The sequence below is a fragment of the Serratia sp. 121840015-1 genome (genome assembly GCF_053627655.1).
Window position 1 is genome coordinate 1,796,939 of the sequence record NZ_JBSEYF010000001.1, and the last position, 111,881, is coordinate 1,908,819.

Sequence of the window (111,881 nt, forward strand, 5' to 3'; positions counted from 1 at the left end):
ACGGTAGTGCGCAGGAAGTAGTCCAGCGTATCGGCGACGGTTTGCTTCATCTCGATGGTCGGCTGCCAGCCCAGCAGGCGGTGAGCGTTCTTGATGCTCGGCGTGCGGTGCTCGACGTCCTGGTAACCTTTACCGTAGTAGCTGCTGCTCTCAACGTCCTTGAAGCCGGCAAACGGCGGGAAGCGGTCGCGCAGCGGGTGGTTGTTGAAGCTTTCCAGCAGCATTTCCGCCAGCTCGCGGATGCTCGCTTCGTTGGTCGGGTTGCCGATGTTGACGATCTGGCCGTCGCACAGGCCGTCGCGGTTCTCGATGATGCGGAACAGCGCTTCGATGCCGTCGTTGATGTCGGTGAAGCAACGTTTCTGCGCGCCGCCGTCCATCAGTTTGATCGGCGAACCTTCCACCAGGTTGAGGATCAGCTGGGTGATGGCACGGGAAGAGCCGATACGCGCGGCGTCCAGGTTATCCAGGCGCGGCCCCATCCAGTTGAATGGACGGAACAGCGTGAACTTCAGGCCTTCTTTAGCGCCGTAAGCCCAGATCACCCGATCCAGCAGCTGTTTGGAGACCGAGTAGATCCAGCGCTGTTTGTTGATTGGCCCGACGATCAGGCGCGAATGGTCTTCGTCGAACTCTTTGTCGTCGCACATGCCGTACACTTCTGAGGTGGACGGGAAGATGATGCGCTTGTTGTATTTCACGCAGTCGCGAACGATCTTCAGGTTCTCTTCGAAATCCAGCTCGAACACGCGCAGCGGGTTACGGGTGTATTCGATCGGCGTCGCGATCGCCACCAGCGGCAGCACCACGTCGCATTTCTTGATGTGATACTCGATCCACTCGGAGTGGATGCTGATGTCGCCTTCCACGAAGTGGAAACGCGGGTTGTCGAGGAAACGGCTGATGGCGTCAGAACCGATATCCAGGCCGTAGATGTCGTAGCGATCGTCACGCAGCAGGCGCTCGGTCAGGTGGTTACCGATGAAGCCGTTGACCCCGAGGATCAGCACGCGAGTGCGGCGTTTCATTACGGCGTTCGGCTTGGCGGCCAGGCGCACGTCGGTGACGATGCCCATTTCCTGCGCCAGGCGGCTGCCCTGCACGTACAGGCCGCTGTCGTTCTGACCGGCAACGATCTCCAGCGCGCCTTCGCCACAGGCGATGACCAGCGGCGAGGTGCTCAGTACGGTGCCCGGCTGCTTGTCGTGTTGGGTATCCAGCACGCGAGAGCGCCAGACGATCAGCTTGCGCTGGCCGAGGTAGCTGAAAGCACCCGGGTACGGTTCCGTTACGGCACGTACCAGGTTGTTGATCTCTTTGGCGGACTTGTGCCACAGGATCTCGCCGTCCGCTGCGGTGCGACGGCCGAAGTAGCTGGCCTGAGACTCATCCTGCTTGGTGAAGGTGGCGGTGCCGTTCTTCAGCTTCGGCAACTGCTCTTTCAATACGGCCTGCGCGGCTTCCAGCACTTTTTTGTGCAGCGTCAGCGCAGTGTCGCTGTCGGCGATGGTCACTTTCTGCTGACCGACGATGTCGCCGGCGTCCGGGCGTTTCACCATCTTGTGCAGCGTGGCGCCGGTTTCGGTTTCGCCGTTCACCAGCGCCCAGTTCACCGGGGCGCGGCCACGGTAATGCGGCAGCAGCGAACCGTGCAGGTTGAAGCCGCCCTGCGGTGCCAGCGAGAGGATCTCGTCGCTCAGCATATGGCGGTAGTAGAACGAAAAGATCACGTCCGGCTGCAGGTCGCGAATGCGGTCAACCCACAGCGGATGGTTCACGTCTTCCGGCGCATAGACCGGCAGATCCAATTCGGCGCCCAAACGGGCCACGGAGGAGAAGAAGTTGTTCTCACCAGGGTCGTCGGTGTGCGTGAATACGGCCTGCACGTCATAACCCGCCTCAGTCAGCGCTTTCAGACCTGCGCAGCCAATATCATGGTAAGCAAATACAATAGCTTTCATCATTCTTCTTCCTGAGTATTGTGGTCCTGCTGTACGCCGACCACTTTCTGAACAAAATAGCGAGGACGTGCGCGCACGTCGGTATAGATGCGGCCGATGTATTCACCCAGTAGCCCCATGCCAACAAACTGGGCGCCGATAAAGGTGAACAGCACGGCGAAGAGGGTGAACACGCCGCCGGCGGCCCATTCAGGGCCGAGCAGCAGACGCAGCGCAATCAGCACCAGCGCCAACACAAACCCGGACAGCGCCACGATGCTGCCGACCACGCTGAGCAAACGCAGCGGGGTGGTGGTCAGGCAGGTGATCAGGTCGTACATCAGGTTGATCAACTTCATCAGGCTGTACTTGGAATCGCCAAACTCGCGCTCGGCGTGACGCACGTCGATCTCGGTCGTGCGACGGGCGAAGGTGTTCGCCAGAATCGGGATAAAGGTGCTGCGTTCGTGGCAGTGCAGCATCGCCTCAACGATGTGACGACGGTAGGCGCGCAGCATGCAGCCGTAGTCCCCCATCGACTTGCCGGTGGCGCGTTGAATCATCATGTTGATCACGCGCGAAGCGCTTTTGCGGAACCAGGAGTCTTGACGGTTGGCGCGCACGGTGCCCACCACGTCATAGCCCTCTTCCGCCACGCTGACCAGACGAGGGATCTCCTCCGGCGGGTTCTGCAGATCGGCGTCCAGCGTAATCACCAGATCGCCGGTCACCTGGTTGAAACCGGCCATGATCGCCGAGTGCTGGCCATAGTTGCGGTTCAGCAAAACGGCGATGACGTGGCTGTCCGGCTTTTCCGCCGCCGCGGTCAGCATGTCCGCGGAGTTGTCGCTGCTGCCATCGTCGACGAGGATGATTTCATAAGGTTGAGATAACTGCTTGCAAGCGGCGGTAGTACGCTCCAGCAACGCCGGCAGACTTTCCTGCTCGTTGTATACCGGGATGACTATCGACACTTTTTTAATCGGTTCAACGCGAGACACGTAAAGACTCCACAACAGAAGACAAGGCATTGACCACGCGATCCACGTCGGCGTCGGTCATATCAGGGAATAGCGGTAAAGTGCATAGCCGCGCCGAGTTCCATTCGGTATTCGGCAAGGAAAGCTGCGGATAACGCTCACGGTAGAATTTCTGGGTATGCGCGGCGCGGAAATGCAGCCCGGTGCCGACGCCAACCTCTTTCAGACGCTCCATCAACCGATCGCGATCGATGCCGCAACGCTCAGGGTCGACGCGCACCATAAACAGATGCCAGGCGTGGTCATGCGGGTAATCCGGCACGCCCAACGGTTGGAACGGCGAGCCTTCCAGCGCGCTCAGGTAGCGCTGTGCCAGCACCTTGCGGCGCGCGTTCAGCTCAGCGAAGCGCGACAGCTGCACCACGGCGATCGCCGCGTGAATGTCGGACAGGTTGTATTTGTAACCCGGCTCCACCACTTCGGCCTGCGGTTTGCGGCCAAGCTGCTGACGATCGAAGGCATCGACGGCCAGACCGTGGAACTTCAGGCAACGCAGGCGATCCGCCAGCGCATCGTCGTCGGTGGCGATCAGGCCGCCCTCGGCGCAGGTCACGTTTTTAATGGCGTGGAACGAGAAAATCGCCGTGCCACGCGCGCCGACCCATTCGCCGTTGTAGCGCGTACCGACCGCATGGGCGGCGTCTTCGATCAAAGGCAGACCGTGGCGTTCGGCCACGGCGCGCAGCGCGTCCATCTGCAGAGGAGCGCCGGCGTAGTGCACCGGAACAATCGCTTTGGTTTTCGGGGTGATGGCAGCCTCGACATCGGCGGCGCTGACCATCAACGTATCACGGTCAACGTCGATCATGACCGGCGTGGCGCCCAGCAGCTCGATCATGTTGAGGGTGGAAACCCAGGTTTGCGAAGGGGTGATGACTTCGTCGCCGGGGCCGATGCCCAGCGCCATCAGCGTGATGTGCATGCCAGCCGTGGCGGAACTGACGGCGATCGCATGCTTACAGCCGAAGGTGGAACAGAAGTCGCTTTCCAGCTGCTGGTTTTGCGGCCCGGTGGTGATCCAACCGGAACGCAACACTTTCTCTACCGCGGCGATTTCTTCATCGCCGATGGCCGGACGAGAGAAAGGTAAAAATTGATCCATAGTTAACCCCAAACGTATCGAACTGCTTTTGATGACACTGTAAATCCCTTTCGTTTAACGGATATTAAACGCCAGAGAAGAATCGTTTCCGTGGATTAACTGCCAATGTAAGGCCGCAAGCTTAACTAAACCTTAAGACGAGACTTGTCATCAGTGGGTCAACTGATTGGTGGGTGCCGCCATCATCTATTTAAAATCATTATTAAAATCAATTTCTTATATTTATTAATAATTATTTACGTATTTTATTTTTGCCGAATCAAGCGTAGCACGTCATCGACGTTTTTCAAGAAAATCGATAAGAAAGTGAGAGGCAGCCCAATATTAACCGATGATTACCCGGCTATTTATATTCACTACGTTTAGTGTTCGTTTACGTTACGCTCCGCCGCCGCCGCGACTCAAGCCGTGCGGGTCATGATCCAACGCTGGTCCCCCACCCATTGCAGGTGGAAGTCCACTTCATAGATCTGCGACAGCAGCGCGGGTGCCATCACCTCACGCGTGGCCCCCTGTGCCACCAGCCGCCCGGCGTGCAGCAACCAAACCCGATCGGCCTGCTGTAAGGTATGATTCAGATCGTGCGCGCACACCAGCGCGCTGCGCCCGCTCTGGCAAAATTCCCGCAGCAGGCGATCCAGCGCGACTTTCTGCGCCACGTCCAGGCTGTTGGTCGGCTCATCCAGCAACAACAGCCGGCTGTGCGGATTGACGCTGGGCCACACCTGCAGCAACACCGCCGCCAGCCGCACCCGCTGCCATTCGCCACCGGAGAGCTGCGTCAGCATGCGTGACAGCTTATCCACCAGCTTCAGCCGCTGGCACAAATAGAGAATGGCGTGTTCCACATCGGTTTGCGCCGCTGCCGCTGGCCGGTGCAAGGCCAAATACTGGAACACCGGCATCAGCGACACCGGCGGCTGTTGCTGGCTGAGATAGCCACGCCGGCATGCCAGCGCGTTACCGGAATAATCGGCCAGCGCGCGCCCGTCCAGGCGAACCTCGCCCAGCCCCGGCAGCATGCCGGCCACCCGCGCCAGCAAGGTACTCTTCCCGGCGCCGTTTGGGCCGATCAGATGAACCTGCAACCCGCCTTCAATCTGTGCCGAAAAAGGCGCCAGGCGCCCCGCCACCCCAACCTCGACGAGTTGCAGCATCCGTCTTATCCTGCCAGCGCTTGTTTTACCGCCGCCACCAGCGCCGGATCTTCCGGCGTGGTGTCAGGCGAGAAGCGTTGGATCACCGTGCCGTCGCGCGCGATGAGGAATTTCTCGAAGTTCCACAGAATATCGCCGGCGTGCTTCGGCGCACGCCCTTTGCTGGTCATTCGCGCCAGGAACTCGCTGCCCTGCGGTGCGACAGCATCCGGCTGCGCGGCAATCAGCGCCTGGTACAGCGGATGCCGATGTTCGCCGTTCACCTCAATCTTGGCGAACATCGGGAATTGCACGCCGAAGGTGCCGCGGCAAAACGCCAGGATCTCTTCGTTGCTGCCCGGCTCCTGGCCCAAGAATTCATTGGACGGGAACCCCAAAACTTCCAGCCCCCGATCGCGATAGGTTTCGTACAGCGTTTCCAGCCCTTCATATTGCTTGGTCAGGCCGCACTCCGAGGCCACGTTGACCACCAGCAGCACCTTACCCTGATAGGCGCCCAGCGTGGTCGCCTGGTTTTCGATGGTGTGTAACGGCAGGTTGTAGATTGGCTTGCTCATCGGTTGTCATCCTTTGGTTTTTTAATGGCAGGTGAATGAAGAAAACTACCTTACGCCCTTTGTTCGGGTCAGTAACCAGATAAATAGCGGCGCCCCCAGCGTGGCGGTCACCACGCCGATCGGCAGCTCGGCCGCCAGCAGCGCAACGCGGGCGATCACATCGGCCACCAGCAACACCCCGGCTCCCGCCAGCGCGCAGGCCGGCAGCAGATAGCGCTGGTCGGTCAGGCCGGTGAGCCGCAAAATATGCGGGATCACCAACCCAACAAAGCCAATCACTCCGGCGAGCGCCACGCTGACGCCAACCAGCCAGCCGATCGCCAGCACCAGCAAATTACGCCACAGATGCAGCGACAGCCCAAGTTGCAGCGCCTGCACCTCGCCCAGCGCCATCAGGTTGAGCGCTCTGCCCTGGCCGCACAGCCACAAAAGCACCGGCAGCAGCGCCAGCACCAGCCACTTTTGCCGCCAATCGACGCCGCCGAAACCGCCCATCATCCAGTACATCAGCTGCCGCAGATCGAGGCTGGTGCTGAAATAGACCGCCCAGGTCATCAGCGCGCTGCACACAATGCCCAGCGCCACGCCAACCAGCAACAGCCGCGCATTGGTCAGGCGCCGGCGCCGAGCGAAGCCCAGCAGCAAAAAGGTCATCGCCAGCGCACCGGCTATCGCGGCGGCGCTCATCAGCGCCACCGGCAACAAACCGTGCCCTAACAGCACCGTCAACACCAGCGCGACGCCGGCGCCGTTAGCCACCCCCAGCAGACCGGGCTCCGCCAGCGGGTTTTCAAACAGCGCCTGCATCACCGCGCCCGCCACCGCCAGGGCGGCGCCGACCAGCATCACCGCCAGCGCGCGCGGTAAACGCAGTTGCCAAACGAACAGCTGCGCCCGATCGCTGAACCACGCTGACGGCCATATCCATTGGTCACCGGCGCAGAGGCTGAACAGCAACGCCACCGCCACGCCCAGCGCCAGCAGAGTGACCTGGCGCTTATCGCGGTAGCGCTGATGTTGCAACAGTAAGGTGAAAGTACGGCTGGTTGGCATGGCGCGGCGGTTCCCTGCCGGCCGCTGTCGTGGCCGGATAATTGACGTCTGAGTCGAATATTAGGGGGTTAACGCCGCAAGGGGAAGCCTTGCGTAGGCGATGGCGCAGGAAAGCAGCGGCTGGCCCTGCCCGTCATCACCATGATGATGGCAAAACCAGCCGCCGATAAACTCAGGGATTAACGATGCGGGCCGGCGTTGCCCGGTGGATAAGGCTGACCGCGGCCGTCATCGCGCCGGTCATGGTCACCCCGATCGTCATGACGGCGGTCGCGATTATCGCGATCGCCATGGAACGGATTGCCGCTGCGCTCCGGCTCGCGATGCTCATAACCACGCGGCGGCGAAGGTTGCCAGCGTCCGCCGTCCCAGTACAAACCGCGCGCATTGCGCTCACCCAGACCGCGGCCCTGGTGCGCATGCCACCACTGCGGTGGACGCCAGTCGTAGCCATCCCAGTAGTAGCCGCGACGGTCCTGATCCCCCAGATGCAGGGAAACGCCCGGCACGTTGATATCGACGGACACATCGGCCTGCGCCGCCAGCGGCAGCAACAGCGGGAAACACACCAGCAACAGGATCTTTTTCATTTTACCTTCTCACTCTATTTTTCTTGCTGCAGTGGTTATATCAGCGTGCTTATTTAACGACTATCTCATCGATGCCTATTTTCAGATCGTTTTCGACGGCCTTACACAATCCCTACACTGTTTGCCGCCGCCTTTAATTATCATAACCACTGACAAGGTTTAACGAATAACTGACGTCTCTCAGACCGCAAGACAATTATAATTAAATGGATTCCCACCGGAGGATAATAAGATGATTAAACGTATCGGTATGTTGCTGGCCGTTGTGGCCCTAGCCTCAAGCCTCAGCGCCTGCTGCTGGGGCCCGCACTGGGGTGGAGGCCACCGCGGCGACGGCCCAGGCCATTATTATGGCCGTTATTGAAATGACAAATAAGGCCACCCATCAAATGAAATAAGATATAAGAATATTCCACAAATAATATTAAATAAATTTTCGCCGTAGTGCTTTAATGAATAAATTTAATTCTTACATTGCCCATTAGGAATAAACTGAATTTTCCCAAAAAAAAGAAAAAGGCCGCGCAAGCGGCCTTTTTTGATGTCACGTCACTCACCCTTTCGGGCTGGCGTTTTCTACCCGGCTTTTCAGCTTCTGCCCCGGACGGAAGGTCACCACGCGGCGCGCCGTAATCGGAATGTCTTCGCCGGTCTTCGGGTTACGCCCCGGACGTTGGTTCTTGTCACGCAGATCAAAGTTGCCAAAACCCGACAGTTTTACCTGTTCGCCATTCTCAAGGGCCCGACGGACCTCTTCAAAGAACAGTTCCACCAGGTCTTTGGCGTCCCGTTTGCTAAGCCCAAGCTTCTCAAACAGGTGTTCTGACATTTCAGCTTTAGTAAGCGCCATAGGTTCAATCCCTCAAGGATGCTTGGAATCGCTGTTTTAGAGCCTCTACGCATTTTGCAACGGTAGCGGCTATCTCCTCTTCTTCCAGTGTACGAGCGGTATCCTGCAATACCAGACTGATAGCCAGGCTCTTGTCACCTTCTGCCACGCCCTTGCCACGGTACACGTCAAACAAGTTTACGCCAACTACCTGATTTGCGCCAACTTTCTTACACTCGGCCAAAATATCTTCTGCGGGGACGTTTTCAGCCACCACAACGGCGATATCACGGCGGTTTGCCGGGAAGCGCGAAATCTCCCGCGCCTGAGGCACGGCGCGGCTCGCAAGCTTGTTCCACTCCAGTTCAAACACCACAGTGCGGCCGTTAAGATCCAGTTTACGTTCAAGTTCCGGGTGAACCACACCAATGAAACCTACGCGTTCGCCGTGCAAATAAATCGCCGCACTTTGCCCTGGATGCAGGGCCGGATTGGCTTCCGCCCGGAACTGAATTTCGGATAATTTACCGGTCAGCTCGAGGACAGACTCCAGATCCCCTTTTAAATCATAGAAGTCGACGGGCTTGCGCGCCAGATCCCAATGCTCATCGTGCGTATGGCCAGCGATCACGCCTGCCAGCATGACATCCTGACGGATACCCAGATCTGCCGCACTATCAGGCACAAAGCGCAGGCCGCTTTCGAACAGGCGCAGGCGCGTCTGCTGGCGGTTCTGGTTATACACCACCGCAGACAACAGGCCGGTCCACAGCGACAGACGCATCGCCGACATCTCGACCGAAATCGGGCTCGGCAGGATCAGCGCTTCTTCATTCGGATGCAGCAATGCCTGCACTTTCGGATCGACGAAGCTGTAGGTGATCGCTTCCTGGTAGCCGTGATCGACCAGCATGGTCTTCACGCGCTTGAGCGTCAGATCGGCTTCGCGATGCTGGGTCATCACCAGATCGGCACGAACCGGCACATCCGGGATGTTGTCGTAGCCGTAAATGCGCGCCACTTCTTCCACCAGGTCCTCTTCGATCTCCATATCGAAACGCCAGCTCGGCGCGACCGCTTGCCAGCTGTCGCCCTGTTCGGTTACCTGGCAACCCAGGCGGCGCAGAATGTCGCTAACCTGCTCGCTCGGCACCACGTGGCCGATCAGGCGATCCAGCTTCTCGCGGCGCAGCGTGATGGTAGCGCGCTTCGGCAGTTCGTTTTCATCGGTCACGTCGATAACCGGGCCGGCCTGGCCGCCGCAGATGTCGAGCAGCAGGCGCGTAGCGCGCTCCATCGCTTTGTACTGCAGCGCCGGATCGACGCCGCGCTCATAGCGGTGAGAAGCATCGGTGTGCAGGCCGTGACGGCGTGCGCGACCGGTGATCGACAGCGGGCTGAAGAAGGCGCACTCCAGCAGCACGTCCTGAGTTTCCCCGTTGACGCCGGAATGCTCGCCGCCGAAGATGCCGCCCATCGCCAGCGCTTTTTGATGATCGGCGATCACTAAGGTGTCGGCGTTCAGTTTGGCTTCGCTGCCGTCCAGCAGCGTCAAGGTTTCCCCTTCTTCCGCCATGCGCACCACGATGCCGCCGTCGATGCGGCTCAGATCGAAGGCGTGCATCGGCTGCCCAAGCTCCAGCAGCACATAGTTGGTGACGTCAACCACGGCATCGATAGAACGGATACCGCAGCGACGCAGTTTTTCACGCATCCACAGCGGGGTTGGCGCCTTAACGTCGATGCCTTTCACTACGCGGCCCAGATAGCGTGGGCACGCCTGCGGCGCGTCAACGCGGATCGGCAGCGTGGCGTCGATGGTGGCAGCTACCGGGCTCATGTCCGGCTCGGTCAGCGCAACCTGGTTCAGTACGCCCACGTCGCGCGCAACGCCGATGATGCCCAGGCAGTCGGCGCGGTTCGGGGTAACGCTGATCTCGATGGTGTTGTCGTTCAGTTTCAGATAGTCGCGGATGTCGGTGCCGATCGGCGCATCCAGCGGCAGCTCAATGATACCGTCATGATCGTCGGAAATACCCAGCTCGGAGAACGAGCACAGCATGCCTTCCGAAGGTTCGCCGCGCAGCTTGGCGGCCTTGATTTTGAAATCGCCCGGCAGCACCGCGCCCACGGTGGCGACCGCCACTTTCAGGCCGGTACGGCAGTTCGGCGCGCCGCAGACGATGTCGAGCAGGCGATCACCGCCTACGTTAACCTTGGTAACGCGCAGTTTGTCGGCGTTCGGATGCTGGCCACACTCGACCACCTCGCCCACGACGACGCCGTTAAACGCGCCGGCAACCGGATCCACGCCGTCCACTTCCAGGCCGGCCATGGTGATTTGATCGGATAATGCTTCGCTGCTGATGGCCGGGTTTACCCACTCGCGCAACCAGAGTTCACTGAATTTCATGTGATATTCCCGCCTTACTTAAACTGTTTGAGGAAACGCAGATCGTTTTCGAAGAATGCGCGCAGGTCGGTGACGCCGTAACGCAGCATCGTCAGGCGCTCCATGCCCATGCCGAAGGCGAAGCCGGAGTAAACTTCCGGATCGATGCCCACGTTGCGCAGCACGTTCGGATGCACCATGCCGCAGCCCAGCACTTCCAGCCACTTGCCGTTCTTGCCCATCACGTCCACTTCAGCGGACGGCTCGGTGAACGGGAAGTAGGACGGACGGAAACGAACCTGCAAGTCTTCTTCAAAGAAGTTGTTCAGGAAATCGTGCAGCGTGCCCTTCAGGTTGGTGAAGCTGATGTCTTTATCGACGATCAGCCCTTCCATCTGGTGGAACATCGGGGTGTGCGTCTGATCGTAGTCGTTACGATAAACGCGGCCCGGCGCAATGATGCGGATCGGCGGCTGCTGGTTCTTCATGGTGCGGATCTGCACGCCTGAAGTCTGGGTGCGCAGCAGGCGCGTGGCGTCGAACCAGAAGGTGTCGTGGTCGGCGCGCGCCGGGTGATGCCCTGGAATGTTCAGCGCGTCGAAGTTATGGTAATCGTCTTCAATTTCCGGGCCGGTGGCAACGGAGAAGCCCAGCTCGCCGAAGAAGGTTTCGATACGGTCGATGGTGCGGGTCACCGGATGCAGGCCACCGTTCTCCATGCGACGGCCCGGCAAGGACACGTCGATGGTTTCTGCCGCCAGGCGCGCGTTCAGCGCGGCGCTTTCCAGTGCGTTCTTACGCGCGTTCAGCGCGTCTTGCACCTCTTGCTTGGCCTGGTTGATCACCGCGCCGGCCGCCGGACGGTCTTCCGCCGGTACGTCGCGCAGAGACTGCATCTGCAAGGTGAAATGACCTTTCTTGCCAAAATATTCGACGCGCACCAAATCTAACGCGGCAACATCCTGGGCATCTTCTACGGCTGCCTTGGCATTGGCAACCAGCTCTGCGAGATGTGGCATTGCTTTCCTCTTCCTCTGGCCGGGATGGCCCTAAGTAATTGTTATCTATTATTCGAACACGCCTTTGAGCAATCTTCAAAGACTTTTCAATACGTTGCCGGCCAGGTGACTCACCATCGAGGCACAAGGCTCGCTCAACGCCTGCCGCTCTCACCGCAACGCTTTGCAAGGCGGGACGATGGCCAAAAACAAAAAAGCCTCCACGAGGGAGGCTTAGGCGCTACTTTTCGTTTCTTTTCTTACGCGCAAAGCCTCCTGAAATCAGGCGCTAAAGTAAAAAAAGAAACGAAAAATAGCTGCGTGCATGATTGCGGTACCTTGTCGATGATTGCCCACCAGTGATATAGCGGCGGCCAATAAAAGTCAATATTTGTCGCTGAAAACAAAGATTAAAAGAGGGAGCAAGCTCCCTCTTCTACTGACTTACGCCAGAGCTGCTTTCGCTTTCTCAACCAGTGCGCCGAAGGCCACTTTGTCGAAGACTGCGATGTCAGCCAGGATCTTACGGTCAATTTCGATCGACGCTTTTTTCAAGCCGTTGATGAACTTGCTGTAAGACAGACCGTTCTGACGAGCAGCTGCGTTGATACGTGCAATCCACAGCTGACGGAACTGACGCTTACGTTGACGACGGTCACGGTAAGCATACTGGCCTGCTTTGATTACTGCCTGGAAGGCAACACGATATACGCGCGAACGGGCACCGTAGTAACCTTTCGCCTGCTTCATAATTTTCTTGTGACGTGCGCGTGCAATTACACCACGTTTTACGCGAGCCATATGCTCTCTCCTAAAGTCTTATTCTAAATTCAAAAAAAATGGCTTATGCGTACGGCAGGCACGCGGTAACCAGGACCAGATCGTTTTTAGACACCATGCCTTTCGGACGCAGGTGACGTTTACGCTTGGTTGCTTTTTTGGTCAGAATATGACGCAGGTTGGCATGTTTACGCTTAAAACCACCGCTGCCGGTTTTTTTGAAGCGCTTGGCTGCACCACGTACAGTTTTAATCTTTGGCATTTTAATTAAATCCACTTCGCATTGTTAAACAACGAATCAGTTGGGCGAATAAAACCCACACAGCGCAAGCGCCGCGCGGGTTCCATTACTTGTAAGCCTTACTGTTTCTTCTTAGGAGCGAGCACCATAATCATCTGGCGGCCTTCGATCTTCGTAGGGAAGGATTCGACCACTGCCAGATCCATATCTTCACACAGGTCTTTACGGACGCGGTTAAGCACTTCCATACCGATCTGCTGGTGCGCCATCTCACGCCCACGGAAACGCAGGGTGATTTTGGCTTTATCGCCATCTTCCAGAAAGCGAATCAGGTTGCGTAGTTTGACCTGATAGTCGCCATCATCGGTGCCAGGACGGAATTTGATTTCCTTAACCTGGATAACTTTTTGCTTCTTCTTCTGTTCTTTCGTCGACTTGCTCTTCTCGTAGAGGAATTTGCCGTAATCCATGATTCGGCAAACTGGCGGTTCGGCATTTGGGCTGATTTCTACTAAATCAACGCCCGCTTCCTCAGCTTTTTCAAGAGCTTCATTCAGACTGACAATACCAATCTGCTCGCCATCGACGCCGGTTAGGCGAACTTCTTGCGCGCGAATTTCTCTGTTAATGCGATTAGGACGCGCCGGTTGAACTCGTTTTCCGCCTTTAATACTTTATTCCTCCAGTTGATGAAGACTACGGCTGCGAATCTCTTTCAGCAGCTTGTCTACGACTTCGTTTACGTCCAGGCTTCCCAAGTCTTTGCCACGGCGGGTACGAACGGCAACTTTGCCTGCTTCGACCTCTTTGTCGCCGCACACCAACATGTAAGGGACTCGACGTAAAGTATGTTCGCGAATTTTAAAGCCAATCTTCTCATTTCTCAAGTCCGCTTTCACGCGAATACCTGCATCCTGCAGTTTTTTGGTCAATTGCTGGACGTAATCAGACTGGCTGTCGGTGATATTCATCACCACCACCTGCACCGGGGCGATCCAGGTCGGGTAGAACCCGGCGTATTCTTCGGTCAGGATACCGATGAAGCGTTCCATGGAGCCCAAAATGGCGCGGTGAATCATTACCGGCACGACGCGATCGTTGTTTTCGCCAACGTACGAGGCGCCCAAACGGCCCGGCAAGAAGAAATCGAGCTGCACGGTACCACATTGCCATGCGCGATCCAAACAATCATGCAGGGTAAATTCAATTTTCGGTCCGTAGAAGGCACCCTCACCCGGCTGATATTCAAACGGAATGCCGTTCTCGGTCAGCGCGGCGGCCAGGTCTTCTTCCGCACGGGTCCACATGTCGTCGGTGCCGATGCGCTTTTCCGGACGCGTAGACAGCTTGACGGCGATCTTGTCGAAGCCGAAAGTGCCGTACACGTCATAGACCATGCGAATGCATTCGTTCACTTCGGCACGCACCTGCTCTTCGGTACAGAAGATGTGTGCGTCATCCTGAGTGAAGCCACGCACGCGCATCAGGCCGTGCAGGGAGCCCGATGGCTCGTTGCGGTGGCAGCTGCCGAACTCGCCCATGCGCAGCGGCAAATCGCGGTACGACTTCAGGCCCTGGTTGAAGATCTGCACGTGACCCGGGCAGTTCATCGGCTTGATGCAGTATTCGCGGTTTTCCGACGCGGTGGTGAACATGGCGTCTTTGTAGTTTTCCCAGTGGCCGGTTTTTTCCCACAGCACGCGGTCCATCATGAACGGACCTTTCACTTCCTGGTACTGGTACTCTTTGAGCTTCATGCGCACGAAGGCTTCCAGCTCGCGGAAAATCGTCCAACCGTCGTTGTGCCAGAACACCATGCCCGGCGCTTCTTCCTGCATGTGATACAGGTCGAGCTGTTTGCCGATCTTGCGGTGATCGCGCTTGGCCGCTTCTTCCAGGCGCTGCAGGTAGGCGTTCAGCTGCTTCTTGTCTGCCCAGGCGGTGCCGTAGATACGCTGCAGCATTTTGTTTTTGCTGTCGCCGCGCCAGTAAGCGCCGGAGGTTTTCTGCAGCTTGAAATGGTGACAGAAACGCATGTTCGGCACGTGCGGACCGCGGCACATGTCGACGTATTCTTCGTGGTGATACAGGCCAGGACGATCGTCATGGCTGATGTTCTCATCCAGGATCGCCACTTTGTAGATTTCGCCGCGCTCAGCGAAGGTGTCGCGGGCTTCTTGCCAGCTGACCTTCTTCTTGATGACGTCGTAATCCTTATCGGCCAACTCGTGCATCCGCTTTTCCAGCAGATCCAGGTCTTCCTGCGTCAGGGTGCGGTCGATATCCACGTCATAATAGAAACCGTTGTCGATCACCGGACCGATCGCCATTTTGGTATCCGGCCACAGCTGCTTGATCGCATGACCCAGCAGGTGCGCGCAGGAGTGGCGCATGATTTCCAGACCGTCTTCATCTTTGATGGTGATGATGGCCAGCTGCGCATCTGATTCGATCAGATCGCCGGCATCAACCAGCTCGCCGTTGACGCGGCCGGCGATACAGGCTTTCGCCAGGCCAGGGCCGATATCGCGCGCGACATCCATCGGGGAAACGGGGTGGTCGAAATGACGCTGACTACCGTCAGGAAGAGTAATAACAGGCATTAATAATTCCTTATCTACAGTGGTGACCCACACGACAGATCACATGCAGTACGAAAATTGGGTTTTGGGTTTGGTCAGCCAGGTTTCAGATCTCGCCCACAATTGCCAGATTGAAACCTCACTGGGTATACAGAATGGAACGCATACCTTCTCAGCCGCATTCGGCTAAGCGAATAGTATCACTAAAATTGTTCCGGATAAATAAAGCGCCGCCCTCACGCTTTCGCATCATCCGGCGCAAAAACGGTTTTCATGTAGCTCAGGGTGGCCAGCAGGCACAGGCCGTAGCCCAGCAGTTCACAGCCCTCTTCCACCATGTTTTTCACTACCCGGTTATAGCCGTCCAACATCAGCGTTTGCCACAGCGCGCTCATGCCGAACAGGCGGGAAAACACCAGAATGCACAGCAGGCCCGCGCACATCATGCCGTAGCCGGGATGCGTTACGAAATCGGCCAGGCCGCGCACCGTCGCCGCGATGTGCCTGGCGGCATGCCACAGGCAAACCAAGGCGATCGCCAGCGCGAACCACACCCACGCGCCGTGCCACAGCGCATCGAAGGCGAAGTCCATCTCGCGGATCAACATGCAGAGAAAGAAGCCGCCGACCAGCATCCAGGCGGAGCGGCGTTCAGCCTGTCGCCAGGCCGCGGCGAAAAAACCACCGGCGATGGCGAGCAGCAACAGTTCCTGCGCCACTTCGGTCAGCGAGGTTTCATGCACGAAATTATGCAGCCAGTGTACGTCAATAAACACCAGGCCGACCAAGGCCGCTAAAAAAGCGCCGTAGAATAGAAAGGCAACGGCCTTCCCCAGCAAAATATTCAGCTCTTGTTTCATAATCACACTCATTATTATTTACAGCGCATCTATGTTATCCACCTGTTCTCAGGGATCGTGGCAATTGATGCCTAATACCGTGCACAGCGATAAAGGTGGTCATTAATCATGCCGCAAACAATAAAAACCCCGGCACATGGCCGGGGGAAGCGCCAGTCTTTCCTGGCTGTCATTTCATCACCGTCAGTATTTCAGGCTCTCATCCCTCTATCATCGAGACGCGCAAACGAGCCTGGAAATTACGCCTGCGGAGATGATACGGTGACACGCCGGGCGTTGGTGTTAACGCCCCACAAGCCTGCCAATGCACTGACCACTGCGCCAATCAACAATGCAAAGAATGACCACAGGGCAGCCCGAGACAATTCGTCCGCAGCCACGGCAGCCTGTTCGCGCGCTTTCTGTTTCAGCTCAGCATACTCCTGCTTTGCCTGATTGATTTTTGCTTCGGCTTCATCCAAACGCTGATTAACCAGCTGCGCAGTTTTATTTTTGGCGTCGACCAAATTCTTCACAGTCTGGTCTACTTCCTGCGGCGTCATATTGGTATTTTCAACCAGCGCTTTTTTCAGTGTGTCTTGATCCACATCTTGCGAGATGGCCTCACCATGTTTTTTAAGCTTGTCGACCAGTTGCTTAATAATCGCATCGCTATTGTCGGGCTGAAGTGCCAGGGCTTTTACTGCGTCTGCCAAATCAGTCTTGGCCGCATTCAACTGTTGCTGCATGAATTCAGGCTGCAATGACGGAATACCACTTTTTTTAAGCGCCGTAACCACATCACCATGCAGCTGTTCAGGTTCCAACGTGGTGTCTATACCCAACTTGTCAAACACCTTGCCACCCACGTCCGCTAACCCGGCAGCCCCTTTGCCAATCGCTGAACCGGCACCGGAGAGCAAGCTGCCAGAGGTCGAAGCGATAGCACCCAGCGCATTGCCGGTGGCCTTCACTGCAGACCCTACCAGCATCCCGCCCAGCACCGCCGCCACAATCAGTGACGTAGCCCATACCAGGAAGCCATGAATAAGGCCGTCATTAGCAGCCAAACGTCCGGCAATAAAAGCGCCGGCAGCCAAGCTAATAATGATTGAAACAGCGGACCAAATCACTACGGTGGTACCGGCTCCATTGATTGGATCGTCTGACGTCGGATCCACGATGGAAAATCCAAGGCTGGTACCCAACGTCGACAGCAACAGTGAAACAGCCAATACGGTGATAACACCACCAATGACGCTGCCCCAGGAGATTTTTTTCGCCGCTACCCATTCTTTTGCCACTTCCATAGTAAAACTCCTTTTAAGCTTTTCGATTATAAAGAAATGCCACAAAGCCTTACCAGTATAGAAGTGTTTAATCTCTTAAGCGCTTAAATGGTAAAAACAGTTAAAAATAATTAATAATAATTACAGCACGGACGTGCCTACTCTCGGCGACAACACGCTGACAGAGCGTCTTGGCATCACTATCCTTACGTTATTCACTGGTGAACAGGTCTTGAGCTCATAATATGAACCGGTTACTCGCAGTCCTCGTCGTGCTATGCGCGGTATTAGCGACGCTGTATGGGCTGGTGCATTTTGGCGCGCGTTCAGTGCCGCGAGCGATTGCGGTCAATGAAGCGCCGCTGGGGTGTGAGGATGAACCGGAGCTCGCCGGCGAGTGCAATGGTGAAGAGGAAACGCCGGCCGACGGTTAATTAACCTTCCGAGCTATCCCCATTGCCGCCAGGCACGCGGCAGGCTAGGCTGTTCAGCTCATGGGCCGCCGCCTGGCGGCTTGAACGTTGCACAGGGAGTTTTTTATGACGGGTATTTTGCAGTTATTCCAGGCCATCGGACTGGGTTTGGTGCTGCTGTTGCCGCTGGCCAACCCGCTGACCACGGTGGCGTTGCTGCTCGGGTTGTCCGGCAATATGACGCGCGAAGAGCGTAACCAGCAGTCGCTGATGGCCTCGGTTTATGTGTTCTGCATCATGACGGTGGCGTTTTACGCCGGGCAGGTGGTGATGAACACCTTCGGCATTTCGATCCCCGGCCTGCGCATCGCCGGCGGGCTGATCGTCGCCTTCATCGGTTTTCGCATGTTGTTCCCCCAGCAGAGCCCTGAAGAGGCACCGGAGGTAGAAAGCAAGTCGCACGAGCTGCGCCATAAGACGTCGGCCAACATCGCCTTCGTGCCGTTGGCCATGCCGAGCACCGCCGGGCCGGGTACCATCGCGATGATCATCAGCTCGGCGTCGAGCGTCAAAGCGAACACGCTGGGTTTTGAACCCTGGGTACTGGCCGTGGCGCCGGTCGCCATCTTCTTGACGGTCGCGGTGATCCTGTGGGGCTGCCTGCTCAGTTCCGGCGCCATCATGCGCTTGGTGGGGAAAAGCGGCATCGAGGCGATCTCTCGCCTGATGGGCTTCCTGCTGGTGTGCATGGGCGTGCAGTTCATCATCAACGGCGTACTGGAGATTATCTCCACCTATACGCCGACCGCCTGACGATAAAAAACGGGCGCGATGATCGTCGCGCCCGTTGCCGTTATTTCCCCGCCGGCGCCTGCGCGCCCAAAATGCCCTTGCCTTCCGGCACTTCGGTAAAGCGGCTGAGGATCTCGCTGTAGGTCTTGGCCGGATCCAGATCCGGGAACTGCGCCGGATAGATAAACTTCGCCAGATACTCCAGCCCGACGATGTTGTACGGGTGGTTGTAGAAGTTATGGTAGATGCCGTAGAACCGCCCTTCCTTCACCGCCGACACCTGAGCGAACCCCGGGCGCTGCTTCATCCGGTTGAAAGCCTCATCCACCTGCTGCTGCGTCACGCCATAGCCAAACGGCACCGCGGCGTTGGTCTTGCTGGCCCACTGCGAACCGGAAACGATGTAGGCGTCCGGCTTCATGGCGATCACTTTTTCCAGCGCCACGTCGCCGGTGGCGCCCGGCAGCAGCGCAGAGCCGATATTGCGCGCGCCGACCGCTTCCACCAGCGCGCCCCAGCCGACGTGGGCGTGGGTATAGCAGCAGGACTCCAGCCCGTTCAGGCCGGCCTTGGCTTCAAAGAACACCAGCGGCTTGGGTTCCACCGCCTGCGTCTTGGCCAGAATGGCCTGATAGTGCTGCTGATAATAATCGGTATATTGCTTGGCTTCGCTTTCGCGGTTGAGGGTTTCCCCCAGCAGCGTCACGCTTTTCGGCGTGTTTTCCACCGGCTTGAGCATGGTGTCGATAAACAACACCGGCACGTTCAACGCCTTCAGCTTATCCAGCACGCCGGTTTGGCTCAGCGAAGGTTTGGAACGCAGCTGGGCGATCATCAGATCGGGGCGTTTGGCGATCACGCTTTCCAGATTGACTTCGCCCTTGTCGCTGAACCCCATATCGATGATGTTTTTCGCCGCCGGCCATTTGCTTTGCAAGATGTCCCAGGTCGCCGCATCGCTTTTCTTCAGCAGGTTGTTCCAGGCCACCAGCCGATCGAACGGGTTGGCGCGATCGAGCAGCGCCAGCGTGAGAATATCGCGCCCGTCCTGCACCACGATGCGTTTTGGCTCTTGCTGGAGGGTGAGCGTCTGGCCGGAAGTGTCGGTCAGGGTCAGCGGATAGGTAGTGGCCATCGCCGGGGCGGAAAGCACGGCGGCGCAAACCAGCGCCGACAGAGTAATTCGACGGTGCACGAAAAGCTCCTTGGTAAACAATTCAACCAGGGAATAGTAATGAGAATGGCTAGCATTATCAAAGGTCACGCCGCGTTGCCCGGCGATTAATTGCAAAGGGATGTGTAATGCGGGATGAAGAGGCGCGCCGGAAGCGGCGCGCCCTGAGGATCACACCAGGCCGTAGATCAGCGCCGACAGCGCAATCAGGCCCATCACCAGTACGAATACGTTGCTCGCCGCTCGGTATTTACGCATTGCCGGCACCGCGCGCACCGCGTACATCGGCAGAATGAACAGGATGGCGGCAATCAGCGGGCCGCTGATGGTTTCAATGATGTGCAGCGCGCTGGGGTTCCACACCGTCGCCGCCCAGGTGAGCAGGAACAGCGACACCGCCGAGATGCGGTGCGTCATACGCGAACTGAGCGGTTTGCCGACCGCGCGCGTGACGCCGTCGATCAGGCTGGTCGCCCCTTCCGTCACCCCCAGCGAGGTGCCGAGATAGGATTTGGCCATTGCCAACATCGCCATCACCGGGCCGAGATAGGCGATCAGCGGGTTGGAGAACTTGTTGGCCAGCGTGGTCAGCACCGTGATGTTCTGGTCTTTCGCCTGCTGCATGTCTTCATGGGACAGGCTCAGCACGCAGCTGAACACGAAAAACAGCACGGTGACGCAGATCAGCACATAGCTGTAGCGCATGATGCGCGCGCAGCGGCGTTCCGCCTTATCGCCATACAGGCTCTTCTGCGTCGAGGCGAAGGAAGAGATGATCGGCGCATGGCTGAAGGAGAACACCATCACCGGCACCGCCAGCCACAGCGAATGCCACAGCCCCGGCGTGTCGAAGCGGGTGGCGGCCAGGCCATTAACGAAGTTGGCGGTATTCCAGCTCGGCATCAGGTACAGCGAAATGCCCATCAGGAACACCAGCAGCGGGAACACCAGCATGCCCATCGCCGCCACGATGCTGTCTTTGCCGCGCAGCAGCACCAGATTGAGCACCACCACCACCGCCAGGCTCAGCCAGATGCGCGGCAGCGGCGCCACGTGGAACTGATGGATCAGGAAGCTGTCCAGCGCGTTGGTGATCGAAATGCTGTACACCAGCACGATCGGGAAGAACGCCATCAGATACAGCATCATGATGATTTTGCCGGCCAGCACGCCGAAGTGTTCCACCACCACATCGTGAATATTGCCGTCGCGGCTGGAGCCGGACAGCACGAAGCGGCTGAGCGCGCGGTGCGGCAAATAGGTCAGCGGGAAAGCGAACAGCGCCATCAACAGCAGCACCAGCGGGCCGTTCAAACCGGCGTTGATCGGCAAGAACAGCGTGCCGGCACCCACCGCGGTGGCATAAAGACCAAACATCCAGACGGTGTCGGTTTTGTTCCATTTGGCTGGCTGAGCGGCCGTCAGCGTGCCTGAATCGGGAGAAATCGTACTCATGAGACAGTCTACCTTAATCTGCGGCGCCAACGATTGCGCCTAACGGGATATCCTTCTCCGCGAACTTTTTAATAGTAATCAGTGAATTAAAGCGATATTTCATACTTACGCCTGATGAAAGGACGGCAAAGGATAATGAAAAATCCCCTGCGGGTCTATGTTTTATCGGCCGAACGGGCAATTTGCGAACAGGAAATGCTGAAAAAATCGGCATGCACAGAAAAAACTAAGGGCCCCTTGCGGAGCCCTTAAGCGGTTTACTTCTTCGCGTCCGGATGGTCCGGCACCTCGGCGCTGCCCATCTCCTTCTCGTCGCGGATCATCGAGCGGTCTTTACGCACGTCGGCCACGTCGGAGGCGCTCACCGGTTTGGCGCTGTTGCCCCAGCTGGTGCGGATGAAGTTCACCACGTCCGCCACCTGCTGATCGTTCAGACGCCAGCCGAACGGCGGCATGGTGATGTTGGACACCGCCCCCTGCACCGCCGGCGTAGTGTTGCCGGTCAGCACGATGTGGATCAGCGAGGTCGCGTCCTCGGTCTGCACCACCGGGTTGCCCTTCAGCGACGGGAAGGCGCGCTTGTAGCCCACGCCGTCGGTGCGGTGGCAGGCCGCGCAGTTATCGACATACAGCGCCGCGCCGGGCTTGCTGTCGTCGCCGCGCCACAGATCCTTGGCCACGCTGTCTTCGACCGGCGCCGCCTGCTGCTTGCCGTCTTTCGGCGGCAGCGATTTCAGGTAGCGTGCGATGGCGGTCAGATCGTCGTCGCTCAGGTATTGCAGGCTGTGCTCCACCACGTCGCTCATGCCGCCAAACACGATCGCCTTGTCGTTACGGCCGGTTTTCAGGAACTCGGTCAGCTCGGCTTCGCTCCAGCTGCCCAGGCCATCCTTACGGTCGCTGCGCAGGCTGGAAGCCACCCAGCCGTCGATCGGCGCGTTGCTGCCGGACAGATAGTCGTCGCTTTCGCTGTTGCTCAACGCTTTTTCCTGCATGGTGATGCTGCGCGGGGTATGGCAAGCGCCGCAGTGGCCCAGGCCCTCCACCAGATAACGGCCGCGTTCAATCACCGGATCGGCTTTGGCGTCAGCCACGAAGTCCGCCGGCGACGGCGCAAACATGCCGCGCCAGATGCTCAGCGGCCAGCGCATCGACAGCGGCCACGGGATGTCGGAATCCTTGTTGGCCTGCTCCACCGGCTGCACGCCGTGCATGAAATAGGCATACATGGCGCGCATGTCTTCCTCTTTCACCAGCGCGAACGACGGGTACGGCATCGCCGGGTACAGGGTACTGCCGTTTTTGGCTACGCCCTTACGCACCGCGTTGTCGAAATCTTCGAAGCTGTAATCGCCGATGCCGGTTTTCTTGTCCGGCGTGATGTTGGTGGAGTAGATGGTGCCGATCGGCGTCTCCATCGCCAGACCGCCGGCGAAGGTTTTGCCGCTCTTGCCGTCGGTGTGGCAGGCCACGCAGTCGCCGGCGCGCGCCAGGTATTCACCGCGCTTGATAAGCTCGCCGCTGACGCTGGCGTCCTGCGCCCAAACGGAAAAACTCACTGCACTGAGAACCAGTGCCGGTACAAATGCTTTCATCGTTCGCCGTCCTTATGCCTGCACCAATGGGCCTGGGTTTTTCAGATACTGCTCGCGAATAGCGCGGGCAGACCAGTAAGCCAGCGCCGCCACGGTGCCGGTCGGGTTGTAGCCCAGCCCCTGCGGGAAGGCCGAGGCGCCGATCGAGAACACGTTGTGCACGTCCCAGCTCTGCAGATAGCGGTTGACCGCGCTGGTCTTCGGATCTTCCCCCATTACCGCGCCGCCGTTCATGTGGGTGGTCTGGTAGCTGGTGGTATCGAAGTGGCTGTTGGCGTTTTTTGGGCTGCCGGCGATCAGTTTCGGGTTCATCGCCTTGGCGATCGGCGCCATCTTGTCGTACATGAACTGCGCCATCTTGATGTCGTTTTCCTGCCAGTCGAACGTCATGCGCAGCAGCGGCTGACCAAAGACGTTCTTGTAGTTGGGATCGAGATCCAGATAGTTATTGCGGTACGACTGGTGCGCGCCGTGGGCGTCCATCGAAACGTGGTGGGTGTAGGCATCCGCCACCGCCGCTTTCCACTTGCTGCCCCAGGCCGGGGTGCCCGGCGGGGTCGGCAGGCCGGAGATCGGCTTGGTGCCCGCCTGGTTGACCCAGAACGGCGAACCGCCGACGAAGCCTTCTTTGGCGTGGTCGAAGTTATCGGCGTTAAAGTCGTCCACGCCCACGCCGTTGCCGCCGGCGCCGATGAACGGGTTGGTAAACACGTCTTTATCGAAGAACGCCTTGATGGTGGTCATGTTCTGGTAGGCGAAGTTGCGCCCGACCACGCCTTCGCCGGTCACCGGATCGTAAGGCTTGCCGATGCCGGACAGCAGCATCAGGTGCACGTTGTGGAACTGGAACGCGCCCAGGATCACCAGATCGGCCGGCTGTTCAATCTCGCGGCCCTGCGCATCGACGTAGTTCACGCCGGTGGCGCGGGACTTGTCGTCGGTCAGGTTGACCTTCAGCACGTTGGCGTTGGTGCGCAGCTCGAAGCGTTTTTCCATGCGCAGCGCCGGCAGAATGTTGACGTTCGGCGAAGCTTTGGAATACATGTAGCAGGCGTAGCCGCTGCAGAAACCACAGAAGTTGCACGGGCCCATCTGCGCGCCGTACGGGTTGGTGTAAGAGTCCGAGGTGTTGGCGGACGGCAGGTTGTAAGGATGGTAACCCACCTCCAGCGCCGCTTTCTCGAACAGCTGGGCGGAGTAGGTATTTTTCTGCGCCGGCAGCGGGAAGTCGCTGGAGCGATCTGCAGCAAAGCGGTTGCCGCCCTTCTGCGCCACTTTCTGCCCTTTGATGGTCCAGGCGGTGCCGGAGGTGCCGAACACTTTCTCCGCTTTGTCGAAGAACGGTTCCAGCTCGTCGTAGGTCACGCCGAAGTCCTGGATGGTCATGTCCTTCGGAATGAAGTTTTTGCCGTAGCGCTCTTCATAGTGGCTGCGCATGCGCAGTTCGATCGGATCGACGCGGAAATGCACGCCCGACCAGTGCAGGCCGGCGCCGCCGACGCCAGTGCCCGGCAGGAACGCCGCCAACTGGCGGTAAGGCACCGCGGTCTGGCTGCTGTTGTGACGAATGGTGACGGTGCTTTTCGACAGATCCTGGAACAGCTTGCGGCGGATGTTATAGGTCAGCTCGTCGATCACCTGCGGATAAGACCCGTCCGGATAGGTGTCGCGCATCGGGCCGCGCTCCAGCGCCACCACGTTGAGGCCGGCCTCGGTCAGCTCTTTGGCCATGATCGCGCCCACCCAGCCGAAGCCGACGATCACCGCATCTACTTTTTTCATTACCGTTGCCATGATTAGCCCCTCTCCCCACGAATCGAGACCGGCGGGAAGGGATAACGCTCCCCTCGCTCAACCCAGTCCATAAAATCAGCGCGCGCGCCCGGAAAATTAATCAGCTTCCAGCCCACCATGTCTTTGTTACCGCCATGGATAGGATCGCTGAAGAAACCTTCGCGGGTGTTTTGCAGCAGATAGGAGAAGAACAGTTTCGACGGCAGCTGCTGGAACTCCGCCTCGCCGGACTCGAACTTTTGCAGCATGGCGTCTTGCTGCGCGCCATCCAGTTCGGCGAAAGGCTTGCCGGCGGTTTTCTTGCTGTAGGCGTCGGCGTCACTGATGCCGAGGTTGTAGATTTGCTTGGGCACCAGCGGCAGCTGATAGCCCATCTCCTTCGGCACATCGGGGTTGAACGGCCCCTGCATGTACCAGATGGAGCCGGTGGCGTACGGGGTATTCATCTGGCGATCGATAAACTCCGGCACGCCGGCTTCCAGTGCGCCGGGGCCGCGTTCGTCGGCGGGGATCAGGCGCGCAACGGCGGCCTTGATGAAGGCCCACTCTTCCGGGGTGAAAAAGGTCGGTTGGTAATCATTCTGCGTTGTGGTGTTCGAGGCCGCGACCGCCGGTGTCGGTGCCGTCAGCGCGCCAACGCCGCTGCCACCAATTACCGCCGCAGGAATTAAGGTCATCGATTTCAACAAGAAATCGCGCCGCGAATTGTTGGTTTTATGATTCGACATGTCACATTCCATCCAAAGATAGTCACAACTATTTAACCGCAACCTTGCGATCGATACGGGTTTTTAAAATAATTTGTTACTTATTTGTATATTTATTGAAGGTCAGAATGCGCGCAAAAGCAAAAATGTTACCGGTAACTTATTGAATGAACGTAAAGATTTATCCGCTAACGTAAATTTAACTTTTTGTGCGGTTTTTCTGATAACCGATGAGGAAATAACGAAAAATGAGAGGCAGGTCGCGCTATAAACTAACGCAGGAAACAGAATCGGCCGCGTTTAGCGGCCGATTCAAAGAAGGATGGGGCTACGGCGACATCGCCTGATAAGCGGTGGTCACCTTCCACAAATAGCGCGGTGCCTGCGGCGCCGGGTGCTTTTTCTGGATGTGCTGATAAAACTCATCCGGACTCATCTGATTGATGCGATTGACCGCCACGCGCTTGTCCGAGGAGAAGGTGCGCAACATGGCGCCCGCCCCGTTCACGTACGAAACGATGGTGGCGTAACGCAAAGTCTGTGGGTTGTTGATCCCGGCTAGCTGCTGGCTTTGAAGAATATTGATATAGGCCGTTCCCAGATCAATATTGACCGCCGGATCCTTCAGCTCTCGCGAGCTGGGTTGCCCGCTTCGTCCTTTCATGCGATAGGCGTCGCGGCCGGCGGTAGAAGCCTTAAGCTGCATCAATCCCACTGCGTTCGAGGTGCTGACCACGTTCGGGTTAAACCCGGACTCCACCTGAATAATCGCTTTAATCAGCGTTTCGTCGACGCCATAGTTGCTGGCGGCCTGACGAATGTAATCGTTATAAACAACCGGCGTGCCTGTGCGATTTACCGGTGCCTGCGGAGGGGGTTTTAACCAACCGCCGCGTGTTGTGCCACTGCCTGAAATATTGCTTGCCGTTTGCGGGTCTTTGGCGCACCCCGACAAAAGTAAAATTGCCGTAAGGCAACCTATTTTTGTTTTCACAGAATCCCTCACTCCTTTCAATGAGTTGCGTAGCATATACAACTTGTAAGGACACCTGCAGTAATTTTTTGGACTAATCTCAAGCTATCCATATACCAAGAGGTGATTTATGAGTCAATCTGCAACAAGCTGCTTTGTGGTGACTTTTCGCTATCAGGAAGAAGGATTGACCGACCTGGCGAAGCTGACCGGGCAATTGACGCGGGAGGGTTTTGTCACGTCGGTGACAGACGAGAATGGCGTTCACCACGAACTCGGCAGCAACAGTTTTGCGTTTATAACCGTGCTGGATCAAGAGGATGTACAGCGGCTGGCGCAGGGGTTCGGGCAGTTGGCCTTGGGAAAACAGCCTGAGGTGACTATATGCAGCTGTAAGGACTACCTTCAGCGGTTACATACTGATACATAAAATGCTATAACTCCCCGGACGGTATTATTTTTTCAGTTGGAGAAATACCCCGCCGGCGGTGGGCAAGTGACGCTTGACTTCGCTTCAATTGATATTGATAATCATTTTCATTTGAACCAGGAGACGTCATCATGCCATTGATAAGTTGCGCTTTTCGCCGTAGTCGCCTTCCCCGCGCTGCCGCACTGTTACGCCCTTTCACGCTCGCCTGCCTGCTGCTCGGCGCCGCTATGGCCAGCCCACACGCGCTGGCGGAAAAGAAGCTGCGCGTGGTGACCACCTTTACCATCATTCAGGACATCGCCCAGAACGTGGCGGGTGACGCCGCCGTGGTAGAATCCATCACCAAACCGGGTGCCGAGATCCACGACTATCAACCTACCCCGCGCGACATCGTCAAGGCGCAGCACGCCGATCTGATCCTGTGGAACGGCATGAACCTGGAACGCTGGTTCCAGCGCTTCTTCGAGAACATCAAGCAGGTGCCGGCGGCGGTCGTGACCGAAGGCATCACCCCACTGCCGATCCGCGAAGGGCCGTATAACGGCAACCCGAACCCGCATGCCTGGATGTCGCCGAGCAACGCGCTGGTGTACATCGAGAACATCCGTAAGGCGCTGGTAGAGCACGATCCGGCCCATGCAGAAACCTACAACCGCAACGCCAAGGCCTACGCAGAGAAGATCGGCGCGCTGGACGCCCCGCTGCGCGAACGCCTGGCGCGCATTCCTGCCGCACAGCGTTGGCTGGTGACCAGCGAAGGCGCCTTCAGCTATCTGGCGCAGGACTACCAGCTGAAAGAAGTTTATCTTTGGCCGATCAACGCCGATGAGCAAGGCTCGCCGCAGCAGGTGCGCCGGGTGATCGACGCGGTGCGCGCCCACCATATTCCTGTGGTGTTCAGCGAGAGCACCATTTCCGACAAGCCGGCCAAGCAGGTGGCGAAAGAGACCGGCGCCAAATACGGCGGCGTGCTGTATGTGGATTCGCTGTCCACCCGCGATGGCCCGGTGCCGACCTATATCGACCTGCTCAACACCACCGTGCAAACCATCGCCAAAGGATTCGATCAATGACCCATGAACCGTTTGTCCGCCCTGAATTGAACGTGGACGACGTCACCGTAACCTACAACAACGGGCACACCGCCATTCATAACGCCAGCTTTACCCTGAGCGGCGGTTCGATCTGTGCGCTGGTCGGCGTCAACGGCAGCGGCAAATCGACGCTGTTCAAAAGCATCATGGGCCTGGTCAGGCCCACTGCCGGCCAGGTGTCGCTGAGCGACAAACCGGTGGCGGACGCGCTGAAAAAGAACCTGATCGCCTACGTGCCGCAGACCGAAGACGTCGACTGGAACTTCCCGGTGCTGGTGGAAGACGTGGTGATGATGGGCCGTTACGGCAAGATGAACTTCCTGCGCATCCCGTCGCGCGAAGACCGGCTGCGGGTCGACAAGGCGCTGGAACGCGTCGGCCTGAGCGAGCTGCGCAGCCGGCAGATCGGCGAGCTGTCCGGCGGCCAGAAAAAACGCGTGTTTCTGGCGCGCGCGCTGGCGCAACAGGGCACGGTACTGCTGCTGGACGAGCCGTTCACCGGCGTGGATGTAAAAACCGAGAACGCCATTATCGAGCTGCTGCGCGCGCTGCGCGACGAGGGGCACCTGATCCTGGTCTCCACCCATAACCTCGGCAGCGTGCCGGAGTTTTGCGATCGGGTGATCCTCATCAACCGCACGGTGCTGGCCGCCGGCCCGACCGAGACCACCTTCACCCAGAGCAACCTGGAACAGGCGTTCGGCGGCGTGCTGCGCCATATCAACCTCTCCGGCCCGGATCTGCACGACGACAACGATCCGCGCACAGTTACGGTGTTGACCGACGATGAACGCCCCGCGGTGTTCTACGGCCACACCAAGAGCGATCCGCCGGCCAACAGCCAGGCCAGGGAGAAACAATCCTGATGCTGGACCTTCTGCTGCAACCTTTCAGTTATAACTACATGGTGAAAGCCATCTGGGTCAGCGCCATCGTCGGCGCCGCCTGCGCGTTCCTCTCCGCCTACCTGATGTTGAAAGGGTGGTCGCTGATGGGCGACGCGCTGTCGCACTCGGTGGTGCCCGGCGTAGCCGGCGCCTACGCCCTCGGCCTGCCCTACGCCGCCGGCGCCTTCTTCACCGGCATGCTGGCGGCGCTGGCGATGACGCTGGTGCGCCACATCACCCGGCTGCGCGAAGACGCCATCATCGGCTTTATCTTCTCCACCTTCTTCGCCGTCGGCCTGCTGATCGTGTCGCTCAACCCCACCTCGGTCAACGTACAGTCGATCATCTTCGGCAATATCCTCGGCATCGCCGACGAAGACGTGCTGCAGGTGGAAATCATCATCGGCGTTTCGCTGCTGATCCTGTGCCTGGTGTGGAAAGACCTGCTGGCGGTGTTCTTCGACGAAAGTCACGCGGTGTCGATCGGCCTGTCGCCGCTAAAGCTGAAGATCCTGTTCTTCACCCTGCTTAGCGCCTGCACCGTCGCCGCGCTGCAAACCGTCGGCGCCATTTTGGTGATCGCCATGGTGATCACGCCGGGCGCCACCGCCTACCTGCTGACCGATCGCTTCAGCCGGCTGGTGATCATCGCCATCATCATCGGTTCGCTGACCAGCGGCGTCGGCGCCTACCTGAGTTTCTTCCTCGACGGTGCCACCGGGGGCGTGATTGTCACCCTGCAAACGCTGGTGTTCCTGGCGGCGTTCTTCTTCGCGCCGAAACACGGCCTGCTGGCGTCCCGGCGCCGCGTGGCGCATTCGCAAACCGGAGGCCGCTGATGGACACCCTGTATCAACTGCTCAGCGAACCCTTCGCCTACCCGTTCATGCAGCGGGCGATCGTCGCCGCCATCGTCACCGGCGTAGTGTGCGCCGTGCTCTCCTGCTATCTGGTGCTCAAAGGCTGGTCGCTGATGGGCGACGCCATCTCGCACGCGGTGCTGCCCGGCATCGTGGTGGCGTTCGTGGTCGGCATCCCGCTGGCGATCGGCGCGTTCCTCTCCGGCATCTTTTGCGCGGTAGCCACCGGCTACCTGAAAGAGAACAGCCGGGTGAAAGAAGACACGGTGATGGGCATCGTCTTTTCCGGCATGTTCGCCTTCGGCCTGGTGCTGTTCTCGCGCATCGATACCGACCAGCACCTGAGCCACATTCTGTTCGGCAACATGCTGGGCATTACCGACGGCGAGCTGAAGCAAACCCTGTTGATCGCCGGCATCACCCTGGCGGTGGTGCTGCTCAAGCGTAAAGACTTCATGCTGTACTGCTTCGATCCGCATCATTCGCGAGTGATTGGCCTGCCGGTCAAGCTGCTGCACTACGGGCTGCTGTGCCTGCTGGCGATGACCATCGTCGCCTCGCTGCAGGCCGTGGGGGTGATCCTGGTGATCGCCATGCTGATCGCCCCCGGCATCATCGCCTTTATGCTGTGCCGCCGCTTCGACCGCATGCTGATGGTGGCGACGATAGTATCGGTGTTCTCCTGCGTGCTCGGCACCCTGATCAGCTTCCACATCGACGGCGCCACCGGCCCCTGCATCGTCATCGTACAGGCCGTGCTGTTCGTTATCGCCTTGTTGTACAGCAAGCTGCGTCCGTTACAGCGTAACCAAGGCGCCCTCACCGGCGGTTAACTCCCCGATGCGGCGATGCCCTCTGCTCGCCGCATCACCTTCCCCCGCTCATCGCGTCGTTGTCATCAAGTTGCAACCGGTATTGCGCTTAAATTAATCAATAGGGTATATACTTTGAGCTGGCGAGGCGCTGAAAAAATCGCCGCCTTTGACGCCGGCTGTGCGCCGCGTCGTGTTTTCACCACGGGAAAGACGCTAACCTAATGAATTATCAGGCAGCACAGAGGGGGAAATACCATGTGGCAAGCCGTTAGCCGTCTGTTAAGTGAACATCTTGGCAGCGCAGAGATACGCGAAAGGATTGAACTGCCCGGGGGCGACATTCACCCGGCGTGGCGCGTGAGTTACGGTGACAACGAGGTGTTCGTGAAATGCGACGCCCGTGAACAACTGCCGATATTCACCGCCGAGGCCGATCAGCTGGCGTTGCTGGCGCGCAGCAAAAGCGTGCGGGTGCCGGAAGTGTACGGCGTCGGCAGCGATCGCGACTACAGCTTCCTGCTGCTGGAGTATCAGCAGCTGAAACCCCTCGACGCCCACGGCGCCTACTGCCTGGGCCAGCAGCTGGCGCACCTGCACCAGTGGAGCGAGCAACCGCAGTTCGGCCTCGACTTCGACAGCGATCTGACCACCACCCCGCAACCCAACGCCTGGCAGCGCCGCTGGTCGGAATTCTTCGCCGAACAGCGCATCGGCTGGCAGCTGCAGCTGGCGGCCGAGAAAGGCATGACCTTCGGTGACATCGACGACATCGTCGATCGGGTGTATCTGCGCTTGCAGCACCACCAGCCGCAGCCTTCGCTGCTGCACGGCAACCTGTGGCCAGGCAACTGCGCGATGACCGCCCACGGGCCGATTCTGTTCGATCCGGCCAGCTACTGGGGCGACCGGGAGTGCGATTTGGCGATGCTGCCGCTGTACCCCGAGCTGCCGCCGCAGATCTACGACGGCTATCAGAGCGTATGGCCGCTGGGGGCCGGATTTATCGAGCGTCAGCCGCTGTATCAGCTGTACTACCTGCTCAACCGCAGCAACCTGTTCGGCGGCCAGCATCTGGTGGCTGCGCAACGCGCGGTGGAGGCGCTGCTGCAGCCCGAGGCGTCATAACGTTCCGGGGCGCCGCTCGGCGCCCCGTTCATGGTTCAGGCCGCGCCGGCCAGCTGCCCCAACAGGCGGATCACGAACCAGGCGATCACCGCAATCACGATCGGCAGGATATACAGCGGGAAGTACTGCAGGAAGATGGTGTGGTGCGGCAGCGTGATGCGCGCCTCCAGCTGCTGGCGCGTGTGCCCTTCGCTGCCCTTGGCCTGCTCCAGGATCATCTGGTCTTCCAACCCTTCGCGGATGAACTTGACCTGGCGCGACATGCGTGCGCCGGAAGCCTGCAGCGCCAGCCCGACGAAGATCAGTATGTAGATAATGATGAACATCAGATTGGCGCCGCTGAACAGGCTTTTATCCACGTCAGGCACCGGCGAGTTGTACCAGAAAAGGTTCAGGAACGGTGTATTGAAACGCACCATGTCCACCATCACGTGAACAAAATCCAGCATCACCGCGTTGATGCCCTTGGTTTTTTCACTGTGCTGATAGATAAAGCCCAGCACGGAAATCAGCGTCGACAGCAACGCCGGGATAAAAACCACCCATCCGAGAATGCGTTTCAAAATGGCGATACGCCCGGCCTGTTGATACGTCATGTGTTCCCCTTGTTAGCGACGTAACCGAATCGGCTAAGTCTACCTGCAGTTGGCGAAACTCGCCCACCGTTTTCTTCATTCCCGCTGTGCTACAAGCTTAGCCGAATTCGCCGAAATCAACTGCTTAACGACGTTCGCGCACTATCATTGAAGAGATAACGTTACCCGTTTAACCAGAGGCCGTCATGATTCGACTGATTATCTTATTGCTGGGCGCGCAGGCGCTGCACGGCCAGCGCCGCCTGCTGGTGCTGTTCGGTTGGCTGTGGGTAGCCGCAGGGGCGCTGATGCTGTTCGACATCCTGCAGGATGGCCGGTCCGTGCTGGCGCTGGATGCGCTGGCGGTCATCCTGGCGCTGGAGGGGCTGGTGGCGATATCCGCCGCGCTGGTGATCGGCTCTTCGGCCAGCCGGCCGGTGCTGCTTAAGGGGCTGGGCTTCGTGTTTATGGCCTTTTTAATGTTGGACGTGCCCGCAGACGATAACATCGTCGCCACCGTGGTGTTTGGCAGCGCGCTGCTGCTTGACGGCGCCGTGCGCATCGCCTCCTCCACGGTGATTCAACACAGCCGATGGAAAGCCGTGGCGCTGGCGGGCGGCGGCGAAATCCTGCTTTCGTTGATGATTTTTGTCGGCTGGCCGGCGCCGCATCGGATGACGGTGCCCTTTTGCCTCGGCGTGATGATGGTGCTTTCCGGCTGGGCTTTATTGCGCATCGCCCGGAGACTGACAAGCTTTTCTCTGAATCAGCACCCAACCCGGCAGCCACCGCCCCCGGCGGATGAGACTGCGCCGCTCACGGTGTATGTCTGGACACCGATTGGTGCGGCTAAAGATCCGCGCCGACGTTACATCGTCGACCGATACATCGCGGCGGTCGACAACGGCGGCAATATCTCCACCGGTCATGCCGCCCTGGCGCTCGCACCGGATGTGTATATCAGTCACTACCCGCTCAACGACATCAGCCATTCCGTTCAGGATTTCCGCCAGTTGTTGCATGCCGGCGAACAGAACAACGTCGACGGACGTTTCCTGCCCGACCTGTCGGGCGAGATTGCCGCCTGGTGCCCCCCGGACAAGAAAATTCAGTTCTATCGCTATAACCCGGCGGCGCTGCGCGCATTCTGGTTACGCTACCGACAAGATGCGACTTACAACCTGACCCGGCGTAACTGCTCCACCACGGTCATCGGCGCGCTCGACAGTGCGTTGGAGGGCGTGCTGGGCGATAAACATCTGTGGCGCCGTTTTCTGTTATTGGTGCTGGATCCCAATCTGTGGATGCTGGCGGTACTGCGCAGCCGTGGCGAAAGCATGACCTGGACGCCGGGGTTGGTGCTGGACTATGCGCGCATGTTGCAACAGGTTACCGAGCGCCAACACCAACGCTGGTGGCTAAAGTTGCGCGAGATGTGGAATATCCTTCGCTTTGGCAAAAGCCAAACGCGCAGGCAAAGATTTTAGTCTCGCCGTCGGCGATGATAGAGTGTCGGGCACATTCACCCGCGCCGGCAGGAGTTAACCGCTAATGGCTTATTCGCAACGCATTGAAACCGCAATTTTTGATATGGACGGCTTGTTGATCGATTCGGAACCGCTGTGGCTGCAGGCCGAGCTGGATATCTTCGGCGCGCTGGGCCTGGATCTGTCCGATCGCCACAAACTGCCGGACACCCTGGGGCTGCGCATCGATCTGGTGGTGAAAATGTGGTACCAGGCGATGCCGTGGCAAGGGGTTTCGCTCGATGAGGTGTCGGCACGGATTATCGAACGCGCCATCGAGCTGGTGCACGAGACGCGCCCGCTGCTGCCGGGCGTCCGGCAGGCGCTGGAACTGTGCCGCGAGCAGGGGCTGAACATCGGTCTCGCCTCCGCCTCGCCGCTGCACATGCAACAGCAGGTGCTGAAGATGTTCGATCTTGAGGGCTACTTCGATCAGCTGGTTTCCGCCGAATACCTGCCGTACAGCAAACCGCACCCGGAGGTCTACCTGATCGCCGCCGAACGGCTGGGCAGCGATCCGCTGCGCTGCATCACGCTGGAAGACTCCTTTAACGGCATGATCGCCACCAAGGCCGCGCGCATGCGCTCCATCGTGATCCCGGCCGCCGAATACCGCCACGATCCGCGCTGGGCGCTGGCAGACCACCAGTTGGAGACCCTGGAACAGCTCACCCCCGCCCACTTTGCCTGACCTGCGGCGCCGGCCACCGGCGCCCTGGCTTTCCGCTCAGCGCCATAAAAGGGATCCGTGCCGCAAAACAAACGAAACAGCGTTTCATTATTATTGAATCGGCATGCTGTTGTTATTATGCTGGGCGGCAGGGAAAGCGACGGTCCGCGAAACGTTGTCACTGCCACGCAGCGCTCTTCGCGGCCGCCGCTTCCTCCCGCCGCTGCGTACTGAAAACCGCCCTTGTTTCTCTCCGTTCCGCACCGCCCATTGCCCGCTTTTTGTTCACGCCCGTCAAAAGCGATGATTTGTTACGCATTGCCGTAACAAGCCGTTGTAAAACCGGGAAAAATAAACAATTGGTTACAGGGTAACTGCTTCCACTACTGGGAATTTTCCCATATACTGGATAAATTAACAGTTTACCAGCCGGAATCGCAACAGCATGACCGCGGAAGGACACCTTATATTCTCTGTCGCTTGCGCGATCTTCGCCAAGAAGGCGGAAGTGACGCCAGAGCTGGCTACCGGCGACTGGTGGCACATCATACCCGCCGCGCTGCTGACCTCGCTGCTGCCGGACATCGATCACCCCAAGTCGGTACTGGGCCAGCGTCTGCGCTGGATTGCCCTGCCCATCGCCCGCGCCTTCGGCCACCGCGGCTTCACCCACAGCCTGCTGGCGATCGCCGGCGGCATGGCGCTGTTCCAGCTGGACGTGCCGCGCAGCTGGCCGATCCCGGCCGACGCGCTGCACGCCATGATCATCGGTTACTTCAGCCATCTGCTGGCCGATATGCTCACTCCCGCCGGCGTTCCGCTGCTGTGGCCATGCCGCTGGCGTTTTCGCCTGCCGCTGCTCAACTCGCAAAAAGGCAATCAGCTCGAGCGCGTGCTGTGTCTGTGCCTGGTGGCGTTTGCCATCTGTTGGCAAGGTGATTTCACCCTGCCGGTGCAATCCTATGTCGAGCAAATCAGAAATATCAGACTCTGATCACAAAAATCCGCTCAACTCATCACCTTCATGTATATAAAACAAACAAAAACACACAAAAAGCTATATCAAATTCCATTTGGATATAAGTAGGCCACGCGGCAAACTGTTACGATATTTACATCGCGACATACGTGATGCGTAGTCGTTTTTATAAGAAAGATTATTGGAGACATTGGGGATGAATCTTCCGCTCGTGATTAACGTGCTGGTGTTTGTCGCGCTCCTGTTGCTGTTGGCGCAAACCCGCCACAAGCAATGGAGCCTGGCGAAAAAAGTGCTGGTCGGCCTGGTGGTCGGCGTGGTGTTCGGCCTGGGCCTGCAGCTGGTGTACGGCTCCGACAACCCGGTGCTGAAAGAATCCATCAGCTGGTTCAACATCGTCGGCAACGGCTATGTGCAGCTGCTGCAAATGATCGTCATGCCGCTGGTGTTCGCCTCGATCCTGAGCGCAGTGGCCAAACTGCACAACGCCTCTTCTCTGGGCAAAATCAGCGTCCTGACTATCGGCACGCTGCTGTTCACCACGCTGATCTCGGCGCTGGTAGGCGTGCTGGTCACCAACCTGTTCGGCCTGACCGCGGAAGGCCTGGTGCAGGGCGCGCAGGAAAGCGCGCGCCTGACGGCGATCCAGACCAACTACGTGGGTAAACTGGCCGACCTGACCGTGCCGCAGATGGTGCTGTCGTTCATCCCGAAAAACCCGTTCGCCGATCTGACCGGGGCCAGCCCGACGTCGATCATTAGCGTGGTGATTTTCGCCACCTTCCTCGGCGTGGCATCGCTGCAGCTGCTGAAAGACGACAAGCCGAAAGGCGAGCGCGTACTGGTGGCTATCGACACCCTGCAGGCCTGGGTGATGAAGCTGGTGCGTCTGGTCATGAAGCTGACGCCGTACGGCGTGCTGGCGCTGATGACCAAAGTGGTCGCCGGTTCCAACATTCACGACATCGTCAAGCTCGGCAGCTTTGTGGTGGCCTCGTATATCGGCCTGGCCATCATGTTCGTGGTGCACGCTGTGCTGCTGGCCTTCACCGGCGTTAACCCGATGAAGTTCTTCCGCAAGGTGTGGCCGGTGATCACTTTCGCCTTCACCAGCCGCTCGAGCGCCGCCAGCATTCCATTGAACGTGGAAGCGCAGACCCGCCGCCTGGGCGTGCCGGAATCCATCGCCAGCTTCTCGGCGTCTTTCGGTGCCACCATCGGCCAGAACGGCTGTGCGGGCCTCTACCCGGCAATGCTGGCGGTAATGGTTGCGCCGACCGTCGGCATCAACCCGCTGGATCCGGTGTGGATCGCTACCCTGGTCGGCATCGTCACCATCAGCTCCGCCGGCGTAGCGGGCGTGGGCGGCGGCGCTACCTTCGCCGCGCTGATCGTGCTACCGGCGATGGGCCTGCCGGTGACGCTGGTCGCGCTGCTGATCTCGGTCGAACCGCTGATCGACATGGGCCGTACCGCGCTGAACGTCAACGGCTCCATGGCGGCGGGCACCATCACCAGCCAGCTGATGAAGCAAACCGACAAAGCCGTGATGGACAGCGAAGACGAAGTCGAATTGGCTCACCGTTAACGCCGTCTCAAAACGAAAAAAACCGGGGATTATCCCCGGTTTTTTTATGCCCCGCGCTCGGTCGTTACGGCCGCTCGCCGTTCGCCAGCCGCCGGTTGATGTCGGCGATCACGCCCGACAAGTGCGCCAGCGTGTCTATCACATAGTGCGCGCCCGCCGCGTACAGCTTATCGGCTGCCGCCGTGCGACGCTGCTCTATCTCACCTTCCGCCATTTGGCGGTACTCCTGCCAGGTCGCGCCAAACTCATTGCCGGACAGCGCCAATCCGACGCTCCACATCCCGGCGTTCAGCCCTTCAGCAATGCCCGGCACCGCGTCGTCCACCTTCACACAGTGCGCCACCGCATCGATGCCCAGCGCGATAACGTTCTGCAACGCCATCCACGGCCCCGGCCGGCCACCGGCCGCGAGATCGTCAGTGGCGACCCAGTAATCTGGCGCGTAGCCGCGCTGCGCGGCGGCAGGCACCAGCACCTCCATCACCGCACGCGGATAACCGGAGCAGGAGCCGATTTTAATGCCCTGTTCGCGCAGCCCGGCAATCACCTGCGGCACACCCTCGATGGGATCGGCGAAGTCGATCACTTTGGCGATTTGCAGCGGCATAAACGCCTGATACAGCGCGTCGATGTCCTGATGGCTCATCGAACGGCCCAGCTTCTGCCGCCAGCGCGCGTCGACCGCCGGCAGCTTGCCCAGCGCCTCGATGTGCTGCCATTTACCCAGCCCCATTGGAATGCGCGCCTCCGCCAGGCTGATGTCGATATCGAAGGTTTGTTTGAATGCCTCGACAAAAATCTGCGTTGGCGCAAAGGAGCCGAAGTCCACCGTGGTGCCGGCCCAGTCGAGGATCACTGCGTTGATCTGTTTCATGGTCAATCCTTATTGATTCCAGTACATCGCCTGCCCGACGGCCGCCAGCAAACGTTCGATATCTTGCGGGTAAATTTCCCCGATGTTGCCGATGCGGAAGCAGTCGCTCTGCGACACTTTGCCGGGATAGATCACAAACCCTTGCTGCTTCAGGCACTGATAAAATTCGGCAAAGCGGTAAGTGTCGGCCTTTGGCGAATAGAACGCGGTGATGATCGGCGAATGCAACGCATCGTCCAGCAGAGTCTCAAAGCCCAGCTCGCGCATACCCGCCACCAGCCGCCGCTGATTGGTCTGATAGCGGCGGTGGCGCGCGGCAATGCCGCCCTCTTGTTCCAGTTCTTTCAGCGCCTGCGCAAAGGCCAACACGGTGTGGGTCGGCGACGTAAAGCGCCATTTGCCGGCCTGGTCTTCCATACAGCGCCACTGGGCATACAGATCCAGCGACAGCGAGCGTGAACGGCCGGCACATTTCTCCAGCTCGCTGCGGCGGGCGATGACGAAAGCGAAGCCCGGCACGCCCTGAATGCATTTGTTGGCGGAGCTGATCAGAAAATCGATGCCCAGCGCGTCCACATCCAGCGGGATGCCGCCGAAGCTGCTCATGGCATCGACGATAAAGGTCTTTCCGTTGCGCGCCGCCAGGCCGGCGACCTTCTGCAGCGGGTTGAGCATGCCGGTGGTGGTTTCGCAGTGCACCATGGCGATATGGCTGATGCGCGCATCGCTTTTCAGCACCGCCTCCATCGCCGCCACGTCCGGCTCATTGACCTCGCCGCAGTCGAAAGCGTGATGGTCGATGTCCATCAGCCGCGCCATTTCGATCATTCGCGCCCCGTAGGCGCCGTTGTTGACGATCAGCAGCTTGTCCTGCGGGCCGATGACCGTGCCCAGCACGCCTTCCACCGCAAAACTGCCGCTGCCCTGCAGCAACACCGAGGTGTAACCGGCGGACGGCGTCGCCAGCGCCACCAACTGCTGGCGGATGCTTTGCACCACGCCCAGGTTGTAATCTTCATCCCAGGTGCAGCTGTCGAACAGCATCGCCTCTTTTACCGTTTTCGACGTGGTCAACGGGCCGGGGGTCAACAGCAGGTAGTTACGATCGGACATGTTATTCACCTATTTGGTCTATACCAGATTGCGAGCATTGTGGCCGCAAATTCCTTCCCCGGTCAAACGACAAAGCGCGGTGAAACAAAAAATTCATCTGGCTATGTATAATAAGCGCGTGCCGGAATGTCGGGCCGATGCCATAGCGAGATGAAATGAAAGAACATCAGGGCGATATGCCCCACTACCTGCAGATCAAGGATCAGCTTCAGGCGCGCATCACCCGCGGTGCGCTGCAGGCGGGCGACAAGCTGCCTTCGGAGCGCGAGCTGTGCGCCATCTTCTCCACCACCCGCGTTACCATTCGCGAGAGCCTGGCGCAGCTGGAGGCCACCGGCGCCATCTACCGCGCCGATCGCCGCGGCTGGTTCGTCACGCCGGAACGGCTGTGGTTGGATCCGACGCAGAACACCAACTTCCACCGCCTCTGCCAGGAGCAGGGGCGAACGCCGCGCACCGCGCTGCTGTCCGGCGAAAAAACCACGGTGCCGCTCGACGTCATGCAGCCGCTGGCGCTCGAACCGTTCGATCAGGTGTATCTGCTGCGCCGCGTGCGCTACGCCGACGGCCGCGCGATCTGCTACTGCGAAAACCACTGCCTGCCGCAGCGGGTGCCGGAACTGCTCAGCCACGATCTCAACGGTAGCCTGACCGAGGTCTATCAACAGCATTACGCCTTGATTTACAGCAACATGCACCTGTCGTTCTATCCGACAGCCCTGCCTTACCGCGCCGCCAACGCGCTCGGCGCCATGGTCGGCCTGCCCGCCTTGTTGCTGCGCCGGTTGAATTACGATCAGCACGGCCGCATTCTCGATTTTGATATCGAATACTGGCGCCACGACAGCCTGCGCATCGAAGTCGATACGCTTTAACCCCCGGCAAGACAGGGGCTGCGCCCGCCGCCCCGCCTTTCTCTCCCACGCTCAATCCCCCGTTGCCGGCAAAATATTTTGCCGCTTTCATTTGTTTGTCATATTCGCCGATTAGCTTGGCCGCATATCTGGTGTATACCAGTTTCGCATTAACCCGCAACAGTGAGGCTGAAGCTATGAAACTTTCTCGTCTGGTCGTGATGACCGCCATCGCACTCGGCGCCGCGCCGGCCTGGGCCGCCGACGCGGTGGTGACCGTCTACTCTGCCGATGGGCTGCACGACGGCGATCACAGCTGGTATCAAACCCAGTTCGACGCCTTCACTCAGGCAACCGGCATCAAGGTGCAGTACGTCGAAGGCGGTTCCGGCGCCATCGTCGAGCGGCTGTCGAAAGAGCGCAGCAACCCGCAGGCCGACGTGCTGGTGACGCTGCCGCCGTTCATCCAGCGCGCCGCCGCGGAAAAACTGCTGCAGGATTTCACCCCGCAGGATGCGGCGCAGATCGCCGACGCCCAGCCACAGTTCGTGCCGCTGGTGAACAACTACCTGAGCTTCATCTATAACGCCAAGCTGTTGCCGCAGGCGCCCGCCAGCTATCAACAGCTGCTGGACGCGCAGTTCCGCAACAAGCTGCAGTACTCCACGCCGGGCCAGGCGGGTGACGGCACCGCGGTGATGCTGCAGGCGTTTCACAGCTTCGGCAGCAAAGACGCCGGTTTCGACTACCTCGGCAAACTGCAAAGCAACAACGTCGGCCCTTCCGCTTCCACCGGCAAGCTGACCGCGCTGGTCAATAAAGGCGAGCTGCTGGTGGCCAACGGCGATCTGCAGATGAACCTGGCGCAGATGCGCAGCAACCCGAACGTGAAGGTGTTCTGGCCGGCCGGGCCGGACGGCAAGCGCAGCACGCTGGTGCTGCCTTACTATGTCGGCCTGGTGCAAGGCGCGCCGCAAAGCGCCAACGGCAAAAAGCTGATCGACTTCCTGCTGAGCAAAGAAGCCCAGAGCAGCGTCAGCGCCATTTCCTACGGCATGCCGGTGCGTAAGGACGTCACCCCGACCGACGATAACTTCAGGCAGTCGCAGGCGGCGCTGAAAGGCGTGGACATCTGGGCGCCGGACTGGAATCAGGTGGTGAGCAGCCTGTCCGCCGATATCTCCCGCTGGCACAAGGTGACCGAATGACGCTGACGATGCCTTCTACCCTCTCTTCCCGCGCCGAGGCGCGGGATAGCAGCCAGGACATCGCCGGGCCGTCGGGCATTCAGCTCGACCGCGTCAGCGTGTCGTACCGCGGCACCGAGGTGCTGAAACCCCTGACGCTCACCATCGCCCCCGGCGAAGTGCTGGCGCTGATCGGCCCCTCCGGTTCGGGCAAAACCACCGTGCTGCGGGCGATCGCCGGCTTCGTGCAGCCCTCCGCCGGACGTATTGCCATCGGTGACGTCGATGTCACCGACGTGCCGCCTTATGAGCGCGGCCTGGGCATGGTGGTACAGAACTACGCGCTGTTTCCGCATATGCGCGTCGAAGACAATGTGGCGTTCGGCCTGCGCGCCCAGGGCAAGCCGCGCGGCCTCACCGCCGAGCGCGTCGAAGAGGCGTTGGCCATCGTCGGCATGTCCGCCTACGCCAAGCGCTATCCCAGCCAGCTCTCCGGTGGCCAACAGCAGCGCGTGGCGATCGCCCGCGCCATCGCGGTGCGCCCCAAAGTCTTGCTGCTGGATGAACCGCTGTCGGCGCTGGACGCGCAAATTCGCCACAGCATGGTGGAAGAGATCGCCCGCCTGCACCGCGAACTGCCGGATCTGACCATCCTGTACGTCACCCACGATCAGGGCGAAGCGCTGACGCTGGCGGACAAGATTGGCATCATGCGCGACGGCCACCTGATCGCCCACGGCGAGACCCGCGCGCTGTACCATCATCCAACGAACCGTTTCGCCGCCGAGTTCCTCGGCCGCGCCAACCTGCTGCCGGCCACCGCGCTGGAGACCACTACCGGGCAAGGCATGACCACCGTCAGCTGCGCCGGCAAAGTGATCGGCTGCTTTACCTATGGTGCGCAACGCGGTTTCGACAAACTGCTGTGTATTCGGCCGCAGCATATTGCGCTCGATGCCGACGCCCAGCGCAGCAACTGCATCATCGGTACGCTGCGCGACATTCACTGGCAGGGGGAGTTGACGCACCTGCAGTTCGACGCGGAAGGCCATCCGCTGCGCGTGGTCACCACCCATCGCAGCCAGATGCCCCAGATCGGCGAGCGCGTGCCGCTCTATTTCGCCCCCGACGACGCGGTACTGATCGAGGACTGACATGACCGACTCTACGCTTATTCGCCCGGCTCTGCGGCTGCGCTTGCCGCGCCGTCTGTGGATCTTGCTGCCGCTGCTGGTGCTGGCGACGCTGTTTTTCTATCCGCTGGCGCTGATCGTCAAACAGGCGTTTACCGACGATCAGGGGCTGTTCAGCGCCGCCGCGCTGCAACAGGTATTCGAATCCCGACGCTTTGTCGGCGCCCTGCTCAACACGCTGCAGATTGCGCTGCTGGCGACGCTGGGCTGCCTGGTGCTCGGCACCCTGCTGTCGCTGCTGCTGGTGTTTACGCCGTTCCCCGGCAGCCGGCTGATCGCCCGGGTGATCGATACCTTTATCGCCATGCCGACCTTCCTGATCACGCTGGCCTTCACCTTTATCTACGGATCCGCCGGCCTGCTGAACGGCACGCTGATGGCGGCCTTCGGTTTTACCCTGCCGCCGGTGGACTTTCTTTATTCCATTTGGGGCGTGATCCTGGCGGAAATCACCGTGTTTACGCCACTGGTGATGCGCCCGCTGATGGCGGCGCTGTCGCAGATCGATCGCAGCCAGCTCGAGGCCGCCAGCATCCTCGGCGCCCGGCCAGGGCGCGTGGTACGCCAGGTGATTTTGCCCGCCGCGCTGCCGGCCTTGCTGGCCGGCGGCAGCCTGTGTTTGCTGTTGACCACCAATGAATTCGGCATCGTGCTGTTTATCGGCGCCAAGGGCGTCACCACGCTGCCGATGATGGTCTACTCCAAAGCGATTCTGGAGTCGGATTACGCCGTCGCCTGCACGATCGCCGTCGTGAATATCGCACTGTCGCTCGGGCTGTTCTCCCTTTACCGCTACGCCGCGGCGCGCGCCGGGCTGAGGAACTGACGATGTTGATTTGGTCTCGCACCGGCCGCACCCTGACCTGCACGCTGGCGGTCACGCTGTTCGCCCTGTTCTTCTGCCTGCCGCTGGCGGTGATCCTGATGTCCAGCCTGAGCGAACAGTGGAACGGCGTGCTGCCGAGCGGCTTCACTCTAAGCCATTTCCGCCAGGCCTTCAGCGGCGCCTCCTGGGACGCGCTGGTCGCCAGCCTGGCTATCGGTTTCAGCGCCAGCCTGTTCGCGCTGCTGTGCGGCACCTGGGCGGCGTTGGCGCTGCGCCACCATCAGGGGCGCGGCCAGCGCCTGCTGAGTACGCTGTTCTTCATACCCAGCGCGGTGCCTTCGGTGTCGATCGGTTTAGGCATGCTGGTGGCATTCAGCCAGGGGCCGCTGCAGATGAACGGTACCTTCCTGATCGTGCCCGTCGCCCACTTCGTGCTGATTTCCGCCTTCACCTTCGGCAACGTGATGGCCGGGCTGACCCGGCTTTCGAGCGACTACGAAAACGTCGCCGCCAGCCTGGGTGCTTCGCCGTTGTTTCGCCTGCGTCACGTCACCCTGCCGATGATCGCTCCCTATATGATCTCCGCCTTCGCCCTCAGCCTGTCGCTGTCGATGGGTGAGCTGGGCGCGACCATGATGATCTACCCACCGAGCTGGGCGACGCTGCCGGTCACTATCTTCAGCCTGACCGATCGCGGCAGCATCGCCAACGGCGCGACGCTGACCATGATCCTGGTGGCGGCCACGCTGCTGCTGATGTTAGTGCTGGAGCGGATTGCGCAGCGGCTGACGCCGGGCGCAAAATAGCAACAAGGCGCTGCCATGGCCGCGCCTTGTTCATCGAAGCGAAGGGTTAGAACGGGTAGTCGTGATAGCCCTGCTGTTCACTGATGCGCCGGGCGGCGACGTGCAGCAGCGCCACATACTCCTCCCGCGCCGCTTCGGAAAAACGCAGCGTCGGGAAAGAGAGGCTCAGCCCGGCGATCGCCACCCCGAACCGATCGAAGACCGGCACCGCGATGCAGCGGATCCCCGCCTCCTGTTCCTCGGCATCTTCGCCGTATCCCTGCTTACGCACCCGCTCCAGCACCGGCAACAGTTTGGCGGCGCTGGTCAGGGTATGCTCGGTGCTGCGGGTAAATTCAATCTGCGACAGGATCTGCGCCACCTCATCCCGATCGCGCCAGGCCAGCAGCACTTTACCGATGGCGGTGCTGTGCAGCGGGTTGCGGCGGCCGATGCGCGAATACATGCGCAGGTTGTACATTGCGTCAATCTTGTGGATATAGACGATGCCGTCCTCGTCCAGGGCACCGAGGTGGATGGTTTCGCGGGTGCGGTTCGACAGCTCGCGCATCTGTACGTCGGCGCTGCGGATCAGATCGACGTTCTGCAGCGATTTGGCGCCCAGCTCGAACAGCTTGAGCGTCAGCGCATACTTTTCCGTCTCGCCTTCCTGCGAGACGTAGCCCAGCGATTTCATGGTTTGCAGAAAACGGTAGACGGTGCTTTTGGACATCATCACCCGCTGGGACAGTTCGGTAATGCCAATCTCGCGCTCATCGCCGAGCGCCTGCAAAATGCCGAACACTTTCATCACGGATGAGACGGCATCCGGTTGCTTGTCTGAATCTGCGTTAGCCATGGTGAATACCCTACTTAACGGTTTTGTTTCAGGAAATTTAAACAAGGGTTTCAGTATAATCGGAACAGATCGCGGCGCGCAACGCGGCTGAACGCTAAGCGATTGAAGCCTAATGGATAACCCCGGCTCGCTCACCGCCGTTTACAATAAAGCGGACAAGGGGCATGCAATCACGGGCGAATATGATTAGCATGATAATACTCCCCTGAATAAATACCGCTGAGACCAACATGCGTCCTTGTTCCGACGGCCTCCCCGTCCCGCAACGCTATGGGGCGATCCTCGCCATCGCCCTCGGCATTACCGTATCCGTGCTCGACGGCGCGATAGCCAACGTGGCGCTGCCCACCATCGCGCGCGATCTCAACGCCAGCCCGGCCAGCTCCATTTGGGTGGTTAACGCCTATCAGCTGGCGATCACCGTGTCTCTGCTGTCGCTGGCGTCGCTCGGCGATCTGATCGGCTATCGCCGCATCTATCAGGCCGGGTTGCTGGTGTTCAGCATTACCTCGCTGTTCTGCGCCCTGTCCGACTCGCTGCTTACGCTGACCATCGCCCGCGTGCTGCAAGGCTTTGGTGCCGCCGCCATCATGAGCGTCAACACCGCGCTGATCCGCATCATCTATCCGCAGCGTTTTCTCGGCCGCGGCATGGGCATCAACTCGCTGATCGTCGCCTGCTCCTCGGCGGCCGGGCCAACGGTGGCGGCGGCGATCCTGTCGGTCGCTTCCTGGCAGTGGCTGTTCGCCATCAACCTGCCGATCGGCCTCGTCGCGCTGCTGCTGGGCATGAAGTTCCTGCCGGCCAACGGCCAAAAAAGCGATAACCGCCGTTTCGATCCCACCAGCGCCGTGCTGAACGCGTTGACGTTCGGCCTGCTGATCACCGCCATCAGCGGCTTCGCCCAGGGCCAGAGCCTGACGCTGATCTTCAGCGAGATCGCCGCGCTGCTGGCGATTGGCGCGGTGTTCGTGCGCCGCCAGCTGCGCCAGGAATTTCCGCTGCTGCCGGTCGACCTGCTGCGCATCCCGATCTTCGCCCTGTCGATGGGCACCTCAATCTGCTCGTTTGCTGCGCAAATGCTGGCGATGGTGTCGTTGCCGTTCTTCCTGCAAAGCACATTGGGCCGCGACGAAGTGGCGACCGGGCTGCTGCTGACGCCGTGGCCGCTGGCGATCGTAGTCATGGCGCCGATCGCCGGCCGGCTGGTGGAGCGCGTGCACGCCGGCCTGCTGGGCTGCATTGGGCTGGCGGTGTTCGCGTTCGGACTGTTCTCGCTGGCGCTGCTGCCCGCGGATCCGTCGAATGGGGACATCATCTGGCGCATGGTGCTGTGCGGCGCCGGCTTCGGCCTGTTCCAGTCGCCCAACAATCACACCATCATCTCCGCCGCGCCGCGTAACCGCAGCGGCGGCGCCAGCGGCATGCTGGGCACCGCTCGCCTGCTGGGGCAAACCTCGGGGGCCGCGCTGGTGGCGCTGATGTTCAACCTGTTCCCCACCTCCGGCACCCACGCATCGCTGATCCTGGCCGGCGTGTTCGCCACTCTGGCGGCGGCGGTCAGCAGCCTGCGCATCACCCAATCGACGGCGCCAACGGCGCAGCCAAGCCGCGAGGTGAAATAGCGGACATAAAAAAACCCCGGCAAGCCGGGGTTTTTCCTTTCATTCAGCCGATTACTTCAGGTACTGGCCGGAACGCAGCGCTTCGATACGCTTGTCGAGCGGCGGGTGCGACATGAACAGCTCGCTGAACGACTTGGATTTACCGTTGATGCAGAACGCCATCATGCTGCCCGCTTCCTGCGGTTCGTAGCTGGTTTTCAGGCGCTGCAAGGCGGCGATCATCTTCTCGCGGCCCACCAGCTTGGCGGAGCCGGCGTCGGCGTAGAACTCGCGGTGACGCGAGAACCACATGGTGATGATGCTTGCCAGGATGCCGAACACCAGTTCCAGCACCATCGACACCGCGAAGTAAATCATCGGGTTGCCGTTGCCTTCCCCTTCGCCATCACGATTGCCCAGGAAGCCGGCGGCGACCTGCGCGATCAGGCGCGAAATGAAGATGACGAAGGTGTTCACGATGCCCTGAATCAGGGTCATGGTCACCATATCGCCGTTGGCGACGTGGCTGATTTCATGCGCGATGACCGCTTCCGCTTCGTCGCGGCTCATGCTCTGCAGCAGGCCAGTGCTGACGGCGACCAGCGAGGCGTCGCGGCGCGCGCCGGTGGCAAAGGCGTTGATGTCCGGCGCGTGGTAGATAGCGACCTGCGGCATGGCGATGCCCGCCTGCTGCGACTGACGGCGTACCGTTTCCAGCAGCCAGTTTTCGGTTTCGTTACGCGGTTGTTCAATCACTTCCCCGCCGACGGAGCGCAGCGCCATCCACTTGGACATCAGCAACGACACGAAAGCGCCGCCGAAGCCGAACAGACCGGCCATGATCATCAGGCCCTGAACGCTACTGGATTGGATTCCTGTCAGGCTGAGCACCAGCCCGAAAACCAACATCACCGCCAGGTTGGTGAGCAGGAACAGAGCTATACGCATCATAAAATGTTTACTTCCTCATAAATGTTAACAAAACGCTGTCTAAGATACCCTAGATCGTATGGGCATTCGTCACAGTTTCAAGAGTTGTGCGTCATTAACCTACTAAAAATACGAAACTTTACAAAAACGACGCGCGACCGGGATTTGGCAAATTGTAAACGATTGTTGCGCAAGGCGGAGGGATTTCTCAGAAAAAATTCCTGGCCCGTGCAAAATGACGTCGAGAAAAATTGCACGCACACTTTTTATGGCCGCCAGGCTCTCACCGCCTTCGCTCACGCAGCGCTCGCCTCGCCTGACAGGAAAGTTTGAATCCCGCGATTAATTGTTACATTATAACATCACAATTAATCGTAAAGGGATGTCAATCATGTTACCTCGCCTCGTCTGTATGCTGACTGCGTGGCTGCTCTTTTGCCACGTCGCGCAAGCTGAAATCCACCTCACCGACGCAGAAGGACGCCAGGTCACCCTGGCCGCCCCCGCACAACGCGCCTATATCGGCTTTTACTACGAAGATTTTCTGGCGGTGAACGGCCCGGACAGTTTTCAACAGGTGGCCGCCTTCTCTAAAAGCGACTGGGCCTTGCGCACCAGCCAATGGCCGCGTTATCAGGCGGCTCTGCCGCGGCTCGCTCAGCTGGTCGATGTCGGTTCGCTCTACAATCAGAGCTTTGACTTCGAACGCCTGCTGACCACGCGGCCAGACCTGCTGATCCTGGCGAAATGGCAGCTCGACGGCTTCGCCAACTACCTGCCGGTGCTGCAACAGCTCAACATTCCTTACATCGTCGTCGACTTCAACCAGGGTGCGGAAGTCAAACTCGCCAGCATTCGGGCCATGGGTCAGGCGATGGGCTACCCCGAGCGGGCAGAACGGCTGGCCAGCGAGTATCGGCAGAGCCTTGAAGATACTCAGCGGCGTATTCGCGAGGCGCAGCTGCCGCCACCGACCGCTTATATCGAACTCGGCGACAAGGGGCCCGGCGAATACAGCAGCAGCTATGGCGCCTCCGTCTGGGGGCCGCTGTTACAGCTGGCCGGCGCCCGCAATATCGCCGCCGGCGTCGTCGGTAGCCCCGCGCCTTTACGCGCCGACTATGTACTGACCCAAAAGCCGGACGTCATTTTCCTCGCCGGCGGCGACTGGGAAAACATGCCAAACGCCGTACCGATGGGCTACGGCGCACAGGCGGCCCCCCTTCAGGCACGCCTCGCTCAGTACGCCCAGCGTGCCGGTTGGCCGCAGCTGCCGGCGATAAAAGACCAGCGCCTCTATGCGCTCTACCATGGCGGCGCGCGCACGATTTACGATTTTATTTTTGTTCAGTATCTGGCGAAAGCTCTCTATCCGGCCGCGTTTGCCGACGTTGATCCCCCACGCAACCTGGCGCAGTTCTACCGCCAATACTTACCGATAGAGGCTGACGGCGTCTTCCTGCAACGCTGGCAAGGAGAGTAGCCGTGGCCCACACAGGACGTGCGTTTTTACAACGGCGCAGGCTGCGCCGCGGGCTATTGACGCTGGCGCTGCTCGGCGCGCTGCTGGCGGCCACCGTCGTCGATCTGACCGTCGGCGCCGCGCACCTTAGCCTCTCGGATATCCTGCCCATGCTCTGGCCCGGCTCCGCGCCAGGCAACGAGCTGCATCAGGTGGTTTTCTGGTCGATTCGCTTGCCGATGACGCTCACCGCGTTGGTCGTCGGCGCCAGCCTGGCGCTGGCCGGTCTGTTGATGCAGACCGTGCTGGCCAACCCCCTCGCCAGCCCGTATACGCTGGGGATCTCGGCCGCGGCGGGATTTGGCGCGGCGCTGTCGATCATCACCGGATTCAGCCTGGGTGGCGCGCTGGCACTGGGCACGCCGCTGCTGGCTTCGCTGATGGCGCTGTTGGCCTGCGTGCCTATCTATCTGCTGGGACAGCGCCGCGGCATGACGCCGCAAATTTTGGTGCTGAGCGGCATCGTGGTGCTGTTCTTCTTTCAGTCGCTGCAATCCCTGCTGCTGTTTCTGGCCTCGCCCGAAGCCATGCAGCAAATCGTCTTCTGGCTGTTCGGCAGCCTGCTCAAAGCCAATATGCACGGCGTGGCGATCACCGGCGGCGTCCTGTTCTGCGCGCTGGTCGTCAGCCTGCGGCTGGCCTGGCGCCTGACCGCACTGTCCGCCGGCGAAGAACAGGCCCAGGGGCTGGGCATCAACGTCAGCGCGCTGCGCAAGCTGGCCTTTCTGCTGGCGACCTTACTGACGGCCGCCTCGGTCTCGTTTGTCGGCACCATCGGGTTCGTCGGGCTGATCGCCCCGCATTTCGCCCGTTTTCTGGTGGGCGAGGATCAACGCTATCTGATCTGCATTTCCGCCCTTTGCGGCAGCCTGCTGCTGCTGTGCGCGTCGATCGTCGCCAAACTGGTGCTGCCGAACGGCGTAGTGCCCATCGGCATCGTTATCGCCTTAATCGGCGTGCCGGTGCTGTTCTACTTCGTCACCCGACAGGTTAAACGCCCATGACTCAACTGACCCTCACCGGCGTCGGCGTCACGCTGCATCGACGTCAGCTGTTAGCCGACGTTTCATTGGCCTGGCCGGAGGCAAAGCTCGGCGGCATCATCGGGCCCAACGGCGCCGGCAAATCGACGCTGCTCAAAGCGATCAATCGCATGCTGCCGCACAGCGGCGCTATCGCCTACCGCGAGCGCCCGCTCGATCCGAAAACCAGCCGCATCGCCTATGTGCCGCAACTCAATCGCAGCGAGTCGGCGTTGACCGCGTTTGACATGGTGCTGCTGGGCAAGGTACGGCAGTTGGGGTGGCGCGTCAGCGCCGCACAGGCCGACGCGGTCGAACAGGCGCTGGCGGAATGCGGCATTTCCGCACTTGCCGATCGCCCTTTCAACCGCCTCAGCGGCGGGCAGCGGCAGTTGGTGATGTTGGCGCAGGCCTTCGTCTCTCAGCCGCAGCTCATTTTACTCGACGAGCCCACCAGCGCGCTGGACATCCACCATCAGCTGCGCGTACTCAATCAGATCGCCGACTACAGCCGGCGTCATCGCTGCATCACGCTGCTGGTGATCCACGATCTGGGGCTGGCGCTGCGCTACTGCCATTCTCTCACCTTGCTCGAGCACGGACGCGTCATTTGCCACGGCGACACCCATCAGATGATGGGGCACCCGATGATGTCCCGCGTATTTGGCGTCGGTATCGAAAGCGGCATCAGCCCCCAAGGCTACCCCTTTCTGCTGCCGACACAGCTGTTACACGCACACGGAGAAACCCCATGTACACTCTGACCAAGGCGGACATGCTGGCGCAACTCGCCGGCTTGCAACAGGAAATCCACCAGCTTCACCGTTCCGCCCGGCAAGATCGGCGCCATTTTTCCCTGCTGGAACGGCGCTTCAGCCGCCTGCAGGCCTTTAACGATCTGCCGCAGCTGCAGGCCTATCGCCGCAAGCTGGAAAACGATCGCTCGATAACAGCGCAAATCACCCAGCTGCGAGCGGTGGCCAATGCCGCCTTGTGCGATTACGAGAAGCATCGCGTCGCCACGCTCTGCCGGGAGCCGGCGCAGACCAACGCCTACCTGAACAGTTTCGATAGCGCCCTGCAGCTGGAGATCGCCGCCGCCGACATCAAACCCGGTGAACGAGTGTTGCTGGTGGGCAGCGGCGCCTTGCCCACCACCGCGCTGGCGCTGGTCGCCAGGCTCTCCGCCACCGTCATTTGCTACGATTGCGACCCGGCGGCCCAGCGTTTTGCCCGCCGCCTCACGCGCCATCTGGGGCTGTCACGGCAAATCCCCTGCATCGATAAATTGAACGGCCTGACCGACCGCGACATCGATCACATCATCATCGCCTCTCTGGTGGCGGACAAGCAGACCTTGCTGACGCAGCTGCGGCCTTTACTGCCCCAGCGCGGCAAACTGCTGCTGCGCTACGGTAACGGCCTTAAGTCGATCTTCAACTGCCCTTATCACCATCTGGCTGCCCGTTCACCCTGGCGCGTCAGCGGTAAACCGGTTGCCACCCCGCTGTACGATCTCTTGATTTTGGAGTCTCATCGCCATGAATAACGCATTTCCTACCCTGATCCTCGGCGCCGGTCCGGCGGCGATCCAATTGGCTGCGGATATCCAGGCCGCGGCCGACACGCGCCTCGGCCTGTACAATCGCCCCAGCGAGAAAGGACAACGCCTGAAGGCGCATCTGGCGCACACGCCCAGTCTGCATCTGGAAGGCGTCGGCAAGGCGCGGCAGACCCAGCACGATGCGCAGGTGGCAGTAGACAGTTATTGCGACGATCTGTCGCTCATCGGCGGCGACTGGCAGCGGCTGATCCTCGCGGTGCCCGCCGATCGCTATTACGAGGTGCTGCGGCAGGTGCCGTGGGCCACCTTACCCCACCTGCGTTCGTTGATCCTGCTTTCCCCGTCCATCGGCTCCGGCCTGATGGTGCAAAGCCTGCTGCAGGCGGCTGGCCAATCCCACGTCGGGATCATCAGTCTGTCCAGTTATTACGCCGACACCAAATATCAGGATGCGGCGCAGCCCTATCGCGCCTTTACCAAAGCCTTTAAACAGCGGGTCTATCTCGCGGCCCAAAGCCCGGCGCCAGACTCCGCCGAACTCGACTGGATCGGCTCGGTGCTGGCGCGTCACGCTATCGACGCCCGGCGCTGCGACAGCCTGCTGGCCGCCGAGCGCTTCAGCATCACCAACTATGTTCATCCGCCGCTGGCGCTGGCCGACACCACGCTGCAGGCGATATTCCAGCCGCAGGCGCCGGTGCAATACCTGTATAAAACCTATCCCGAAGGGCCCCTCGGTCCCGAGGTTATCGCCGATATGCTCGAACTGTCGGAGGATTACAAAAGGCTGCTCAACCATCTCGGCGTCGAGGAGATCAACCTGCTGCGCTTTTTGAACGACGACAGCTACCCGGTTCCCTCCCGCATGGTGAGCCGCCGCTGGATTGACCATTTCCCGCAGCTCGCGCCGGCGGAACAACGCTATGCGCTGTTTACGCGCTATACCGCGCTGCTGGTCGATCCCTATTCCGAACCGGACGCGCAGGGTCGCTATTATGATTTTTCCGCCGTCAGGGTCGCCCGCGTCTTTCAGGATGCTCAAGGGCTGTGGTGCCTGCCGCGCGTGCCGCTGGAAGACGTGCGAAAACTCCGCACGCTGGTCTTGCTGGCGGAGCGGCTTGGCGTCGAGATGCCCACCGCCCGGCGCCTGTTGGCGCGCTTTCAGCAGGCGCTGCAGAGCTTCGTCACCCGGATCGGCGCCGAGCATTGCCATCATTCGCTGCTGGACGATACCTGCGACGAACAGGCGGCCATCACCTACCGTCAGTGGCGGGGGCAAGCATGAATCAGGGTGCGCTGCTGGCCATTTTCGCCTCGCTGATTTTCAGCGTCATGAATGCGCTGGTCAAAACCATCGCCGACGACATCCCCACCGGGGAAATCGTGTTCTTTCGCAGCAGCATCGGCTGCCTGCTGGTTCTGCTGCTGATGTATCGCCACGGCGTCGCCTTCAGCCGCGAGGACCGGCCGCTGCTGGTATTACGAGGCACTATGGGTGGGCTGTATCTCATCTGTTATTTTTACAGCATCGCCCACCTCACGCTGGCCGACGCCAGCATGCTAGCCTACCTGTCGCCGTTTTTCTCCATTCTGCTTTCCTTGCTGGTGCTGCGAGAACGGATCAGCGCCAACACCGCATTTTGGCTGGCGCTGGTCATCATCGGCGCCGTACTGCTGGTGCGGCCGTGGCATTTCTCAACGTATACCCTGGCGTCGCTGGTCGGCGTGATGAGCGCGGTGTTCGCCGCTATCGCCTATCTGTCGGTCAACAAGCTCAGCAAGCGCCACCACAACTACGAGATCGTGTTCTATTTCCTGTTTATCGCGACGCTGATCTCGCTGCCGCTGATGTGGAACGCCTTCGTCTGGCCCAACGTCTACCAGTTTGCCATCCTGCTCGCCATCGCCCTGGTATCGCTGTTGGGACAGGTTGTCTTAACCCAGGCCTTTTCCTCCGATAACCTGATCGTGGTCTCGGTGGTGCGCTATATCGGCATCGTTTTCAATATTGCCTGGGGCTGGCTGTTCTGGCACGAAGTCCCGCTGTTGCTGTCGCTGATCGGCTGCCTGCTGGTGGTGGTTTCCTGCATCCGGCTCGGGCTGCGCCACCGCAAGAAAGCCGTCTGAGCAGCACGTAACGCGGCCATAAAAAAACGCACCCGAGGGTGCGTTTTTCATCCTGCCTGACGCGGCCTTATTTGGCCGGCGTTGGCTGCTGAGCGGGCTGATCTTTTTCCAGATGAGCCAGGTCCAGCGCGATATGCACGGTTTCATCCAGGTACGGATCCGGTTCCTGGTAATCCTTCGGCAGATCGTCGAGCGATTTCAGCGGCTTCTTGCCCGCACGTTCCAGGCGCTCGTTGATGCGTTTCAGACGGGTCGCATCGTCATCGTGGTTCTCTTTCTCGCGCACGGCCAGATTGAGGGACACGATGTTGCGTTTATCCTTCAGCGCCTTGTAATGCGCGATATCCTGCGCGATGTACTGGAACTCCGGATTCTGCGCGATGCGCTGCTGGTGATCTTTCAGCAGCTCCGGCTCGAACGGCGCCATATCGCCGGTCTTGCTGTAGGTCGCCGCATTGATGCTGTCCCACGGCATGGCGTTGTCTTCAAACGCTTCGCCGGTTTCCGCCGGATCGACGCCGGTCGGCATCAGAATGTCCGGGGTCACCCCTTTGCGCTGGGTGCTGCCGCCGTTGACGCGGTAGAACTTCTGAATGGTGTACTGCACCGACCCCAGCGCCGGCCACTCAGGGCGCAGCATCTGATCGTAGATGCGGTTCAGCGAACGGTACTGCTGCACGGTACCTTTACCGAAGGTCGGCTCGCCGACGATCAGCGCGCGGCCGTAATCCTGCATCGCCGCCGCGAAGATCTCGGAGGCGGAGGCGCTGAAGCGATCGACCAGCACCACCAGCGGGCCTTTGTAGTAGGTCACGCCATCGGTGTCGGCGTCTTCACGCACTTTGCCGTTGTTGTCGCGCACCTGCACCACCGGGCCGCTCGGAATGAACAGGCCGGACAGCGACACCGCTTCGGTCAGCGCGCCGCCGCCGTTGGTGCGCAGATCGATGATCACGCTCTTGACGTTCTGCTTGGCCATCTTCTGCAGCTGCACTTTCACGTCATCGGTCAGACCGACGTAGAAGCCTGGGATGTCGAACACCGCCACCTTCTCTTTGCCGACGGTCTTGATGGTCATTTTCACCGCGCGGTCTTCCAGGCGGATGCGCTCGCGGGTCAGGGTGACCACGCGGGTTTTGGTGCCCTTGCCGGCCGGCAGGATCTCCAGGCGCACCTTGCTGCCTTTCGGCCCTTTGATCAATGACACCACGTCGTCCAGGCGCCAGCCGATCACGTCCACCATCGGTTTGCCGGCCTGGCCGACGCCGACGATGCGATCGCCCACGGTGATCGCCTTGCTCTTCGCCGCCGGGCCGCCCGGCACCATCGAGTTGATCAGGGTGTAGTCGTCATCCATCTGCAGCACCGCACCGATGCCTTCCAGCGACAGGCTCATCTCGGTGTTGAACTGCTCGGTGTTGCGCGGAGACAGATAGTTGGTGTGCGGGTCGATTTCATGCGCAAAGGCATTCATCGCCAGCTGGAAGACGTCTTCGCTGTTGCTTTGCGTCAGGCGCTTGATGGCGAACTGATAACGCTTGGTCAGCGTGTCGCGGATTTCTTTGTCGGTCTTGCCGGTCAGCTTGAGGTTCAGCTCGTCATAGGTGACTTTCGCATCCCACAGGCTATCCAGCTCGGCCTTGTCTTTCGGCCACGGCGCTTTGCTGCGGTCGAGATCGATAGTGCCGTTGCCGGTGAAGTTCATCGGCTTGTCCAGCAGCGACAACGCATAGGTGTAACGCTCGAAACGGCGTTTCTGCGCCAGATTGAACAGCGCGTAGAAGGTATCCAGCTTGCCGGTTTTCAGCTCTTCGCCAACCTGATTGCGTTTGCCGGCGAACTGCGCCACGTCGGAGGCCAGCAACACGTTATGGTTGTAGTCCAGCATGTTCAGGTAGCGATCGAAGATCTTGCCTGAAAACTCCGCGTCGAGGGCGAACTGGCGGTAATGAGAGCGAGTGAAGCGCGAGGTCACGCGCTCACTCACCGTAGCGTGCTGGGGTTCCTGTTGCAGTTGGGGCAGTTGGCCGATGCGGATGTTGGCTGTTTCCGCGCCGTAACTGACACCCGCCCACAGCAGCCCTGCAATCGCTGTTAATCTGACGAATTTGTTCATGCCTTGGTTGGCCTCCGTATCAGAACTGCAAGTGTTCTGCGCGCACAATCATCGCCAGACCGGAAGAGAGCTGCACACGTACGCCATCTTTAGCGATTTCGAGTACGGTAGCATCCATCGCGCTCTTGCCTGCTCTGACTTTGATTTCCTGGCCAATTTGCAGTTTAGAGATATCCGTGACTGGCGCATAACGCGGCTGGTTTTCCTCTTTTGCTGCACGAGGTTGACGAGCTGGCTGTGGGCGAGTTTGTGGGCGCGGCTTGCGGTTTTCCGGCGCGGCTCCGCCTTCGCGACGTGCAGCAGGCTTTTTACCGGCTGGGCGCGGACGGCGTGGCGCGGCATCGGCAGATTCACCGGCGGCTTCACGTTTTTTGGCGTTTTGTTCGGCACGCTGTGCCTGAACGCGCGCTTTGGCTTCTTCAAGCTGCTGGCGAGCATGATCGACATGCTGCTGCTCCAGTTCACCGCACGGATTGCCGTCCAGGTCGACGCGCTGCGCGCCAACTTTGACGCCGTACAGGTAACGCCAGCTTGAAGTGTACAGGCGCAGGGCAGAACGCAATTGCGTTTTGCTGAGATTCTCTTCCCCCTGCACGCGCTCTACCAAATCCTGAAAAATACCGATTTTCAGCGGACGAGCTTCGCCTTCGGCGCTAAAGCAGAGCGGAAAACGCTCGGCAAGAAAAGCAATGACTTCTTTACTAGAGTTCAACTTAGGTTGATTTTCCATGAAATTTCCTGATTACAACGGTATTGCCAACAAGCCACAGGCATGAACAGGCGTCATTATAATGACGCCATCGGTAATTGCCACGTTAACCGTCGATCAACTTGCCGCTACAGTCACATATTTCGCACTGTCACACTGTTCCAGTTGCTCACAAAGCCCCGCCACCACTGCTTTCAGGCCCGCTTCATCCTGTTCGTCGAAGCGTTGATAAACCGTGCTGTCGATATCCAAAACGCCGATCACCCGGCCGCCAACCGCCAACGGCAGCACGATTTCCGCATTGCTGGCCGCATCGCAGGCGATATGGCCCGGGAACGCATGCACGTCGCCGACGCGCTGCACGCGATTTTCCGCCACCGCCGTGCCGCACACGCCCTTGCCCACCGGGATGCGCACGCAGGCGATCTTGCCCTGGAACGGCCCCAGCACCAGCTGGTCGCCATCCATCAGATAGAAACCGACCCAGTTCACGTCATCCAGACGCTCGTTGATCAACGCGCTGGCGTTGGACAGCGCCGCGATAAAGTTGGTCTCCCCGCCGAGCAACGCGCTCAGGTCACGTTTTAATTCCGCGTAGAATTGTTCTTTTGTCATGTAATAACCATTGAAACAGTGAAGATGGCCAGAAGCCCAAAGCTTAGGCCCTATAAAATAAGCATTAAATGCGTATAGCCACAAGGTTAATCATCTGTTGCTTCACAAAACCCTGCCGCTCGGGGTATGTTTGCCGCTCAGAATCCCGGTTTACCTCGTTTTACCGTCCGGCGCCCGATCGCCGGTGACGCGGCCGGTTTATTTTTCAGCTACGCTGACAGTTCCGGCGGGCTCAAGGGCAGCTACTTGTCAAAGATGAAAATACACGCGATCACCGCCCCCCTTTCCAAAGCGCGCCACCAGCGCTGCTGTGAGTGCGACCTGCTGTTCGTGCTGCCGCCGCTCAGCGGCAATCAGGCCGCCTATTGCCCGCGCTGCAACGCCAAGGTGGTGAGCGGCCGCGACTGGTCGATGACGCGCCTGACCGCCATGGCGATCGCCATGCTGCTGCTGATGCCGTTCGCCTTCACCGAACCGCTGATCAGCATCCGCCTGCTCGGCACGCGCATCGACGCCAGTTTGCTGGAGGGCATCTGGCAGATGAGCCGTCAGGGCGATCCGCTGACCGCCAGCATGGTGGCGTTCTGTACCCTCGGCGCCCCACTGACGCTGGCGCTGTCGCTGCTCTACCTGCGCTTCGGCCACGCGCTCGGCATGAACCTGCGCCCGGTGCTGCTGATGTTGGAGCGGCTGAAAGAGTGGGTGATGCTGGACATCTATCTGATCGGCATGGCGGTGGCGGCGATCAAGGTGCAGGATTATGCCGACATCCAGGCGGGCAGCGCGCTGATCGCCTACCTGTCGCTCACCCTGCTCAGCATCCTGACGCTGATCCACGCCAACCTAGAGCAGCTGTGGGAGCGTTACTACCCGCAGGAGCAGCCGGAAGGCCCACCGGCGGCGCTGCATATTTGCCTGTCCTGCCACTATACCGGCTACCCCGACGCGCGCGGCCGCTGCCCGCGCTGCCACGTGCCGATGTGCCACCGCCAGCCCTACAGCCTGCAGAAAACCTGGGCGGCGCTGATCGCAGCGATGATCCTGCTGATACCGGCCAACCTGCTGCCGATTTCGATCATTTACGCCAACGGCGCACGGCTCGAAGACACCATCTTCTCCGGCGTGGTCTCGCTGGCCACCTCCGGCAACGTGCCGATCGCCGCCATCGTGTTCATCGCCAGCGTGCTGGTGCCCTTTACCAAGGTGATCGTGCTGATCACGCTGCTGTTCAGCATTCACTTCAAAACCTCGCACAGCCTGAAGACGCGCATTCGTCTGCTGCGCCTGGTCATCTGGATCGGCCGCTGGTCAATGCTGGATCTGTTCGTTATCGCCTTGATGATGTCGCTGGTAAACCGCGACCAGCTGTTATCTTTTACTATGGGACCGGCCGCTTTTTACTTTGGCTCGGCGGTCATTTTGACTATTCTTGCCGTTGAGTGGCTGGATAGCCGATTGATTTGGGATGCACATGCAACAGGAAACGCCGACTACACCGACTGAAGCGCGGGTCAAGAACAAACGCCGCATTTCACCGTTCTGGTTACTGCCGTTCATCGCCCTGCTGATCGCCGGGTGGCTGGTCTATAACAATTTCCAGGAACGCGGCACCACCGTCACCATCGACTTCCAATCGGCGGCGGGCATCGTCGCCGGCCGCACGCCGGTGCGCTACCAGGGCGTTGACGTCGGCACGGTGCAGAAGATCAGCCTGAGCAAAGATCTGCGCAGCATCGTGGTGGAAGCCAGCATCAAAAGCGATCTGGAAGACTCGCTGCGCGAAGGCACCCAGTTTTGGCTGGTGACCCCCAAGGCTTCGCTGGCCGGGGTCTCCGGGCTCGATGCGCTGGTCGGCGGCAACTATATCGGCATGATGCCCGGCAGCGGCAAGGCGCAAACCCACTTCGCCGCGCTCGATACCCAGCCGAAATACCGCCTGAACACCGGCGAGCTGATGATCCATCTGCACGCCGACGATCTGGGCTCGCTCAACAGCGGCTCGCTGGTCTACTACCGTAAAATCCCGGTCGGCAAGGTGTACGACTACACCATCAGCGAAGGCAATAAGGGCGTGACCATCGACGTACTGATCGACCGCCGCTTCGCCCATCTGGTGAAAAACAACAGCCGCTTCTGGAACGTCTCCGGCTTCAAGGGCGATTTCAGCCTGTCCGGCGCGACGGTACAGATGGAGAGCCTGGCAGCGCTGGTCAACGGCGCCATCGCCTTCGATTCGCCGGCCGATGGCCAGCAGGCCAAGGGTGACCAGAGCTATGCCCTGTATCCCGATCTGGCCCACAGCCAGCGCGGCGTCAATATCCTGCTGGATCTGCCGAGCGGCAACAACCTGAGTGAAAACCGCACGCCGCTGATGTACCAAGGGCTGCAGGTCGGCACCCTGACCAAGCTGACGTTGCAGCAGGACAGCAAAGTGGTCGGTGAACTGACCATCGATCCTTCGGTGGTCGATCTGATGCGCAGCGGCACCCGCATCGTGATGCGCAGCCCGCGCATCAGCCTCAACGACGCCAAGCTCAGCCAGCTGCTGACCGGCACCACGCTGGAGCTGGTGCCGGGTGAAGGCGAGCCGCAGCAGCGCTTCAACGTGCTGGACAGCAGCGAGACGCTGTTGCAACAGCCTGGCGTGCTGACCGTCACGCTGAATGCGCCGCAAAGCTACGGCATCGACGTGGGGCAGCCGTTGGTGGTGCACGGCGTGAAAGTCGGCCAGATCCTGAGCCGCACCTTGACCGCCGGCGGCGTGGTGTTCACCGCCGCCATCGACGCCCAATATCGCGGCCTGCTGCACAAAGACAGCAAATTCGTGGTCAACAGCCGCCTCGACGTCAAGCTGGGCATCGACGGCATGGAAGTGCTCGGCGCCAGCGCCCAGGAGTGGGTAGACGGCGGCGTGCGCATTATTCCCGGCAGCAAGGGGGAACCGGGCGGCCAATACCCGCTGTACGCCAACAGTGAGAAAGCCGAGGAAGGCATCGTCGGCAACGCCCCGGCCACCACCCTGACCCTCAGCGCCACCAGCCTGCCGGACGTGCAGGCCGGCTCGGTGGTGCTGTATCGCAAATTCCAGGTGGGCGAAATCGTCAACGTGCGGCCAAAGGCCAACGAGTTTGAGGTGGACGTCTACATCAGCCCGGAATACCGCAAGCTGCTGACCCGTGAAAGCATCTTCTGGGCCGAAGGCGGCGCCAAGGTGCAGCTCAACGGCAGCGGGCTGACGGTGCAGGCTTCGCCGCTTAACCGTGCGCTGAAAGGCGCCATCAGCTTCGACAACCTGCAGGGCGTGACGCTCAACAAGGGCGCCAACCGCGTGCTGTACGCCAGCGAAACCGCCGCTCGCGCGGTGGGCAGCCAAATCACGTTGAAAACCTACGACGCCAGCAAGCTGTCGGCGGGCATGCCGCTGCGCTACCTCGGCATCGACGTCGGCCAGGTGGAGTCGCTGCAGCTGGCGCCGGAGCGCAACGAAGTGTTGGCCAAAGCGGTGCTGTATCCGGAATACGTGCAGACCTTCGCGCGTCTGGGTAGCCGCTTCTCGATCGTCTCGCCGGAGATCTCCGCCGCCGGCGTCAGCAACCTCGATACCCTGCTCCAGCCTTATATCAACGTGGAGCCGGGGCGCGGCCGCGAGCTGCGCACCTTCGAACTGCAGCAGGCCAGCATCACCGACTCGCGCTATCTCGACGGCCTGAGCGTGGTGCTCGACGCCGCCGAAACCGGCTCGCTGCAGATCGGCACGCCGGTGTTGTTCCGCGGCGTGGAGGTCGGCACCATCACCGGCTTCTACCTTGGCGCCATGTCAGACCGGGTGCATGTCGCGCTGCGCATCAGCAAGAAGTATCAGCATCTGGTGCGCAACAACAGCGTGTTCTGGCTGGCTTCGGGGTACAACCTGCAGTTCGGCCTGACCGGCGGCGTGATCAAGAGCGGCACCTTCCAGCAGTTCATCCGCGGCGGTATCGCCTTCGCCACGCCGCCGACCATTCCGCTAGCGCCGAAAGCGACGCCGAACAAACACTTCCTGCTGAATCCGGAAGAGCCGAAGGACTGGAAAACCTGGGGCACCGCCATTCCGCGCGATTAAATTTCGCATTTTCCTCAGGGCCCGGCATTGCCGGGCCCTGTTTTTTTCCGCTTTGTGATAAACTCTCGCCCTTGTCTTTATTGCACCCTGAGAGTTCGCCCCGTGGCCAAATCCACCGCCGTTTTTCTGCCCCCCGCTTTCCTTGACGCCACCCGCGCCATCATGCCCGCCGAGCTGGCGATGGACGATTTTATCGCCGCCTGCCAGCGCCCGCTGCGCCGCAGCCTGCGCGTCAACACGCTGAAAATCAGCGTCGCCGACTTCCTGGCGCTGGTGCAGGATTACGACTGGCGACTGGAGCCCATCCCCTGGTGCGCGGAAGGGTTCTGGATCGAGCGCGACGATGAAGAACTGCGTCTGGGCAGCGCCGCCGAACACCTGAGCGGCCTGTTCTACATTCAGGAGGCCAGTTCAATGCTGCCGGTCAGCGCGCTGTTCGCGGGCGGCGCAGTGCCGAATCGGGTGCTGGACGTGGCGGCGGCACCAGGCTCCAAAACCACCCAAATCGCCGCGTTAATGGGCAATCAGGGCGGCATCGTCGCCAACGAATACTCCGCCAGCCGGGTAAAAGTGCTGCACGCCAATATCAGCCGCTGCGGCGTGAAGAACGCCGCGCTGACCCACTTCGACGGCAGGGTGTTCGGCGCCGCGCTGCCGGAGAGCTTCGACGCCATTCTGCTCGATGCCCCCTGCTCCGGCGAAGGCGTGGTGCGCAAGGATCCGGACGCCATGAGCAACTGGTCGCCACAGAGCGTGGCCGAAATCGCCGCCACCCAACGCGAACTGATCGACAGCGCGTTTCATGCGCTGGCTCCGGGCGGCGTGATGGTTTACTCCACCTGCACGCTCAATGCGCAGGAAAACCAGCAGGTGGTGCGCTGGCTGCTGGACACCTACGGCGACGCGGTCAGCGTCGAGCCGCTGGGTGCGCTGTTCCCCGGCGCCGACAAGGCGCTGACTGCCGAAGGCTTCCTGCACGTCTTCCCGCAGATTTACGACAGCGAAGGCTTTTTCGTCGCCCGCCTGCGCAAACAGCGCGCCGTGGCGCCGTTGGCGAAGCCGACCTACAAGGTGGGTAAATTCCCGTTCAGCCCGCTGTCCGGCAAAGAGGCGGCGCTGGTCGCCCAAGCCGCCGCCGCATCCGGCTTAACCTGGGGCGATGACAGCCGGCTGTGGGAGCGCGACAAGGAGCTCTGGCTGTTCCCGGCCGAGCTGGAACCGCTGTTCGGTAAAGTGCGCTTCTCACGTATCGGCCTCAAGCTGGCGGAACGTTTCCCGAAAGGTTTCCGCTGGCAGCACGAGGCGGCGATCGCGCTGGCCGGCACCGGCGGCAAAACGCATTTCGAGCTGGACGCCGCGCTGGCGCAAGAGTGGTATCACGGCCGCGATCTCTACCCGGAGCAGCCGCCGGCCGGCGATGAATGCATCGTCACCTACCAGGGCCAGCCGCTGGGCATCGCCAAGCGCATCGGCAGCCGCATCAAGAACAACCTGCCGCGCGAGCTGGTGCGCGACGGCGCGCTGGATTTTCACCTGTAATCGCTCCGGTGCCGGGGAACCGCCTTCCCCGGCGCCAAAATAATGCTAATAATATTCCTATCGCCATTCATTATTATTCTAATCATTTCCAATTTGCACTATTCCACCTCCCCGTCCGTATATCCCCGCCGGAAAAGAAAAAAGTTTTTAGCCTTTGATCAAGACAATTTCGCGTTCTTATCCTATTAATTTAAATGTAAGTAAATTAATGCGTTCAACTCAGCTCTGGGTGGCGTTTTTGCGGGCTTTCTCTGACACGGCAAGGAATCATGATGAATAAAACTCTGATGGTTTTGACCTCGGTAGCACCTCTGCTGTGCATCAGTGGCACAGCCAACGCAGCGGGCACCATTCAGGGCACGCTGGGCGTGACGATCACCATCGGTGCCGGCTGTGTGGTCACCGGCGGCAACAGTTCCGGCACCACCAACGACTTTGGTTCGATCAGCTTCGGGACTTACTCCTCGCTGGCCAACGTCATCACCGCCAGCGCCACCGGCAGCGGCGGCACCGGCACGCTGGGGCTGAACTGCACCACCGGCACCAACTATACCGTAGCGCTGGACAACGGCCTCAACGCCTCCGGCAGCCAGCGGCGCATGGCCAGCAGCGTGCCGGCCTACATCAGCTACAACCTCTATCAGGACAGCGCCCACGCTCTGCCGTGGAACAGCACCACCGGCACGCTGACCGGTACCGGTACCGGCTCGGCGGTGCCGCTGATCGTTTACGGCCTGGTGCCTGCCGCGGGAACGACCCCGGCGGCGGGCGTCTACAGCGATACCGTCACCATGACCGTCACCTGGTGAGTTTCATCGTCAACGGAGCGCCGTCAGTGCGCTCCGTTATTCATTAAGTAATAATATTCCCACTCACCTTATCAATATCCCCTTCATGTTCATGCCCGGTGACACGGCCGCCGCAGCAAACCTGCGATCGCGGTTAAAAATAAATAAAGTTTTTAATCTTTTAGCGCGACATTCTCACGTTCTTATTCTATTAATTAATCTGTAAATAGATTAATGCATTTGACTCATTTTTCGGGCTTTTTGGCAGGCTTCTCTACTACGGCAAGGAACCACGATGAAAAAGACTCTGGCGGCATTAACCTCGGCAGCGCTTCTGCTGTGCGCCTCTGGCACCTCCTACGCGGCGGGCACCATTCAGGGCACGCTGGGCGTCACCCTGACCATCGGCGCCGGCTGCGTGGTCACCGGCGGCACCAGCTCCGGCACCACCAACAGCTTCGGCTCCATCAGCTTCGGCACCTACTCCTCACTGGCTAACGTCATCACCGCCAGCGCCACCGGCAGCGGCGGCACCGGCACGCTGGGGCTGAACTGCACCACCGGCACCAACTACACCGTGGCGCTGGACAACGGCCTCAACGCGACCGGCAGCCAGCGGCGCATGGCCAGCAGCGTACCGGCCTATATCAGCTATAACCTCTACCAGGACAGCGCCCACGCCGTGCCGTGGAACAGCACCACCGGCGTGCTGACCGGCACCGGCACCGGTTCGGCGGTGCCGCTGATCGTCTACGGCCTGGTACCTGCGGCAGGCACCACCCCGGCGGCCGGTGCGTACAGCGATACCGTCACCATGACCGTCACCTGGTAAACATGACGCGCCTGGCCGTCACCTGCATGCTGTTGTCGTTGGCGGGCGTTTGCCGCGCCGACGTCAGCACCGCGACGGTGGGCGTCAGCGCCACCCTGGTCAAGTCCTGCGTCGCCGGCACCACCAGCGGCGGCAACACCACATTCGGCACCTTTAACTTCGGCACGGTCTATTTCCTCAATACGGCGATAAAGGTGACCGGCCAGGCGAACGCCGGCGCACTGCAGATCAACTGCAACAACGGCACCAGTTACACGGTGCTGCTCAGCGGCGGACAGAGCGGCAATACCGCCGCACGCTATCTGCAAAGCGCGGCGGGCGCCCGCGTGAACTACAACCTGTATACCAGCGCCAGCTACGCCACCGTCTGGGATAACGTCACCGGCGTCACCCAGACCGCCACCGGCCAAAGCGTCTGGCTGCCGGTGTACGGCATGATCCCGGTACAAACGACGCCGGCGACGGGCAACTATACGGATACGGTGCAGGTGACGATAAATTGGTGATTAACGGAACGCTGCGCACCCTGCTGCTGGCGGCGCTGATCGGCGCCCCGACGGCCCGTGCCGATACCGTCAGCCAGGGCTTCACGGTCAACGCTTCGATCATCAAAGGCTGCGTACTCGGCAGCGGCGTCACCAACGTTACCTCGTTCGGCAGCATGAGCTTCGGCCAGGTGGCGTCCTTGAGCAGCCCGATAAAAATCGTCTCTAGCGCCGGCGCCGGCTCCATTTTGATCCGCTGCAATCCCGGGCTCAGCGTCACCCTGGGGTTGAACGTCGGCAATAACGTCACCGGCTCCATCGCCGGCGGGCGAAAACTGTTGAACTCGGTGACCTCGGAAACGCTGGTTTACCAGCTCTACCAGGATGCCAACTACGCCGTTTTGTGGGGCGACGGCGGCAACGGCGGCGCCGTCCAAACCGTCTCCTCCACCGGCAGTACGCAAGAAATAAAAATCTACGCCAGTTTAATGGCGAGCAGCACCTTGCCCACCAGCGGCACCTACAACGATACGGTCTTAGTGACGGTGAGTTATTGAGCTTTTAAAAAGGATCACATTATGCGTAGTACTCTGCTCCGCCTGCCCCTGCTGGCAGGATTGCTGTTAGCCGGTCAACCGCAGGCCTTCGCCGCCGCCTCCATTCTGATTTGGCCTATCGATCCGGCGATTGAAGACAACCAGCAGGCGACGGCCCTGTGGCTGGAAAACCGCGACAGCAAACCGGTCTATATGCAAATCCGCGTGCTCGGCTGGCAACAAACCGGCGGTAAGGACGACTACCGCAACCAGAGCGAAGTGGTCGCCAGCCCGCCGGTCGCCACCATTCTCCCCGGCAAACGCCAGCTGATTCGCCTGATCAAGCAGACCCCGGTCGCCGCCGGGCAAGAGCGGGCTTACCGGATACTGGTTGACGAAGTGCCCATCAAGGATAAAGACGGCGCGGCGCCCGACAAGGGTGCGCAGATGGGGCTGAAATTCCAGATGCGTTATTCGGTGCCGCTGTTCGTCAGCGGCAAAGGCGTCTGGACCAAGCAAGACTTCGAACACCCGCGCGACTATGCCACCGCCAACCAGCCGAAGCTCAGCTATCGGCTGCTGCAGCAAAACAGCCAGCGCTGGCTCGACGTGCGCAACGACGGCATCGTGCACGCCCGCCTGTCGCAGGTCAGCATCCAGGGCAAGCCGCTCAACAACGGGCTGCTGGGCTATGTGCTGCCGGGTTCGCAAATGCGCTTTGCCCTGCCGCCTTCGGGCAGTTTCGCCGCCGGCAAGCTGCAGGCGATGGTCAATGACAATAAGCAACCCGTAACCATTCCGTCTTACTGAGCCTGAGGTGCAGGTGAAGCGGATCTCGTCGCCGGCCACGCGCGGCATGCAGCTCAAGCCGTTGGCCCTGGCCGTACTTTATATGGCGGTGGAGCTGTGGCCGCCGCACGCCGCCGCCGACGACCTTCCGCCGCCGCCCAGCGCCATCAGCATGCCGGACACCACGCTGTATCTGGAGCCGGTGGTGAACGGCCGCCAGACCGGCAAAGTGGTGCCGGTCACCTACCGCGGCGGCCACTACTATTTGACGCCGCAGCAACTGAGCGACGCCGGCCTGCCGGTGGCGGACAAGCAAGCGAAAGAGATCGCCGTCGATCAATTGGATAAGGTCGACGTCACCTACAGCGGCGAAACGCAGCAGCTGTTGATCTCGGTGCCCAACGACTGGCTGCCCAAGCAAACCCTCGGCGACGCCAACCCAGAACAGCGGCTGCCGGCGCAAAGCAGCCTGGGTTTCTTGCTGAATTACGACGCCTACGTCAGCCAGAGCGGCGGGCGCGGCAATCCGGGTTATTTTTCCGCCTGGAGCGAACAGCGGCTGTTCGACGGCTTCGGCGTTATCGCCAACACCGGCATTTTCCGCAGCAGCTTCAACGGCGAGACCGCCGCACAGCAGAACAATCGCTATATCCGCTACGACAGCAGCTGGCGCTACAGCGACGACGACACCATGCTCAGCTATACCGCCGGCGATCTCACGACCGGCTCGCTGCCCTGGACCAGTTCGGTGCGCATCGGCGGCCTGCAGGTGGCGCGCAACTTCGCCACGCGGCCGGATCTGATTACCTATCCGCTGCCGCAGTTCTCCGGCCAGGCCGCCGTGCCGAGCAGCGTCGATCTGTACATCAACAGCTACAAGAATACCTCCGTCAGCGTGAACCCCGGCCCGTTCACCCTGAATACCGTGCCTTACATCAACGGCGCCGGCCAGGCGACGGTGGTCACCACCGACGCGCTCGGCCGCCAGATCAGCACCACGGTGCCGTTCTATGTCGCCAGCTCGCTGCTGCAGGCCGGGCTAAGCGATTTCAGCCTGTCGGCAGGGGCGCTGCGTCAAAATTACGGCTACCGTTCCGCAGACTACGGCCAATGGGTGGCCAGCGGCAGCGGGCGTTACGGCGTCACCGATTGGTTGACGCTCGAAGGGCGGGCGGAAGGCGCAGCTGAGCTGGCGGTCACCGGCGCCGGCGCGGGCGTGCGCCTGGGGCAGTTAGGGGTCCTCAACGCCTCCTACAGTTACAGCCAGGCGGGCAGCGATGCCTTCAACGCCCCGCCGGTCACGCCCCTTTATTACGATCCGATCACCGGCCAACCGGTACAGCAACCGGATGCCGGGCCGGTTTATCAGTACACCGGCCGCCACGGCGATCAGACCAGCCTGAGCTATACCTACAGCAACCAATATTTCAGCCTCAATGCCCAACGGGTACTGCGCAGCGCGGACTTCGGCGACCTCTCCACCTACAAGAGCAGCTACCGCCTGAGCCGCCGCACCGATCAACTGACCGGCAGCATCGGCCTGAGCCGCTTCGGCAGCCTGGGCGCCGGTTATTTCGACGTGCGCGACGCCATCGGCCAACGCACCCGCCTGGTCAACCTGTCGTACAGCCTGACGCTGTGGCGCAATATCAGCCTGTACGCCTCGGCGAACCGCGAGATCGGCGGCGACGGCTACAGCTCGCAGCTGCAGATCAGCATTCCGTTCGATGCCTGGGGCACCGCTAACGTCAGTACCGCCCGCGACGCCGGCAACCGCTGGAGCGAACGCGTCGCGTACAGCCGCGCCGCGCCGACCGACGGCGGTTTCGGCTGGAACCTGGCCTACGCCGGCGGTCAAGGCAGCGACAGCGATTACCGCCAGGCAGACCTGACCTGGCGCACCTCGCTGTTGGAAACCCGCGCCGGGCTGTACGGCAACCGTAACGATTACACCCGCTGGGGCGAAGTCAGCGGTTCGCTGGTGGCGATGAACGGCGGCGTATACGCCACCAACACCATCAACGACGCCTTTGCCCTGGTTTCGACCAACGGCTACGCAGGTATTCCGGTCAGCTACGAGAACCAGCGCATCGGCGTCACCAACGACAAAGGCTACCTGTTGGTGCCCACCGTCACTTCGTATTACCACGCCAAATTCCAGATTGATCCGCTCAATCTGCCGGCGGACGTCAATTTGCCGTCGGTAGAAAAAACCGTCGCCATTCGCGATCACAGTGGCTACCTGGTCGAATTCCCCGTCCAGCGCCTTTCCGCCGCCGACGTGGAGCTGGTCGATACGCAAGGCAAACCGCTGGCCAACGGCAGCCAGGTGGCGGTGATCGGCAGCAATCAACAAAGCTACGTCGGGTGGGATGGCATGACCTATATCGACCCGGTGCAGCAGCACAACCGGCTGAGCGTGATCCCAGCCGACGGTGGCGCGCCGTGCCAGGTCAGCTTCAGCCTGGCCAATCCGCAGGGGCTACAGCGCGTCGGTCCCCTCGTCTGCCAATAACACACGGAGAAGAAGAACGATGTCTCGGCAAGTGAAAATTCTTTTGGCGGCGCTGCTGCTGCTGTGCGGGCAACGCGCGCTGGCGGACTGCGCCACCACCAACGGCACGGTGACCCTGCCCAGCAGCAACTCCTTCGCCGTCTACAACGGCCAGATCAGCGCCCAGGGTACCGCCGGGCTCAACTGTACCGGGCTGGGGCTCAATCTGTTGACGCAAAACACCGTCACGGTCAAGATCGCCTCCACCACCAACAATATGGCCCTGCTGAACGGCAACGGCTCCGGCGATAAAATTTCCTATCTCATCTACCCGGATGCCAACTACCAATACCCCTACAGCGTCGGCCAGACCATCGACTACAGCTCGCTGAACCTGCTGTCGCTGATCCTGATCTCTTCCAACGTCAACTTTCCGGTGTATATCAAAACGGTGGCGGGTGCGAACGTCAGCGCCGGCACCTATACCGACACCATCAATCTGGTGTGGAACTACCATATTTGCGGCCTGGGCCTGATTGGGCTGTGTATCTGGTGGGACGGCACCAACCAACCCAGCACCGTGACCATCACCGCAGTCATCACCAAAAGCTGCCTGATCAATACCGCCAATAACGTCAACTTCGGCAGCATGGCGCTGGTGGGGCAATTCAACCCGATCAACCAGAGCATCACCCTGACCTGCACCAAATCCCAGTCATACAGCTCCTACTTTACCAACGGCAACAACCCCATCACCGGTTGGCGGCAAATGCTCAGCGGCACCAGCAACTTCCTGCAGTATCAGATCTACCTGCCCAACACCAGCACCGTGTGGAGCAGCACCAACGCGCAAAGCGGCACCGGCACCGGCCTGGCGCAAAGCATTCCCTTTACCGCCGCCATCAATCCGGCGCAGACCGAAGTGCCGGTTGGTACCTATCAGGATAACGTCAGCTATGTCGTGACCTATTAGCCTGGCCGCTAGCCGCTCAGGAAGAATGTTGCCAGAATGTATTTTTTATGTGGCATTTTTTGCTCATTTGGCTATGCTCATACCGATGGCCTCACTGGTCTAACCTCCTACCACATCATTGAGCAAGGAGTTCCCATGAGCAAAACCGTCGTAAAAATTGGCAGCTTCGAGGTCGATGACGCGCATCTTCACGCCGGCGCCGACCGCGCCGGCACCCTGAGCATTCCCTGCAAGTCCGATCCGGACCTGTGTATGCAGCTCGACGGCTGGGATGAACACACCAGCATTCCGGCGATCCTTGATGGCAAACAGTCGCTGCTGTACAAGCAGCACTACGATCGGCAGGCGGACGCCTGGGTGATGCGGCTGGCATGAAAATACGCCGGGCCTGCTGACGACGCGCTGCTTTCATCGGAAACAGCGCGTTTTTTTATGCGATGGCGATGCCGCGGCCGGCAAAGAAAGGGGTGAAGCGGTTGAGCGGCAGCTGTACCCGCTCGCGCGTCGCCGGGCTGTCGCCCGAAGGGTTGTGGAAAGTCACGCTTTGCGTATCGGCGGCGGTGATCAGCACCAGATGCCCGCCTCGCTGCGGCGGCAGGCTCTCGGGCCGGCGAATGGAGGGGTGCACCGAGGCGATAAAGTAACGGTATTGGCTAAGCAGCGCCGATAACTCGGCCGCCTCCAGCCCCACCTTCACCTCCGCTTGCAGCGCGAACTGCTCGCGCACGTACTCGACGAACGGCGCGTAAATCAGCCCTTTTATCCGCTCCCCCTCGCGCACATAGGCACCGTAAGGCAGGCTGCGCCGCGCCAGCTCCAGCAGCGGTGGCGCTTCGCCGTCGCGGTGGCTCAGCACCATTTTCAGGCAGGCCATGCCGCACACGTGGTTGGCCCACTCGACGTACTCCGCCCGATCGCGGGCGCCGCTGCGCGCCCAATTCTCGTCTTGCGCCAGCGTCATGCGGCCGGCGATCAGATCGGCGGCCAGCTCCGGGCTTGCCCACTGGCATTCGTAGGGAACGGCGCGCATCCGTTTAGAACTTGTCGACGACTTTGAAATTCATCAGCACCAGCGTCATGTCCGGCGAGAACAGATCGTACTCTTCGAAGAAACGCTGCAGCTCTTTGCGCCAATGCGCCAGCGAACGATCGCCCTCGCCTTCGGCAAAGGCGTGCGCTTCATCGACCTGATCGTAAGTTTTCATTTCCACCGCGGTCAGTTCAACCGCGCAGACCGGTTCACCTTTGCCGTCCACCACCAGGAACAGATCGCCGGCCTGCGGGATCCCTTCGCCGTCCAGGTTGGAACAGGTGGCCGTTTTGGTGCCATTGAGGATCAATTGCACCACTTCATCGGCCTGCTGCTCGGTATCGCCGAACGCCCAGCGCTCAAGGTGCTCGTATTTCTGTGGAATTGCCGTCGCCATGATTATACCTTTTGGAAAAATGCATCAATGCAGACAGGATAGTACAACGTATTGCCGGCCGTCTGCATCCGTCGCAAGCGCGACTGCGCGTTCCGCCACCGCCGCCTTTACGAGTTTTTACCGTTCTTCGCTGTGCCTGCCGCGCTGCCGGGCGCATACTGTGGACATTATTCACCCAATGGCAACCGCCAGGCGGCAACATGCGGCAAGACGACATCGATGCTGACGATACCTTCAGCGATTTACTCAACGGCGTCGCCCTGGTGACGCTTTTCCTCATCACCCTCGTCGGCGGGTGGTATTTCAGTTAAGGAGGCAACGTGGCAACAAAACGCATGGGCAACAAACTCAGTAAAATGGTCGTAGTGCTGCTGCTGATCTGCCTGGCGTTGCTGCTGTTGCGTTGGGCGGCGATCGCCTTCGGTTAATCCCATGCAACGACGCCGGCTACACGCCGGCGTCCTGCTCACCGCCGCCCTGGCGCGGTCGGCTCCAGCAACTCCCGCAAATAGGCCAGACGCGCTTCCCCTTGTGGCAACCAGCGGCGGCACAGCCAATGTTGCGTTTCACCCGTGCGGCTGAGGCGGTAGTACTCCGCCAAGGTTTCGACCCAGTTCATGATGTTTTCTCCTGCTTTTCGACACCGCCAGTATTGAGCGTAAAAACCAGAAGAAATACTGATGGCTTGTTTTTTATGCTTCCTGTTTTGGGTGGCCGGTAGCGAAGCCGCAGTTCAGCTGCTACATTGGGCAAAAATCAACCAGCCGAGGTAGGCCATGACGTTCTCGGAACAGGAGATTAAACCCGTATGGGATGAGGTCGCACGCCTGATCGGCGACGGCGTGATGCAGCTGCGCCATCGTGGCGAAGCGCTGTCGGTGGAAACGCTGGAAAAACATCTGGCGCGGCAGCTGGCGGACAGCAACGATATCGAACGGCGCATCCTGCTCGGCGCCGCCATCAACATGTTGAAAGGCGGAAAATGAATCGCCAACCGAAAAGGTTGGCGATCCGACAGAAGCCCGAGGTATGCAAGCCCGGCCTTCTGCGCGCTACTATGTCACGCTAATATGACGGAATTAATAGGAATTGTCGGGTTTTTGCCCAAAACGCCCTATTTTTGTTGCCAACATTACGCCAATACGAAATCGCCGGCATCCAGCGGCTGCCCCACCACTTTCACCAGGAAATCGCTGGCGCCAAAAGCGCCGCCCAGGTTGATCGCCACGTCGCTGACGTGACTTTGCGCGTCATAGCTCAACATCGCTTCACCCGCCTTGCCGCTGAACTGATCGACGAAGCGAATGCCGTCCGCGCTGCCGGTGTTGAACAGCGTCAGATCGATCTTGTCTTCACCGCGCACGAAGTCGCGGATCCAATCCGGTGCCGCCGCCGTCGATTCATCCGCCGCGAAATAGACGAAGGTGTCCTTGCCGGCGCCGCCCCACAGCTGATCCGCCCCTTTGCCGCCATACAGCACATCATCGCCCGCGCCGCCCTTGAGCACGTTGTCGGCGGCGTTGCCCACCAGCACATCGTTGCCCGATCCGCCGATGGCATTTTCAATCGTTACGCCTGCGGCGATGGACACGTTGCCTTTCAGGCCGCCAACGTCCGAGAACGCTTTTTCATTCAGGTTGATGCGCTGATTCTGGCCAAAACCGGAGAAGTCGAAGGTGTCATTACCGCCAGCATCCCAGGCGGTGAAAACAATCTTGTCCTGCGCGCCGGTGGCGGTGAGGAAGTCGCGATCGGTATTGGAATTGAAGCCGTAGATCGTATCGCCGGTGCGGGTGTTCATGTTGGCGCCGTAGAAATGCTGGATCGCCGTGATGTCGTTGAGCAGCGGCCCGGAAGAGTACGCGCCTTTAAAGTCCTGCCCGGTGTTGCTTTCGCTGAAATAGCTCATCACGCTGTGGGCGCGGCTGTCCTCGAAATAGGTCGCGTCCTTGCCGTAGGTGATGCTGACGCCCGGCGCGGCGTTATAGTCGCCCGGATGCTGCAGCCCCAGCGCATGGCCGATTTCATGGGTGAAGGTCTGGCGACCGTACTCGTTCTCATGGATCTGGTTGTTGACGAAGGTGTGGTTCTTGGCGTTATACCAGGTTTGCCCGGCAACCGAAGGCGAGGTATCCGGGTTATACGCAAAGGCATAGGAGCCACGCGAGCTGTAGTCGAACAGGCCGAATTTGATGTTGGCGGCGGCGGTGTTGCTGGTTTCGGTAAAGGTTATATTGGCCACGTCGGACCATGACTGCAACGACAGTTTGGCCTGCTCGCGCTGTTCGGCGTTAAAGCTGCTGAAGCCGCTGATGCCCATGCTCGGCATGTTGCTCGGCGCCTTTTCCCAGAAGCTGAAGGTCAGGGAGACCGGCGTGTCGGTCACGCCCTTGTCGTGCCAACTGCGATCGCCGCGCACCAGCTCCAGGCCGGCGTTTTCGAACGTTTTCGACGGATGAAGCACGGTAATGCTGTCGTCTTCATCGGGTTTATAAGCGCCCAGCAGGGCTAATACGCCTTCGGCCTTAACGGAAGCATTGCTTGATGACATAACCTTATCTCCATATTCGTCAATTCAATCGGGGGGATGCCCCAACTGGCGGATTGCCTGAACGGCTGCGGCCCGGTGTTGAATCAATACGGGGATATCGGTAATGCGGTGGCGCCTTCCCTCGGCACTCTGAATGAGAACGATAATCCCTTAAGAGAAAAGAATAGACACATTTTCGCCGAGTACAGAATTTTCTTAGATAAAGTACGACTATGCATTTGCGCCATACGAATGATTTTCAAGGTAATCATCAGCATTATCACGATAAGCGGAAGAAACGCATAAAAAAACCGGGGCAATCCAACCCCGGCTATCCATAAGAAATTCTGGACTCAGACTAACCAACCGAGCAGCAGCGTCGCGCCGATGACCGTGGAAGCGCCGCCGATGCGCGTGGCGATTTGGGCGAACGGCATTAGCCCCATGCGGTTCGACGCCGACAGGATCGCCACGTCACCGGTGCCGCCCAGGCCGCTGTGGCAACAGGTGACGATCGCCGCTTCCACCGGGAACATCTTCAGGTAAGGCGCAATCAGGAAACTGACCAGCCCCATCGACAGCACCACCGAGCCGCAGACCACCACATAACCGATCGAGAACACCGCCACCACGCTTTCCAGCGGCACGTACAGCATGCCCAGACCGATCATCAGCGGCCACACCAGCGCCGTGGAGACGAACTTATAGAAACTGTGCGCGCCGGTTTCCATCGAGGCTGGGATCACCCGGCAGTACTTACACAACACCGCGAACAGGATCATCAGCACCGGGCCGGGAATATGCACGATGTGTTCGAACAGGCCACCGACGATAAAGAAGGCGCAGATCACCAGCAGACCGCCGCCCATCAGTTGGAAATCGACGTTGCCGCTTTGCTCCTTGATGGCGAACATCGCGTTCTCCTGCGCCGAGCGGATCAGCATGCCGTCGCCGCTCAGTGCCTTGCGCTGCATGCCAATGCGAGCCAGCACCCCGGCGGTCACGATGGCGAAGATATTGCCCAGCACCGCCGCCGGCGCCAGCTGCGCGACGTAGACGTCCGGCGTCGCTCCCAGGATCGCCGAATAGGCCAGCGACAGCGGTAAAATCCCCTCGCCGATGCCGCCGCCGATGATCGGCACGATGATGAAGAAGAAGGTGTGATAGAAGGTAAAACCGAACAGCTTGCCCACCAGCAGCCCGGTGATCACCGCCGTCACCGTACCGACCACCAAGGGCACGAACATGCGAATCATCCCCTGGATCAGGATCACCCGATTCATGCCGAGAATGCTGCCGACCACCAGACTGGCGATGACGAAATACAGCAGGTTGGCGTCTTTCATCAGCAAATGGACGGTGCCCATGACGTTAGGCTGGAAGACATTGAAATAGACCAGCACCGACGGCACCATCAAACACAGAATGGCCGGCCCGCCGATATCGCGCAGCACGGGAATGCTTTTTCCCAACTGCGCCAGCGCAAAGCCCAGCGTCATTATCACCGCCAGGCCGCCGATCATATTCTTCGGCAGGAAGTTGGCATAGGCGGAAATCGCCACGATCGCGCAAATCGTGATAAACAGCGCGATCGGTACCGCACCGATATCTATTTGACGAAGTTGATTAATTAATCCTGAGGATTCGGACGATGCCGTATTTTTATCACAGGCCAGTTCTGCATTTATCTGTTTCATTATTCACCCTGCTGACAAGCGTACAGTACGGTTAGATTCACCTGGCGCAACGATCCTGCCATAGCCAAGCAAAAACAAATGATTACGAAAAATCCTATTGTGGATTTCGCTTTTTCTAATAAGAAATAAAACAGTAGACAGCTCTGACGATATGATAAAAAATAAAAATGCCAAACTAAATTACGCCGGCGGAATTCAATATTGTGACCCTCCGCCAAGGTTAGTTTTAATTAATTATCGTCAGCATTTTGTAATTAAAGTAATCGGGTTTAAATTCGCTGCTATGCTATAGGAGGGCGAAAAAGCCCCCTGCTTTATTAATAAAGAACCGGAAACGCATTAGCTGAATCCGGTCAGCTTGATCCGAACCTTAATCCTGCGCGCGGCACCGCACGGGAAAGAGGCATAATATGACTCATAAGGAAGTAGAATATGTCTTCACGCGTTGTTACCCCACAAACCCTCGCTCGCTACGGCATTCATCAGGCCGCCGACGTCGTCTATAACCCCAGCTATGAATTACTGTTCGCCGAAGAGACCCGCGCAGACCTGCCGCCGCTGGAACGCGGCACCCTCACCCAGCTGGGCGCGGTCAACGTCGCAACCGGTGAATTCACCGGCCGTTCGCCGAAGGACAAATACATCGTGCGCGACGACACCACGCGCGATACCGTCTGGTGGCCGGACAACGGCACCGGCAAGAACGACAACCAGCCGCTCTCCCCGGAAGTCTGGCAGCATCTGAAAACGCTGGTGGGCAACCAGCTCTCCGGCAAGCGTTTGTTCGTGGTGGACGCCTTCTGCGGCGCCAACGCCGACACGCGCCTGAAAGTGCGCTTCATCACCGAGGTGGCCTGGCAGGCGCACTTCGTGAAAAACATGTTTATTCGCCCGAGCGACGCCGAACTGGCAAACTTCGAGCCGGACTTCGTGGTGATGAACGGCGCCAAATGCACCAACCCGGACTGGCAGCAGCAAGGGCTGCATTCGGAGAACTTCGTCGCCTTCAACCTGACGGAACGCATGCAGCTGATCGGCGGCACCTGGTACGGCGGCGAGATGAAGAAAGGCCTGTTCTCGATCATGAACTACCTGCTGCCGCTGAAGGGCATCGCCTCGATGCACTGCTCGGCCAACGTCGGCGAGCAAGGCGATGTGGCGGTGTTCTTCGGCCTGTCCGGCACCGGCAAAACCACCCTCTCCACCGATCCGAAGCGCCAGCTGATCGGCGATGACGAGCACGGCTGGGACGACGACGGCGTGTTCAACTTCGAAGGCGGCTGCTACGCCAAGACCATCAAGCTGTCACCGCAGGCGGAGCCGGAAATCTATCAGGCAATCCGCCGCGATGCGCTGCTGGAAAACGTCACCGTGCTGGCCGACGGCAGCATCGACTTCGACGACGCCAGCAAAACCGAGAACACCCGCGTCTCCTATCCGATTTATCACATCGAGAACATCGTCAAACCGGTGTCCAAAGCCGGCCATGCGCGCAAGATCATCTTCCTGACCGCCGACGCCTTCGGCGTACTGCCACCGGTATCGCGCCTGACGCCTGAGCAGACCCAGTACCACTTCCTGTCCGGCTTCACCGCCAAGCTGGCCGGCACCGAGCGCGGCATCACCGCGCCGACGCCGACCTTCTCCGCCTGCTTCGGCGCCGCGTTCCTGACGCTGCACCCAACGCAGTATGCCGAAGTGCTGGTGAAACGCATGGAGGCCGCCGGCGCTCAGGCTTACCTGGTCAACACCGGCTGGAACGGCAGCGGCAAACGTATCTCGATCAAAGACACGCGCGGCATCATCGACGCCATTCTAAATGGCGACATTGAGCAGGCCGAGACCTTCACGCTGCCGATCTTCGGGCTGGCAGTGCCGACCGCGCTGCCGGGCGTCGATCCGTCGATTCTCGATCCACGCAAAACCTATGCCGACGAATCGCTGTGGCAGGAGAAGGCGCAGGATCTGGCGCAGCGCTTTATCGATAACTTCGCCAAATATACCGTCACCCCGGCGGGCGAAAAACTGGTGAACGCCGGGCCTAAACGGTAACGGCATTCCCCCGCTCAAGGGCCGATTCGTCGGCCCTTTTTTGTTTTCACTCCTCTTCCAGCAAACCCGGCATCACCAGCGCCACCGCCGCCGCGATGCGCTCGTCGATCGCGCTGCCCGGCGGTAACAGCCCCAGCGTCATCTGCCGCAGCGGTTCGGCGATGGTCATCGCCAACAGCAGGTCGCTGGTTTGCGCCCAGTCGCGCTCACGCAGCCACCCGCACTGCTGCTGGCGCTGCAGCCAGTCCGCCACCGTCACCCGGCCGCGCTGAATACCATTGCGCTGGTAGCTGTCCAGCAGCCCCTCGCGCCCCGGAAATTCGCTTTGCAGCAGCCGGAACATGCCCACCGCTTCCGCACTCAGCACCTGCTGCGCGATGGCCTGCAGCCCTTTTTCCAACAGCGGCGCAACCGCCGCCCGCTGCCCGGCATCCTGGGCGAAGGCCGGCTGAAACGCCTCGGTCCAACCGCTTACCGCCTGCGCCACCAGTTCGTCGCGGTTGGCGGCAAAGCGATACAGGGTTTTTTTAGCCACCCCGGCGCGTTTCGCCACCGCATCCACCGTCGCCGCGGCATAGCCACCGTCGATCAGCAGTGCCAACGTCGCCTGAACCAGCGCCGCGCGCAGCGCCGTTTCCGGCGTGGCCGGCCGGCCGCGAGCACGCAGCGGTTCTTCATTCGGGTTTGCCATATTTATTCCTCATAAGCGTTGACAGACTCAGCATAGCGGCATAGCCTTATTTTGGAAACACAATTCGTTTCCAAAATAAAAAAGGAACCCATTATGACACATCCTTCCCTGCTGGCGCCGTGGGGCGTTAACGATATCAACGAGTTGCTCAGGCCAGAACCGCTGCGGCTGGAGATGGGACTGAGCCGCAGCGCCGACGGCCTGCTGACCGTCGCGGTTCGCACCGACCTGCACGGCTGCAAAGGGCGCATGCTGGACTGGTGGTTCACCTTCTTCGAAACGACTCAGCATATCAACTGGTGGCACCCGCACGATCACGTCGAACACCGCGGCTGGGATCGCCACTGGAAAAAAGGGGAAAGCTACGTCGGCGCCAGCATCGAAGCGGTCGAGTGGTTGGCGGAGCTGCCGCCGGTCGCGGCACGCCTCAAGTTTCACGCCGCCGAGGACTTCTTCTCGCCGCAGCCGCTGCGCCAGGCGCGTGACGCGCAGGCGCTCTCCGCCGCGGTTTGCGCGCGCATCGGCTTCGGCGACCAGGTGGCGCTGGATGACAACGGCGATCCCTGCGACGGCGAGATGCTGCATCTGGTGCGCGATACGCCCTATGGCTGCGTGCTGCGCAGCCGCTTCCTGCTGGGTAAAGCCTGCGCCAACGCCCACGACGAGCTGCCGGACGACATCGGCTTTAACCTGATGCGCCACTGCTACAACGAGTTCAGCTATCTGGCGCAGTTCCTGCCGTCGCTGTACTACGCCGAAAACGGCCGCGAACCGGCGCCGTTGCTCTGGTAATGCGTCAGCGGGGACCTGTTAATTTTTCGCGATGCCGCTATAGTGATTTTCATCGCCATTCCCGCGTTTATGACGGAGAACTCATGGAAAACCCCAGCTATAGCGGCGGCTGCCTGTGCGGGCATATTCGCTTTCAGGCACGCGGCCTGCCTGGCAATCCGCACAGCTGTTCCTGCGATTTTTGCCGCCGCCACTCCGGCGCGCCGACGCTCTGCTGGGTCGAATTTCCGCGTCAGGCCATCGAGTGGAACGGCCCGGGCGGCATACCCACACTCTACCGTTCTTCACCCTATTCCAGCCGCGCCTTTTGCCCACGCTGCGGCAGTACGCTGGGGGCGATCGACGACGAGCCGACGGTGGCACTGGCCACCGGCAGCTTCGATCGGGCCGATCTGCCGGAGCTGCGCCCGACCTCACATGCGTTCGCCGATGTTTGCCCCGAATGGTGGCGTATCGACGGCAGGCGCTGAACGCCTCACAGTTCCCGCTGAAATCAATTGATTGTTTTGTCGTATAAATTTAGAACTGACGAACAATAATTCAAAAGTATGGGAACGGGGATGAATCAACAGACTCTCGACGCGCGCCGCTCGCGTCAGGCGTTGCTGGCCGGCTCGGTCGGCAACTTTATCGAATGGTACGAGTTCGGGGTGTACGGGTTCCTGGCCACCGTTATCGCCGCCAATTTTTTCACGCTGCAGGGTGAAAACGAAATCACCAGCCTGATCCTCACCTACGCCGCCTTCGCGCTGGCGTTTTTCTGTCGGCCGATCGGCGCGGTGATCTTCGGCCGCATCGGCGATCGCATCGGCCGTCGCCCGACGCTGATTGCGGTTCTGCTGTTGATGACGCTGGCCACCGCGCTGATCGGCGTCATGCCAACCTATGCCTCGATCGGCGTCGCCGCCCCGCTGCTGCTGACGCTGCTGCGCATGTTTCAGGGGCTGTTCGCCGGCGGCGAATTCGGCGGCGCCGTGTCGCTGATGACCGAGTTCGCCCCGAAGGGCAAGCGTGGGCTGTTCGGCGCCTGGCAGTCGCTGACCGTCGCGCTCGGCCTGCTGGCCGGGGCTGGGCTGGTGGCACTGCTGGCCGCGCTCCTCAGCGCGCAACAGCTGCATGACTGGGGCTGGCGTATTCCCTTCCTGCTGGCGCTGCCGATGGGCGCCGTGGCGCTGTGGCTGCGGCTCAAACTAGAGGAAACGCCCACGTTCACCCAGGCGCAGCAACATGCGGAACACGCCGCCGCGCCGCCGGAAGCGAAGCTGGGCGGCGTGGTGAAAACCATTCTGATCGGCATCGGCCGCATGATGGGCTGGTCGGCCGCCGGCTATACCTTCCTGGTGGTGATGCCTTCCTATTTGCAAACTTCATTGCACGCCACCTTCCAGCAGGCGCTGGTGGCGACGGTGCTGGCCAACGTCGGCTTCGCCCTGACCATTCTGCCGGCGGGCATCATCAGCGACAAACTGGGGCGTAAAACGGTGATGCTGACGGCAGTGGCGGCGGTGATCCTGTTCACCTTCCCGCTGCTGCACCTGTTGCAGGATGCGCAGAGTTCACTGTGGGCCAAAGGGCTGGCGGTCATGATCGCCGGCGCCGTAGTCGGCCTGCTGGCCGGCCCCGGCCCGGCGATGCTGGCGGAGATGTTCCCGACCCGGGTGCGCTATACCGGCTTGGGGCTGGCTTACTCGCTGTCCAATGCGGTGTTTTCCGGCTCGGCCGGGCTGATTATCACCGGCCTCATCAAACAGACCGGTAATATCGACATTCCCGCCTACTACGTGGTCGCCACCTCGGTGGTCAGCCTGTTTGCGCTGATGACGCTGCGCCGCGACGACCATCTGCGCTCGCTGAACGAACGTTAATCCTCCGGGGGCACATCGCCCCCTTACCAACTCGTGACCTCGATCACAACGCCAAAATGTTAACGTTAACTTTTGTGATTAACATCGCACGCGTGATATCTGCTGGCTTCATCCCCTTGCGAGTTAACGTTAACAATAGAGCTAACTTCACTCACCGGGGCCCTACCCATGAACCGCGAAACTAAAAAATATTACGTGCTGCTCAGCGGCCTGCTGTTCTTCTTTTTCTTCACCTGGTCTTCCAGCTTTTCGCTGATCTCACTGTGGCTGAATCAGAAGATCGGCCTGAAAGGCGCCGAGACCGGCCTGATCTTCTCCGCTATCTCGTTGGTGGCGCTGTGCGCACAGCCACTGTACGGGTTTATTCAGGACAAACTTGGGCTGCGCAAGCACCTGCTGCAGTTTCTCGGCGTGATGCTGCTGCTGACCGGCCCGTTCTTTATCTACGTTTACGCCCCGCTGCTGGCCAGCAGCCTGCCGCTCGGCGCGCTGGTCGGCGGGGTATTTATCGGCGCCACCTTCTTCGCCGGCATCGGCGCGCTGGAATCTTATACCGAGCGAGTCAGCCGCATCAGCGGTTTCGAATTCGGCCGCGCCCGCATGTGGGGATCGCTCGGCTGGGCCAGCGCCACCTTTTTGGCCGGTTTTATCTTCAATATCGATCCGAACATCAATTTCTGGCTGGCCTCCGCCGCCGCCGTGGTATTCCTGTTGCTGCTCAGCCAGGTGCGCGAGCTGAAGCCGAACGCCATGGCCGGCCTGGCGTTCGGCAAACCGGAAAATCTGCGGCTGCAGGATGCGCTGGCGCTGCTGCGTATGCCGGGCTTCTGGGCGCTGGTGGTGTTTGTGCTCGGTATCAGCGTGTACAACGTTTTCGATCAGCAATTTTCGGTCTACTTCGCCTCGCAGTTCGCTTCTCGCGAACAGGGCAACGAGATGTACGGCTTCCTCAACTCGCTGCAGGTCTTCCTCGAAGCCGGCGGCATGTTCCTGGCGCCGCTGCTGGTGAACCGCATCGGCGCCAAACAGGGGCTGCTGCTGGCCGGTGGCGTGATGGCGCTGCGCATGTTCGGCTCAGGCTTGGTCAGCGGCGCCTTGATGATCTCCGCCATGAAACTGCTGCACGCCGTAGAGTTACCGATCCTGCTGATCGCTATCTTCAAATACATCGCCAGCCGCTTCGACAGTCGCCTCTCCTCAACGCTTTACCTGGTGGGCTTTCAGTTCATCACCCAGGTGATGGCCAGCTTCCTGTCGCCGCTGGCGGGCTACGGTTATGACCGCATCGGCTTTGCCGACACCTATCTGCTGATGGGGTGCGCGGTCGCCGCCACGACGCTTGTCTCCTGTTTCCTGCTGCGCGGCGAACGTTCCGCCAGCGCAGCCCCCTTTCAATCCGCCATTAAATCAAGTGAGTCTGTCCAATGAACACTGCCTTAGCTCAAGCCGACCATGCGGTCGAAGCCCTGCGCGCAGAACGCCGAGACGAATACTACCCGCAGTTCCATCTCGCGCCGCCCGCCGGCTGGATCAACGATCCCAACGGGCTGATCTGTATTGACGGCGTCTATCATGCCTTCTTCCAGCATCACCCCTATAGCGAGCACTGGGGCCCCATGCACTGGGGGCACGCGACCAGCCGCGATCTGAGCCGCTGGCAGCACCAGCCCATCGCCCTGGCGCCCGATGCGCCCTATGACAAAGACGGTTGCTTTTCCGGCTGCGCCGTGGATGACAACGGCGTGCTGACGCTGATTTACACCGGCCACGTGTGGCTGGGCGAGCCCGGCGACGACAGCCAGGTGCGGGAAGTGCAATGTCTGGCCACCAGCGAAGATGGCATACGCTTCGTCAAGCACGGGCCGGTGCTGGCCGCGCCGGACGGCATTCAGCATTTCCGCGATCCGAAAGTCTGGCGCGAGAACGGCGAATGGTGGCTGGTGGTCGGTGCCAAAGAAAACGGCCTGGGCCAGGTGCGCCTGTACCGTTCTGCAGATCTGCGCGCCTGGCGCTTCGATCGGGTGCTGGCCGGCGCGCAGGCGGCGCATCAAGGGTATATGTGGGAATGCCCGGATTTCTTCCCGCTGGGGGAACAACACCTGTTGTTGTTCTCGCCGCAGGGGCTGGCGGCACAGGGCTACCGCTACCGCAATCGCTTCCAGAGCGGCTATCTGCTCGGCCACTGGCGGCCGGACAGCGACTTTAGGGTGACCCAACCCTTCTGCGAGCTGGATGCCGGCCACGATTTCTATGCGCCGCAGACCTTCACCGCCGCCGACGGCCGTCGGCTGCTGTTTGCCTGGATGGATATGTGGGAATCCCCAATGCCCAGCAAAGCGCACCGTTGGGCCGGCGCCCTCACCCTGCCGCGTGAGCTGACGCTGGCCGCCGACGGCAGCGTCCGCATGAACCCGGCGCGTGAACTGACGGCGCTGCGCCGAGAATCGCACACCTTTTTGGCACAGACGCTGACCAATCAGCATCTGCCGCTGGCGGACGACGTGCAGGAACTCACCCTGACGTTGAAACCGGCCGACAACGACGCCGAGCGCTACGGGCTGGCCATCGGGAGTGCGGCGCGGCTGTTCGTCGACAATCAGGCGCACCGGCTGGTGCTGGAACGTTTTCATGAAAACCCCGCCCTGTGCACCTGCCGCAGCGTGCCGCTGCCAGAAGATGACAGTCTGTCGCTACGGATCTTCATTGACCGCTCATCGCTGGAGATCTTCGTCAATCAGGGGCAGGCCTGCCTGACCAGCCGAATTTATCCGACGGCGGGCGATCGCCGCCTCAGCCTGTTCGCCGAAGGCGGCCGGGCACAGTTTGAGCCCATCACGGGATGGCAGTTGGCAAACCTCTGGGGATAATGGGAATGAGCACCGGGCGCGCAGCGACGCACCCGGTGCGCTTACAGCGAACCACGCTCCAACAGCGGGCAAGGCACTTTCACCGTCTCACGCGGCTCCCGCTGCTCAATCACATGCAGCGCCGCAAGGCGGCCCAGCTCATAATGCGGCAGCTGCACCGTCGTCAATGCCGGCAGGAACAGCTCGCCGGTGCCGACCATATTGTCGTAACCCAGCACCGCTACCTGTTGCGGTATCCGCCATCCTTGCGCCAGCAATACCTGATACACCAGAAAGGCTATCCGATCGTTCCCGCACACCACGACATCGCAATCGCGCCTTCCTGCAGAGAAATGCCGCTCCAGCAGCGCGACGCAGTCGCGATAGTTTTGGTCGCCGCCGCTCAGATCGAGATGATACTGCCGCAGCTGTTCAACATCGCGCCCCGCTTCGCGCCAGGCGCGTTCCAGACCGCGGCGGCGCAGGCCCGCCGCCAGCGTATCCGCCGGTAAATGAATGCACAGTGGCGCGCGATAGCCTTTGGCGATCAGCGCGCGCGTGGCGTCATACTGCCCTTGCTCGTCATCAGGAATGTAGCTGGCGATCGAATGCGCCGGGCTGACGCAGTTGGCCAGCACCAGCTTTTTGTCCAACAGTTTGGCCGGCAATGTCACCTCGCGCAGCCCCATCGTGGTGAAGATCACCCCATCCGGACGATGCGCCAGCAGCAGATCGACGGTCTGTTCGGCGTTGTCGTCGGCAAACAGGTTGACGACGAAGCTGTTCCAGCCTCGCTCGCGCGCGGTTTTCTCAATCGACAGGATCATTTCCACCGAGAACGGCGTCGTGGCGGTGTCCAGCGCCAGCACGCCGAGCGTCTGCACGCGATTTCCGTCACCGCGAATACGCCGCGCCGACAGATCCGGCACATAGTCCAACTGGTCGATAGCCTGTTTGACGCGGCGGTAGGTTTCCGGCCGCAGCTTGCCGGGTTCATTGATGGCGCGGGACACCGTCATCAACGAGACTCCGGCAAGTTTTGCGACGTCTTTCAGCGAAGCCATGCGCCCTTCTTTATGATGATTAATGGGAAAAAGTGAATAATCCCATAACCGGGCGCAGGACTCTACTCTGCGTTAGCAGGCTGTGATGTTCGCCCACAGGAGAGCGCCGTCGGCCGTCAGCGGCGCCACTTCACCGCCCGCCGTCTGCGCCACCCACCAGACGCCCTCGCGCGCCCGCAGTTCGCCGCCCTCCGGCAGCGACCAGACCCCGCTCAGCACATACACCACGCCCGCCTGGTAGGATGGCAGGGTGACGGGTGCCGTGCTGCGCCGCACCTCGGCCGCCTGTCGGCCGCGGCGCGTCATGATGTTGAAATCCTGACTGGCGCCGCCCAGCAGCGTCGCTTCCAGCGCCACGTCGCCGGAGAACGCGAACGGTTCCCCGACGCGAGCCAATTGATGGTCGATATGCCCGGCGCTGAACAGCCGCACGCCGTCGCCTTCCAGCAAAGTGATCGAGCGGTCGATGCCCGTAAAGGCGGAAAACGGCCCGTCCTGCGCGATGGTAGCGATGCTGGCGCGCCAGTCAAAATCCTGCGCGCCCGGTGGCCAGCTGACGATTTCACGGGTTTCCCCACCGCCGTTGCGCCACGGGCTGACCGGCAGCGCGGCGAAGCTAAAACGGGTCAGGCTCATTACGCCTCCTGCTGAAAGGTTTTCAACACCTGCAGGAACTCGGCGCTGCTCTGCTGCTGCAGCGCGTGCCGCCCCTGCTCGATCACCTGCCGGCCGCCGACGAACACGTCGCGAATTTGCTCTTTGCCGCCGGCGAACAGCCAGCGGTTGAGGATCGAGGCGTCCGGCGCCGCCGCCAGATACGGGTCGTCGCCGTCCAGCACCAGCCAGTCGGCGCGATAGCCGCTCTGCAACCGGCCGATCGGCGCACCGCACGCCTGCGCGCCGCCCTGCAGCGCCTGCAGGTACAGCACATCGCCCACCGCCGACTGTTCCGGCGTCGTCAGACGGTTGCGGCGCTGATCGCGCAGCCGCTGGCCGTATTCGAACCAGCGCAGCTCTTCCACCACGTTGAGCGAAACGTGGCTGTCGGAACCGATGCCCCAGCGCCCCTGCTGCTGCAGGTAAGCGTCGCCGGGGAAAATGCCGTCGCCGAGGTTGGCTTCGGTGGTCAGGCACAGGCCGGCCACCGCGCGGCTGCGCGCCAGCGCTTCCAGCTCTTCGCGATCCAGATGGGTGGCATGCACCAGACACCAGCGCTGATCGACCGGCAGATGGTCATACAGCCAGGCCACCGGGCGCTGCCCGCTCCACGCCAGGCAGTCGTTCACCTCTTTTTGCTGCTCGGCGATATGAATATGCACCGGCAAAGTGCGATCCGACGCGGCCAAAATCTGCTGCATCTGGCCCAGCTCCACCGCTCGCAGCGAATGGAAGCACAGCCCCTGATTCTGCAACGGACGATCCGCCAGCTGGCGGGCAATCACCTGCTGCTGGTGCAGATAGCTTTCGGTATCCTGGATAAAACGTTTCTGCCCCGGCTGCGCCGACTGCGCGCCGAAACCGGCGTAGCTGTACAGCACCGGCAGCATCGTCATGCCGATGCCGGCCTGATGCGCGGCCTCGCTGAGGCGGCCGGTCATTTCACCGCGATCGGCGTAAGGCTTACCGTCGGCGTCGTGATGCAGGTAGTGGAATTCGGCCACCTGGGTGTATCCGCCCTTGAGCATTTCGATATACAGTTGACGGGCGACCACCTCCACCTGCTCCGGCGTCAGGCGCTGCACCAGGCGGTACATCAGATCGCGCCAGGTCCAGAAGCTGTCCTGCGGGTTGCCCGCCACTTCCGCCAGCCCGGCCATCGCGCGCTGGAAAGCGTGGGAGTGCAGGTTCGGCATGCCCGGCACCGCATCGCCGTGCAGCCGGATGCAGCCTTGCGGTTCAGCGTCGGCGGTAACTTGAGTCAGATAACCTTGCGCATCGACGTCCAGCCGGACGTTATGCGCCCAGCCCTCAGGGAGCAAAGCGCGTGGGGCAAAATAAGCAGGCATGGCAGTATTCCACTGTTGGTGTAACGGCGAATGAGGCGCGGCGATGGCGCGCATTCAGGAATTTTTGGCTGTCGCCGGCAAGTTTCTGGCGCGACGGCCACTAGTTGTATATACATATACATACGCCGACATCAACAGTAAACTGGTGTTATTATTTTTTTATTTGACGAGGTTAACGTCGTGGCTGAACAACAGACCGTGTTACAACTGGCGGCTGCAATGAGCGATGCCCCCGCCCCGATCTACCAACGGGTCAAACAGGCGATCGTGAATCAAATCCGTGCGGGGCATTGGCAACCGCACCAGCGCGTGCCCTCCGAAAGTGAACTGGTGGCGGAACTGGGCGTCAGCCGCATGACCATCAACCGCGCGCTGCGCGAGCTGACCAGCGAAGGTTTTTTGATTCGCATGCAGGGCGTCGGCACCTTCGTCGCCGAAGCCAAAGCGCATACCGCGCTGCTGGAAGTGCACAACATCGCCGATGAGATCGCCGCGCGCGGCCATCGCCACAGCAGCAAGATCCTCGAGCTGAAGGCCCGAGCGGCCAGCGAAGAAGAAGCGACGGCGCTGGGCATTCAACCCGGCCAACGGCTGTTCTACTCGCAGATCGTGCATTACGAAAACGATGTGCCGGTGCAGGTGGAAGACCGCTGCGTCAACCCGCTGGTGGCGCCGGATTACCTGAAGCAGGATTTCGACCGCGTCACGCCTTACACCTATCTGACGCAGGCCGCGCCGCTGACCGCCGGCGAACACATCGTCGAAGCGGTGATCCCCACCCGGCGCGAGCGCGAGCTGCTGCAGCTGGAAGACCACGAACCCGGCCTGCTGATTCATCGCCGCACCTGGTCCGGCAAAACCGTGGTGACCTCGGCCCGGCTGCTGTACCCCGGCAGCCGTTATCAGCTGTTCGGCCGCTTCACCAGCGAAGTCTGATTCCCGGCGGGCGCGCCCTGCGCCCGCATCTCCGCTGTCGATCACATCCTGATAACAAAATCTCTCCCGCCTCTTGTGACATCCCGGTGAATGCGTTAGGTTGTTTTTAATTGTATATACAACCATGTGGGAGCTGCGGCTCCGGCGGAGGAAAGCAATGACGTCTGAGATTCACTGTGACAGCCTGTGGCACGGCGCCGATATCGTCACCATGCGCGACGGCAACTATCACACCCTGACCGACGGCGCGATCGCCGTACGCGACGGCAAGATCGTCTGGATTGGCGAACATGCGGCGCTGCCGCCCGGCCTGATCGCGGACGAAACGGTGAAATTCGACGGCGGCATCATCACCCCCGGCTTTGTTGACTGCCACACGCACCTGGTGTTCGGCGGCAACCGCAGCGGCGAGTTCGAACAGCGGCTGAACGGCGTGAGCTACGCCGACATCGCCGCACAGGGCGGCGGCATCATTTCCACCGTGAAAGCCACCCGCGAGGCCGACGAGGCGCTGCTGCTGGAGCAGGCGCTGTTCCGCCTGCGGCCGCTGCTGGCGGAAGGCGTCACCTGCGTTGAGATCAAATCCGGTTACGGCCTCAGCCCGGAGAGCGAACTGAAGATGCTGCGGGTGGCGCGCAAGTTGGGCGAGCTGCTGCCGGTCGAGGTGAAAACCACCTGTCTGGCGGCCCATGCGCTGCCGCCGGAATATGCCAACCGCGCCGACGACTACATCAATCTGGTCTGCGATACCATCATTCCGCAGGCGGCCGCCGCCGGGCTGGCGGATGCGGTTGACGCCTTCTGCGAACATCTGGCGTTCTCACCGGCGCAGGTGGAGCGAGTCTTCGCCGCCGCCGAGGCCGCCGGGCTGCCGGTCAAGCTGCACGCCGAGCAGCTCTCCGCCCTCGGCGGCAGCACGCTGGCGGCGCGCCATCACGCGCTCTCCGCCGACCATCTCGAATACGCCACCGAACAAGATGCCCGCGCCATGGGCGATGCCGGCACCGTGGCGGTGCTGCTGCCCGGCGCCTATTACCTGCTGCGCGAAACCCAGTGCCCGCCGGTAGAGCTGTTCCGCAAGCACCACGTGGCGATGGCGATCGCCAGCGACGCCAACCCCGGCACCTCGCCGGCGCTGTCGCTGCGCCTGATGATCAACATGGCCTGCACGCTGTTCCGCCTGACGCCGGAAGAAGCGCTGGCGGGCGTTACCACCCACGCCGCCAAAGCGCTGGGGCTGCAACACAGCCACGGCACGTTGGAAACCGGCAAGGTGGCGGACTTCGTTCACTGGCCGCTGTCGCGGCCGGCGGAACTGGCTTATTGGTTGGGCGGCCAGCTGCCCTGTACGGTGATTTTCCGAGGAGAAGTACGTCAATGACCATTCGCGATCCTTTTAGCTTCCAGAGCGGCAGCCTGCCGCTGCTGATCAGCATCCCACACGCCGGCACGCAACTGACGCCGGCGGTCGAGGCCGGACTGACCGACGACGCCCGCCCGCTGCCCGATACCGACTGGCACATTCCGCAGCTGTACGACTTCGCCCGGGCGATGGGTGCCAGCGTGCTGGTCGGCAACTATTCGCGCTTCGTCATCGATCTGAACCGCCCGGCGGACGACAAGCCGCTGTATACCACCGCCACTACCGGCCTGTATCCCGACGTGCTGTTCGACGGCCGCCCAAGCTTCCTGCCGGGCAAAGCGCCGACGGACGCAGAACGCGCCGGTTATCTGCAGCAGATTTGGCAACCTTATCATCAGCAGCTGCAGGACGAACTGGCACGCCTCAAAGCGCGGCACGGCTATGCGCTGCTGTTCGACGCACACTCCATCGCCTCGGTGATCCCGCGGCTGTTCGACGGCCAGCTGCCGGATCTCAACCTCGGCACCAACGGCGGAGAAAGCTGCGCCCAGGCGCTGAGCGATCGGCTGGTCGCCTGCTGCGAGCAACAACAGCAGTACACCCACGTGCTGAACGGCCGCTTCAAGGGCGGTTACATCACCCGCGCCTACGGGCAGCCGCAGCAGCAACAGCATGCGATCCAGCTCGAACTGGCGCAGGTGAACTACATGTCCGAACAGTATCCTTACGCGTTCGAACCGCAGCGCGCCGCCTCACTGCAGCGCCTGCTCAAGCAGATGATTGAAGGCCTGCTGGACGGCGCCGCCAAACTCAACTGATCCCCCTACAGGCGCCGCCGGGCGCCTGTTTCTCCCCCTGCCTTTTAACCGCAACGTTAACCGCAATCTGCGCGCTATATCAAAGTTTCGCGTGATTCCCCACTGACTGGTCTAAACAGCGCACAAAACAGCGGCCGACGAAAAACGCACTGCGCCACAATCAGCCGAAAAGCCCGCGCTCATCGTCAGCGCCGGGCGGCGTGTGGCCGAGCTGGCCCGTTTCGAACCATCACTCTGGAGGCCCTATGTCTGTAACACCGTTAAACTGGCGCGCTGCCGGCGCCCTCGCCGAACAATTGCTGGCCGGCTGGCAACGGCGTGGCGAACCCGGCGGCGCCATCACCCTGTTTGACGCCGAACAACTCCGCGCCACCGCCTGCGCCGGCCTGGCCGATCTGGCGCAGAATACCCCCTTCACCGTCGACAGCGTGGTGCGCTACGCCTCCGTGACCAAACATATCTTCGCCGCGCTGGCGCTGAACGCCACCGGCCGCGCCATTCGGCTCGATCAGCGCCTGGGTGAACTGCTGCCCACCCTGCAGCCTGCGCTGGCGGACGTCACCGTCGGCCAGGCGCTGGACATGACCGGCGGCCTGCCCGACGTGCGCGAAACGCTCGGCTTGCTCGGCATCTCGCTGCACGCCGTCAGCGAGGCGCAGCCGGTCATGCAGTTTGTCGAAGGGCTGGAGAAGTTGAACTACGAAGCCGGCAGCGAGATCGCCTACAGCAATACCGGCTATCGGCTGCTGGAGGCCGCGCTGCGCAGCAAAGGGTATGATTTCGACCAACTGGTGCAACAGCACATCGCCCGGCCGCTGCAGGTGCAGATGCAAGCACCGGAAAGCTGGTTCGACGTGGTGCCGGGGTTGGTGCCGGGTTACTGGCGGGCGCCGCAGGGCTGGCAACACGCCAGCGCCGGCCTGCACCTTTCCGCCTCCGGTAGCCTGACCGGCAGCCTCCACGCCCTCACCCGCTGGCTGCAAACGCTGCTGGCCGACGAGGGCCCCGGCCAGGGCGTGCTGGCGCAACTCGGCGCCCCGCGCCGCCTCAATCAGGGCCAGCTCAGCGCCTATGGCCTGGGGCTGGCGCAAACCCCGCTGGGCCGCCGCCGCTTGCTCGGCCACGGCGGTTCCCACGCCGGTTACAAAACCTATTTCCTGCTGGCGCCCGATCGCCAGGTCGGCGTCGCGTTGGTCGCCAACCGCGAAGACTGCGACAGTTTCGGTATGGCTTTGCAGGTGATGGCGGCGCTGCTGGGCGAACCTTTGCCGCAGCGCAGCACGGCGATCCCCGACGGCCTCTACGCCACGCTGGCCGAGCCGCACTGGCTGGAGGTTAAAGACGGCAACCTGGCCTATCTGGGCAGCGGTGAACCGCTGTATCAGGGCGAGGACGGGTACGCGGTGTCGCTGTCCGCCCATATGCCAATCAAATTGAAGTGGACCGGCGAAGCGGTCGAGGGCGAAGTCGGGCATGTGGCGCGCCGTTTTCTGCCAGTCACGGCCAACGGCGACTGCCTGAAGCATGTGCAGGGGCTGTGGTATCACCCGCACTATCGCACCGCCTTTGAAATTCGTGGCGATCGGGTGCATATCGGCGTCGGCCCGGCGGCGCAGAGCGGTACGCTCAGCCCGCTCGGCCAGGGCCGCATGCTGGTAGAGTGCCAGGACGGCCCGTGGTTAAAACGCTTTTGCCTCTATTTCCGCGGTTACAACGTGGATCTCATCGCCAACCGCAGCCGGATGCTGACCTTCCGCCGCAGCACCGTCGGCCGCGACTGACGCTCAGCCTGCGCTGCCGGTTTTGACCGCCAGCAGCGCATCCGCCAGCCGCCGTTTGTCGGCGGCGCTGAGGTTCACCTGATCCACGGACGCCATAAACGCCGCCCGATCCGCCTCGCCAAGCGGGCCGGCGCGCAGCCGCTCCGCCAGCCGTTGCAATATCTGGCTGCTCAACCGCGCAATCTGCGGGCGCACCTGCGCCAACGGGCGCGGCTGCCAACCGGTTTCCGGGCTCGCCAGCCAGTCGGCGCGATAGCGATACTGAATCGCCTTGGCGGCGTCCATCTGCGCGGCGATAAAAGGCCGCACCGACGCGGGCTCAAGCCCCAAACGCCCCGCCTCCGCCTGCGCGCTGGCCAACACCTTCGCCTCCTGCGCCAGGTCTTCGATCGGCAAATGCTGCTGGGCCTTGTAACCGGCAACGTCCTTCATCAACGACAGCCGTTGGTTCACCAGCTCCCCGAGAGCGGCGGCGCCGTCCGCCAACGCCGGAGAACTGGTCAAACAACAGGCGATCAATAACGCCCTGAACATGGCACCTCCCTTATGATGCGGTGAAAACGTAAGGCCTAAAGTTCACCACGTCCGCCCCGCGCTGGCAAATAAAAAGGCCCCGCCGCAGCGAGGCCCGATAACGCTCGACAGGCGTTAGTCGAACACGCCGTTGATGACGGAGGCCACAATCGCGGTGCTGAGTGCGACCAGCACCAGATCGTCGCCGGCGATACGCCACTCATACCCCGGGTACTGCGGCAGCTCACGCAGCATAGAGCGCGGCACCATTTTTTTGGCGATGCCCGGCGGCAGCGGTTTACCGCGCGCCAGATTCTTGGCGATGCCCGGCGGCAACGAACGGTAGCCGGTCAGGCCATAGTTGTGCGCCAGCGCACGGGCGCGATCGCGCGAGAGGTTGACGGTGATCAGATTGTCGTCGTTACGATAAACGCCGTTATCATAATGGTCTTTATTGCCTTTGTTACCGTGATTGCCATGGTTACCGTTATTGCCGCTGTTGCCATGGCCATTACCGTTGCCGTTACCATTGCCGCCCTTATCGGCCAGAGCCGGAGCGGATGACAACCCCAGCGACGCAATCAGCGCCAACACCGTGAGGGTCGTACGACGTTTGTTCATGTTGTGTATTCCTGCGTGGGTGACTCTCTTGACTATAGCGGGCCTTTCCCGGACGAAGTATAAGGAAAACTCCGAGATGATGACGCGCGAGACGGCAGACGCGCCAAAATCTTGTTTTAACGCAAAACGCCTCGAAAATGCCGATACTTACCTCAGATTTTTCTTGAAGAAAAATAAGCCTTACGCTAGCGTGGGAAGGTAACAAAAAAAGAGTTAGCGTGCTCTTTTTCGTCGCACCTCAAATCTTATTCTTATCATCCATAATGATAATAGCGAACACTTCCCGCCTCTCCGTGCGGGATTCTTTTTCCCGCCGCCGTCGCCCCAATCTGGTGCTTTATGTTGAGATTTAGTTGCCGATAATTTACATTCGCTGTCTGAGAAACCTCAACCTCCCGCGGTGGCCAGGCTGGCAACGGGTGGGCGTTCAGGAGCAAAAGACGTGCTAATGACCCTCATGGAATACATCACTCGACACTTTAACGGCGATCTTCATCGGTACGCGCAGTCGGAAGGCGTCAGCCGTGAACAAATCATTAGTTGGATAAATAATGAATGTCACGTGATCAAAGGCAGGCTGTTTATGCCGGTGAAGCATCTCCCGGTCGAACAAGCCCAGTGATGACGAAAAAAAACCCCGCCAGGCGGGGTTTTCTGTTTCTGATAACACGGAAAATCAGAAGTTATAGCCGACCACGAGGTAATAACCCCAACCGGTAGACTTGATTTTCATCGGGTCCTGCGGCGTGCCGATATCCGCGCCATCCTGCCACTGGCCGCCGTTATGGAAATAACGCGCCACGAAAGAATAGTGCCAGTGATCGTAGTTCAGCGCCAAAATATGGCTGGAGGCGATCGAGTTGCCGGTGCGTACCTGTTTGCCGGTGCCGTCAACCCAATGGCTGTCCTTGCCCAGATCGGAACCAAAGTCGAAGTTGGTGAAGCCGATGTAGCTCAGGTTGCCGCCCCACACCTGGGTCAGCGGCACGAAGTATTTCACCTTGAAGCGGTAACCGTCCCAGCTGTTCTCGTTGGCAGCCTGGTAGTTTTCCCACTGGTATTTGGCATAGATGTTCATCGACAGGCTCATCGGCAGGCCGGTGTCGATATCGGTGCCCAGACCCATGTACCAGGTGTTTTGACGGCCGTCGGCGTTGTGGCCCAGATCATAGATGTAGTTGTTGGCGAAGTACCACTCTTTGAACGGCCCGAAGCTCAGATCGGTGCCGGTCAGCTTGTCGATGGAGAAGCGCGGTTCAATCTCCATAAACATTGGGGAGCCTTTGTCCCAGATGCCGCGGTCCGGGGTGTTGCCCACGCCGAAGAACTTCGGCACGTCAACGTAACCGTAGAAATCGAACCAGTCTTTCTTGGCGAAGGCTTCGTATTCGAGATACACGTCGTTATTCAGCTGCGGCCCGAAGCGGGTGTGGTAGCTGCCCACCACGTTGACGCTCTGGTGCCACCAGTCGGAGACATATTGACTGTCTTTGCTATCAGCCATTGATGATGCACTGTAAGACGCTGCGAGCAGTACACCTGCTGCGAGAGCTATTTTTTTCATTTTATTACCACATGCTTAAAGGGCCATTTCCTGCCCGTTTAGAAAAGATGACAATGAGTCTGCCGACACCTGGCGTTGTCTTCACACAGAAACTCGGATGACGCGCGCATTATAGAAACCACTGACTGTAAGAATCTGTGATCCAGTTACGCATTTCGCGAATAGGTAATCGATTGCGTTCACATTTGTCAAATTATGTTTCATGCAAATTCACATTCGCTGTGATTTTAGTCATGCACATCGATTTTTAGCGCAGTTTTTGAGCCAACTGTCATCAGGGCGACACCTGCCCATTATCGCGACGTGGAAAAGAAAAAGCCGACGCATGAACGCCGGCCTTCATCAAAATCAACAGAAAATACGCAAAGCGAAATCAGTTCACCGCCGGCACCGCCTTGGCGATGTTTTCCTGGCGGAACGCCACCTCCTCGCCGTTTTTCACCTCCCAGCTGGCGACCGGTATGTCGGTCTTGGGCGCCGCCGCAACGACGGAACCGTAAATCAGCTTGTCGTCGCGGCGCAAAATATAAACGTCGAGCTGATATTCATGCCGCAGATTCGCCGTGGTCAGGCGCACGGTATCGCCGCGTTCATAGTGATGCGCGTCGATTTCGGGTTGTTGAATAAATTGAATGTCGCTTCTCATCGTCGTCGTTCCTTCAGGCAACATGGCTAGTTAAATTCTAGTTCAACATTGCGCCGACGGCGGATAATTTCCGTTAATTTCCACGGGTTGCCCGCCAACAGATCAGCGAGCCGAGCGTCACCATCGCCACGCCCTGCCAGAAATTGGCGGTTAGCGAGGTGTGCAACACCAGCGCGGCGAACACCGCCGACAGCACCGGGGTAAAATAAGAGACGGTGGCCAGCAGCGTCATGTTGCCGTGCAGAATGCCGACGTTCCAGGCGGCATACCCCGCCCCCATCGCCACCCCGGCGCACAGCAGCGTCACGATCACGCCGAGGCTGAACTGCATGCCGCTTTCCGCGCTGAAGGCATATTTAAGCCACAGCGCCAGCGCGGTCAGCACGATAAACAGCACCACGCCGTTGCTGCCCTGGGCGATCTTCTTGGTCAGGTTGCAGTACAGCGCCCAGATCACTGCGCCGCTGAACGCCAGCCCGTAGCTGAGCGGATTGCTGCGCACGTTGGCCAGCATTTGCGCCGGTGACCAGCCGCCCTCGCCGCTCATGATCCAGCCGATGCCGAACAGCGACAGCAGCAGCCCCGGCAGCAGCCACCATTTAGCCTTTTGCCCGTTGAGCGCCAACGCCATCAGCACGGTGAAACAGGGCCACAGGTAGTTGATCATGCCCACTTCTATCGCCTGCAGGCGGGTATTGGCGTAGCCGAGCGACAGCGACAGGCAGATCTCATAGCTGACGAACAGCAGGCTGCCGACGATGAGATAAGGCCGCGGAAAGCTGCGCCATTTCGGCACGCCGAGCGCCACCAGCAAAAACACCGCGCTGACGCTGTAGATCATCGCCGCGCCGCCGATCGGCCCCAGCCCTTCGCTGACGCTGCGGATCAGGCCGACGACGCTGCTCCACAGCACAATGGCCAATAAACCGAACAGCGTGGCGCGGGTACGCGAGGGCAAAGCGGGCATAAGGCGGATCCAATGGGTTATTTTTTATCAGGTTTTTCACTCTACTGCCGCACGCGCCAAAAAGAAAGGCGGGAAACTCCCGCCTGTGATTTTATTGCTGCGGCTGCCGCTCGAGCTGCGGCGGCGGCTGGCGAAAACGCCGGGTCAACCAGGCCAAATAGCCGAAGCCCAGCGTCGCCCAGATAAGCCCCATAGTCAGCGAGCTCTTCTCCAGGTTCAGCCACAGCACCCCCACCGTCAGCGCCCCCACCAGCGGCAGGAACAGGAAGTTGAAGCGATCCTTCCAGCTTTTGTTGCGCCCTTCGCGAATGAAGAAGTGGCTGATGACCGACAGGTTGACGAAGGTAAAGGCCACCAGCGCACCAAAGTTGATCAGCGCCGTGGCGGTCACCAGATCGAACGACAGCGCAGACAGCGCCACCAGCCCGACCATCAGCACGTTGAGCGCCGGCGTGCGCCATTTAGGGTGGATGTAGCCGAAGAACTTCTCCGGGAACACGTTATCGCGCCCCATCACGTACAGCAGGCGCGACACGCTGGCGTGCGACGCCAGGCCGGAGGCCAGCGTGTTGATGAAGGTCACGCACAGGAAGATCGACTGGAACAGCTTGCCGCCGACGTACAGCGCGATCTCCGGCAGTGCCGCGTCGGGCTGGTGGAAGCGTTGAATGGACGGGAAAAACAGCTGAATAAAGAACGACACGCTGATAAAGATCACCCCGCCGTACAGCGCGGTCAGGAAGATGGCGCGCGGGATCACCTTGGCGGCGTCGGGCGTCTCTTCACACAGCGTGGTGACCGCATCGAAGCCGAGGAACGAGAAGCACAGGATAGTGGCGCCGGTAATGATCGGCAGCAGATGCGCATTCTCGCTGAGGAACGGCCGCAGGCTCCACACCGTGCCCATCCCCTCGCCGTTGTGCAGGCCGCGCACCACCAGGTAGATAAACACCAGAATGATCGCCACCTGCGCCAGTACGAACAGGGTATTGAAGTTGGCCACCAGATTGACGCTTTTCAGGTTGATGGCGGTAATCAGGATAACGAAGCCCACCACCCACACCCAGGGCGGCACTTCCGGGAACAGCGCGGTCAGGTAAATCTTCGCCAGCAGCGTGTTGATCATCGGCAGGAACAGATAATCGAGCAGCGATGACCACCCCACCAGAAAACCGACGTGCGGGTTGATCGCCTTCTGCGCATAGGTGTAGGCAGAGCCGGCGGTAGGAAACTGGCGCACCAGTTTGCCATAGCTGATGGCGGTGAACAGCACGCCGGCCAGCGCCAGCAGATAGGAGGTCGGCACATGGCCGTCGGTGAGGCCGGAGACAATGCCGAAGGTATCGAACACCGTCATCGGCGTCAGATAGGCCAGGCCCATCATCACCACCTGCCACAGCTTGAGGGATTTACGCAGCTGCGGTTTGCCCGCCGGGCCGCCGTCGATGGCTTTAATCGTCATGGCATTTCCCCTCTTGGTCCTCTGCTGTCAACCGTGCAACGTCATTCAGAGAGGCCGCGGGGAAACTGCTGCTCAGGCGGCGGGAAAAACGGGTTGGGATCACTGTCGGGCGGCCGGCGACCGGCCCGTAAGCACTGCGGCACAGGCAAACGTCTGCGCAGGGGAATGACTGAGTCATGGTTATTTCCTCGTCGGCGTCCTGTACGCCGTGATAGAAGAAATTCTGTACCGCAGCGCGCAGCCTCACCGGCCACAGGAGAGCCGATGAAATGCGCCAGACGCGCGCGGTCGTCGCAGGGTGAGCGGGATCAGGCGTTTTTCAGCATCCACTCGATTTCGGTTTCGGTGATCAGGCGCTCGAACTGCACCAGCTCATCGGTTTTGCAGGCCAGGTAGACATGGCTGAAACGTTCGCCCAGCAGTGCATTGAGCACCGGCTGATGTTCGAACTCGTACAGCGCGTCGCTCTGGCGAATCGGGAACGGCAGCCCATCCTGCTCCAGCCCGTTGCCGGTCACCGGCTCAGGCAGCGGCAGCGCGCTTTCCAGGCCGTAGACGATGCCGGCCAGAATGGTCGCCATCACCAGATAAGGGTTGGCGTCGGCGCCCGCCACGCGATACTCCACGCGGTGGTTGTCGCGATCGCCGCAGGGAATGCGCAGCGCCACGGTGCGGTTGTTATGCCCCCAGGAGGCCTGGGTCGGCACGTACATGCCGGGCTGGAAGCGGCGGTAGGCGTTGACGTTCGGCGCCAGCAGCGCCATCGAAGACGGCATCAGGGCGATCATGCCCGCCAGCGCCTGTTTCAGCAACGCCGAGTCTTCGCCGTCGTCGTCGGCGAACACGTTGTTGCCCTGCGCATTCAGCATGCTGATGTGCACGTGCATGCCGCTGCCGGCGTGCTCCTCATACGGCTTGGCCATAAAGGTGGCCTGCATGTTGTGGTTCTCGGCCACCATGCGCACCAGCCGCTTCAGCGCCAGCGCGTGATCGCAGGCCTGCAGCACGTCGTCGGTATGGTGCAGGTTGACTTCGAACTGTCCCGGCGACGCCTCCGCCACCGCGCCGTCCGCCGGAATGCCCTGCAAACGCGCCAGTTCGTCGATCTCGCTCAGCACGTCGGCGAAATGGTTCAGGTTATCGACGGAATACACCTGGCTTTGGGTGTTGCGCTCTTGCGTGCCCGGCGCGCACGGCGGCTGCAGATAGCCCTCTGCGTCGCGTTGACGATCGATGAGATAGAACTCCAACTCTACCGCTACCACGGGGGAAAGCCCGCGCTGACGCAAACGCTGCCACACTCGGTTCAGCACATTGCGCGGTTCAACGTCAAAGGGAGTGCCATCTTCATCCAGCATGGTGAGCAGCACCTGTGCAATATATTGCGGATCCGCCGCCGACGGCGTCAGCGTGCCCGGCACCGGCACGCACACGTGATCCGGCTCGCCCAGCTCCTGCCCCAGCCCGGCCTCTTCGACGACGTTGCCGAGAATATCCATCGCAAATACCGACGCCGGGAAGTAACAGCCCTTCTCCAGCTTGCTTAGGCCGCCGACCGGGATGCGTTTGCCGCGGAAGCTGCCGTTCAGATCGGTCAACAGTACGTCGACATGTTGGGTTAACGGATAACGTTCCAGGTACTTCTTCACTTCGCGCTGGAACGCGCTACTTCGTCTCTCTTCACTGTGCTGAACAAAGTTTTCCACTTCTACGATGTTGGTCTGCATGGTTCACCCGCCGTTTGTGTTTTGCTGTCGTCGATGTTTATTGACCGTCTTGTTCAATATAATGCCCACAAATGAAACGTAGATGAAACAAATTTGTTTTGCAAGTGTTACTTTTGGTTTGAATATTGCCCAATCGACTGCTAGATTTATAGAATATTGAACGAAATCGGCGGTGGAGAAGCTTATCGTTCATAATTTCGAACGTACCAAGGGGATAGCATGGACAATATATTTAACAGACCAGTCATCGGCGTCGTCATGTGCAGGTATAGGTTAAACGGGCACCTCACACAGACCTTGCAAGAAAAGTACCTGAATGCCGTTATCACCGCCGGCGGCTTGCCGATCGCCCTGCCGCACGCGCTGGCGGAGCCGGACATGCTGGCGGAACTGCTGCCGCGCCTCGACGGCATTTTGCTGCCGGGCAGCCCCAGTAATGTGCAGCCGCACCTTTATGGTGAAAACGGCGATGAGCCTGACGCCGATCCTGGCCGAGACGCGTTGAGCCTGGCGCTGATCCGCCAGGCGTTCGACAGGCGCATTCCCCTTTTCGCCATTTGCCGCGGCATGCAGGAGATGGTGGTCGCCACCCAAGGTACCCTGCATCGCCGCCTGTACGAACTGCCCGAGCTGCAGGAACACCGTGAAGATCACGACCTGCCGCTGGAACAGCAATACGCCCCCGCCCACGAAGTCATCGTTCAGGAAGGGGGGCTGCTTTCGCAACTGATACCGGATTGCAACAGATTCTGGGTGAACTCGCTGCACGGCCAGGGCGCCAAAACCCTGGGCGCGAGCGTTCGCATCGAGGCGCACGCCGCCGACGGGCTGGTGGAGGCGATCAGCGTGCGCGATCAGCCTTTCGCGCTCGGCGTGCAGTGGCACCCGGAGTGGAACAGCGACGAGTACGCCCTGTCGCGCCTGTTGTTTGATGGTTTCATCACCGCCTGTCGGAACTATCAAAAGGAAAAACGCCCATGAGCGACGTCAGCTTGGCACCGGGAAAACGTCTGTCGCAGATCCGTCAACAATTAGGGTTGTCGCAGCGCCGGGTCGCCGAACTGTCTGGGTTAACCCACAGCGCCATCAGCACTATCGAGCAGGACAAGGTCAGCCCGGCCATCAGCACGCTGCAAAAGCTGCTGACGGTATACGGTCTGTCGCTGTCGGCGTTTTTCGCCGAGCCGGAAAAACCGACGGAGCCGCAGATCGTGATCGGCAGTGACGATCTGATCGAAATCGGCAGCCAGGGCGTTTCGATGAAGCTTATCCATAACGGCGATCCGAACCGCACGCTGGCGATGATGATCGAGACCTACGAACCGGGCACCACCACCGGCGAGCGCATCAAGCATCAGGGGGAAGAGATCGGCACGCTGCTGGAGGGTGAAGTGGTGCTGCAGGTCAACGGCCAGAGCTATCACCTGTTGGCTGGGCAAAGCTACGCCATCAATACCGGCATCCCCCACAGTTTCAGCAACACGTCGGCGCGCATTTGCCGGATTATCAGCGCCCATACGCCGACGACATTCTGATCAACGGAGCCAGGCATGAACTTTCACCATTTGCAGTATTGGCAACAACGGGCGCAGGCCCTGAAGATTGAGCACCAGCTGTTTATCGACGGCCGCTACCAGCCGGCCGCCGCGGGGAAAAGTTTCGCCGTGGAAGATCCCGCCGGGCGCCGTGAGCTGGCGCAGGTCGCGCGGGGCGAAGCCGCCGACATCGATCGGGCGGTCAGCGCGGCGCGCGCCGCCTTTGAGCGTGACGACTGGGCGCAAGCCGCCCCGGCGCAGCGCAAGGCCACGCTGCTGCGCTTCGCCGAGCTGATGGAGCAGCATCACGAAGAGCTGGCGCTGCTGGAAACGCTAGACACCGGCAAACCGATTCGCCACAGCCTGCGCGACGACGTGCCGGGCGCCATTCGCTGCATCCGCTGGTACGCCGAAGCGATCGATAAGGTGTACGGCGAAATCGCCCCCACCGGCCGCGATGCGCTGGCGCTGATTGAACGCGAGCCGATCGGCGTGGTCGGCGCCATCGTGCCCTGGAACTTCCCGCTGCTGCTGGCCTGCTGGAAACTCGGTCCGGCGCTGGCCGCTGGCAACAGCGTGGTGCTCAAACCCTCCGAAAAATCGCCGCTGAGCGCCATCCTGCTCGGCAAACTGGCGCAGCAGGCCGGGCTGCCGGACGGCGTGCTGAACGTGGTGCCCGGCTATGGCCACGACGCCGGCAAGGCGCTGGCGCTGCACCGCGACGTCGACGCCCTCACCTTCACCGGCTCCACGCTGGTGGCGAAGCAGCTGATGATTTACGCCGGCGAATCGAACATGAAACGCGTCTGGCTGGAGGCCGGCGGCAAGAGCGCCAATATCGTCTTCGCCGACTGCCCGGATCTGGATCAGGCCGCCCGCAGCGCCGCCGCCGGCATCTTCTATAATCAGGGGCAGGTGTGCATCGCCGGCACTCGCCTGCTGGTCGAAGCGAGCATTGAGCAAGAATTCCTGCAGGCGCTGCGCAAACACGCGGCGGCCTTCGTTCCCGGCGATCCGCTCGATCCCGCCACGGTGATGGGCACGCTGATCGACAGCGGCCACTGCGAAAAAGTGGCCGGCTATATCGATCGGGGGCTGAGCCAGGGCGCCGCACTGTTCCTTGACGGGCGCGACCATCCGCAGGGCGACCACGCAGGCTACCTGGGGCCGACCATCCTCACCCAGGTGAACAACGCCATGAGCGTGGCGCGCGATGAAATCTTCGGCCCGGTGCTGGCGGTGACCACCTTCGACGACGAGCAACAGGCGCTGCAGCTGGCCAACGACAGCGACTACGGCCTCGGCGCCGCGGTCTGGACCCGCGATCTGGCCCGTGCGCACCGCATGGCGCGCCAGCTGAAAGCCGGCACGGTGTTCGTCAACAACTACAACGACGGCGACATGACCGTGCCGTTCGGCGGCTACAAGCAGAGCGGCAACGGTCGCGACAAATCGCTGCACGCGCTGGACAAATTCACCGAATTGAAAACCACCTGGATCTCGCTGGAATAAGGGCTTATCTCATGACTGAACACGTAAAAAGCTACTATGCGGCCACGGCCAACGCACATCAGCCCTATCCGCAACTGAATGAATCTATCGAGTGCGACGTCTGCGTGATCGGCGGCGGCTATACCGGCCTATCCTCCGCGCTGTTTCTGGTGGAAGCCGGCTATAACGTGGTGGTGCTGGAAGCGGCGCGCATCGGTTTCGGCGCCAGCGGTCGCAATGGCGGCCAGTTGGTCAACTCTTACAGCCGCGACATCGATGTGATTGAAGAGCGCTACGGCGCGGAAAGCGCCCGCCTGCTCGGCAGCATGATGTTTGAAGGCGCGGAGATCATCCGCAGCCGCATCAGCCGCTACGCCATCGACTGCGACTACCGCCCCGGCGGCATCTTCGCCGCGCTGAACAACAAGCAGTTCCATGCGCTGATCGAGCAAAAGCGCAACTGGGAACGCTACGGCAATACCCAGCTCGAGCTGCTCGATGCGGATCGGGTACGCCAGGAAGTTGCCAGCGATCGTTACATCGGCGCGCTGCTGGATCACAGCGGCGGCCACATCCATCCGCTCAACCTGGCGCTGGGCGAGGCCGAGGCGATTCGCCTGCAGGGCGGGCGCATCTTCGAACAATCGGCGGTGACGAACATCCGCCACGGCGAACCGGCGCTCATCAGCACCGCCAACGGCCAGGTGAAGGCGCGTTTCGTCATCGTCGCCGGCAACGCCTATCTGGGCGACAAGCTGGAGCCGCGGCTGGCCAAGCGCAGCATGCCGTGCGGCACTCAGGTGGTGACCACCGAGCCGCTGGCGCCGGAGATCGCGCAGGCGCTGATCCCAAAGAACTACTGTGTGGAAGACTGTAACTACCTGCTGGATTACTACCGCATCACCGCCGATCATCGCCTGCTGTACGGCGGCGGCGTGGTGTACGGCGCGCGCGATCCGGACGACATCGACAACCTGATACGGCCAAAATTGCTGAAGACCTTCCCGCAGCTGAAAGGGGTGCGTATCGACTATCGCTGGACCGGCAACTTCCTGCTGACGCTGTCGCGCATGCCGCAGTTCGGTCGGTTGGAGAATAACGTGTACTACATGCAGGGCTACAGCGGCCACGGCGTGACCTGCACCCATCTGGCGGGCAAGCTGATCGCCGAGTTGATGCGCGGCGACGCCGAACGCTTCGACGCCTTCGCCAAGCTGCCGCACCTGCCGTTCTTCGGCGGGCGCAATCTGCAGATCCCGTTCACCGCCATCGGCGCGGCCTACTACACGCTGCGCGACCGCATCGGCGTCTAAAACAGCAGGCCCGGTCATCCTGACCGGGCCTGTGCGTTAACGCTTAAACGATCTTCGGTTGGCCGTCCGAGGCGGTCGCCCCGCCATCGACCGGGATGTTGGCGCCATTGATAAAGCTGGCGTCGTCGCTGGCCAGGAACGCCATCACCGCCGCCACTTCTTCCGGCTCCGCCGCGCGCCCCAGCGCGATGCGCTCATTGAACTTGTCGCGGATCTCCTGCGGCCAACCATTGGTCATGTTGGTTTTCACCAGGCTCGGGCAGACCGAGTTGATGCGCACGCCGTCACCGCCGTGGTCCAGCGCCATGGCGCGCGTCAGGTTGACCACCGCGCCTTTCGCCGCGCAGTAGTAGGCCGCGCCCCAGTCGCCGCCCAGGCCGGACACCGACGCGGTATTGACGATGCAGCCCTTGGTTTTCAGCAGGTGCGGCAAGGCGAATTTGGAGCAGAACACCACGCCGTCGATATCGACCCCGGCGATGCGGCGCCAGTCGTCGACGCTGGTTTCCAGCACGCTGCCCGCCACGTGTACGCCGGCGTTGTTCAGCAGGACGTCGATGCGGCCGAGTTTTTCCGCCACCTCGTTCATCATTTTTTCAACCGCGACGTGATCGGACACGTCGATATGTACCGCCATCGCCCGGCCCTTCGGCAGCGAAGCGGCAACCTTATCTACCGCCTCTTTGGCCCAGTCGGCCAGCACCACGATGGCGCCCTCGGCGGAGAAACGCCGCGCCGCCGCTTCCCCCATGCCGTTGCCCGCACCGGTGATAACCACGACTTTATTGTCAAAACGCATGAGACCTCCTCCATGTGAACGTATTTATATAAGTCATACAAATCTCATTACCCCGAGGATAAGACGCCCCTCCCCTGAGAGCCAGTCAAAACGTGCGGTTTATTAACCAAAAGGAGGTATGTCAGTGATTTCAATGCGCTGGATTAACCTTTATCGGATTTTGGCCAACATATTGATGGATAAAATAAAATTACGGTGAGTCACTATTTTCCTGGCGGATTGTCAGCGGGCGAGACTATTGCAGGTGTGCGGTTATGGCCGCACAGAGATAAACGATGTGAATGAAAAACGGCAGCCGCCCGCAGGCGGCCGCGACTATTTCTTCTCGATGGGAACAACCAGCAGATCGACGTTCAGTTCGTTGATCGCCTGTCGCGCCGCAGAGACCAGCCGGCTCCAGACGTCGTGATGGTGGCCGAAGATCACCAGGTCGAACCCTTTCTCTTTCGCCACCCGGTTCAGTTCTTCCGTCAACGCGCCGCGGCTGACGATCACCTCTTCGACCGGATAGGACGACTGCCCTTTGATCGCATTGAGCATATTCTTCACCCGCTCCGAAAAGGTGCGATCGGTGTAGTTGTAATCGCCCACGCCCAGATCGACGTAATAACCGGCGCGATGAATGTCGATATAGATCAGGGAAAGTTTGGCCTTGAGCGCGGCGGCCAGTCTGGCGCCTTTGCCCAGCAGGAACTCGGCGTCTTCGCTGAGATCCGTGGCGACAACGATATGCCGGTAAGCCATGATGGCGGCCCTCCTCGTCAACTCCGTAAACAGGATGGCGCTCCTTGCCGCATGTTTCTCATGCATCTTAAGTTTAGCCCAGCGCAGGTTCACTCGCCTGCCGCACCGTCGTTCCATCTGTGGAACGATGCATCCCGCCTGCACGGTCTACCGGATTTTTCTCCCCTCCCTACACTGTAGGCAAGTGCTGAGTTTCAGCCTTATCAATCAAAGAAGATACCCACTGACCTCACGATGAGAAAAGGAAAACACCATGAGCACTCCAGCCAACTTCAACGGCCAGCGTCCTGTTATTGATGCCAATGACGCGGTCATGCTCCTGATCGACCACCAGAGCGGCCTGTTCCAAACCGTCGCCGATATGCCGATGACTGAACTGCGCGCCCGCGCCGCTGCCCTGGCCAGCATCGCCACCCTCAGCAAACTGCCGGTGATCACCACCGCCTCGGTGCCGCAGGGCCCGAACGGCCCGCTGATCCCGGAAATTCACCAAAATGCGCCGCACGCGCAATACGTCGCCCGCAAAGGGGAAATCAACGCCTGGGACAACCCGGACTTCGTGGCGGCGGTCAAAGCCACCGGCCGCAAAACCCTGATCATCGCCGGCACCATCACCAGCGTCTGCATGGCCTTCCCGTCCATCAGCGCGGTGGCCGAAGGCTATAAAGTATTCGCGGTGATCGACGCCTCCGGCACCTACTCGAAAATGGCGCAGGAAATCACCCTGGCGCGCGTGGTACAGGCCGGCGTGGTGCCGATCGACACCGCCGGCGTGGCCTCCGAGCTGCAGGGCAGCTGGAACCGCGCCGACGCTCAGCAGTGGGCCGAGGTCTACACCAAAATCTTCCCGGCCTATCAGCTGCTGATCGAGAGCTACCTCAAGGCGCAGGACGTGGTGAAAAACAACGAACTGCTGGACTCGCAGCGTTAAGATCGCGGGCACAAAAAACCCCGGCCAGGGCCGGGGCTATTAATCATGTGCCGGTGACTTTCCCGGCTGTCATGTTATGGCGTAAGCGTCCATCCAACACTCCAACATTACGCAGCCTAAGCGCGACTTTTTCACAACAGAAAAACAGACTGGAAAGCGGCATTATTATTTATGCGACAATCTGTTTTTCTGTTGCCAATAATAATTAATTATTGGAACGTCATCGAGGAATCGAACCCCAGTCCGCCAACGAATATTTCGCTGCCGCTCTTCCTGCTGAGCTAATGACGTATCGATAAAGACTCCGGGCGAACCCGGAGTTTATTCAGGCTGAGGGTGTTATTTCTTAACTGCTCCGGCTTAAACCTTCATCGCTGTCGTAAGAAATCGCACCTTGGCCGAAAATTATAACGCGACCACGTTGCCGGCAGAAGGACCCTTCATACCCTTTTCGATAGTGAACTCAACCTGTTGGCCTTCGTTCAGCGTTTTGAAATCGTTGCTCTGGATAGCGGAGAAGTGTACGAACACGTCTTTGCCGCCGTCTGCCGGGGTGATAAAGCCGAAGCCTTTACCTGCATCAAACCATTTTACCAAACCCGTCATTTTAGTAGACATAGAGATATTTCCTTTCTATTTTTGCGACGCCATACGGCGATAGAGGTCTGTTTTTATTGGAAACTTATGGGGCACTAGAGAAGAAAATTCGCGGAAGAAGAGGTATCTGAGGGATATCGCTAATACTGAGAACTGCTTTACTAAAACTGCTTTCATAAGGTCTGTACTACAAACCGATGACGCTATTTACACACGGCTGAGTTATTTAAGCAAGCAATATTTAAATTTATATTCATAAACCGCGTAAACATATTTCCCCCAGGCACCGTGGAAAACGGGCCTGGGGCAATTTATTAGCCGATAACCGCAATCCCTAACCGCTCCAGCAGCTGCGCGGCCTGGTGGCTGTCCATTTTGACACCCTGCAGATCGGTGGTGCGCAAATCCAATTCGCCCAGTTCCGCGTTGCTCAAATCGCACTGGGTGACGTCGGCGGCGCGCCAGTCGAATCCGGAGAACTCGCCGCCGGACAGATCGGAGCCGCTGAAGCTGGCGCCGAGCACCTGTGCGCCGTGCCAGCGGTTTTCCCACAGCTCGCATTTCTCCAGCACCACCTTGGCGAAGTTGGCGTAGCTCAGATTGCTTTTGGTGATATAGGCGCTGCAAAACCAGGTGCGGCTGGTGATCATGTTCATAAAGCTGGCGCCGCGAAAATCAGCACCCTGCGCGCGGCACTCGCGGATCTCCAGCCCCAGGGCGCTGGCGTGGCGGAAGTCGGCCATCGACAAATCGCAGCTTCTGAAGCTGGCGTCTTTCAGTATCGCGCGGCTGAAATTGCCGCCCTGTCGGCTGTCGCGATCGTAAAACTGGCAGCCGATAAACTCGGTGCCGGTCAGATCGGCGCCCGAAAAATCACACAGCATAAAGCTGCCGTTTTCAATCTTCTCGCCGGTAAAGCGGTTACGGTCAATCTTTTCACCCTTCAACATCAGACTCATCGCGCGCACCTGTTTATTTATACAGTCAGTGCGGCATTTAATCCTATTCCGGCTGGGTTGGCAACCGTCGCCGATCGGCGGGCCTCCGCTCTAACGCCACCCTGACGATGCTGAACGTCCTGGTTCTCTCCGCCTGAGCGACGTCGGCAAACAAACGGGGGTAACGCGAGTTGACGACCCACACCTCGCCATCGCGCAGCGCGGCGCCGGTCGGCCCATCCAATTCCGAAGGCGTGGCGACCGCCGTGATATACGCGCTGGCCCAGCCGTCGTTCGAGGAGAGCAGCGTTACGTCGCCGGACATGCTCCCCTTTGCCCCCGGAAAAGACTGTACGATCACCAATTCATGGGCGTTTTTGAGCCGCAGCCCGTCCGGCCCTTTCAGCCGCTGCGGTAGCCTGATTTCACTTATCGCAGGCGCGCTATCCAGCGTCACTTTCCACAACAGCCCGCGGGTGTAGTCCGCCGCAATCAGATAGCCATCCGGGTGATACACGATGCCGTTGAGATAAGGCTGCGTGCCCTGCGCAGCGGCGGGAACCTCGGCCGGCATCAAACGCGCTGAGCGCACCAGAATCGATACCTGGCGCGTTGCCCGGTCGATCTTGTAAATCTGCGGCTGGAAGCTGTCGATCACGTAGATATTGCCCTGCGCGTCGAGCGCCAGATCGTTGGCCAGCGTCGGCCCACGGCTTAACGATGAGAGATCGTACGTCTGCTGCAGCGCGCCGGTATCGAGATTGAACTCCAGCACCTGCGCCACGCGATTGCGCGTACCGGGAACGGAGCTGAGGGAGACCCCCACGTCTTCGTTGCACACCAGCACCCGATTACGCTCGGCGTCCACCAGCATGCCGGAGGTAGTGATGAGCCCCTTACCGATGGAAAACCGCCGATAGCGGCCATCCGGGTAGACTAGGCCAAGCTGCCCACCGCGCAGGGAGGAGACCAGGAACGCACCGGCGCGCGGGTTCCAGGCGATACCCTCTGGATAAGCGCCGGCGGCATCCGGCGAGAATTCAATACGCTGCGCGGCCTGCGCCTGCATGACGCCGCTGAGAAGCAGCGCGACGCCGGCCAACCGGGTGACGCGCCGGCGGCGCTGTAATAAGAAAGAAAAGAGGCTGAAGCGGAACATGAGCATGACCCTGATAAGGATTCGGATCGCTAGAGTAGGGTCGCGTCGCTCACGGCACCAGCCGGGAAAAAGGCAATGCGCCACTAAAAAAATCGCAGTAATCAGCGCAAAAAAAAACCGCCCGGTGCGGGCGGTTGAGGTGACGGCGAACCGTTACTTCAGGGCTTCCTGAATGGCGTCGGCCATCGGGCCGATGTGCTTTTCCGCCGCCTTCAGCTGGAAGTCTACGCCGTTGCCGTCGTTGGTATCCGACAGCGTGGCCTTGATCAATTCCAGCGCCGCCTGCACCGCCACCAGCCGTTTATGCTGTTCGTCCGTGACCGGCTCGGCGCCCATATTGGCCGGATAATAGTGTTCTAACATCGCGATCTCCTTTTGATGACGTTAAGCTCTAACCTACCAGAAAACCGCGCATTTACTAAGGAAACCGGGCCCTGCGCGGCCGAGTGGCGATAAATTGCACTATACTGGGCAAACACCCCTCCTGCTACAGGATCATCGCCATGTCATTCCAGGGAAGCTGCCACTGCGGCGCCGTCACCTTCTCCGTGGACGCCGAACTGCCCACCGAAGCCCTCAGCTGCAACTGTTCCATTTGCCGCCGCAAAGGGCTGCTGCTGTCGTTCTTCCCCATCAGCGCCTTCACGCTCAACAGCGGCCAGGACCAGCTCAGCACCTACACCTTCAATCACCACAAGATCCGCCATCAGTTTTGCCGAGTCTGCGGTGCCCAGCCCTTCGCCTACGGCACTGCGCCGGACGGCGCCGCGATGTGCGCCGTCAACCTGCGCTGCGTGCCTGACGTTGCGCTGGATGCGTTGCAGATCCACAGTTACGACGGCGCCAGCGTCTGAGATCCCGCGTTTTCAGCGGTAGACGGAAAATTTCTTGGTCAGCGGCTTAAGCTGTTCGGCGTCGCCGTAGAGCGCCACCGCCACGAAATCCAGCTGCTCGTAAGGGGTACTGGCGGTGTCGGCGATCTGCTGTTCGGCGGAGTGTGACAGCATGGTGGTGGTGAAGAAGTTGGACAACACGCCCTCTTCCTTGCACTTCAGAATCAGGTTGCTGAGCTGGCTGCTGTTCTTGGCCTGCAGGATCACGATCGGATAGTGGCTCATATTGGCGCTGACGCCGTCGAGGCTGCTCGGATAGTGGTGAAACTCGCGCTGCTCGATCAGATCGGTAATGCCCGCCGTCAGATGGCAGGAAGCGTTAAACAGCGTGGCCGGTTCGTGATTGCGGTTGAGGATGATATAAAATTTTTTCTCGTTGTCGCTGTACATACTCTTCTCCTTGAATAGGCAGCCAGTTTTACCCAACCGGCGCACGGTTTCAAGGCGCGATAAGGGGCCGCGTCCGGCCCCGTGATCACGCTGCCGACTCAGACGGCGCCTTCACCCGGGCCGAGCGGCTGCGCCACCTGATGCAGCACGGTGATGTTCTGCAAAAGCGTGCCGCCGTCGATCGGCTTCATCTGGCCGTCGCGATCTTTATAGTGCGTCGGCTTGGCGCCGTGGAAGAACAGCCCGGCGTTGACCTGCACGCCCAGATAGCCTGCGCTGGCCGGCAGGCGCTGCACGTCGGTCCAGGGGTTGGAAACCGGTACGTACTGGAAGCCCTCGCCCGTCCTGGCGTACAGCGGGCGCAGCAGCGTGACAAAGGCCATCATCGGCGACAGCGCGTCTTTAAAGATCTGCACCGGCCGATCGACCGTCATCAAGAAACCCTGCGGCTGCTCCTCGACCGTGTCGAGGCTCAGGCTGCTGCTGATATCATCACCCCGGCCGCCATAGCTCCATTCAATGGCCGGCGCCCCACTCTCGTTCATCATCTCTGACATACACTGCTCCTTATAAAATGAATACAACACGCCTGCTGCGTGTCGGAACAGTAAACCGCTGAAGGGAGGCGAGCGTCCACGCAGGGCGGCACGCTGGCGAACCAAACAACGAAGGCGCGCAATCCATAAAGCTCGAAATGAATAATTTCCCCGCGTGATAGCGCAGCATTTGAACGACCTCAGCCGTTGCAAGAGCACATAGTGATGGCGTTATCGCCACTGGAGAGTGTTATGACCGCGATTAAACCGGACGCCATCGACCGCGTTCTTCCCGCCACCACACCCTGGTTAGCCGTCGTCAACGTGCTGTTCGCCGGCATCGCCGCGGCGCTGCAGGCCGAGTTCGGCCGTTCGCTCGAGGCGCTGAGCTGGGTGATTTCGGCCTTTCCCTTCGTCGGGGTGTTCGGCGGCATCGCCGCCGGGCTGTTGGTGCGCCGCTGGGGTGACCGGCGCCTGCTGGCGCTTGGGCTGCTGATCATCAGCGCCGCCAGCTTTACCGGCGCCACGCTGCACGACTTCGGCGGATTGATCGTCAGCCGCTTTGTCGAAGGCCTCGGCTTCGTGATCGTGGTGGTCGCTTCGCCGGCGGTGCTGAACCGCCTCGTCGCCCCGGCGCAGCGCAGCCTGGTGTTCGGCATCTGGAGCACCTTCATGCCGGCGGGCATCGCCATTTCGCTGTTTTTCGGCCCTCATCTCGCCAACTGGCAACAAAGTTGGCAGGCCGGTGCGGCGCTGACGCTGCTAGCTGCCCTGCTGCTGCCGCTGACCACCCCCCGACGCACCGCCGAGGCGCACGTTCCGCCGTTACAGCTGCGGCAAGCGCTGGGCGCGATGCTACGGGCGCGCCGGCCGCTGTTGCTGGCGCTGATGTTCACCACTTACAACCTGCAGTTTTTCTCGGTGATGACCTTTCTGCCGATCTTCCTGATGCAACGCATCGGCCTGTCGTTGGCAGCCGCCGGCGGCATCAGCGCGGCGGCGGTGGCGGCGAACATCATCGGCAACCTCGCCGCCGGCGTACTGCTGTCACGCGGTCTGCCCGCCAGAACGCTGCTCGCGGCCACCAGCCTGATCATAGGCATCTTCGGCATCGGCATTTTCCTGCCGGTGACGCCCAACGGCCTGCTGATCCCCTTATGTTTCCTGTTCTGCGCCACCGCCGGCATACTGCCCGCCACCATTCTGGCCGCCACGCCGGCGGCGACGCCGGAACCGACGCTGCTGCCGCTGAGCCTGGGGCTGGTGATGCAGGGGAACTATCTCGGCCAGGTGATCGGCCCGGTCGCGCTGAGCGCCATCGTGGCCGCGGCCGGTTGGGCGGCCCCTGCCTGGCTGGTGCTGGCGGCGGCGGTATCAGGAGCGCTGTTGGCGCTGGCTTTTCTCAGCCGGCGGCATAATGCGGGGTGATAAGCAGAAAGGTCGTTCTGTTTGTTATAAGCGGTGCTGAATTTTCCCTGGTGCAGGTGCCTGCCTATCGCGAAGGATAAGGCCAGTGATGATCAAGGCCCGATAATGACAAGGCGCCGGTCGCGGCAAGATAAACCAGTACGCCGGCGAAAACGATCAGCAGTGCTTTTTCTATAACGGCAAGTCGTTTGTGTTCAGTCATTTGCATACTCCTTCGTGATATCGGGCGAACGGCCGCCCTCATCAACACTAGGAAAGCCTGGCGCAGGCGGCAAGCGTGGCTCACAAAATGAAACACAATCGATAAATTTTGTTAATTATTTTGCCCTCTTTCTTTTCTCACGCCGCCGCCTGTTCACCGTACGGCGCCCGCCTTGCCCTTAATAACCCTATGGAATACGCCACTAAAAATCCCCTACCGGTTAAGCAAAGGTGATGATAGTGTTGTTTTCATTCAGTTCATCTATGCTGAAAATT

111 protein-coding genes, 1 pseudogene and 1 other annotated feature (1 of these 113 cut by a window edge) are annotated in these 111,881 nt (G+C 60.4%); of the genes and pseudogenes, 55 read left to right on the top strand and 57 right to left on the bottom strand.

The window, feature by feature from the left end:
- The 17 genes from arnA to ACUXAC_RS08740 all read right to left on the bottom strand — a co-directional run.
- Positions 1–1,961: the 5' portion of a bifunctional UDP-4-amino-4-deoxy-L-arabinose formyltransferase/UDP-glucuronic acid oxidase ArnA gene (arnA, locus tag ACUXAC_RS08660; RefSeq protein WP_060419724.1), read on the bottom strand. It extends 22 nt beyond the left edge of the window; only the first 1,961 of its 1,983 coding nucleotides appear in the window; its start codon is at positions 1,959–1,961; the stop codon falls past the left edge of the window.
- Positions 1,961–2,941: an undecaprenyl-phosphate 4-deoxy-4-formamido-L-arabinose transferase gene (gene arnC, locus ACUXAC_RS08665; protein WP_033642884.1), complete on the bottom strand. Its 981-nt coding sequence runs from the start codon at positions 2,939–2,941 to the stop codon at positions 1,961–1,963. The genes arnA and arnC overlap by 1 nt, the downstream gene beginning before the upstream one ends.
- Positions 2,928–4,082 (bottom strand): UDP-4-amino-4-deoxy-L-arabinose aminotransferase, encoded by a 1,155-nt coding sequence (gene arnB, locus ACUXAC_RS08670; protein WP_060419214.1) that lies wholly within the window; start codon positions 4,080–4,082, stop codon positions 2,928–2,930. The genes arnC and arnB overlap by 14 nt, the downstream gene beginning before the upstream one ends.
- Positions 4,083–4,483: 401 nt before the next feature.
- Entirely contained in the window at positions 4,484–5,239 is a 756-nt protein-coding gene (gene btuD / locus ACUXAC_RS08675; RefSeq protein ID WP_126180500.1) for a vitamin B12 ABC transporter ATP-binding protein BtuD, read from the bottom strand.
- Positions 5,240–5,244: 5 nt separating this feature from the next.
- Positions 5,245–5,796 (bottom strand): glutathione peroxidase, encoded by a 552-nt coding sequence (locus ACUXAC_RS08680; protein ID WP_180548534.1) that lies wholly within the window; start codon positions 5,794–5,796, stop codon positions 5,245–5,247.
- Positions 5,797–5,841: 45 nt separating this feature from the next.
- Positions 5,842–6,849, bottom strand: a complete 1,008-nt coding sequence (gene btuC, locus ACUXAC_RS08685; protein WP_454266599.1) for a vitamin B12 ABC transporter permease BtuC — start codon at positions 6,847–6,849, stop codon at positions 5,842–5,844.
- Between the two features lie 179 nt (positions 6,850–7,028).
- Positions 7,029–7,439: a DUF2502 domain-containing protein gene (locus ACUXAC_RS08690; protein WP_038871079.1), complete on the bottom strand. Its 411-nt coding sequence runs from the start codon at positions 7,437–7,439 to the stop codon at positions 7,029–7,031.
- 553 nt (positions 7,440–7,992) lie between these two features.
- Positions 7,993–8,289, bottom strand: coding sequence for an integration host factor subunit alpha (ihfA, locus tag ACUXAC_RS08695; RefSeq protein WP_004931414.1), 297 nt, complete (start codon positions 8,287–8,289; stop codon positions 7,993–7,995).
- A 4-nt stretch (positions 8,290–8,293) separates the two neighbouring features.
- Positions 8,294–10,681, bottom strand: coding sequence for a phenylalanine--tRNA ligase subunit beta (pheT, locus tag ACUXAC_RS08700; RefSeq protein WP_342121261.1), 2,388 nt, complete (start codon positions 10,679–10,681; stop codon positions 8,294–8,296).
- A 14-nt stretch (positions 10,682–10,695) separates the two neighbouring features.
- Complete coding sequence (pheS, locus tag ACUXAC_RS08705) at positions 10,696–11,679, bottom strand: phenylalanine--tRNA ligase subunit alpha (RefSeq protein ID WP_004931416.1); 984 nt, start codon at positions 11,677–11,679, stop codon at positions 10,696–10,698.
- A gap of 187 nt (positions 11,680–11,866) precedes the next feature.
- Positions 11,867–11,989, bottom strand: a sequence feature (Phe leader region).
- The gene (pheM, locus tag ACUXAC_RS08710) at positions 11,941–11,985 is read right to left on the bottom strand and encodes a pheST operon leader peptide PheM (RefSeq protein WP_121626058.1); all 45 of its coding nucleotides are present in this window, start codon (positions 11,983–11,985) and stop codon (positions 11,941–11,943) included. Its footprint overlaps the feature before it by 45 nt.
- A 113-nt stretch (positions 11,990–12,102) precedes the next feature.
- Positions 12,103–12,459: a 50S ribosomal protein L20 gene (gene rplT / locus ACUXAC_RS08715; RefSeq protein ID WP_004931417.1), complete on the bottom strand. Its 357-nt coding sequence runs from the start codon at positions 12,457–12,459 to the stop codon at positions 12,103–12,105.
- Positions 12,460–12,502: 43 nt separating this feature from the next.
- Entirely contained in the window at positions 12,503–12,700 is a 198-nt protein-coding gene (rpmI, locus tag ACUXAC_RS08720; RefSeq protein WP_004931418.1) for a 50S ribosomal protein L35, read from the bottom strand.
- A gap of 98 nt (positions 12,701–12,798) precedes the next feature.
- Positions 12,799–13,350: a translation initiation factor IF-3 gene (gene infC / locus ACUXAC_RS08725; RefSeq protein WP_048233542.1), complete on the bottom strand. Its 552-nt coding sequence runs from the start codon at positions 13,348–13,350 to the stop codon at positions 12,799–12,801.
- A gap of 3 nt (positions 13,351–13,353) precedes the next feature.
- Complete coding sequence (thrS, locus tag ACUXAC_RS08730; protein ID WP_025159696.1) at positions 13,354–15,282, bottom strand: threonine--tRNA ligase; 1,929 nt, start codon at positions 15,280–15,282, stop codon at positions 13,354–13,356.
- Between the two features lie 215 nt (positions 15,283–15,497).
- Positions 15,498–16,121 carry a hypothetical protein gene (locus ACUXAC_RS08735; RefSeq protein ID WP_060440074.1) on the bottom strand — a complete coding sequence of 208 codons (624 nt, stop codon included), beginning with the start codon at positions 16,119–16,121 and terminating at the stop codon, positions 15,498–15,500.
- Between the two features lie 239 nt (positions 16,122–16,360).
- Positions 16,361–17,410, bottom strand: a complete 1,050-nt coding sequence (locus tag ACUXAC_RS08740) for an AAA family ATPase (RefSeq protein ID WP_387442092.1) — start codon at positions 17,408–17,410, stop codon at positions 16,361–16,363.
- A 224-nt stretch (positions 17,411–17,634) separates the two neighbouring features.
- On the opposite strand from ACUXAC_RS08740, the gene ACUXAC_RS08745 reads away from it, so the two are divergent.
- Positions 17,635–17,823, top strand: a complete 189-nt coding sequence (locus ACUXAC_RS08745; RefSeq protein ID WP_047727675.1) for a hypothetical protein — start codon at positions 17,635–17,637, stop codon at positions 17,821–17,823.
- A 105-nt stretch (positions 17,824–17,928) separates the two neighbouring features.
- Positions 17,929–18,615, top strand: coding sequence for a MarC family NAAT transporter (locus ACUXAC_RS08750; protein WP_238423626.1), 687 nt, complete (start codon positions 17,929–17,931; stop codon positions 18,613–18,615).
- A 40-nt stretch (positions 18,616–18,655) separates the two neighbouring features.
- On the opposite strand, the gene ACUXAC_RS08755 is transcribed toward ACUXAC_RS08750, so the two are convergent.
- The 6 genes from ACUXAC_RS08755 to ACUXAC_RS08780 all read right to left on the bottom strand — a co-directional run bounded on the left by ACUXAC_RS08755 (position 18,656) and on the right by ACUXAC_RS08780 (position 26,313).
- Positions 18,656–19,789, bottom strand: a complete 1,134-nt coding sequence (locus ACUXAC_RS08755; RefSeq protein WP_197757635.1) for an ABC transporter substrate-binding protein — start codon at positions 19,787–19,789, stop codon at positions 18,656–18,658.
- A gap of 150 nt (positions 19,790–19,939) precedes the next feature.
- Positions 19,940–21,223, bottom strand: coding sequence for an SLC5/6 family protein (locus tag ACUXAC_RS08760; RefSeq protein ID WP_049274104.1), 1,284 nt, complete (start codon positions 21,221–21,223; stop codon positions 19,940–19,942).
- A gap of 257 nt (positions 21,224–21,480) precedes the next feature.
- On the bottom strand, positions 21,481–22,818 hold the full coding sequence (locus ACUXAC_RS08765) for a c-type cytochrome (RefSeq protein WP_159317950.1): 1,338 nt from the start codon (positions 22,816–22,818) through the stop codon (positions 21,481–21,483).
- 12 nt (positions 22,819–22,830) lie between these two features.
- On the bottom strand, positions 22,831–24,612 hold the full coding sequence (locus tag ACUXAC_RS08770) for a GMC family oxidoreductase (protein WP_025302609.1): 1,782 nt from the start codon (positions 24,610–24,612) through the stop codon (positions 22,831–22,833).
- 2 nt (positions 24,613–24,614) lie between these two features.
- Complete coding sequence (locus tag ACUXAC_RS08775) at positions 24,615–25,340, bottom strand: gluconate 2-dehydrogenase subunit 3 family protein (RefSeq protein WP_038877597.1); 726 nt, start codon at positions 25,338–25,340, stop codon at positions 24,615–24,617.
- A 307-nt stretch (positions 25,341–25,647) separates the two neighbouring features.
- Complete coding sequence (locus ACUXAC_RS08780; RefSeq protein WP_049295470.1) at positions 25,648–26,313, bottom strand: transglycosylase SLT domain-containing protein; 666 nt, start codon at positions 26,311–26,313, stop codon at positions 25,648–25,650.
- A gap of 109 nt (positions 26,314–26,422) precedes the next feature.
- Between ACUXAC_RS08780 and ghoS the strand changes: the two genes are divergently transcribed.
- From ghoS to ACUXAC_RS08810, 6 genes are all read left to right on the top strand, one after another.
- Positions 26,423–26,722, top strand: coding sequence for a type V toxin-antitoxin system endoribonuclease antitoxin GhoS (gene ghoS / locus ACUXAC_RS08785; protein ID WP_060419232.1), 300 nt, complete (start codon positions 26,423–26,425; stop codon positions 26,720–26,722).
- A gap of 131 nt (positions 26,723–26,853) precedes the next feature.
- Entirely contained in the window at positions 26,854–27,798 is a 945-nt protein-coding gene (locus ACUXAC_RS08790; protein ID WP_060419234.1) for a metal ABC transporter substrate-binding protein, read from the top strand.
- Entirely contained in the window at positions 27,795–28,685 is an 891-nt protein-coding gene (locus ACUXAC_RS08795; RefSeq protein WP_047727680.1) for a manganese/iron ABC transporter ATP-binding protein, read from the top strand. The genes ACUXAC_RS08790 and ACUXAC_RS08795 overlap by 4 nt, the downstream gene beginning before the upstream one ends.
- Positions 28,685–29,545, top strand: coding sequence for an iron/manganese ABC transporter permease subunit YfeC (gene yfeC, locus ACUXAC_RS08800; RefSeq protein ID WP_049198580.1), 861 nt, complete (start codon positions 28,685–28,687; stop codon positions 29,543–29,545). Before ACUXAC_RS08795 ends, yfeC begins: the two co-directional genes overlap by 1 nt.
- Entirely contained in the window at positions 29,545–30,399 is an 855-nt protein-coding gene (locus tag ACUXAC_RS08805) for a metal ABC transporter permease (RefSeq protein ID WP_197861868.1), read from the top strand. Before yfeC ends, ACUXAC_RS08805 begins: the two co-directional genes overlap by 1 nt.
- 237 nt (positions 30,400–30,636) lie before the next feature.
- Positions 30,637–31,506: a fructosamine kinase family protein gene (locus ACUXAC_RS08810; RefSeq protein ID WP_004931452.1), complete on the top strand. Its 870-nt coding sequence runs from the start codon at positions 30,637–30,639 to the stop codon at positions 31,504–31,506.
- Positions 31,507–31,541: 35 nt separating this feature from the next.
- Here ACUXAC_RS08810 and ACUXAC_RS08815 read toward each other — a convergent pair whose 3' ends face one another.
- Entirely contained in the window at positions 31,542–32,102 is a 561-nt protein-coding gene (locus ACUXAC_RS08815; RefSeq protein WP_038877612.1) for a YniB family protein, read from the bottom strand.
- A 185-nt stretch (positions 32,103–32,287) separates the two neighbouring features.
- Here ACUXAC_RS08815 and ACUXAC_RS08820 point away from each other — a divergent pair, with 185 nt between their 5' ends.
- From ACUXAC_RS08820 to ACUXAC_RS08835, 4 genes are all read left to right on the top strand, one after another.
- The gene (locus ACUXAC_RS08820) at positions 32,288–33,568 is read left to right on the top strand and encodes an HdeD family acid-resistance protein (RefSeq protein ID WP_197804074.1); all 1,281 of its coding nucleotides are present in this window, start codon (positions 32,288–32,290) and stop codon (positions 33,566–33,568) included.
- A 64-nt stretch (positions 33,569–33,632) separates the two neighbouring features.
- Complete coding sequence (hxpB, locus tag ACUXAC_RS08825; protein ID WP_049198577.1) at positions 33,633–34,298, top strand: hexitol phosphatase HxpB; 666 nt, start codon at positions 33,633–33,635, stop codon at positions 34,296–34,298.
- A gap of 424 nt (positions 34,299–34,722) precedes the next feature.
- Positions 34,723–35,271, top strand: coding sequence for a metal-dependent hydrolase (locus ACUXAC_RS08830; RefSeq protein ID WP_004931456.1), 549 nt, complete (start codon positions 34,723–34,725; stop codon positions 35,269–35,271).
- A gap of 181 nt (positions 35,272–35,452) precedes the next feature.
- A complete protein-coding gene (locus ACUXAC_RS08835; protein ID WP_038877619.1) occupies positions 35,453–36,844 on the top strand; it encodes an L-cystine transporter in 1,392 nt (463 codons plus the stop codon).
- A 64-nt stretch (positions 36,845–36,908) separates the two neighbouring features.
- On the opposite strand, the gene phnX is transcribed toward ACUXAC_RS08835, so the two are convergent.
- Together phnX and phnW are read right to left on the bottom strand one after the other, a co-directional pair.
- Complete coding sequence (gene phnX, locus ACUXAC_RS08840; RefSeq protein WP_454266600.1) at positions 36,909–37,718, bottom strand: phosphonoacetaldehyde hydrolase; 810 nt, start codon at positions 37,716–37,718, stop codon at positions 36,909–36,911.
- A 9-nt stretch (positions 37,719–37,727) separates the two neighbouring features.
- Positions 37,728–38,831, bottom strand: coding sequence for a 2-aminoethylphosphonate--pyruvate transaminase (gene phnW / locus ACUXAC_RS08845; RefSeq protein ID WP_060440080.1), 1,104 nt, complete (start codon positions 38,829–38,831; stop codon positions 37,728–37,730).
- A gap of 155 nt (positions 38,832–38,986) precedes the next feature.
- Here phnW and phnR point away from each other — a divergent pair, with 155 nt between their 5' ends.
- From phnR to ACUXAC_RS08870, 5 genes are all read left to right on the top strand, one after another.
- Positions 38,987–39,706, top strand: coding sequence for a phosphonate utilization transcriptional regulator PhnR (gene phnR / locus ACUXAC_RS08850; protein ID WP_049198574.1), 720 nt, complete (start codon positions 38,987–38,989; stop codon positions 39,704–39,706).
- 176 nt (positions 39,707–39,882) lie between these two features.
- Positions 39,883–40,893: a 2-aminoethylphosphonate ABC transporter substrate-binding protein gene (locus ACUXAC_RS08855; protein ID WP_063989667.1), complete on the top strand. Its 1,011-nt coding sequence runs from the start codon at positions 39,883–39,885 to the stop codon at positions 40,891–40,893.
- 8 nt (positions 40,894–40,901) lie between these two features.
- Positions 40,902–42,026: a 2-aminoethylphosphonate ABC transport system ATP-binding subunit PhnT gene (gene phnT, locus ACUXAC_RS08860; RefSeq protein ID WP_060419727.1), complete on the top strand. Its 1,125-nt coding sequence runs from the start codon at positions 40,902–40,904 to the stop codon at positions 42,024–42,026.
- Between the two features lies 1 nt (position 42,027).
- Positions 42,028–42,891 (top strand): 2-aminoethylphosphonate ABC transporter permease subunit, encoded by an 864-nt coding sequence (phnU, locus tag ACUXAC_RS08865; RefSeq protein ID WP_060419249.1) that lies wholly within the window; start codon positions 42,028–42,030, stop codon positions 42,889–42,891.
- A 2-nt stretch (positions 42,892–42,893) separates the two neighbouring features.
- A complete protein-coding gene (locus ACUXAC_RS08870; RefSeq protein WP_060419250.1) occupies positions 42,894–43,697 on the top strand; it encodes an ABC transporter permease in 804 nt (267 codons plus the stop codon).
- A gap of 46 nt (positions 43,698–43,743) precedes the next feature.
- Here ACUXAC_RS08870 and kdgR read toward each other — a convergent pair whose 3' ends face one another.
- Positions 43,744–44,535: a DNA-binding transcriptional regulator KdgR gene (gene kdgR, locus ACUXAC_RS08875; protein ID WP_454266601.1), complete on the bottom strand. Its 792-nt coding sequence runs from the start codon at positions 44,533–44,535 to the stop codon at positions 43,744–43,746.
- Positions 44,536–44,765: 230 nt separating this feature from the next.
- On the opposite strand from kdgR, the gene ACUXAC_RS08880 reads away from it, so the two are divergent.
- A complete protein-coding gene (locus ACUXAC_RS08880) occupies positions 44,766–46,160 on the top strand; it encodes an MFS transporter (RefSeq protein ID WP_447260009.1) in 1,395 nt (464 codons plus the stop codon).
- 51 nt (positions 46,161–46,211) lie between these two features.
- Here the strand turns inward: ACUXAC_RS08880 and htpX are convergent, their stop codons facing one another.
- Positions 46,212–47,090 (bottom strand): protease HtpX, encoded by an 879-nt coding sequence (htpX, locus tag ACUXAC_RS08885; protein ID WP_033638291.1) that lies wholly within the window; start codon positions 47,088–47,090, stop codon positions 46,212–46,214.
- A 370-nt stretch (positions 47,091–47,460) separates the two neighbouring features.
- Between htpX and ACUXAC_RS08890 the strand changes: the two genes are divergently transcribed.
- Genes ACUXAC_RS08890 through ACUXAC_RS08915 form a run of 6 tightly spaced genes read left to right on the top strand, consistent with a single transcriptional unit; the run spans position 47,461 to position 53,304 of the window.
- On the top strand, positions 47,461–48,552 hold the full coding sequence (locus ACUXAC_RS08890) for an ABC transporter substrate-binding protein (protein WP_421115183.1): 1,092 nt from the start codon (positions 47,461–47,463) through the stop codon (positions 48,550–48,552).
- A gap of 2 nt (positions 48,553–48,554) precedes the next feature.
- Positions 48,555–49,595, top strand: a complete 1,041-nt coding sequence (locus ACUXAC_RS08895) for a FecCD family ABC transporter permease (RefSeq protein WP_060440083.1) — start codon at positions 48,555–48,557, stop codon at positions 49,593–49,595.
- The gene (locus tag ACUXAC_RS08900) at positions 49,592–50,377 is read left to right on the top strand and encodes an ABC transporter ATP-binding protein (protein WP_087763515.1); all 786 of its coding nucleotides are present in this window, start codon (positions 49,592–49,594) and stop codon (positions 50,375–50,377) included. Before ACUXAC_RS08895 ends, ACUXAC_RS08900 begins: the two co-directional genes overlap by 4 nt.
- Positions 50,365–51,162: an SAM-dependent methyltransferase gene (locus tag ACUXAC_RS08905; RefSeq protein ID WP_060440085.1), complete on the top strand. Its 798-nt coding sequence runs from the start codon at positions 50,365–50,367 to the stop codon at positions 51,160–51,162. The genes ACUXAC_RS08900 and ACUXAC_RS08905 overlap by 13 nt, the downstream gene beginning before the upstream one ends.
- Complete coding sequence (locus tag ACUXAC_RS08910; protein WP_421115182.1) at positions 51,155–52,462, top strand: opine metallophore biosynthesis dehydrogenase; 1,308 nt, start codon at positions 51,155–51,157, stop codon at positions 52,460–52,462. The genes ACUXAC_RS08905 and ACUXAC_RS08910 overlap by 8 nt, the downstream gene beginning before the upstream one ends.
- Positions 52,459–53,304 (top strand): DMT family transporter, encoded by an 846-nt coding sequence (locus ACUXAC_RS08915; RefSeq protein WP_038877656.1) that lies wholly within the window; start codon positions 52,459–52,461, stop codon positions 53,302–53,304. Before ACUXAC_RS08910 ends, ACUXAC_RS08915 begins: the two co-directional genes overlap by 4 nt.
- Before the next feature lie 67 nt (positions 53,305–53,371).
- Here the strand turns inward: ACUXAC_RS08915 and prc are convergent, their stop codons facing one another.
- The 3 genes from prc to ACUXAC_RS08930 form a co-directional block, all read right to left on the bottom strand.
- On the bottom strand, positions 53,372–55,420 hold the full coding sequence (prc, locus tag ACUXAC_RS08920; protein ID WP_033642845.1) for a carboxy terminal-processing peptidase: 2,049 nt from the start codon (positions 55,418–55,420) through the stop codon (positions 53,372–53,374).
- Between the two features lie 19 nt (positions 55,421–55,439).
- Positions 55,440–56,150, bottom strand: a complete 711-nt coding sequence (gene proQ, locus ACUXAC_RS08925; protein WP_033638287.1) for an RNA chaperone ProQ — start codon at positions 56,148–56,150, stop codon at positions 55,440–55,442.
- A 96-nt stretch (positions 56,151–56,246) separates the two neighbouring features.
- Positions 56,247–56,744 carry a GAF domain-containing protein gene (locus ACUXAC_RS08930; RefSeq protein WP_060440088.1) on the bottom strand — a complete coding sequence of 166 codons (498 nt, stop codon included), beginning with the start codon at positions 56,742–56,744 and terminating at the stop codon, positions 56,247–56,249.
- 255 nt (positions 56,745–56,999) lie between these two features.
- Here ACUXAC_RS08930 and yebS point away from each other — a divergent pair, with 255 nt between their 5' ends.
- From yebS to ACUXAC_RS08985, 11 genes are all read left to right on the top strand, one after another.
- Positions 57,000–58,247, top strand: coding sequence for a membrane integrity lipid transport subunit YebS (yebS, locus tag ACUXAC_RS08935; protein ID WP_454266707.1), 1,248 nt, complete (start codon positions 57,000–57,002; stop codon positions 58,245–58,247).
- Entirely contained in the window at positions 58,216–60,846 is a 2,631-nt protein-coding gene (locus ACUXAC_RS08940) for a PqiB family protein (RefSeq protein WP_084827855.1), read from the top strand. Before yebS ends, ACUXAC_RS08940 begins: the two co-directional genes overlap by 32 nt.
- 102 nt (positions 60,847–60,948) lie before the next feature.
- Positions 60,949–62,385: a 16S rRNA (cytosine(1407)-C(5))-methyltransferase RsmF gene (gene rsmF, locus ACUXAC_RS08945; protein ID WP_169318365.1), complete on the top strand. Its 1,437-nt coding sequence runs from the start codon at positions 60,949–60,951 to the stop codon at positions 62,383–62,385.
- Positions 62,386–62,657: 272 nt separating this feature from the next.
- Entirely contained in the window at positions 62,658–63,194 is a 537-nt protein-coding gene (locus ACUXAC_RS08950) for a Csu type fimbrial protein (protein WP_060419268.1), read from the top strand.
- 274 nt (positions 63,195–63,468) lie between these two features.
- On the top strand, positions 63,469–64,005 hold the full coding sequence (locus ACUXAC_RS08955; RefSeq protein WP_060440090.1) for a Csu type fimbrial protein: 537 nt from the start codon (positions 63,469–63,471) through the stop codon (positions 64,003–64,005).
- A gap of 2 nt (positions 64,006–64,007) precedes the next feature.
- Positions 64,008–64,511, top strand: coding sequence for a Csu type fimbrial protein (locus tag ACUXAC_RS08960; RefSeq protein ID WP_038877669.1), 504 nt, complete (start codon positions 64,008–64,010; stop codon positions 64,509–64,511).
- Positions 64,505–65,047 (top strand): Csu type fimbrial protein, encoded by a 543-nt coding sequence (locus ACUXAC_RS08965; protein WP_038882152.1) that lies wholly within the window; start codon positions 64,505–64,507, stop codon positions 65,045–65,047. Before ACUXAC_RS08960 ends, ACUXAC_RS08965 begins: the two co-directional genes overlap by 7 nt.
- A gap of 21 nt (positions 65,048–65,068) precedes the next feature.
- On the top strand, positions 65,069–65,836 hold the full coding sequence (locus ACUXAC_RS08970) for a fimbrial biogenesis chaperone (RefSeq protein WP_049201714.1): 768 nt from the start codon (positions 65,069–65,071) through the stop codon (positions 65,834–65,836).
- Positions 65,837–65,882: 46 nt separating this feature from the next.
- On the top strand, positions 65,883–68,330 hold the full coding sequence (locus ACUXAC_RS08975; protein WP_454266708.1) for a fimbria/pilus outer membrane usher protein: 2,448 nt from the start codon (positions 65,883–65,885) through the stop codon (positions 68,328–68,330).
- A 19-nt stretch (positions 68,331–68,349) separates the two neighbouring features.
- Positions 68,350–69,282, top strand: coding sequence for a Csu type fimbrial protein (locus ACUXAC_RS08980; RefSeq protein WP_060419273.1), 933 nt, complete (start codon positions 68,350–68,352; stop codon positions 69,280–69,282).
- A 135-nt stretch (positions 69,283–69,417) separates the two neighbouring features.
- Entirely contained in the window at positions 69,418–69,657 is a 240-nt protein-coding gene (locus tag ACUXAC_RS08985; RefSeq protein ID WP_004931517.1) for a DUF1480 family protein, read from the top strand.
- Positions 69,658–69,712: 55 nt separating this feature from the next.
- Here ACUXAC_RS08985 and ACUXAC_RS08990 read toward each other — a convergent pair whose 3' ends face one another.
- Both ACUXAC_RS08990 and ACUXAC_RS08995 read right to left on the bottom strand, forming a co-directional pair.
- A complete protein-coding gene (locus ACUXAC_RS08990) occupies positions 69,713–70,312 on the bottom strand; it encodes a C39 family peptidase (protein WP_159317941.1) in 600 nt (199 codons plus the stop codon).
- Between the two features lie 4 nt (positions 70,313–70,316).
- Positions 70,317–70,709 (bottom strand): ASCH domain-containing protein, encoded by a 393-nt coding sequence (locus tag ACUXAC_RS08995; RefSeq protein ID WP_004931522.1) that lies wholly within the window; start codon positions 70,707–70,709, stop codon positions 70,317–70,319.
- A 335-nt stretch (positions 70,710–71,044) separates the two neighbouring features.
- Here ACUXAC_RS08995 and yniD point away from each other — a divergent pair, with 335 nt between their 5' ends.
- Entirely contained in the window at positions 71,045–71,137 is a 93-nt protein-coding gene (gene yniD / locus ACUXAC_RS09000) for a small membrane protein YniD (RefSeq protein WP_016928013.1), read from the top strand.
- Positions 71,138–71,175: 38 nt separating this feature from the next.
- Here the strand turns inward: yniD and ACUXAC_RS09005 are convergent, their stop codons facing one another.
- Positions 71,176–71,328 carry a hypothetical protein gene (locus tag ACUXAC_RS09005; RefSeq protein WP_169318360.1) on the bottom strand — a complete coding sequence of 51 codons (153 nt, stop codon included), beginning with the start codon at positions 71,326–71,328 and terminating at the stop codon, positions 71,176–71,178.
- A gap of 157 nt (positions 71,329–71,485) precedes the next feature.
- Between ACUXAC_RS09005 and ACUXAC_RS09010 the strand changes: the two genes are divergently transcribed.
- Positions 71,486–71,695, top strand: a complete 210-nt coding sequence (locus ACUXAC_RS09010; RefSeq protein ID WP_004931526.1) for a hypothetical protein — start codon at positions 71,486–71,488, stop codon at positions 71,693–71,695.
- A gap of 146 nt (positions 71,696–71,841) precedes the next feature.
- Here ACUXAC_RS09010 and ACUXAC_RS09015 read toward each other — a convergent pair whose 3' ends face one another.
- Together ACUXAC_RS09015 and ACUXAC_RS09020 are read right to left on the bottom strand one after the other, a co-directional pair.
- The gene (locus tag ACUXAC_RS09015; RefSeq protein WP_169318359.1) at positions 71,842–73,260 is read right to left on the bottom strand and encodes a serralysin family metalloprotease; all 1,419 of its coding nucleotides are present in this window, start codon (positions 73,258–73,260) and stop codon (positions 71,842–71,844) included.
- A gap of 332 nt (positions 73,261–73,592) precedes the next feature.
- Positions 73,593–74,936, bottom strand: coding sequence for a 2-hydroxycarboxylate transporter family protein (locus ACUXAC_RS09020; protein ID WP_141959026.1), 1,344 nt, complete (start codon positions 74,934–74,936; stop codon positions 73,593–73,595).
- 432 nt (positions 74,937–75,368) lie between these two features.
- On the opposite strand from ACUXAC_RS09020, the gene pckA reads away from it, so the two are divergent.
- Positions 75,369–76,988, top strand: coding sequence for a phosphoenolpyruvate carboxykinase (ATP) (gene pckA, locus ACUXAC_RS09025; RefSeq protein WP_454266602.1), 1,620 nt, complete (start codon positions 75,369–75,371; stop codon positions 76,986–76,988).
- A 46-nt stretch (positions 76,989–77,034) separates the two neighbouring features.
- Here the strand turns inward: pckA and ACUXAC_RS09030 are convergent, their stop codons facing one another.
- On the bottom strand, positions 77,035–77,679 hold the full coding sequence (locus tag ACUXAC_RS09030; RefSeq protein WP_087763524.1) for a TetR/AcrR family transcriptional regulator: 645 nt from the start codon (positions 77,677–77,679) through the stop codon (positions 77,035–77,037).
- 93 nt (positions 77,680–77,772) lie between these two features.
- On the opposite strand from ACUXAC_RS09030, the gene ACUXAC_RS09035 reads away from it, so the two are divergent.
- The 5 genes from ACUXAC_RS09035 (at position 77,773) to ACUXAC_RS09055 (ending at position 83,203) form a co-directional block, all read left to right on the top strand.
- Positions 77,773–78,471, top strand: coding sequence for a DAPG hydrolase family protein (locus tag ACUXAC_RS09035; RefSeq protein ID WP_049196250.1), 699 nt, complete (start codon positions 77,773–77,775; stop codon positions 78,469–78,471).
- A gap of 83 nt (positions 78,472–78,554) precedes the next feature.
- A complete protein-coding gene (locus ACUXAC_RS09040) occupies positions 78,555–78,941 on the top strand; it encodes a GFA family protein (RefSeq protein WP_180548470.1) in 387 nt (128 codons plus the stop codon).
- 90 nt (positions 78,942–79,031) lie between these two features.
- Positions 79,032–80,336 carry an MFS transporter gene (locus ACUXAC_RS09045; protein ID WP_049200384.1) on the top strand — a complete coding sequence of 435 codons (1,305 nt, stop codon included), beginning with the start codon at positions 79,032–79,034 and terminating at the stop codon, positions 80,334–80,336.
- Positions 80,337–80,504: 168 nt separating this feature from the next.
- Positions 80,505–81,764 carry an MFS transporter gene (locus ACUXAC_RS09050; RefSeq protein WP_060419292.1) on the top strand — a complete coding sequence of 420 codons (1,260 nt, stop codon included), beginning with the start codon at positions 80,505–80,507 and terminating at the stop codon, positions 81,762–81,764.
- Entirely contained in the window at positions 81,761–83,203 is a 1,443-nt protein-coding gene (locus ACUXAC_RS09055) for a glycoside hydrolase family 32 protein (protein WP_454266603.1), read from the top strand. Before ACUXAC_RS09050 ends, ACUXAC_RS09055 begins: the two co-directional genes overlap by 4 nt.
- Positions 83,204–83,244: 41 nt before the next feature.
- On the opposite strand, the gene ACUXAC_RS09060 is transcribed toward ACUXAC_RS09055, so the two are convergent.
- From ACUXAC_RS09060 to ACUXAC_RS09070, 3 genes are all read right to left on the bottom strand, one after another.
- Entirely contained in the window at positions 83,245–84,246 is a 1,002-nt protein-coding gene (locus ACUXAC_RS09060) for a LacI family DNA-binding transcriptional regulator (protein ID WP_454266604.1), read from the bottom strand.
- A gap of 72 nt (positions 84,247–84,318) precedes the next feature.
- Positions 84,319–84,882: a HutD/Ves family protein gene (locus ACUXAC_RS09065; protein WP_454266605.1), complete on the bottom strand. Its 564-nt coding sequence runs from the start codon at positions 84,880–84,882 to the stop codon at positions 84,319–84,321.
- Positions 84,882–86,252, bottom strand: a complete 1,371-nt coding sequence (locus ACUXAC_RS09070; protein WP_454266606.1) for a formimidoylglutamate deiminase — start codon at positions 86,250–86,252, stop codon at positions 84,882–84,884. Before ACUXAC_RS09070 ends, ACUXAC_RS09065 begins: the two co-directional genes overlap by 1 nt.
- Before the next feature lie 180 nt (positions 86,253–86,432).
- Here ACUXAC_RS09070 and hutC point away from each other — a divergent pair, with 180 nt between their 5' ends.
- From hutC to ACUXAC_RS09090, 4 genes are all read left to right on the top strand, one after another.
- On the top strand, positions 86,433–87,188 hold the full coding sequence (hutC, locus tag ACUXAC_RS09075; RefSeq protein WP_033646346.1) for a histidine utilization repressor: 756 nt from the start codon (positions 86,433–86,435) through the stop codon (positions 87,186–87,188).
- Positions 87,189–87,345: 157 nt separating this feature from the next.
- On the top strand, positions 87,346–88,569 hold the full coding sequence (hutI, locus tag ACUXAC_RS09080; RefSeq protein ID WP_038877714.1) for an imidazolonepropionase: 1,224 nt from the start codon (positions 87,346–87,348) through the stop codon (positions 88,567–88,569).
- Positions 88,566–89,369 (top strand): N-formylglutamate deformylase, encoded by an 804-nt coding sequence (hutG, locus tag ACUXAC_RS09085; protein ID WP_060419298.1) that lies wholly within the window; start codon positions 88,566–88,568, stop codon positions 89,367–89,369. The genes hutI and hutG overlap by 4 nt, the downstream gene beginning before the upstream one ends.
- Positions 89,370–89,614: 245 nt before the next feature.
- On the top strand, positions 89,615–91,150 hold the full coding sequence (locus ACUXAC_RS09090) for a serine hydrolase domain-containing protein (protein ID WP_087763532.1): 1,536 nt from the start codon (positions 89,615–89,617) through the stop codon (positions 91,148–91,150).
- A 3-nt stretch (positions 91,151–91,153) separates the two neighbouring features.
- Here ACUXAC_RS09090 and ACUXAC_RS09095 read toward each other — a convergent pair whose 3' ends face one another.
- Together ACUXAC_RS09095 and ACUXAC_RS09100 are read right to left on the bottom strand one after the other, a co-directional pair.
- Positions 91,154–91,684 (bottom strand): chorismate mutase, encoded by a 531-nt coding sequence (locus ACUXAC_RS09095; RefSeq protein WP_387442153.1) that lies wholly within the window; start codon positions 91,682–91,684, stop codon positions 91,154–91,156.
- A 114-nt stretch (positions 91,685–91,798) separates the two neighbouring features.
- Entirely contained in the window at positions 91,799–92,284 is a 486-nt protein-coding gene (locus tag ACUXAC_RS09100) for an anti-virulence regulator CigR family protein (protein ID WP_387442156.1), read from the bottom strand.
- Positions 92,285–92,726: 442 nt separating this feature from the next.
- Between ACUXAC_RS09100 and ACUXAC_RS09105 the strand changes: the two genes are divergently transcribed.
- On the top strand, positions 92,727–92,906 hold the full coding sequence (locus ACUXAC_RS09105) for a hypothetical protein (protein ID WP_454266607.1): 180 nt from the start codon (positions 92,727–92,729) through the stop codon (positions 92,904–92,906).
- Between the two features lie 54 nt (positions 92,907–92,960).
- On the opposite strand, the gene ACUXAC_RS09110 is transcribed toward ACUXAC_RS09105, so the two are convergent.
- From ACUXAC_RS09110 to ACUXAC_RS09130, 5 genes are all read right to left on the bottom strand, one after another.
- Entirely contained in the window at positions 92,961–93,848 is an 888-nt protein-coding gene (locus ACUXAC_RS09110) for a nucleoside-specific channel-forming protein Tsx (protein ID WP_060419305.1), read from the bottom strand.
- 373 nt (positions 93,849–94,221) lie between these two features.
- Entirely contained in the window at positions 94,222–94,494 is a 273-nt protein-coding gene (locus tag ACUXAC_RS09115) for a hypothetical protein (RefSeq protein WP_049272745.1), read from the bottom strand.
- A gap of 73 nt (positions 94,495–94,567) precedes the next feature.
- A complete protein-coding gene (yddG, locus tag ACUXAC_RS09120) occupies positions 94,568–95,461 on the bottom strand; it encodes an aromatic amino acid DMT transporter YddG (protein WP_060419307.1) in 894 nt (297 codons plus the stop codon).
- Between the two features lie 91 nt (positions 95,462–95,552).
- Entirely contained in the window at positions 95,553–96,923 is a 1,371-nt protein-coding gene (locus ACUXAC_RS09125) for an APC family permease (protein ID WP_025302554.1), read from the bottom strand.
- A 308-nt stretch (positions 96,924–97,231) separates the two neighbouring features.
- Positions 97,232–98,650 carry a glutamine synthetase family protein gene (locus tag ACUXAC_RS09130; RefSeq protein WP_049296669.1) on the bottom strand — a complete coding sequence of 473 codons (1,419 nt, stop codon included), beginning with the start codon at positions 98,648–98,650 and terminating at the stop codon, positions 97,232–97,234.
- A gap of 219 nt (positions 98,651–98,869) precedes the next feature.
- Here ACUXAC_RS09130 and puuD point away from each other — a divergent pair, with 219 nt between their 5' ends.
- From puuD to ACUXAC_RS09150, 4 genes are read left to right on the top strand one after another with little or no spacing between them, the layout of a single operon-like run.
- Positions 98,870–99,631 (top strand): gamma-glutamyl-gamma-aminobutyrate hydrolase, encoded by a 762-nt coding sequence (puuD, locus tag ACUXAC_RS09135; protein ID WP_060440103.1) that lies wholly within the window; start codon positions 98,870–98,872, stop codon positions 99,629–99,631.
- A complete protein-coding gene (puuR, locus tag ACUXAC_RS09140) occupies positions 99,628–100,185 on the top strand; it encodes an HTH-type transcriptional regulator PuuR (RefSeq protein ID WP_049288046.1) in 558 nt (185 codons plus the stop codon). The genes puuD and puuR overlap by 4 nt, the downstream gene beginning before the upstream one ends.
- A 15-nt stretch (positions 100,186–100,200) precedes the next feature.
- Complete coding sequence (puuC, locus tag ACUXAC_RS09145; protein WP_147840254.1) at positions 100,201–101,697, top strand: aldehyde dehydrogenase PuuC; 1,497 nt, start codon at positions 100,201–100,203, stop codon at positions 101,695–101,697.
- Positions 101,698–101,708: 11 nt separating this feature from the next.
- Positions 101,709–102,989 carry an NAD(P)/FAD-dependent oxidoreductase gene (locus tag ACUXAC_RS09150; protein WP_387442162.1) on the top strand — a complete coding sequence of 427 codons (1,281 nt, stop codon included), beginning with the start codon at positions 101,709–101,711 and terminating at the stop codon, positions 102,987–102,989.
- Positions 102,990–103,032: 43 nt separating this feature from the next.
- Here ACUXAC_RS09150 and ACUXAC_RS09155 read toward each other — a convergent pair whose 3' ends face one another.
- Positions 103,033–103,788 (bottom strand): SDR family NAD(P)-dependent oxidoreductase, encoded by a 756-nt coding sequence (locus tag ACUXAC_RS09155; RefSeq protein WP_025302549.1) that lies wholly within the window; start codon positions 103,786–103,788, stop codon positions 103,033–103,035.
- Positions 103,789–104,103: 315 nt separating this feature from the next.
- Positions 104,104–104,532: a universal stress protein gene (locus tag ACUXAC_RS09160; RefSeq protein ID WP_060440104.1), complete on the bottom strand. Its 429-nt coding sequence runs from the start codon at positions 104,530–104,532 to the stop codon at positions 104,104–104,106.
- Between the two features lie 253 nt (positions 104,533–104,785).
- Between ACUXAC_RS09160 and ACUXAC_RS09165 the strand changes: the two genes are divergently transcribed.
- Positions 104,786–105,463 (top strand): isochorismatase family protein, encoded by a 678-nt coding sequence (locus ACUXAC_RS09165; protein WP_016928046.1) that lies wholly within the window; start codon positions 104,786–104,788, stop codon positions 105,461–105,463.
- Positions 105,464–105,676: 213 nt separating this feature from the next.
- Here ACUXAC_RS09165 and ACUXAC_RS09170 read toward each other — a convergent pair.
- The 5 genes and pseudogenes from ACUXAC_RS09170 to ACUXAC_RS09190 form a co-directional block, all read right to left on the bottom strand.
- A pseudogene (locus ACUXAC_RS09170) lies at positions 105,677–105,754 on the bottom strand.
- 114 nt (positions 105,755–105,868) lie between these two features.
- Positions 105,869–106,081, bottom strand: coding sequence for a transcription antiterminator/RNA stability regulator CspE (cspE, locus tag ACUXAC_RS09175; RefSeq protein ID WP_225528883.1), 213 nt, complete (start codon positions 106,079–106,081; stop codon positions 105,869–105,871).
- A 293-nt stretch (positions 106,082–106,374) separates the two neighbouring features.
- Positions 106,375–107,019 carry a Qnr family pentapeptide repeat protein gene (locus ACUXAC_RS09180; protein ID WP_070914890.1) on the bottom strand — a complete coding sequence of 215 codons (645 nt, stop codon included), beginning with the start codon at positions 107,017–107,019 and terminating at the stop codon, positions 106,375–106,377.
- A gap of 43 nt (positions 107,020–107,062) precedes the next feature.
- Positions 107,063–108,157 carry a gluconolaconase gene (locus ACUXAC_RS09185; protein ID WP_387442168.1) on the bottom strand — a complete coding sequence of 365 codons (1,095 nt, stop codon included), beginning with the start codon at positions 108,155–108,157 and terminating at the stop codon, positions 107,063–107,065.
- A gap of 153 nt (positions 108,158–108,310) precedes the next feature.
- A complete protein-coding gene (locus ACUXAC_RS09190) occupies positions 108,311–108,520 on the bottom strand; it encodes a hypothetical protein (RefSeq protein ID WP_004941260.1) in 210 nt (69 codons plus the stop codon).
- Positions 108,521–108,660: 140 nt separating this feature from the next.
- Here ACUXAC_RS09190 and ACUXAC_RS09195 point away from each other — a divergent pair, with 140 nt between their 5' ends.
- The gene (locus ACUXAC_RS09195) at positions 108,661–109,011 is read left to right on the top strand and encodes a GFA family protein (RefSeq protein WP_049202725.1); all 351 of its coding nucleotides are present in this window, start codon (positions 108,661–108,663) and stop codon (positions 109,009–109,011) included.
- Positions 109,012–109,023: 12 nt separating this feature from the next.
- Here ACUXAC_RS09195 and ACUXAC_RS09200 read toward each other — a convergent pair whose 3' ends face one another.
- Both ACUXAC_RS09200 and ACUXAC_RS09205 read right to left on the bottom strand, forming a co-directional pair.
- The gene (locus tag ACUXAC_RS09200) at positions 109,024–109,440 is read right to left on the bottom strand and encodes a DUF2000 domain-containing protein (protein ID WP_060440107.1); all 417 of its coding nucleotides are present in this window, start codon (positions 109,438–109,440) and stop codon (positions 109,024–109,026) included.
- Between the two features lie 98 nt (positions 109,441–109,538).
- Positions 109,539–109,997, bottom strand: coding sequence for a hypothetical protein (locus ACUXAC_RS09205; protein ID WP_060419320.1), 459 nt, complete (start codon positions 109,995–109,997; stop codon positions 109,539–109,541).
- A gap of 231 nt (positions 109,998–110,228) precedes the next feature.
- Between ACUXAC_RS09205 and ACUXAC_RS09210 the strand changes: the two genes are divergently transcribed.
- Entirely contained in the window at positions 110,229–111,404 is a 1,176-nt protein-coding gene (locus tag ACUXAC_RS09210) for an MFS transporter (protein WP_454266608.1), read from the top strand.
- A 64-nt stretch (positions 111,405–111,468) separates the two neighbouring features.
- Here ACUXAC_RS09210 and ACUXAC_RS09215 read toward each other — a convergent pair whose 3' ends face one another.
- Positions 111,469–111,606, bottom strand: coding sequence for a hypothetical protein (locus ACUXAC_RS09215; protein ID WP_175444106.1), 138 nt, complete (start codon positions 111,604–111,606; stop codon positions 111,469–111,471).
- Positions 111,607–111,881: the final 275 nt, after the last annotated feature.

Excerpts from the sequence above, each read along its gene's own strand:
- arnB (WP_060419214.1), bottom strand. The coding sequence starts at position 4,082 with ATGGATCAATTTTTACCTTTCTCTCGTCCGGCCATCGGCGATGAAGAA.
- btuD (WP_126180500.1), bottom strand. The coding sequence starts at position 5,239 with ATGCTGCAACTCGTCGAGGTTGGGGTGGCGGGGCGCCTGGCGCCTTTT.
- ACUXAC_RS08680 (WP_180548534.1), bottom strand. The coding sequence starts at position 5,796 with ATGAGCAAGCCAATCTACAACCTGCCGTTACACACCATCGAAAACCAG.
- btuC (WP_454266599.1), bottom strand. The coding sequence starts at position 6,849 with ATGCCAACCAGCCGTACTTTCACCTTACTGTTGCAACATCAGCGCTAC.
- ACUXAC_RS08690 (WP_038871079.1), bottom strand. The coding sequence starts at position 7,439 with ATGAAAAAGATCCTGTTGCTGGTGTGTTTCCCGCTGTTGCTGCCGCTG.
- ihfA (WP_004931414.1), bottom strand. The coding sequence starts at position 8,289 with ATGGCGCTTACTAAAGCTGAAATGTCAGAACACCTGTTTGAGAAGCTT.
- pheT (WP_342121261.1), bottom strand. The coding sequence starts at position 10,681 with ATGAAATTCAGTGAACTCTGGTTGCGCGAGTGGGTAAACCCGGCCATC.
- pheS (WP_004931416.1), bottom strand. The coding sequence starts at position 11,679 with ATGCCACATCTCGCAGAGCTGGTTGCCAATGCCAAGGCAGCCGTAGAA.
- rplT (WP_004931417.1), bottom strand. The coding sequence starts at position 12,459 with ATGGCTCGCGTAAAACGTGGTGTAATTGCACGCGCACGTCACAAGAAA.
- rpmI (WP_004931418.1), bottom strand. The coding sequence starts at position 12,700 with ATGCCAAAGATTAAAACTGTACGTGGTGCAGCCAAGCGCTTCAAAAAA.
- thrS (WP_025159696.1), bottom strand. The coding sequence starts at position 15,282 with ATGCCTGTTATTACTCTTCCTGACGGTAGTCAGCGTCATTTCGACCAC.
- ACUXAC_RS08735 (WP_060440074.1), bottom strand. The coding sequence starts at position 16,121 with ATGAAACAAGAGCTGAATATTTTGCTGGGGAAGGCCGTTGCCTTTCTA.
- ACUXAC_RS08740 (WP_387442092.1), bottom strand. The coding sequence starts at position 17,410 with ATGGAAGTGGCAAAAGAATGGGTAGCGGCGAAAAAAATCTCCTGGGGC.
- ACUXAC_RS08745 (WP_047727675.1), top strand. The coding sequence starts at position 17,635 with ATGAACCGGTTACTCGCAGTCCTCGTCGTGCTATGCGCGGTATTAGCG.
- ACUXAC_RS08750 (WP_238423626.1), top strand. The coding sequence starts at position 17,929 with ATGACGGGTATTTTGCAGTTATTCCAGGCCATCGGACTGGGTTTGGTG.
- ACUXAC_RS08760 (WP_049274104.1), bottom strand. The coding sequence starts at position 21,223 with ATGAGTACGATTTCTCCCGATTCAGGCACGCTGACGGCCGCTCAGCCA.
- ACUXAC_RS08765 (WP_159317950.1), bottom strand. The coding sequence starts at position 22,818 with ATGAAAGCATTTGTACCGGCACTGGTTCTCAGTGCAGTGAGTTTTTCC.
- ACUXAC_RS08770 (WP_025302609.1), bottom strand. The coding sequence starts at position 24,612 with ATGGCAACGGTAATGAAAAAAGTAGATGCGGTGATCGTCGGCTTCGGC.
- ACUXAC_RS08775 (WP_038877597.1), bottom strand. The coding sequence starts at position 25,340 with ATGTCGAATCATAAAACCAACAATTCGCGGCGCGATTTCTTGTTGAAA.
- ghoS (WP_060419232.1), top strand. The coding sequence starts at position 26,423 with ATGAGTCAATCTGCAACAAGCTGCTTTGTGGTGACTTTTCGCTATCAG.
- ACUXAC_RS08790 (WP_060419234.1), top strand. The coding sequence starts at position 26,854 with ATGCCATTGATAAGTTGCGCTTTTCGCCGTAGTCGCCTTCCCCGCGCT.
- ACUXAC_RS08795 (WP_047727680.1), top strand. The coding sequence starts at position 27,795 with ATGACCCATGAACCGTTTGTCCGCCCTGAATTGAACGTGGACGACGTC.
- yfeC (WP_049198580.1), top strand. The coding sequence starts at position 28,685 with ATGCTGGACCTTCTGCTGCAACCTTTCAGTTATAACTACATGGTGAAA.
- ACUXAC_RS08805 (WP_197861868.1), top strand. The coding sequence starts at position 29,545 with ATGGACACCCTGTATCAACTGCTCAGCGAACCCTTCGCCTACCCGTTC.
- ACUXAC_RS08810 (WP_004931452.1), top strand. The coding sequence starts at position 30,637 with ATGTGGCAAGCCGTTAGCCGTCTGTTAAGTGAACATCTTGGCAGCGCA.
- ACUXAC_RS08815 (WP_038877612.1), bottom strand. The coding sequence starts at position 32,102 with ATGACGTATCAACAGGCCGGGCGTATCGCCATTTTGAAACGCATTCTC.
- ACUXAC_RS08820 (WP_197804074.1), top strand. The coding sequence starts at position 32,288 with ATGATTCGACTGATTATCTTATTGCTGGGCGCGCAGGCGCTGCACGGC.
- hxpB (WP_049198577.1), top strand. The coding sequence starts at position 33,633 with ATGGCTTATTCGCAACGCATTGAAACCGCAATTTTTGATATGGACGGC.
- ACUXAC_RS08830 (WP_004931456.1), top strand. The coding sequence starts at position 34,723 with ATGACCGCGGAAGGACACCTTATATTCTCTGTCGCTTGCGCGATCTTC.
- ACUXAC_RS08835 (WP_038877619.1), top strand. The coding sequence starts at position 35,453 with ATGAATCTTCCGCTCGTGATTAACGTGCTGGTGTTTGTCGCGCTCCTG.
- phnX (WP_454266600.1), bottom strand. The coding sequence starts at position 37,718 with ATGAAACAGATCAACGCAGTGATCCTCGACTGGGCCGGCACCACGGTG.
- phnW (WP_060440080.1), bottom strand. The coding sequence starts at position 38,831 with ATGTCCGATCGTAACTACCTGCTGTTGACCCCCGGCCCGTTGACCACG.
- phnR (WP_049198574.1), top strand. The coding sequence starts at position 38,987 with ATGAAAGAACATCAGGGCGATATGCCCCACTACCTGCAGATCAAGGAT.
- ACUXAC_RS08855 (WP_063989667.1), top strand. The coding sequence starts at position 39,883 with ATGAAACTTTCTCGTCTGGTCGTGATGACCGCCATCGCACTCGGCGCC.
- phnT (WP_060419727.1), top strand. The coding sequence starts at position 40,902 with ATGCCTTCTACCCTCTCTTCCCGCGCCGAGGCGCGGGATAGCAGCCAG.
- phnU (WP_060419249.1), top strand. The coding sequence starts at position 42,028 with ATGACCGACTCTACGCTTATTCGCCCGGCTCTGCGGCTGCGCTTGCCG.
- ACUXAC_RS08870 (WP_060419250.1), top strand. The coding sequence starts at position 42,894 with ATGTTGATTTGGTCTCGCACCGGCCGCACCCTGACCTGCACGCTGGCG.
- kdgR (WP_454266601.1), bottom strand. The coding sequence starts at position 44,535 with ATGGCTAACGCAGATTCAGACAAGCAACCGGATGCCGTCTCATCCGTG.
- ACUXAC_RS08880 (WP_447260009.1), top strand. The coding sequence starts at position 44,766 with ATGCGTCCTTGTTCCGACGGCCTCCCCGTCCCGCAACGCTATGGGGCG.
- htpX (WP_033638291.1), bottom strand. The coding sequence starts at position 47,090 with ATGATGCGTATAGCTCTGTTCCTGCTCACCAACCTGGCGGTGATGTTG.
- ACUXAC_RS08890 (WP_421115183.1), top strand. The coding sequence starts at position 47,461 with ATGTTACCTCGCCTCGTCTGTATGCTGACTGCGTGGCTGCTCTTTTGC.
- ACUXAC_RS08900 (WP_087763515.1), top strand. The coding sequence starts at position 49,592 with ATGACTCAACTGACCCTCACCGGCGTCGGCGTCACGCTGCATCGACGT.
- ACUXAC_RS08905 (WP_060440085.1), top strand. The coding sequence starts at position 50,365 with ATGTACACTCTGACCAAGGCGGACATGCTGGCGCAACTCGCCGGCTTG.
- ACUXAC_RS08910 (WP_421115182.1), top strand. The coding sequence starts at position 51,155 with ATGAATAACGCATTTCCTACCCTGATCCTCGGCGCCGGTCCGGCGGCG.
- ACUXAC_RS08915 (WP_038877656.1), top strand. The coding sequence starts at position 52,459 with ATGAATCAGGGTGCGCTGCTGGCCATTTTCGCCTCGCTGATTTTCAGC.
- prc (WP_033642845.1), bottom strand. The coding sequence starts at position 55,420 with ATGAACAAATTCGTCAGATTAACAGCGATTGCAGGGCTGCTGTGGGCG.
- proQ (WP_033638287.1), bottom strand. The coding sequence starts at position 56,150 with ATGGAAAATCAACCTAAGTTGAACTCTAGTAAAGAAGTCATTGCTTTT.
- ACUXAC_RS08930 (WP_060440088.1), bottom strand. The coding sequence starts at position 56,744 with ATGACAAAAGAACAATTCTACGCGGAATTAAAACGTGACCTGAGCGCG.
- yebS (WP_454266707.1), top strand. The coding sequence starts at position 57,000 with ATGAAAATACACGCGATCACCGCCCCCCTTTCCAAAGCGCGCCACCAG.
- ACUXAC_RS08940 (WP_084827855.1), top strand. The coding sequence starts at position 58,216 with ATGCAACAGGAAACGCCGACTACACCGACTGAAGCGCGGGTCAAGAAC.
- ACUXAC_RS08950 (WP_060419268.1), top strand. The coding sequence starts at position 62,658 with ATGAATAAAACTCTGATGGTTTTGACCTCGGTAGCACCTCTGCTGTGC.
- ACUXAC_RS08955 (WP_060440090.1), top strand. The coding sequence starts at position 63,469 with ATGAAAAAGACTCTGGCGGCATTAACCTCGGCAGCGCTTCTGCTGTGC.
- ACUXAC_RS08960 (WP_038877669.1), top strand. The coding sequence starts at position 64,008 with ATGACGCGCCTGGCCGTCACCTGCATGCTGTTGTCGTTGGCGGGCGTT.
- ACUXAC_RS08970 (WP_049201714.1), top strand. The coding sequence starts at position 65,069 with ATGCGTAGTACTCTGCTCCGCCTGCCCCTGCTGGCAGGATTGCTGTTA.
- ACUXAC_RS08975 (WP_454266708.1), top strand. The coding sequence starts at position 65,883 with ATGCAGCTCAAGCCGTTGGCCCTGGCCGTACTTTATATGGCGGTGGAG.
- ACUXAC_RS08980 (WP_060419273.1), top strand. The coding sequence starts at position 68,350 with ATGTCTCGGCAAGTGAAAATTCTTTTGGCGGCGCTGCTGCTGCTGTGC.
- ACUXAC_RS08985 (WP_004931517.1), top strand. The coding sequence starts at position 69,418 with ATGAGCAAAACCGTCGTAAAAATTGGCAGCTTCGAGGTCGATGACGCG.
- ACUXAC_RS08990 (WP_159317941.1), bottom strand. The coding sequence starts at position 70,312 with ATGCGCGCCGTTCCCTACGAATGCCAGTGGGCAAGCCCGGAGCTGGCC.
- ACUXAC_RS08995 (WP_004931522.1), bottom strand. The coding sequence starts at position 70,709 with ATGGCGACGGCAATTCCACAGAAATACGAGCACCTTGAGCGCTGGGCG.
- yniD (WP_016928013.1), top strand. The coding sequence starts at position 71,045 with ATGGGCAACAAACTCAGTAAAATGGTCGTAGTGCTGCTGCTGATCTGC.
- ACUXAC_RS09005 (WP_169318360.1), bottom strand. The coding sequence starts at position 71,328 with ATGAACTGGGTCGAAACCTTGGCGGAGTACTACCGCCTCAGCCGCACG.
- ACUXAC_RS09010 (WP_004931526.1), top strand. The coding sequence starts at position 71,486 with ATGACGTTCTCGGAACAGGAGATTAAACCCGTATGGGATGAGGTCGCA.
- ACUXAC_RS09015 (WP_169318359.1), bottom strand. The coding sequence starts at position 73,260 with ATGTCATCAAGCAATGCTTCCGTTAAGGCCGAAGGCGTATTAGCCCTG.
- ACUXAC_RS09020 (WP_141959026.1), bottom strand. The coding sequence starts at position 74,936 with ATGAAACAGATAAATGCAGAACTGGCCTGTGATAAAAATACGGCATCG.
- pckA (WP_454266602.1), top strand. The coding sequence starts at position 75,369 with ATGTCTTCACGCGTTGTTACCCCACAAACCCTCGCTCGCTACGGCATT.
- ACUXAC_RS09030 (WP_087763524.1), bottom strand. The coding sequence starts at position 77,679 with ATGGCAAACCCGAATGAAGAACCGCTGCGTGCTCGCGGCCGGCCGGCC.
- ACUXAC_RS09035 (WP_049196250.1), top strand. The coding sequence starts at position 77,773 with ATGACACATCCTTCCCTGCTGGCGCCGTGGGGCGTTAACGATATCAAC.
- ACUXAC_RS09040 (WP_180548470.1), top strand. The coding sequence starts at position 78,555 with ATGGAAAACCCCAGCTATAGCGGCGGCTGCCTGTGCGGGCATATTCGC.
- ACUXAC_RS09045 (WP_049200384.1), top strand. The coding sequence starts at position 79,032 with ATGAATCAACAGACTCTCGACGCGCGCCGCTCGCGTCAGGCGTTGCTG.
- ACUXAC_RS09050 (WP_060419292.1), top strand. The coding sequence starts at position 80,505 with ATGAACCGCGAAACTAAAAAATATTACGTGCTGCTCAGCGGCCTGCTG.
- ACUXAC_RS09055 (WP_454266603.1), top strand. The coding sequence starts at position 81,761 with ATGAACACTGCCTTAGCTCAAGCCGACCATGCGGTCGAAGCCCTGCGC.
- ACUXAC_RS09060 (WP_454266604.1), bottom strand. The coding sequence starts at position 84,246 with ATGGCTTCGCTGAAAGACGTCGCAAAACTTGCCGGAGTCTCGTTGATG.
- ACUXAC_RS09065 (WP_454266605.1), bottom strand. The coding sequence starts at position 84,882 with ATGAGCCTGACCCGTTTTAGCTTCGCCGCGCTGCCGGTCAGCCCGTGG.
- ACUXAC_RS09070 (WP_454266606.1), bottom strand. The coding sequence starts at position 86,252 with ATGCCTGCTTATTTTGCCCCACGCGCTTTGCTCCCTGAGGGCTGGGCG.
- hutI (WP_038877714.1), top strand. The coding sequence starts at position 87,346 with ATGACGTCTGAGATTCACTGTGACAGCCTGTGGCACGGCGCCGATATC.
- hutG (WP_060419298.1), top strand. The coding sequence starts at position 88,566 with ATGACCATTCGCGATCCTTTTAGCTTCCAGAGCGGCAGCCTGCCGCTG.
- ACUXAC_RS09090 (WP_087763532.1), top strand. The coding sequence starts at position 89,615 with ATGTCTGTAACACCGTTAAACTGGCGCGCTGCCGGCGCCCTCGCCGAA.
- ACUXAC_RS09095 (WP_387442153.1), bottom strand. The coding sequence starts at position 91,684 with ATGTTCAGGGCGTTATTGATCGCCTGTTGTTTGACCAGTTCTCCGGCG.
- ACUXAC_RS09100 (WP_387442156.1), bottom strand. The coding sequence starts at position 92,284 with ATGAACAAACGTCGTACGACCCTCACGGTGTTGGCGCTGATTGCGTCG.
- ACUXAC_RS09110 (WP_060419305.1), bottom strand. The coding sequence starts at position 93,848 with ATGAAAAAAATAGCTCTCGCAGCAGGTGTACTGCTCGCAGCGTCTTAC.
- ACUXAC_RS09115 (WP_049272745.1), bottom strand. The coding sequence starts at position 94,494 with ATGAGAAGCGACATTCAATTTATTCAACAACCCGAAATCGACGCGCAT.
- yddG (WP_060419307.1), bottom strand. The coding sequence starts at position 95,461 with ATGCCCGCTTTGCCCTCGCGTACCCGCGCCACGCTGTTCGGTTTATTG.
- ACUXAC_RS09125 (WP_025302554.1), bottom strand. The coding sequence starts at position 96,923 with ATGACGATTAAAGCCATCGACGGCGGCCCGGCGGGCAAACCGCAGCTG.
- ACUXAC_RS09130 (WP_049296669.1), bottom strand. The coding sequence starts at position 98,650 with ATGCAGACCAACATCGTAGAAGTGGAAAACTTTGTTCAGCACAGTGAA.
- puuD (WP_060440103.1), top strand. The coding sequence starts at position 98,870 with ATGGACAATATATTTAACAGACCAGTCATCGGCGTCGTCATGTGCAGG.
- puuR (WP_049288046.1), top strand. The coding sequence starts at position 99,628 with ATGAGCGACGTCAGCTTGGCACCGGGAAAACGTCTGTCGCAGATCCGT.
- puuC (WP_147840254.1), top strand. The coding sequence starts at position 100,201 with ATGAACTTTCACCATTTGCAGTATTGGCAACAACGGGCGCAGGCCCTG.
- ACUXAC_RS09150 (WP_387442162.1), top strand. The coding sequence starts at position 101,709 with ATGACTGAACACGTAAAAAGCTACTATGCGGCCACGGCCAACGCACAT.
- ACUXAC_RS09155 (WP_025302549.1), bottom strand. The coding sequence starts at position 103,788 with ATGCGTTTTGACAATAAAGTCGTGGTTATCACCGGTGCGGGCAACGGC.
- ACUXAC_RS09160 (WP_060440104.1), bottom strand. The coding sequence starts at position 104,532 with ATGGCTTACCGGCATATCGTTGTCGCCACGGATCTCAGCGAAGACGCC.
- ACUXAC_RS09165 (WP_016928046.1), top strand. The coding sequence starts at position 104,786 with ATGAGCACTCCAGCCAACTTCAACGGCCAGCGTCCTGTTATTGATGCC.
- cspE (WP_225528883.1), bottom strand. The coding sequence starts at position 106,081 with ATGTCTACTAAAATGACGGGTTTGGTAAAATGGTTTGATGCAGGTAAA.
- ACUXAC_RS09180 (WP_070914890.1), bottom strand. The coding sequence starts at position 107,019 with ATGAGTCTGATGTTGAAGGGTGAAAAGATTGACCGTAACCGCTTTACC.
- ACUXAC_RS09185 (WP_387442168.1), bottom strand. The coding sequence starts at position 108,157 with ATGTTCCGCTTCAGCCTCTTTTCTTTCTTATTACAGCGCCGCCGGCGC.
- ACUXAC_RS09190 (WP_004941260.1), bottom strand. The coding sequence starts at position 108,520 with ATGTTAGAACACTATTATCCGGCCAATATGGGCGCCGAGCCGGTCACG.
- ACUXAC_RS09195 (WP_049202725.1), top strand. The coding sequence starts at position 108,661 with ATGTCATTCCAGGGAAGCTGCCACTGCGGCGCCGTCACCTTCTCCGTG.
- ACUXAC_RS09200 (WP_060440107.1), bottom strand. The coding sequence starts at position 109,440 with ATGTACAGCGACAACGAGAAAAAATTTTATATCATCCTCAACCGCAAT.
- ACUXAC_RS09205 (WP_060419320.1), bottom strand. The coding sequence starts at position 109,997 with ATGTCAGAGATGATGAACGAGAGTGGGGCGCCGGCCATTGAATGGAGC.
- ACUXAC_RS09210 (WP_454266608.1), top strand. The coding sequence starts at position 110,229 with ATGACCGCGATTAAACCGGACGCCATCGACCGCGTTCTTCCCGCCACC.
- ACUXAC_RS09215 (WP_175444106.1), bottom strand. The coding sequence starts at position 111,606 with ATGACTGAACACAAACGACTTGCCGTTATAGAAAAAGCACTGCTGATC.